At 61.3% G+C, this 111,441-nt stretch carries 112 protein-coding genes and 1 tRNA gene (1 of these 113 only partly in view); 70 read left to right on the top strand and 43 right to left on the bottom strand.

The window, feature by feature from the left end:
* Positions 1-306 carry the 5' portion of a flagellar basal body rod protein FlgC gene (flgC, locus tag BW975_RS16235; protein WP_076535405.1) on the bottom strand. The gene continues 84 nt to the left of window position 1, outside the view, so only the first 306 of its 390 coding nucleotides appear in the window; it begins with the start codon at positions 304-306; the stop codon falls past the left edge of the window.
* Positions 307-318: 12 nt separating this feature from the next.
* Positions 319-705, bottom strand: a complete 387-nt coding sequence (locus tag BW975_RS16230; RefSeq protein ID WP_076535404.1) for a FlgB family protein — start codon at positions 703-705, stop codon at positions 319-321.
* 86 nt (positions 706-791) lie between these two features.
* Between BW975_RS16230 and BW975_RS16225 the strand changes: the two genes are divergently transcribed.
* Positions 792-2,222 (top strand): FliI/YscN family ATPase, encoded by a 1,431-nt coding sequence (locus BW975_RS16225; RefSeq protein WP_083687162.1) that lies wholly within the window; start codon positions 792-794, stop codon positions 2,220-2,222.
* A gap of 72 nt (positions 2,223-2,294) precedes the next feature.
* Here BW975_RS16225 and BW975_RS16220 read toward each other — a convergent pair whose 3' ends face one another.
* The 6 genes from BW975_RS16220 to BW975_RS16195 form a co-directional block, all read right to left on the bottom strand.
* Positions 2,295-3,098 carry a DUF1217 domain-containing protein gene (locus tag BW975_RS16220; RefSeq protein WP_076535403.1) on the bottom strand — a complete coding sequence of 268 codons (804 nt, stop codon included), beginning with the start codon at positions 3,096-3,098 and terminating at the stop codon, positions 2,295-2,297.
* Positions 3,095-3,499, bottom strand: coding sequence for a flagellar biosynthesis repressor FlbT (flbT, locus tag BW975_RS16215; RefSeq protein WP_076535402.1), 405 nt, complete (start codon positions 3,497-3,499; stop codon positions 3,095-3,097). The genes BW975_RS16220 and flbT overlap by 4 nt, the downstream gene beginning before the upstream one ends.
* Positions 3,496-3,873 (bottom strand): flagellar biosynthesis regulator FlaF, encoded by a 378-nt coding sequence (gene flaF, locus BW975_RS16210; RefSeq protein WP_076535401.1) that lies wholly within the window; start codon positions 3,871-3,873, stop codon positions 3,496-3,498. Before flaF ends, flbT begins: the two co-directional genes overlap by 4 nt.
* A gap of 75 nt (positions 3,874-3,948) precedes the next feature.
* Positions 3,949-4,824: a flagellin N-terminal helical domain-containing protein gene (locus tag BW975_RS16205; protein ID WP_076535400.1), complete on the bottom strand. Its 876-nt coding sequence runs from the start codon at positions 4,822-4,824 to the stop codon at positions 3,949-3,951.
* Positions 4,825-5,032: 208 nt separating this feature from the next.
* Entirely contained in the window at positions 5,033-5,392 is a 360-nt protein-coding gene (locus BW975_RS16200; RefSeq protein WP_076535399.1) for a flagellar protein FlgN, read from the bottom strand.
* Complete coding sequence (locus BW975_RS16195) at positions 5,382-5,597, bottom strand: rod-binding protein (protein WP_092746269.1); 216 nt, start codon at positions 5,595-5,597, stop codon at positions 5,382-5,384. Before BW975_RS16195 ends, BW975_RS16200 begins: the two co-directional genes overlap by 11 nt.
* A 201-nt stretch (positions 5,598-5,798) precedes the next feature.
* On the opposite strand from BW975_RS16195, the gene fliK reads away from it, so the two are divergent.
* The 4 genes from fliK to BW975_RS16170 all read left to right on the top strand — a co-directional run bounded on the left by fliK (position 5,799) and on the right by BW975_RS16170 (position 9,045).
* Entirely contained in the window at positions 5,799-7,556 is a 1,758-nt protein-coding gene (fliK, locus tag BW975_RS17825; protein WP_083687161.1) for a flagellar hook-length control protein FliK, read from the top strand.
* 12 nt (positions 7,557-7,568) lie between these two features.
* Positions 7,569-8,249 (top strand): flagellar hook capping FlgD N-terminal domain-containing protein, encoded by a 681-nt coding sequence (locus BW975_RS16180; protein WP_076535395.1) that lies wholly within the window; start codon positions 7,569-7,571, stop codon positions 8,247-8,249.
* 263 nt (positions 8,250-8,512) lie between these two features.
* Complete coding sequence (locus tag BW975_RS16175; protein ID WP_076535394.1) at positions 8,513-8,710, top strand: hypothetical protein; 198 nt, start codon at positions 8,513-8,515, stop codon at positions 8,708-8,710.
* Positions 8,711-8,844: 134 nt separating this feature from the next.
* Complete coding sequence (locus BW975_RS16170; protein WP_076535393.1) at positions 8,845-9,045, top strand: hypothetical protein; 201 nt, start codon at positions 8,845-8,847, stop codon at positions 9,043-9,045.
* 104 nt (positions 9,046-9,149) lie between these two features.
* Here BW975_RS16170 and ubiB read toward each other — a convergent pair whose 3' ends face one another.
* On the bottom strand, positions 9,150-10,685 hold the full coding sequence (gene ubiB, locus BW975_RS16165) for a 2-polyprenylphenol 6-hydroxylase (RefSeq protein ID WP_076535392.1): 1,536 nt from the start codon (positions 10,683-10,685) through the stop codon (positions 9,150-9,152).
* A 3-nt stretch (positions 10,686-10,688) separates the two neighbouring features.
* Complete coding sequence (gene ubiE / locus BW975_RS16160; RefSeq protein WP_076535391.1) at positions 10,689-11,432, bottom strand: bifunctional demethylmenaquinone methyltransferase/2-methoxy-6-polyprenyl-1,4-benzoquinol methylase UbiE; 744 nt, start codon at positions 11,430-11,432, stop codon at positions 10,689-10,691.
* Between the two features lie 84 nt (positions 11,433-11,516).
* Between ubiE and mutM the strand changes: the two genes are divergently transcribed.
* The 7 genes from mutM (at position 11,517) to gyrB (ending at position 20,733) form a co-directional block, all read left to right on the top strand.
* Positions 11,517-12,368, top strand: coding sequence for a bifunctional DNA-formamidopyrimidine glycosylase/DNA-(apurinic or apyrimidinic site) lyase (gene mutM / locus BW975_RS16155; RefSeq protein ID WP_076535390.1), 852 nt, complete (start codon positions 11,517-11,519; stop codon positions 12,366-12,368).
* Between the two features lie 82 nt (positions 12,369-12,450).
* Entirely contained in the window at positions 12,451-13,227 is a 777-nt protein-coding gene (locus tag BW975_RS16150; protein WP_076535389.1) for an enoyl-CoA hydratase, read from the top strand.
* A gap of 486 nt (positions 13,228-13,713) precedes the next feature.
* Positions 13,714-13,977: a 30S ribosomal protein S20 gene (rpsT, locus tag BW975_RS16145; protein WP_076535388.1), complete on the top strand. Its 264-nt coding sequence runs from the start codon at positions 13,714-13,716 to the stop codon at positions 13,975-13,977.
* A 483-nt stretch (positions 13,978-14,460) separates the two neighbouring features.
* Complete coding sequence (gene dnaA, locus BW975_RS16140; protein WP_076535387.1) at positions 14,461-15,825, top strand: chromosomal replication initiator protein DnaA; 1,365 nt, start codon at positions 14,461-14,463, stop codon at positions 15,823-15,825.
* A 127-nt stretch (positions 15,826-15,952) separates the two neighbouring features.
* Entirely contained in the window at positions 15,953-17,071 is a 1,119-nt protein-coding gene (gene dnaN / locus BW975_RS16135; RefSeq protein ID WP_076535386.1) for a DNA polymerase III subunit beta, read from the top strand.
* 44 nt (positions 17,072-17,115) lie between these two features.
* A complete protein-coding gene (gene recF / locus BW975_RS16130; RefSeq protein WP_076535385.1) occupies positions 17,116-18,219 on the top strand; it encodes a DNA replication/repair protein RecF in 1,104 nt (367 codons plus the stop codon).
* Positions 18,220-18,315: 96 nt separating this feature from the next.
* Positions 18,316-20,733, top strand: coding sequence for a DNA topoisomerase (ATP-hydrolyzing) subunit B (gene gyrB, locus BW975_RS16125; protein ID WP_076535384.1), 2,418 nt, complete (start codon positions 18,316-18,318; stop codon positions 20,731-20,733).
* Between the two features lie 699 nt (positions 20,734-21,432).
* Here the strand turns inward: gyrB and BW975_RS16120 are convergent.
* The 3 genes from BW975_RS16120 to BW975_RS16110 form a co-directional block, all read right to left on the bottom strand.
* On the bottom strand, positions 21,433-21,624 hold the full coding sequence (locus BW975_RS16120) for a hypothetical protein (protein WP_076535383.1): 192 nt from the start codon (positions 21,622-21,624) through the stop codon (positions 21,433-21,435).
* 99 nt (positions 21,625-21,723) lie between these two features.
* On the bottom strand, positions 21,724-22,074 hold the full coding sequence (locus BW975_RS16115; RefSeq protein WP_076535382.1) for a hypothetical protein: 351 nt from the start codon (positions 22,072-22,074) through the stop codon (positions 21,724-21,726).
* Positions 22,075-22,330: 256 nt separating this feature from the next.
* On the bottom strand, positions 22,331-22,726 hold the full coding sequence (locus BW975_RS16110) for a hypothetical protein (RefSeq protein WP_076535381.1): 396 nt from the start codon (positions 22,724-22,726) through the stop codon (positions 22,331-22,333).
* 518 nt (positions 22,727-23,244) lie between these two features.
* Here BW975_RS16110 and BW975_RS16105 point away from each other — a divergent pair.
* From BW975_RS16105 to BW975_RS16080, 6 genes are all read left to right on the top strand, one after another.
* On the top strand, positions 23,245-27,297 hold the full coding sequence (locus BW975_RS16105) for a KAP family P-loop NTPase fold protein (RefSeq protein WP_083687159.1): 4,053 nt from the start codon (positions 23,245-23,247) through the stop codon (positions 27,295-27,297).
* 509 nt (positions 27,298-27,806) lie between these two features.
* On the top strand, positions 27,807-28,088 hold the full coding sequence (locus BW975_RS16100) for a HigA family addiction module antitoxin (RefSeq protein WP_076535379.1): 282 nt from the start codon (positions 27,807-27,809) through the stop codon (positions 28,086-28,088).
* On the top strand, positions 28,085-30,835 hold the full coding sequence (locus tag BW975_RS16095) for a class I SAM-dependent DNA methyltransferase (protein ID WP_076535378.1): 2,751 nt from the start codon (positions 28,085-28,087) through the stop codon (positions 30,833-30,835). Before BW975_RS16100 ends, BW975_RS16095 begins: the two co-directional genes overlap by 4 nt.
* The gene (locus BW975_RS17970) at positions 30,832-31,863 is read left to right on the top strand and encodes a hypothetical protein (RefSeq protein WP_139194257.1); all 1,032 of its coding nucleotides are present in this window, start codon (positions 30,832-30,834) and stop codon (positions 31,861-31,863) included. Before BW975_RS16095 ends, BW975_RS17970 begins: the two co-directional genes overlap by 4 nt.
* Positions 31,864-31,946: 83 nt before the next feature.
* The gene (locus tag BW975_RS16085; RefSeq protein WP_244512619.1) at positions 31,947-33,914 is read left to right on the top strand and encodes a DEAD/DEAH box helicase; all 1,968 of its coding nucleotides are present in this window, start codon (positions 31,947-31,949) and stop codon (positions 33,912-33,914) included.
* Positions 33,907-35,088, top strand: coding sequence for a GIY-YIG nuclease family protein (locus BW975_RS16080; RefSeq protein ID WP_076535375.1), 1,182 nt, complete (start codon positions 33,907-33,909; stop codon positions 35,086-35,088). The genes BW975_RS16085 and BW975_RS16080 overlap by 8 nt, the downstream gene beginning before the upstream one ends.
* Before the next feature lie 16 nt (positions 35,089-35,104).
* On the opposite strand, the gene BW975_RS18125 is transcribed toward BW975_RS16080, so the two are convergent.
* Complete coding sequence (locus BW975_RS18125; protein ID WP_170846615.1) at positions 35,105-35,281, bottom strand: hypothetical protein; 177 nt, start codon at positions 35,279-35,281, stop codon at positions 35,105-35,107.
* Between the two features lie 762 nt (positions 35,282-36,043).
* Between BW975_RS18125 and BW975_RS16075 the strand changes: the two genes are divergently transcribed.
* The 6 genes from BW975_RS16075 to BW975_RS16050 all read left to right on the top strand — a co-directional run bounded on the left by BW975_RS16075 (position 36,044) and on the right by BW975_RS16050 (position 42,279).
* A complete protein-coding gene (locus tag BW975_RS16075; protein ID WP_076535374.1) occupies positions 36,044-36,439 on the top strand; it encodes a hypothetical protein in 396 nt (131 codons plus the stop codon).
* 122 nt (positions 36,440-36,561) lie between these two features.
* On the top strand, positions 36,562-36,783 hold the full coding sequence (locus tag BW975_RS16070; protein ID WP_139194256.1) for a hypothetical protein: 222 nt from the start codon (positions 36,562-36,564) through the stop codon (positions 36,781-36,783).
* 80 nt (positions 36,784-36,863) lie between these two features.
* The gene (locus tag BW975_RS16065; RefSeq protein ID WP_076535372.1) at positions 36,864-37,577 is read left to right on the top strand and encodes a hypothetical protein; all 714 of its coding nucleotides are present in this window, start codon (positions 36,864-36,866) and stop codon (positions 37,575-37,577) included.
* On the top strand, positions 37,574-39,508 hold the full coding sequence (locus BW975_RS16060; protein WP_076535371.1) for an integrase catalytic domain-containing protein: 1,935 nt from the start codon (positions 37,574-37,576) through the stop codon (positions 39,506-39,508). The genes BW975_RS16065 and BW975_RS16060 overlap by 4 nt, the downstream gene beginning before the upstream one ends.
* A gap of 6 nt (positions 39,509-39,514) precedes the next feature.
* Entirely contained in the window at positions 39,515-40,501 is a 987-nt protein-coding gene (locus BW975_RS16055) for a TniB family NTP-binding protein (RefSeq protein ID WP_076535370.1), read from the top strand.
* Positions 40,498-42,279 (top strand): TniQ family protein, encoded by a 1,782-nt coding sequence (locus BW975_RS16050; RefSeq protein ID WP_076535369.1) that lies wholly within the window; start codon positions 40,498-40,500, stop codon positions 42,277-42,279. Before BW975_RS16055 ends, BW975_RS16050 begins: the two co-directional genes overlap by 4 nt.
* Before the next feature lie 302 nt (positions 42,280-42,581).
* Here the strand turns inward: BW975_RS16050 and BW975_RS16045 are convergent, their stop codons facing one another.
* Complete coding sequence (locus tag BW975_RS16045; protein ID WP_076535368.1) at positions 42,582-43,178, bottom strand: SDR family oxidoreductase; 597 nt, start codon at positions 43,176-43,178, stop codon at positions 42,582-42,584.
* Between the two features lie 276 nt (positions 43,179-43,454).
* Between BW975_RS16045 and BW975_RS16040 the strand changes: the two genes are divergently transcribed.
* The 4 genes from BW975_RS16040 (at position 43,455) to BW975_RS16025 (ending at position 49,601) form a co-directional block, all read left to right on the top strand.
* Positions 43,455-45,128, top strand: coding sequence for a Na/Pi cotransporter family protein (locus BW975_RS16040; protein WP_076535367.1), 1,674 nt, complete (start codon positions 43,455-43,457; stop codon positions 45,126-45,128).
* A gap of 212 nt (positions 45,129-45,340) precedes the next feature.
* Positions 45,341-46,360, top strand: coding sequence for a putative 2-aminoethylphosphonate ABC transporter substrate-binding protein (locus BW975_RS16035; protein ID WP_076535366.1), 1,020 nt, complete (start codon positions 45,341-45,343; stop codon positions 46,358-46,360).
* Between the two features lie 96 nt (positions 46,361-46,456).
* Positions 46,457-47,572 (top strand): putative 2-aminoethylphosphonate ABC transporter ATP-binding protein, encoded by a 1,116-nt coding sequence (locus BW975_RS16030; RefSeq protein WP_076535365.1) that lies wholly within the window; start codon positions 46,457-46,459, stop codon positions 47,570-47,572.
* A gap of 1 nt (position 47,573) precedes the next feature.
* Positions 47,574-49,601 (top strand): putative 2-aminoethylphosphonate ABC transporter permease subunit, encoded by a 2,028-nt coding sequence (locus BW975_RS16025; protein WP_076535364.1) that lies wholly within the window; start codon positions 47,574-47,576, stop codon positions 49,599-49,601.
* Here BW975_RS16025 and BW975_RS16020 read toward each other — a convergent pair.
* Positions 49,598-50,470 (bottom strand): LysR substrate-binding domain-containing protein, encoded by an 873-nt coding sequence (locus tag BW975_RS16020; protein ID WP_076535363.1) that lies wholly within the window; start codon positions 50,468-50,470, stop codon positions 49,598-49,600. The genes BW975_RS16025 and BW975_RS16020 overlap by 4 nt on opposite strands.
* Before the next feature lie 120 nt (positions 50,471-50,590).
* Here BW975_RS16020 and BW975_RS16015 point away from each other — a divergent pair, with 120 nt between their 5' ends.
* The 5 genes from BW975_RS16015 (at position 50,591) to BW975_RS15995 (ending at position 56,728) form a co-directional block, all read left to right on the top strand.
* Positions 50,591-51,769 (top strand): 2-aminoethylphosphonate--pyruvate transaminase, encoded by a 1,179-nt coding sequence (locus tag BW975_RS16015; protein WP_076535362.1) that lies wholly within the window; start codon positions 50,591-50,593, stop codon positions 51,767-51,769.
* Between the two features lie 15 nt (positions 51,770-51,784).
* Positions 51,785-53,029, top strand: a complete 1,245-nt coding sequence (gene phnA / locus BW975_RS16010; RefSeq protein WP_076535361.1) for a phosphonoacetate hydrolase — start codon at positions 51,785-51,787, stop codon at positions 53,027-53,029.
* The gene (phnY, locus tag BW975_RS16005) at positions 53,029-54,477 is read left to right on the top strand and encodes a phosphonoacetaldehyde dehydrogenase (RefSeq protein ID WP_076535360.1); all 1,449 of its coding nucleotides are present in this window, start codon (positions 53,029-53,031) and stop codon (positions 54,475-54,477) included. The genes phnA and phnY overlap by 1 nt, the downstream gene beginning before the upstream one ends.
* Positions 54,478-54,545: 68 nt before the next feature.
* Positions 54,546-55,892, top strand: coding sequence for a (R)-1-hydroxy-2-aminoethylphosphonate ammonia-lyase (gene pbfA / locus BW975_RS16000; protein WP_083687157.1), 1,347 nt, complete (start codon positions 54,546-54,548; stop codon positions 55,890-55,892).
* Between the two features lie 62 nt (positions 55,893-55,954).
* Positions 55,955-56,728 (top strand): DMT family transporter, encoded by a 774-nt coding sequence (locus BW975_RS15995; RefSeq protein ID WP_170846616.1) that lies wholly within the window; start codon positions 55,955-55,957, stop codon positions 56,726-56,728.
* Here BW975_RS15995 and BW975_RS15990 read toward each other — a convergent pair.
* Positions 56,719-57,726 (bottom strand): 2-hydroxyacid dehydrogenase, encoded by a 1,008-nt coding sequence (locus BW975_RS15990; protein WP_076535357.1) that lies wholly within the window; start codon positions 57,724-57,726, stop codon positions 56,719-56,721. The two genes, BW975_RS15995 and BW975_RS15990, sit on opposite strands and share 10 nt — an antisense overlap.
* A 12-nt stretch (positions 57,727-57,738) precedes the next feature.
* Entirely contained in the window at positions 57,739-58,956 is a 1,218-nt protein-coding gene (locus BW975_RS15985) for an NAD(P)/FAD-dependent oxidoreductase (RefSeq protein WP_076535356.1), read from the bottom strand.
* 271 nt (positions 58,957-59,227) lie between these two features.
* Here BW975_RS15985 and hemP point away from each other — a divergent pair, with 271 nt between their 5' ends.
* The 8 genes from hemP to BW975_RS15945 all read left to right on the top strand — a co-directional run bounded on the left by hemP (position 59,228) and on the right by BW975_RS15945 (position 66,485).
* Positions 59,228-59,395, top strand: coding sequence for a hemin uptake protein HemP (gene hemP / locus BW975_RS15980; protein WP_076535355.1), 168 nt, complete (start codon positions 59,228-59,230; stop codon positions 59,393-59,395).
* 47 nt (positions 59,396-59,442) lie between these two features.
* Positions 59,443-60,705 (top strand): imelysin family protein, encoded by a 1,263-nt coding sequence (locus tag BW975_RS15975; protein WP_076535354.1) that lies wholly within the window; start codon positions 59,443-59,445, stop codon positions 60,703-60,705.
* 105 nt (positions 60,706-60,810) lie between these two features.
* On the top strand, positions 60,811-61,830 hold the full coding sequence (locus BW975_RS15970) for a hypothetical protein (protein WP_076535353.1): 1,020 nt from the start codon (positions 60,811-60,813) through the stop codon (positions 61,828-61,830).
* A gap of 129 nt (positions 61,831-61,959) precedes the next feature.
* A complete protein-coding gene (locus BW975_RS15965; RefSeq protein WP_076535352.1) occupies positions 61,960-63,498 on the top strand; it encodes a di-heme oxidoreductase family protein in 1,539 nt (512 codons plus the stop codon).
* A complete protein-coding gene (locus BW975_RS15960; protein ID WP_076535351.1) occupies positions 63,498-64,532 on the top strand; it encodes an imelysin family protein in 1,035 nt (344 codons plus the stop codon). The genes BW975_RS15965 and BW975_RS15960 overlap by 1 nt, the downstream gene beginning before the upstream one ends.
* 4 nt (positions 64,533-64,536) lie before the next feature.
* Positions 64,537-65,604, top strand: coding sequence for a DUF1513 domain-containing protein (locus BW975_RS15955; protein WP_076535350.1), 1,068 nt, complete (start codon positions 64,537-64,539; stop codon positions 65,602-65,604).
* A 51-nt stretch (positions 65,605-65,655) separates the two neighbouring features.
* Positions 65,656-66,213: a cytochrome c oxidase subunit 3 gene (locus BW975_RS15950; protein ID WP_076535349.1), complete on the top strand. Its 558-nt coding sequence runs from the start codon at positions 65,656-65,658 to the stop codon at positions 66,211-66,213.
* Between the two features lie 2 nt (positions 66,214-66,215).
* A complete protein-coding gene (locus BW975_RS15945; protein ID WP_244512618.1) occupies positions 66,216-66,485 on the top strand; it encodes a cytochrome C oxidase subunit IV family protein in 270 nt (89 codons plus the stop codon).
* Here BW975_RS15945 and BW975_RS15940 read toward each other — a convergent pair.
* The 6 genes from BW975_RS15940 to BW975_RS15915 all read right to left on the bottom strand — a co-directional run bounded on the left by BW975_RS15940 (position 66,482) and on the right by BW975_RS15915 (position 70,538).
* Positions 66,482-66,958, bottom strand: a complete 477-nt coding sequence (locus tag BW975_RS15940; RefSeq protein ID WP_076535347.1) for a nucleoside deaminase — start codon at positions 66,956-66,958, stop codon at positions 66,482-66,484. The genes BW975_RS15945 and BW975_RS15940 overlap by 4 nt on opposite strands.
* Before the next feature lie 80 nt (positions 66,959-67,038).
* Positions 67,039-67,115: transfer RNA gene (locus BW975_RS15935), tRNA-Pro, on the bottom strand.
* An 87-nt stretch (positions 67,116-67,202) separates the two neighbouring features.
* Positions 67,203-68,309 carry a 3-isopropylmalate dehydrogenase gene (gene leuB / locus BW975_RS15930; protein ID WP_076535346.1) on the bottom strand — a complete coding sequence of 369 codons (1,107 nt, stop codon included), beginning with the start codon at positions 68,307-68,309 and terminating at the stop codon, positions 67,203-67,205.
* Positions 68,310-68,369: 60 nt separating this feature from the next.
* The gene (locus BW975_RS15925; protein WP_076535345.1) at positions 68,370-68,861 is read right to left on the bottom strand and encodes a GNAT family N-acetyltransferase; all 492 of its coding nucleotides are present in this window, start codon (positions 68,859-68,861) and stop codon (positions 68,370-68,372) included.
* 45 nt (positions 68,862-68,906) lie between these two features.
* The gene (locus tag BW975_RS15920) at positions 68,907-69,572 is read right to left on the bottom strand and encodes a YiaD family glycine zipper/OmpA-like lipoprotein (protein ID WP_076535344.1); all 666 of its coding nucleotides are present in this window, start codon (positions 69,570-69,572) and stop codon (positions 68,907-68,909) included.
* Positions 69,573-69,695: 123 nt separating this feature from the next.
* On the bottom strand, positions 69,696-70,538 hold the full coding sequence (locus tag BW975_RS15915) for a methylated-DNA--[protein]-cysteine S-methyltransferase (protein WP_076535343.1): 843 nt from the start codon (positions 70,536-70,538) through the stop codon (positions 69,696-69,698).
* A 99-nt stretch (positions 70,539-70,637) separates the two neighbouring features.
* On the opposite strand from BW975_RS15915, the gene nth reads away from it, so the two are divergent.
* Positions 70,638-71,282: an endonuclease III gene (gene nth, locus BW975_RS15910; protein WP_076535342.1), complete on the top strand. Its 645-nt coding sequence runs from the start codon at positions 70,638-70,640 to the stop codon at positions 71,280-71,282.
* Positions 71,279-72,265: an adenosine kinase gene (locus BW975_RS15905; protein WP_076535341.1), complete on the top strand. Its 987-nt coding sequence runs from the start codon at positions 71,279-71,281 to the stop codon at positions 72,263-72,265. The genes nth and BW975_RS15905 overlap by 4 nt, the downstream gene beginning before the upstream one ends.
* A gap of 256 nt (positions 72,266-72,521) precedes the next feature.
* Here BW975_RS15905 and BW975_RS15900 read toward each other — a convergent pair whose 3' ends face one another.
* Positions 72,522-73,340, bottom strand: coding sequence for a sulfotransferase family protein (locus BW975_RS15900; RefSeq protein ID WP_076535340.1), 819 nt, complete (start codon positions 73,338-73,340; stop codon positions 72,522-72,524).
* A 149-nt stretch (positions 73,341-73,489) separates the two neighbouring features.
* Between BW975_RS15900 and BW975_RS15895 the strand changes: the two genes are divergently transcribed.
* Genes BW975_RS15895 through BW975_RS15885 form a run of 3 tightly spaced genes read left to right on the top strand, consistent with a single transcriptional unit; the run spans position 73,490 to position 75,808 of the window.
* Positions 73,490-75,067 carry a DUF5928 domain-containing protein gene (locus BW975_RS15895; protein WP_076535339.1) on the top strand — a complete coding sequence of 526 codons (1,578 nt, stop codon included), beginning with the start codon at positions 73,490-73,492 and terminating at the stop codon, positions 75,065-75,067.
* Between the two features lie 10 nt (positions 75,068-75,077).
* Positions 75,078-75,458: an HIT domain-containing protein gene (locus BW975_RS15890; RefSeq protein ID WP_076535338.1), complete on the top strand. Its 381-nt coding sequence runs from the start codon at positions 75,078-75,080 to the stop codon at positions 75,456-75,458.
* A complete protein-coding gene (locus BW975_RS15885; RefSeq protein ID WP_076535337.1) occupies positions 75,455-75,808 on the top strand; it encodes an antibiotic biosynthesis monooxygenase family protein in 354 nt (117 codons plus the stop codon). The genes BW975_RS15890 and BW975_RS15885 overlap by 4 nt, the downstream gene beginning before the upstream one ends.
* Here BW975_RS15885 and BW975_RS15880 read toward each other — a convergent pair.
* Entirely contained in the window at positions 75,800-76,168 is a 369-nt protein-coding gene (locus BW975_RS15880) for a cupin domain-containing protein (RefSeq protein WP_076535336.1), read from the bottom strand. The genes BW975_RS15885 and BW975_RS15880 overlap by 9 nt on opposite strands.
* 45 nt (positions 76,169-76,213) lie before the next feature.
* Positions 76,214-77,143 carry an ABC transporter ATP-binding protein gene (locus tag BW975_RS15875; protein WP_076535335.1) on the bottom strand — a complete coding sequence of 310 codons (930 nt, stop codon included), beginning with the start codon at positions 77,141-77,143 and terminating at the stop codon, positions 76,214-76,216.
* A gap of 76 nt (positions 77,144-77,219) precedes the next feature.
* On the opposite strand from BW975_RS15875, the gene BW975_RS15870 reads away from it, so the two are divergent.
* The 3 genes from BW975_RS15870 (at position 77,220) to BW975_RS15860 (ending at position 81,016) form a co-directional block, all read left to right on the top strand.
* Entirely contained in the window at positions 77,220-77,399 is a 180-nt protein-coding gene (locus tag BW975_RS15870; protein ID WP_076535334.1) for a zinc-finger domain-containing protein, read from the top strand.
* 90 nt (positions 77,400-77,489) lie between these two features.
* Positions 77,490-80,285, top strand: a complete 2,796-nt coding sequence (gene polA / locus BW975_RS15865) for a DNA polymerase I (RefSeq protein WP_076535333.1) — start codon at positions 77,490-77,492, stop codon at positions 80,283-80,285.
* Positions 80,282-81,016, top strand: a complete 735-nt coding sequence (locus BW975_RS15860) for a glutamine amidotransferase (protein WP_076535332.1) — start codon at positions 80,282-80,284, stop codon at positions 81,014-81,016. The genes polA and BW975_RS15860 overlap by 4 nt, the downstream gene beginning before the upstream one ends.
* 51 nt (positions 81,017-81,067) lie before the next feature.
* Here BW975_RS15860 and ribA read toward each other — a convergent pair whose 3' ends face one another.
* Positions 81,068-82,171, bottom strand: coding sequence for a GTP cyclohydrolase II (gene ribA, locus BW975_RS15855; RefSeq protein ID WP_076535331.1), 1,104 nt, complete (start codon positions 82,169-82,171; stop codon positions 81,068-81,070).
* Positions 82,172-82,339: 168 nt separating this feature from the next.
* On the opposite strand from ribA, the gene BW975_RS15850 reads away from it, so the two are divergent.
* Positions 82,340-83,026 carry a response regulator transcription factor gene (locus tag BW975_RS15850; RefSeq protein WP_076535330.1) on the top strand — a complete coding sequence of 229 codons (687 nt, stop codon included), beginning with the start codon at positions 82,340-82,342 and terminating at the stop codon, positions 83,024-83,026.
* Between the two features lie 191 nt (positions 83,027-83,217).
* Here BW975_RS15850 and BW975_RS15845 read toward each other — a convergent pair whose 3' ends face one another.
* Positions 83,218-83,745: a hypothetical protein gene (locus BW975_RS15845; protein ID WP_076535329.1), complete on the bottom strand. Its 528-nt coding sequence runs from the start codon at positions 83,743-83,745 to the stop codon at positions 83,218-83,220.
* A gap of 145 nt (positions 83,746-83,890) precedes the next feature.
* Here BW975_RS15845 and BW975_RS15840 point away from each other — a divergent pair, with 145 nt between their 5' ends.
* From BW975_RS15840 to BW975_RS15825, 4 genes are all read left to right on the top strand, one after another.
* Complete coding sequence (locus BW975_RS15840; protein WP_076535328.1) at positions 83,891-84,679, top strand: exodeoxyribonuclease III; 789 nt, start codon at positions 83,891-83,893, stop codon at positions 84,677-84,679.
* A 157-nt stretch (positions 84,680-84,836) separates the two neighbouring features.
* Positions 84,837-85,757, top strand: coding sequence for a thioredoxin family protein (locus BW975_RS15835; RefSeq protein ID WP_076535327.1), 921 nt, complete (start codon positions 84,837-84,839; stop codon positions 85,755-85,757).
* 63 nt (positions 85,758-85,820) lie between these two features.
* Positions 85,821-86,465 (top strand): LON peptidase substrate-binding domain-containing protein, encoded by a 645-nt coding sequence (locus BW975_RS15830; protein WP_076535326.1) that lies wholly within the window; start codon positions 85,821-85,823, stop codon positions 86,463-86,465.
* Positions 86,466-86,500: 35 nt separating this feature from the next.
* The gene (locus tag BW975_RS15825) at positions 86,501-86,653 is read left to right on the top strand and encodes a Trm112 family protein (RefSeq protein ID WP_076535325.1); all 153 of its coding nucleotides are present in this window, start codon (positions 86,501-86,503) and stop codon (positions 86,651-86,653) included.
* Here the strand turns inward: BW975_RS15825 and BW975_RS15820 are convergent.
* Positions 86,650-87,591 carry an L-threonylcarbamoyladenylate synthase gene (locus tag BW975_RS15820; protein WP_076535324.1) on the bottom strand — a complete coding sequence of 314 codons (942 nt, stop codon included), beginning with the start codon at positions 87,589-87,591 and terminating at the stop codon, positions 86,650-86,652. The genes BW975_RS15825 and BW975_RS15820 overlap by 4 nt on opposite strands.
* Positions 87,592-87,674: 83 nt before the next feature.
* Between BW975_RS15820 and BW975_RS15815 the strand changes: the two genes are divergently transcribed.
* The 7 genes from BW975_RS15815 (at position 87,675) to BW975_RS15785 (ending at position 93,309) form a co-directional block, all read left to right on the top strand.
* Positions 87,675-88,736, top strand: a complete 1,062-nt coding sequence (locus BW975_RS15815; protein WP_076535323.1) for an MBL fold metallo-hydrolase — start codon at positions 87,675-87,677, stop codon at positions 88,734-88,736.
* Positions 88,733-89,188 (top strand): DUF6173 family protein, encoded by a 456-nt coding sequence (locus BW975_RS15810; protein ID WP_083687155.1) that lies wholly within the window; start codon positions 88,733-88,735, stop codon positions 89,186-89,188. Before BW975_RS15815 ends, BW975_RS15810 begins: the two co-directional genes overlap by 4 nt.
* A 92-nt stretch (positions 89,189-89,280) precedes the next feature.
* Entirely contained in the window at positions 89,281-89,418 is a 138-nt protein-coding gene (locus BW975_RS15805; protein WP_076535322.1) for an aa3-type cytochrome c oxidase subunit IV, read from the top strand.
* 28 nt (positions 89,419-89,446) lie between these two features.
* Complete coding sequence (locus BW975_RS15800; RefSeq protein ID WP_076535321.1) at positions 89,447-90,052, top strand: hypothetical protein; 606 nt, start codon at positions 89,447-89,449, stop codon at positions 90,050-90,052.
* 139 nt (positions 90,053-90,191) lie between these two features.
* Positions 90,192-91,118: an MBL fold metallo-hydrolase gene (locus BW975_RS15795; RefSeq protein ID WP_076535320.1), complete on the top strand. Its 927-nt coding sequence runs from the start codon at positions 90,192-90,194 to the stop codon at positions 91,116-91,118.
* Positions 91,118-92,074, top strand: a complete 957-nt coding sequence (locus BW975_RS15790; RefSeq protein WP_076535319.1) for an MBL fold metallo-hydrolase — start codon at positions 91,118-91,120, stop codon at positions 92,072-92,074. Before BW975_RS15795 ends, BW975_RS15790 begins: the two co-directional genes overlap by 1 nt.
* Before the next feature lie 191 nt (positions 92,075-92,265).
* Positions 92,266-93,309, top strand: coding sequence for a YeeE/YedE family protein (locus BW975_RS15785; RefSeq protein WP_076535318.1), 1,044 nt, complete (start codon positions 92,266-92,268; stop codon positions 93,307-93,309).
* Here BW975_RS15785 and BW975_RS15780 read toward each other — a convergent pair.
* From BW975_RS15780 to BW975_RS15720, 13 genes are all read right to left on the bottom strand, one after another.
* Entirely contained in the window at positions 93,290-94,366 is a 1,077-nt protein-coding gene (locus BW975_RS15780) for a YeeE/YedE family protein (RefSeq protein WP_076535317.1), read from the bottom strand. The genes BW975_RS15785 and BW975_RS15780 overlap by 20 nt on opposite strands.
* A gap of 129 nt (positions 94,367-94,495) precedes the next feature.
* Positions 94,496-94,927: a DUF302 domain-containing protein gene (locus BW975_RS15775; RefSeq protein WP_076535316.1), complete on the bottom strand. Its 432-nt coding sequence runs from the start codon at positions 94,925-94,927 to the stop codon at positions 94,496-94,498.
* 108 nt (positions 94,928-95,035) lie between these two features.
* Entirely contained in the window at positions 95,036-96,304 is a 1,269-nt protein-coding gene (locus BW975_RS15770; RefSeq protein ID WP_076535315.1) for an NAD(P)/FAD-dependent oxidoreductase, read from the bottom strand.
* Positions 96,305-96,334: 30 nt separating this feature from the next.
* The gene (locus tag BW975_RS15765; RefSeq protein WP_076535314.1) at positions 96,335-97,054 is read right to left on the bottom strand and encodes a c-type cytochrome; all 720 of its coding nucleotides are present in this window, start codon (positions 97,052-97,054) and stop codon (positions 96,335-96,337) included.
* Positions 97,051-98,112, bottom strand: coding sequence for a c-type cytochrome (locus BW975_RS15760; protein WP_076535313.1), 1,062 nt, complete (start codon positions 98,110-98,112; stop codon positions 97,051-97,053). Before BW975_RS15760 ends, BW975_RS15765 begins: the two co-directional genes overlap by 4 nt.
* Complete coding sequence (gene soxC / locus BW975_RS15755; RefSeq protein WP_076535312.1) at positions 98,096-99,364, bottom strand: sulfite dehydrogenase; 1,269 nt, start codon at positions 99,362-99,364, stop codon at positions 98,096-98,098. Before soxC ends, BW975_RS15760 begins: the two co-directional genes overlap by 17 nt.
* Positions 99,365-99,405: 41 nt before the next feature.
* Positions 99,406-101,103 (bottom strand): thiosulfohydrolase SoxB, encoded by a 1,698-nt coding sequence (gene soxB, locus BW975_RS15750; protein WP_076535311.1) that lies wholly within the window; start codon positions 101,101-101,103, stop codon positions 99,406-99,408.
* Positions 101,104-101,170: 67 nt separating this feature from the next.
* Positions 101,171-102,016: a sulfur oxidation c-type cytochrome SoxA gene (gene soxA / locus BW975_RS15745; protein ID WP_076535310.1), complete on the bottom strand. Its 846-nt coding sequence runs from the start codon at positions 102,014-102,016 to the stop codon at positions 101,171-101,173.
* Between the two features lie 25 nt (positions 102,017-102,041).
* Complete coding sequence (soxZ, locus tag BW975_RS15740) at positions 102,042-102,371, bottom strand: thiosulfate oxidation carrier complex protein SoxZ (RefSeq protein ID WP_076535309.1); 330 nt, start codon at positions 102,369-102,371, stop codon at positions 102,042-102,044.
* Between the two features lie 16 nt (positions 102,372-102,387).
* Complete coding sequence (gene soxY, locus BW975_RS15735) at positions 102,388-102,807, bottom strand: thiosulfate oxidation carrier protein SoxY (RefSeq protein WP_076535308.1); 420 nt, start codon at positions 102,805-102,807, stop codon at positions 102,388-102,390.
* 96 nt (positions 102,808-102,903) lie between these two features.
* On the bottom strand, positions 102,904-103,377 hold the full coding sequence (soxX, locus tag BW975_RS15730) for a sulfur oxidation c-type cytochrome SoxX (RefSeq protein WP_076535307.1): 474 nt from the start codon (positions 103,375-103,377) through the stop codon (positions 102,904-102,906).
* Between the two features lie 95 nt (positions 103,378-103,472).
* Positions 103,473-104,045, bottom strand: a complete 573-nt coding sequence (locus tag BW975_RS15725; RefSeq protein WP_076535306.1) for a thioredoxin family protein — start codon at positions 104,043-104,045, stop codon at positions 103,473-103,475.
* A gap of 12 nt (positions 104,046-104,057) precedes the next feature.
* Positions 104,058-104,795, bottom strand: coding sequence for a cytochrome c biogenesis CcdA family protein (locus BW975_RS15720; protein WP_076535305.1), 738 nt, complete (start codon positions 104,793-104,795; stop codon positions 104,058-104,060).
* Positions 104,796-104,910: 115 nt separating this feature from the next.
* On the opposite strand from BW975_RS15720, the gene BW975_RS15715 reads away from it, so the two are divergent.
* The 9 genes from BW975_RS15715 (at position 104,911) to BW975_RS15675 (ending at position 110,944) form a co-directional block, all read left to right on the top strand.
* Positions 104,911-105,234 (top strand): hypothetical protein, encoded by a 324-nt coding sequence (locus BW975_RS15715; RefSeq protein ID WP_335743506.1) that lies wholly within the window; start codon positions 104,911-104,913, stop codon positions 105,232-105,234.
* Positions 105,235-105,356: 122 nt separating this feature from the next.
* On the top strand, positions 105,357-105,692 hold the full coding sequence (locus tag BW975_RS15710; protein ID WP_076535304.1) for an ArsR/SmtB family transcription factor: 336 nt from the start codon (positions 105,357-105,359) through the stop codon (positions 105,690-105,692).
* Between the two features lie 27 nt (positions 105,693-105,719).
* Positions 105,720-106,778: a YeeE/YedE family protein gene (locus BW975_RS15705; RefSeq protein ID WP_076535303.1), complete on the top strand. Its 1,059-nt coding sequence runs from the start codon at positions 105,720-105,722 to the stop codon at positions 106,776-106,778.
* Between the two features lie 151 nt (positions 106,779-106,929).
* On the top strand, positions 106,930-107,493 hold the full coding sequence (locus BW975_RS15700) for a NifU family protein (protein ID WP_076535302.1): 564 nt from the start codon (positions 106,930-106,932) through the stop codon (positions 107,491-107,493).
* Positions 107,486-108,151, top strand: coding sequence for a tRNA (adenosine(37)-N6)-threonylcarbamoyltransferase complex dimerization subunit type 1 TsaB (gene tsaB / locus BW975_RS15695; protein WP_076535301.1), 666 nt, complete (start codon positions 107,486-107,488; stop codon positions 108,149-108,151). The genes BW975_RS15700 and tsaB overlap by 8 nt, the downstream gene beginning before the upstream one ends.
* Complete coding sequence (locus BW975_RS15690) at positions 108,148-108,570, top strand: GNAT family N-acetyltransferase (protein ID WP_076535300.1); 423 nt, start codon at positions 108,148-108,150, stop codon at positions 108,568-108,570. The genes tsaB and BW975_RS15690 overlap by 4 nt, the downstream gene beginning before the upstream one ends.
* Positions 108,567-109,199 (top strand): LysE family translocator, encoded by a 633-nt coding sequence (locus tag BW975_RS15685; protein WP_076535299.1) that lies wholly within the window; start codon positions 108,567-108,569, stop codon positions 109,197-109,199. Before BW975_RS15690 ends, BW975_RS15685 begins: the two co-directional genes overlap by 4 nt.
* A gap of 72 nt (positions 109,200-109,271) precedes the next feature.
* The gene (locus tag BW975_RS15680) at positions 109,272-110,189 is read left to right on the top strand and encodes a sulfite exporter TauE/SafE family protein (RefSeq protein WP_076535298.1); all 918 of its coding nucleotides are present in this window, start codon (positions 109,272-109,274) and stop codon (positions 110,187-110,189) included.
* Positions 110,186-110,944 (top strand): TIGR02186 family protein, encoded by a 759-nt coding sequence (locus BW975_RS15675; protein ID WP_076535297.1) that lies wholly within the window; start codon positions 110,186-110,188, stop codon positions 110,942-110,944. Before BW975_RS15680 ends, BW975_RS15675 begins: the two co-directional genes overlap by 4 nt.
* The last annotated feature ends 497 nt before the right edge of the window (positions 110,945-111,441 follow it).

Raw genomic sequence — 111,441 nt, 5'->3', positions numbered from 1 at the left:
CGCCTCGCGGGCGTCCGCAATCTCGATGACCAGCTCGACATTCGAGCCAGAATACATGCCGTTCTCATCCGCCATGGGGTGGGACGGGTCGTAGATTTCCTGCAGTTCCGCACGGTCAAGGCGCACGCGCCCCGTCTCTACGGCGCCGGGTGTATCGCCGTGCATCACCGTCTCGAATGGGACGGTCTTGCGCCGGTAGCCCGGCGTGTCGGTGTTGGCGATGTTCTCGGACAGGTGGCGCAGCCGTTGGGACTGCGCCCTCAGGCCAGATGAGGACAGCGACAGCGAATCGGAAAAATCGCTCATGACGTAACTCCTTTATCGGCGCCCGGTCGCGGCGCGCAGGACGGTGAGGGATGACTTGTAGATCGCCAGTGCGCGGTCGTGCTGCCTCTTGGCATCGACCGCCTTGAGCATCTCATGCTCAAGCGCGACGGAGTTTCCGTTTGGATCGGACATGGCCGCATCTCCAGCGCGGGCCTGAACTGCGTAACTACCAGCGGTATCGCCGAAATGTCCGGGCCGCGTGGCGCGCTGGGCAAAGGCCGCGTCGCTCTTGTAGCTTTCGGCAAAGGGCGCGATGTCGCGCGCCGTGTATCCCGGTGTATCGGCATTGGCGATGTTGCGTGCCAGCACGGCCTGACGCGCGCCGGCATGCTGCGCCATGGCATGTGCCATTTTGAATATCTGCAGTTTTTCGAACATCGGTTCGCCTCTTTCGTCTCGTCTTCAACCAAGGATTAACTCTGATTCCTTTAGAAATTGTTTTCAGAAGATTTTTGGAGAGTTCGATGCGCACAAAAGATCTGGATGGCCTTGGGGCCGAAATTGCCGGGCTGACCGCTGTGCACGCCGTCGGGCGGGTGTCTGCCGTCTCAGGCGCCACGATCGAGATTGCCGGCCTCTCTGCAGCAGCGAGACTTGGAGACCGGTTGCTGGTTGCGCGGCGCGATGGCGCGCCTTTATGGGGTGAAGTGCTTCGACTGGCCGAGGGCTGTGTTGTCATGCTCCCTGATGAAGCACCGATGGGCGTGTCTCTTGGAGACCGTGCAACCCTACATGGGGCGTCTGGCATCTCGCCATCCGCGGCCTGGATCGGGCGTATCGTCGATCCTTTTGGCCTGCCCATGGATGGACGTCCCTTGCGCCGCGGTTCGCGCGACTGCCCACTCCGGGCCGCGCCCCCGCCGCCTGCCCAGCGACGAGCGCTCGGCCCGCGGCTCGAAACTGGGATGAGTGTTTTCAACACCTTCTTGCCTATCGTGCGCGGCCAGCGGATTGGCCTTTTCGCCGGATCTGGCGTTGGCAAGTCCAGCCTTCTGGGCCATCTGGGGCGCCATATGGAGGCGGATATCGTCGTTTTTGCGTTGATCGGAGAGCGGGGGCGCGAGCTGCGTGAATTCGTCGAGACAGTTCTTGGCCCCGAAGGCATGGCGCGCTCCGTTGTCATCGCCGCGACGTCAGATCGTTCGGCGCTGGTGCGGCGCCGTTGTGCCTGGACGGCTATGGCAGTCGCTGAGTATTTTCGTGCGCAAGGCCTCGAGGTGTTGCTATTGGCCGATTCGATCACCCGTTTTGCCGAGGCGCATCGCGAGGTGGCCACAGCCGCAGGCGAGATGCCCAGCTTGCGGGGGTTTCCGGCCTCGACCTCGCACATGATCATGTCCCTTTGCGAGCGGGCAGGACCTGGTGTCGAGGGAGAAGGGAACATCACCGGCATCTTCAGCGTGCTTGTCGCAGGCTCGGACATGGACGAGCCGGTTGCAGATATATTGCGCGGTGTGCTGGACGGGCATGTGGTGATGGACCGCGCCATCGCCGAGCGAGGGCGCTATCCTGCCATCGACGTCTTGCGCTCCGTTTCGCGTAGCCTGCCGCGCGCGGCAACGGACGATGAGAACGCTCTTCTGATGCGGGTGCGGCGAATGATGGGCGCGTATGATCGGTCGGAAACCATGATCCGCGCGGGGTTATATGCGACGGGCAGCGATCCTGACCTGGATATCGCGATTCGGGCTTGGCCCGAGCTGGACAGTTATCTGGCGGAGCCCGAGCAGAATGGCACAAAATCCAGCTTTGATCGCCTCGCCCTGATATTGCGCCGCGCCGAAGCGGCGCCGGGTCCGCAGCGCAAGGCGCCGGCGCAGGTTATAAGGCAGCCCGCAAGACCTTCGGCGCCAACACAATCGGCTGGACATGCACACCCGCACCGACTGCAGTGAGGGGATGCGAAGGATGCGCAAAGCACACGGGCGCACGCGTCCAGCTGCGGCGCGACATCGCAAGTTCAAGGGTCAGTAAAGCCTTGGCATTGATTGGAGAAGCGTCAGTGCAATCGCGCCGGAAGATTGTTGGGAGAACGACGCAACTTGATCACGCAGCAAGAAACGCCGGATGACTGCATCTTGAACCTCGGGGTCCGATAGCTTGGACAGATCGTCGATTCCGAGCTGCCTTTGGGCGCGATCCGCAAATTCGGTCACCTGAATGTCCAAATCCGCCTGACCGAAAGCCGCGGGCAAGCCGAGCGCGGTCTCGAATACCTGCCGCAAAGGGGGGCTTGCCATGATCTTGAACCACTTGGTTTCATCGGTCCCGCTCAGAGCGCCGATTTCGGGCATTGTCCGCTGTGCATCCATCGCGAGGCGCATGCTTTCGTCCTGGTTGCCGACGGCTACCTCGAATTGTTGTCGTTGAAACTTCGACACGATGCTTTGCGCCCATGTTGGAGAGGCGGTGCGCGCGCCGCCCGGATTGCCAAAGCCAAACGCACGGGCGAATTCGGCATAGCGATCATCCGATAGACGGTTTGCGAGGGCGGTTGGTTCCTCGGTGCCGCCTTCCAGCACCTTTTGAATAAACGCCCGGCTGTCGATATCAGATTGCAGACCGAAGGCGCCCAAAGCGACCCGCATGAGCCGTCTGTCTGAAACGAGTCCCTCCGCGCTACGCACCGAGTTTATGTTTTGCGTGAAATACTCCGTGTCCCTTACTATTTCGGGATTCTTGGCGAAATTTCCGGTTTGCGTTTCAAGAGTGCGTGACAGATAGCCCCATCCGATCAGACCGCCTGTCGGAACGATCGGTTGATAACTCATCCCGAATTGCGCGCCAGAAGGCGCTCCTCTCGTGGCAGCAGATTGCGCAGCGCCTTGAGGCACTGATAGAATTGTCCGTCCAAAAGGGATTGCGTCGCCAAGGACAGATGCGCGCGGCTGTCGGGATCCCTCAAGATCTGGCTCAGTTCCTCGATGTGACGCAGCAGGGGCAACTTGGCCTCCTCCGGCGCCGCATCGCCGGAAAGGATGAGTTGCGTGGCATAACAGACCCGCCGAACTGGGGTTGTGGCCTCTTCGGGATGGATGGCGTCACGCAAGCGCAGGATGTTTGCCTGCGGCGTCACCACTGACAAGCGGGATCGCTTGTCGCCATTCTCGATGACGGCACCGTTGATCAGTACGCGCTCCTTGGGGGCGAGTTTCAGGACCAGACCGCTCATTTTGCAGGCCCCGCATCGCGTAGTCCGCGCATCACGGCAGTGTTTATCTCGATCAAGGCATCGACGCTCGCCTCGCGAGACAAGACCTTGCTGCTATGCGCATTGGTGAATTCGGCGAGATAGAAAATGCTTGCGCGAAGCTGTGCCGGCAGGGGATTGTCGGTATCCGCGACCTGAACCGCGAAGAGCGTCCACAGCTCGCGATTGTCGCTGACGGCGCGCGCGAGTTTGGCCATATCCAAGGGGTTCGTATCTGCGGCGGATTTTAAATTCTGGGTGGCACGGGCGACGGCCTCGTATTCGGTGTCGCGCGCTGTGCGAATTGATCTGTTGGACAGACCGTAGGCGTTTTGCGCCCTGAGAATGGCATTCACATCCTGATCCTTCTGGAGTTATCTTGGGATTGTTGAAGACCTCGGGGGGCACGAACGGCCCCCCGAGCGTTTTCATCAACGGAAGAGCGACAGGATCGCCTGTGGCGCCTGGTTCGCGATCGACAGCGACTGGGTTGCCAGCTGCTGCTGCACCTGAAGCGCCTGAAGTCGCGCCGAGGTTTCTTCCATGTCGGCATCGACCAGCGCGCCGATGCCGGATTTCAGCGCGTCCGTCACTTTGCCCACAAAGTCAGACTGATCGCTGATTCGCTTGGAAGACGCGCCCAAGTCCGCAGCCTTTTGCACGGCCGACTGAAGATGAACCTCAAGCGCGGCGATCGAGGTTTCCGCCGCCGCCGCATCCGACACGTTGATATCGCCGAGGATGTTAGCCGCCGCGATAGCCGTGTCCTGATCCCCCGTCGCTGTCGCGCCGCCGAGTAGTGCGGTTTCAAGATTAGCGCTGGTAACGGTGATGTTCGACGCATTGAGGGATGCGCCGTTCCGGTCGATGGAGGACAAGACGGTAAGATCCTGAGCGGACGCGTCCAAGAGGTTGGCGCCGTTGAATTGAGAGCCTCGGATGACCTGGCCGATCTGCTCCTTGAGCGCGTCAACGTCCGCTTCAAGTTTGCCATTGTCGACGTTCTCACCGGTCGCGGCAACGACCTTCTCCTTCATCTCATTGAGAAGGTTAACAATCTGCTCCGCGCCGGCCGATGCAACGGCCACGGTGGACTCGCCGAGCGACAGGGATTTCGACACGGCTTTGAAGCCGCTGACGTCGGATTCCATGACTTTGGAAATCGCCCAGATGGCCGAGTTGTCCTTGGCCTTACCGATCTCCTTGCCGGTCGAGATCATGTCCTGGGTTTTGGCCAGGTTGCTGTTGACCGATTTCAGGGTTTGCAATGCAACCATTGCGCTGTTGTTTGTCAGAATGCTGGACATAGCATGTTCCTTTGGCTTGCGGCGCTTTGCGCCAATATGATGTCCCACCCACGAAGCGGGCGGTTTTGGGCGTCATTCTGACAATTGCAGCGGGCCGTTGCCGGGGCTGCGCCATCCAGTCGGGATGCAAGGAGATCATGGTGCCAAAGGTGCTAAGGGAATGCTAATGCCATGAGGCTATGTCATTGGCATTTTAGACAAAACTGCGTCAGGCGCGGCGCTCGAGCTGATGGTCGATCACGTCCGAGATGGACGATTTGCGCCCGCTGCGATCATAGGTTTCAAGGCTGCGCCGAATGCGGCGCAGCGTGCTCAACCGCCCCGCGACCGTCCTGATGCCCTGAAGCGCACCGTCGAGCAGCGCCTGATTGCGCATGACTTTGCCGTGCAGGCTTTTAATGCCGTTGCCCGCCTCAGGGCCGATGGCGTTAAGCGCGTCGATCACCTCTTCTTTTTGGGTCATCAATGTGCCGATCATCTCCAGATCACCGGCGAGCAGTGCCGCGCGCTCCTGATCAAGCAATCGGTCCATGCGGTCCCGGATCTGCTCTGCTGTTTCATGTGTCATGTGTCGTCTCCATCATGGATCTGTAAAATGTTTCGACCAAGCCCAATCCACCCGCCTTTGCCACCTTGTCGGCCAGTGCCTGGACGTGAAGCGACGCGAATTGTTCCTCGCCGACGCCACCGGCGAAGCCGCCCTCCTTGCCGAAACCGGCGGATTTCAGCATTTCTGCCAGAAAAGTCGCCTCCAGCTTCTGTGCCGCTTCCATCGCGCGATCCGACCGTGTGGTTAATGCAGACTGGGATATCGTGCGCGGCGACCGAGGCGCGTGAATCGAGACCGCTGAAATGGCTGTCATGGGGATACCTTCAATTTATCGAACTCTCCTGCATTTGACCGCAAACCGGTAAAGAAGCGGTAACTAGATTTTGCGATTGTCTTCGGAACAGAAGAATTTCCGGAGGCGGATATGCTCGGCCCACTGACGACCAATTCAATGCCCGCTGCCATCAAGGGCGAGGATGCGCCACGCGTTGCACAAAAAGATCGCGGAGGCCCGCGACCGCAGAGCTTCTCCTCATTTTTTGCGGCGCAAATGCCTGAAAAGCCTTCGTTGAAGGACGGTCGGCAGAAGGTTGCAGTTGCCGAAGAGAGGGCTCCTGACGAAGTGACTGGCGCCTCGTCCGCTGACGAAGACGTGCTGAACGAAGAAGGCGCGACAACTGATACCATGCACCAAGCCATGGCTGGCGAACTGGATAGACACGATGCCGCAACTGACATTCAGAGTGCGGAGGATTGGAGCGATGACGAGGCGGAGGTTGCCGCTTTCATTGACGAAATAGCGGCCCAAGAGGGTGAAAACCCTAAGGCATTCCAGGCTTTTCTGCCGCTCGCATCACTCGTAAATGCAGATGACTGGACCGTGGCCGTCCCCGCCCTGGGCCGGAGAACTGGCACTTCGGTTGACGAAACAAGCATCCAAATGGAGGGCTCTGGAGCTGTTTCCATCAAAAGCTCATTGCGCAATCCGATGGCAGGGACATCACTTTTGACAGGCGATTCCGGCGCGGCACAGGTAAGCCACACTCCAAATGAGCAGCCAGCGGCGACGATCGGACCCCTAAGCGCTCAGATCGAAATGTCTGGGCAACGAAATGGTGGGTCTCCGCTTGGGACCTCAGAGCTGCTGCAACAAACGTCAGATGCGTCTCTAACCGTAAAAGATGCCACGCGAGCCGAAATTCATCCGGGCTCGCCGCAATCTATGTCGTATGAGAAACTTAATACGAGTGAGTCGGCGCACACTAGCGGTTCACCGGTTGGACCGGATGTTGGAGGACTCTCTATTTTCCCGGCCGACGGTGCGGATAGTGTGCCAGCCAAAGTCAACGCCGAACCCGAGAGTGGACAACGTCCGGTAGACTGGGAGGGCCGAGCGGCGCAGGAGGTCGCTCAACCGAAGGTCGGCCCTCAAGCCATTGTCGGGCAGAACATATTCCTCGGTGGTCAAGCTTTCAGCCTTGAGCGTGGGCGGCATGATTGGTCTGTTGAGCAGCCTGCGCCGCCGAGCGCGAGTGGCGCGGGTGCCGATACGCCTACATTAATAGAAGCGATCCCGAGGGGGGCTGCACCGCCAGCCTTAATTGCATCGGTGGAGCTTGGACGTGCGGCATCATGGGATTCGCTGGCTAGTGCGCGCGATGAGGCGAGCCTCGCCCTCGGCTCAGATGCGCCTTTGGATACAATCCTTGTAGCCGAGGCGCGGCTGGCGTCTTTGCCATCCGGTGAGCTTCGCGTGGTGCCATCGCTGCTCCAAGGGTCAGAGGGGGTGCGCAATATCGCGGCGCAGATGGCTGAAGCGATGGCAAAAGCCGGCGCTGACCGCGCCATCGACGTCATTCTTAACCCTGCAGAGCTTGGACGCGTGCGGATCACCCTGGCTCAGGGCGAGGCGGGAATGGTCGTCAACATTTCGGCCGATCGAGGCGAGACGTTGGATTTGATGCGCCGTCACAGCGATATGCTGGGCCGTGAGCTGCAGGATCTGGGATATGATGGCACCGAATTTTCCTTCTCGCGCGACGATCGCGGTCGAGCACCGCACGCTACACAGATCGATTTCGGCGCCGACGTGAAAGAGCCTGCCGGCCCGCTGACGCCAGCATCTGCTTCTGCCCGCGCGGCGGGCATAGTGATCGCCGACCGCCTCGATATTCGTTTGTAGAAAGGAAGCACCATGGAACCACTTGCGATCGCCAACGGCCTGACGGGTACTGCTGCGCTCGGATCGGGCGCCACGGCAGAAAAAGCCAAGACGACGCTCAACTCGGATTTTGAGACCTTTCTCAAGATGCTGACCGCGCAGATGAAGAATCAGGATCCTCTCAACCCCGTGGAATCAACAGAATTCGCGTCGCAGCTTGCCGCCTTCTCCACGGTCGAACAGCAGGTGTTGACCAATGATCTTTTGACGGGTCTTGGCACGCAAATGGGAGTGCTGGGCATGGGCCAGCTCCAAGGCTGGGTCGGAATGGAGGCGCGTGTGAAGATGCCGGTGGCCTATGACGGCGCGCCTGTCGCTCTGACATTGGAGACACGCCCCGGCGCGGATCTTGCGCGGCTCGTTGTTCGTGATGCAACTGGCGGCATTGTCCATGAAAGCTCTGTTCCAGCTACGGGTGGCGCGTATTCGTGGCACGGGCTGGGCGAGGATGGCATGCCGTTGGAGAGCGGGACCTACAGCATCAGCGTTGATTCGTTCCAAGGTGATGAATTGCTGGGATCAGATCCGGTCGCAAGTCAGGCACGGGTGGTGGAGGCACGGCTCTCCGACGGCCAGACGATGCTGGTAATGGAGGGCGGACAGATCGTGGGCGCCAGAGATGTTTTGGGGCTTCGCCAGCCGGATGCCGGCTGATCAGATATGCATAGGGTCTGGGTCCAGAGTTGGAACCACAGGACACCGGGATCAACGCGGTAATCCGTTGTGTTGGCGCAACAGTGCGATGTCATATTTTTGTATATAATTCAGTAGTATGGAGTAAATTCGGCGTGGCTTTTTAATTCTACGAAAAACTATTCATCGTTTGCCAAAATTTGTTTCGTATCGGAAATGACTGTGCGATACACGAGTGGGCACGCGTGCAACCGCATGCCGTGAGACATGAATTGGAGAATGATATGAAAAAGATTTCGACCTTCGCAGCAGCAGCTGCGCTCGCCGTTTCCTTCGCAGCGCCCGCCGTTGCTCAGGACGCAAATGCTGACCCGTTCGTTTCCACGCAGGGTGCGATGGCGGTGTCGCCCGCACTGGTCGCCGCAGGTCTCGCAGTTGGCATCATCGCGATTGCTGCGATCGACTCGAGCGACGATACTTGATCACTGCGCTCACGGCAGTTTTCGGCTAATCATTCACCATTTGCCGAAATTTGTTTCGTTTCGGAACTGGCTGTGCGATATGTGGTTGAGTACACGTGCAATCGCATGCCGTGAGACATGAATTGGAGAATGTTATGAAAAAGATTTCGACTTTCGCAGCAGCAGCTGCGCTGGCCGCTGCCTTCGCAGCGCCTGCCGTTGCTCAGGATGCAAATGCTGACCCGTTCGTTTCGTCGCAAGGCGCGATGGGCATGAGCACCGCAGCCCTGGTTGCAGCCGGTGTCACAGTCGGCATCATCGCGATTGCAGCGATCGATTCGAGCGACGACACCTGATAGCTGCTTCTTGTAGTTATTTGAAAGGCGGCCCTAGGGCCGCCTTTTTTCTTGTGAAATGGGGATTGATGAATTCGCGATGATCCACCGGTTTTTCAGGCGCACTACCCCAATTGAAAAATCAATGATGTCACTGTAGCGCCCGAGATCACGCCAAAGACGCCCCAGAGGACTAGATCGCGCCGACGGCGGCGAGGCGGGTTGGGTGGGGGCGGGCTTGCGCTGCGCATCAGCGCAGATTCGACCAGTTGTGGAAGACGTGGTCCGAACCTTGCGAGGACTGCGGCGGTGCGCCCGAGGCTTTGCGCAACGGCCCGGGGGCCCAAGCTTTTGCGGATGTAATCCTCGACCACGGGTTTTGCGACTTCCCAGATATTGATCTGGGGATTGAGTGAGCGGGCTACACCTTCGACAACGACCATCGTGCGCTGCAACAAGATCAGCTCGGTGCGCGTCTCCATGCCAAATCGCTCTGTCACCTCGAAGAGATAGCTGAGCAGGTTGCCCATGCTGATGCGCGTCGCGTCCATGCCGAAAATCGGCTCGCCCACAGCGCGCAGAGCGCGGGCGAACTCATCCACATCGCGGTCGGGTGGCACGTATCCGGCCTCGAAATGCACTTCGGCGACGCGGCGGTAGTCCCTCTTGATAAAGCCGTAGAGGATTTCGGCATAGACCCGGCGGGTATACTCATCGATATGGCCCATGATGCCGAAATCGTAGATGATGATGTTGCCGTTGGCCGCGACCTTCAGATTGCCTTGATGCATATCGGCGTGGAAATAGCCATCTCGCAAGGCGTGGCTGAGAAAGAGTTGCAGCACCCGGTCACCCAGCACACGGCGGTCGTGGCCGGCGGCGTCGATGGCGTCATTGTCGCCCAGAGGCACACCATCGGCCCAGCCCATCGTCATGACCCGGCGGCTTGACAGCTCCCACTTGATGGGGGGCAGTTCGAAACCCTTGTCGCCTTCGGTATTGGCGGCGAATTCTGACGCCGAAGATGCCTCGAGCCGCAGATCCAGCTCGCCCATGACCACGCCTTCGAAATGCGCGATGACATCTGTAGGCCGCAAGCGTCGCGACGAGGCCGAAAGCAGCTCGATCATCGAGGCGGCGAAATAGAAGGCGTCTATATCGACGCGGAACGCACGCTCGATGCCGGGGCGCAGTACCTTGATGGCCACAGCCTCGCCGGTGTCGCGCAGGCGCGCCTTGTGCACTTGTGCAATCGAAGCGGCCGCCACCGGAGGGCTGAAGTCGTCGAACAACTGTTCAACGGGTGCGCCCAGCTCGGACTCGATGGCCGCCATGGCGACATCCTCGGGAAACGGAGGCAGCTTGTCCTGAAGGACACGCATCTGTTGTGCCAACTCGCTTCCGACCAGATCGGGCCGCGTTGATAGGATTTGTCCGAATTTGATGTATGCCGGCCCCAAGGCGGTCAGCGCGCGCGGCGCGGGCGGCATTGCCGGATCACCCTTGGCGCCCAGCCACTTGAATGGCCAAGCCAAGAGGCGCAGCGCGGCGCGCACCTGCGGCGGCGCGTCCATCGCGTCCATCACGATGGGCATGGCGCCCGTGCGCTCCAGAGTGGCGCCGGTGCGGATCAGTCGAATAATATTGTGCGGTCCCCGCATCGCCTACAGTTTCCAGCCGGAATGCAGGCAGGCTATGCCCATGCTGAGATTGCGATACCTTGCGTTTCCGAAACCTGCCTTGCGCACCATCTGCAAAAACGTCTCTTGATCCGGAAACTTCCGAATGGACTCGACAAGATACTGATAGCTGTCTCGATCTCCGGCGATCGCCTGGCCCATACGGGGGATGATGTTGAAACTATAGAGATCATAGACCTTTTGCATCATGTCGTTCGGGATCTGGCTGAACTCCAGCACCATCAGGCGTCCGCCGGGGCGCAGCACGCGGTAGGCCTCGTCCAGCGCCTCTTGGGGGCGGGTGACGTTTCGGATGCCAAAGCTGATCGTGTAGACGTCGAAGGAATTGTCCTGGAAGGGCAGGGCCATGGCGTCACCGACAACCCAATCCAGATCGTCCGCCATCGCTTCGGCTTCGGCGCGCTTTCTGCCCTCAATCAGCATCGGTTCGGTCAGGTCCAGCACGGTGGCGTGACCGCTGCCCGCGCGCTTGAGAAAGCGAAAGGCGATGTCCCCCGTGCCGCCCGCCACGTCCAGCAGGCGCTGGCCGGGGCGCGGCGCCAGCCAGTCCATCATTGCGTCCTTCCAGACACGGTGGATGCCCATGCTCATTACGTCGTTCATCACGTCATACTTGCTGGCAACCGAGCCGAAGACGCCGCGCACGCGGCCCGCTTTCTCATCTTCGGGGATGTCCTGAAATCCAAAATGGGTGGTCTTGTCGCTCATCGCTCTTGCCTTGCGCCGTTATCGACCCTTGTTATAGGGCGCGAGGCCGCGGACACAATGCGGCGCGGTTGCAAGAGGCCAAACATGCCGGAATTACCCGAAGTCGAAACGGTGCGCCGTGGCCTTCTGCCTGTGATGGAAGGCGGCACCATCGCCCGTGCCGACGTAAACCGCCCCGATCTGCGCTGGCCCTTTCCCGAGCGTATGGCGGCGCGGCTGGAAGGCCAGCAGGTGATGGGTCTGCGGCGGCGTTCGAAATATATCCTGGCAGATCTTGCAGGGGGTGAAACGCTGCTTATCCACTTGGGAATGTCGGGGCGCATACTGATTTCCGGCGATCCGCTCGGACAATTCGTGCACGATCATCCGGCCGCTGAAAAACATGATCACGTCGTGTTTCACATGGCCAGCGGCGCGCGCGTCACGTTCAACGACCCGCGTCGGTTCGGAGCAATGGACATGTTCGCCACTGACGAGGCGGAGGCGCATCCTCTTCTGGCCAAATTGGGGCCCGAGCCGATGGGGAACAGCTTTAACGAGGATTACCTCGTGGCCGCGCTCAAGGGTAAGAATACCCCGATCAAGTCCGCGCTGCTGGATCAGCGCCTCATTGCGGGTCTCGGCAACATATACGTGTGTGAAGCACTTTATCGCGCCGGCATCTCGCCGCGTCGCCGCGCGGGCAACATCGGGGCGGCGCGTGCGGCATCGTTGGTGTCGATCATTCGCGATGTGCTGCGCGATGCAATTCAGGCAGGCGGATCGTCGTTACGGGATTTTCGTCGCGCGGATGGCGAACTGGGCTATTTCCAACACCGTTTCGATGTCTACGACCGCGAGGGCGAGCAGTGCCGCAGGGCGGAATGCGGCGGAACGATCGGCCGCGTCGTGCAATCGGGGCGCTCATCCTTTTATTGCCGCAAATGCCAGCGATGATGCGCCCTGCAAGATTAGGTTGATCCGGGGCGCCGTGGTGTTAAGACTGCCCGTCTGACAGAAACAAGCGAAAGCAGATTTCATGGCCTATGAGACGATCATCGTCGAAGTAGAAGACCACGTCGCCCAGATTACCCTGAACCGCCCCGATGCCCTGAATGCGCTGAACGATCAGCTGCTGCAGGAATTGGTCAGCGCGCTTCAGGAGGCACAAGCCAACGACAAGGTGCGCTGCATCATCCTCACCGGTTCGGACAAGGCCTTTGCTGCCGGGGCAGACGTCAAGATGATGTCCGACAAGAGCTTCGTCGAGATGTTTTCCGAGGATTTCTTTGGCGCGCAGCACGATGCGATCACCCGCATCCGCAAGCCGATCATCGCCGCGGTGTCGGGCTATGCGCTGGGTGGCGGGTGCGAATTGGCCATGATGTGCGATTTCATCATCGCGTCCGATACCGCCAAGTTCGGCCAGCCCGAGATCAACCTGGGGATCATGGCGGGCCTTGGCGGCTCGCAGCGTCTGACGCGCTTCATCGGCAAGTCGAAGGCGATGGACATGAATCTGACGGGTCGCTTCATGGATGCCGAGGAGGCAGAGCGCGCGGGCCTGGTCAGCCGCGTCGTTCCGGTCAAGAAGCTGAAGGAAGAGGCGCGCTCGGCCGCGGGCAAGATCGCCGAGAAGTCCATGATGTCCGTGATGGCCGTCAAGGAGGCCGTCAACCGCAGCTTTGAGACCACGCTGAGCGAAGGTCTGCTGTTCGAGCGGCGCGTGTTCCATTCGCTCTTCGCGACCGAGGATCAGGCCGAGGGCATGTCCGCCTTCAAGGAAAAGCGGCAAGCGCAGTTTCGCGACAAATAGCACGTGGGGGCCTTAGCAGCGCCGCACCCCGCCCGGTCATGAAGGCCCGGGCGGGCGGCTCAGTGTCTGCGAAGCGTTACTGCTACCAAAGCTGGTATCGCTATTTGCATCGAACACGTTCAGCGCGGCGGTGATGTTGGCACCAAGCGTGATGGTATGCCCCCAAGAAACGTGCCGTCGCGCTAGAAGTTTCCGAACAGCGGCTCGCCTCCGGACACGCTGATCCGGGAGGCGGCGAGGGCACAGACCGGCAGTTTGCATGCAAATCGTGCGACTACGGTCGGTGCGTGGCAGGTTTGGCGCTATGGTACGGCGGCTCTTCCACATGGGAGGTTGCATTTTACCGCAACCGAGGCTAAAGCCCTCCGTCATACATGCGCGCGATGCCCGCTCAGGCAAGAATCACCTTCGGTACGACCGAAGATCTGGGTTTGGCAGTGTCCGCAGTGAAATTCGATACCGAACCAGATCAAGGATGAGATTCTCATGGCTAATACGCCTCAGTCAAAAAAGCGCGCACGTCAGAACGAGGCACGCTTTGCGGTCAACAAGGCCCGTCGTTCGCGCATCCGCACCTACCTGCGCAAGGTAGAAGAGGCCATCGCCTCGGGTGACAAATCCGCTGCAGAAGCAGCTCTGCGCGAAGCCCAGCCCGAGCTTATGCGCGGTGTCACCAAAGGCGTGTTTCACAAGAACACCGCAGCGCGCAAGATGTCGCGCCTGTCGAGCCGCGTGAAAGCTATCGGCTGACCCAAGCCTTTGATTTTAAGGTTGAAAAAGGCGTCCCGCTTGGGGCGCCTTTTGCGTTTCTGTGACAGAAATATGCCGCTGAGATTCTTTTCACGCAAAATCAGAGTCAAGGCATAAGATAGGTTGCCGCAGCGCGCGACAGCTTGCTAACTTGCCCATGCGATTCACGCTTGGGGGGACAAGCTGATTCCGGTGGCGGGCCTTTGGGGGGCTTTGCCGAAAGGGGTCTTTGCGGGGCAACCCGGCATGTCCAAATAAAGCATACCGACGTCGATCGCGGCACGGAGGACTGAGGTCCGCTGTATCGCGTTTGTCATGTCGTTCCTTCACCTACCCGGTCCAAGGGGTGGTGCAGCTGCCGGACCCTGTCCGGCGGAGGGATGGTGCTTTGTGCCACGGCGTTTGGGTCGTATTCGGTTGCGCGAGGTCCGGGGTGGCTTGGCGTTGAGGTGGAAACGACAAGAGCCGCGGAAGCAGGAACGCATGACACAAGATCAATGGGGCCAACTCAAGCAGGACCTTCTCAAGACGATCGGCAAGAGCAATTATAAAAGCTGGATCGAACCCTTGGAGCTGTCGCATGTCGAGGAGGGTGTTGCCACCTTTGCCGTGCCGACGAGCTTTGTAGGCAATTATGTGTCCCAGAAATACGGCGATCAGATCCTGTATCATGCGCGCAGCATCTCGCCCGATATCCGCCGTGTCCATTTCCAGGTGCCAGCCAATAGTGCGGGACGTCCCACCGCGCGGGCGTCCAGTCCACGCCCGGCTGCCGATGCCAAGGCGCCCGCACAGCGCGACGCCAGCATGCCCGCCGCGCCGCTGGACAAGCGCTTCTCGTTCGACACATTCGTCGTGGGCAAACCCAACGAGCTGGCCCATGCCGCGGCCAAGCGCGTGGCATCCGGCGGCCCGGTCACATTCAACCCGCTGTTCCTCTATGGCGGTGTCGGCCTGGGCAAGACGCACCTGATGCACGCCATCGCGTGGGAGCTGTCGCAGCGCCAACCGGAGCTGAATGTGGTCTACCTTTCGGCGGAGCAGTTCATGTATCGCTTCGTGTCGGCCCTGCGCGAGCGCAAGATGATGGATTTCAAATCCATGTTCCGCTCGGTCGATGTGCTGATGGTTGACGACGTGCAGTTCATCGCCGGCAAGGACAGCACGCAGGAGGAATTCTTTCACACGTTCAACGCGCTGGTGGATGGCGGCAAGCAGATCATCATCTCGGCCGACCGCGCGCCGGGCGAGATCGAGAATCTCGAAGAGCGGATCAAATCGCGTCTGCAGTGCGGCCTCGTCGTCGATCTGCACCCCACCAATTACGAGCTGCGCCTCGGCATTTTGCAGTCAAAGGTCGAGTATTACCGCACGCAATATCCCGGCCTCGTTCTGGCCGATGGTGTGCTGGAATTTTTGGCCATGCGCATCACCAAGAACGTCCGCGTTCTGGAAGGCGCTTTGACGCGCCTTTTCGCCTTCGCTTCGCTGGTTGGGCACGAGATCACGATGGAGTTGACGCAGGATTGCCTGGCCGATGTGCTGCGCAGCAGCGAGCGGCAGGTGACCATCGAAGAGATCCAGCGCCAGGTGTCGGACCATTACAACATCCGCCTCAGCGATCTGATCGGGCCCAAGCGCGTGCGCATTTTTGCCCGTCCACGCCAGGTGGCGATGTATCTGGCCAAGCAAATGACTTCGCGCAGCCTGCCCGAAATCGGGCGCCGCTTTGGCGGGCGTGACCACACGACCGTCATGCACGGTGTGCGCCGTATCGACGAGCTGCGCGTGGCCGATGTGCAGATTGCCGAAGATATCGATCTGTTGCGCCGTACGCTCGAGGCGTGACCGGGGCGCGGGGCTTGACCCCCCGCGCAAACCTCACCACAAACCGTATAATTGACTTGCGCCGCAAGGTGGTTTCGATACCGTGCCAGTCCCGGCACGGCGTCGGCACGTTTAAGGGAGAATGGGCATGAAGCTCAGCATCGAACGCGGAACCTTGCTTAAGGCCGTTAGCCAGGCGCAATCGGTCGTCGAGCGTCGCAACACCATCCCAATCCTTGCCAACGTGCTGATCGAGGCCGAGGGCGACACCGTGAATTTCCGCGCGACCGATCTCGATATCGAGGTCAGCGACAAGGCACCCGCACAGGTCGAGCGGCCCGGCGCGACAACGGTGTCCGCCGTGACCCTGCACGAGATTGTCCGCAAGCTGCCCGATGGCGCGCTGGTCACTCTGGCCGATGATGGCACCTCCGGGCGTCTGACGGTCGAGGCGGGCCGGTCCAATTTCAACCTTGCGACCCTGCCCAAAGAAGATTTCCCGGTCATGGCGTCCTCGGAATATGCCAGCAACTTCTCGGCCAAGGCGCCGGTGCTGCGCCGCCTCTTCGACAAGTCGAAATTCGCAATCTCGACCGAGGAGACGCGCTATTACCTCAATGGCGTCTATATGCACGTCTCGACCGGCGAGGACGGACAGGTGCTGCGCTGCGTCGCAACCGATGGCCATCGCCTCGCGCGGATCGACGCGGACTTGCCCGCCGGCGCCGAGGAGATGCCCGGCGTGATCGTGCCCCGCAAGACCGTCGGCGAGCTGCGCAAGCTGCTGGACGATGACGACATGATGATTGCCGTGTCGGTGAGCGAGACAAAGATCCGCTTTGCCACGCCGAACATCACGCTGACCTCAAAGGTCATCGACGGCACATTCCCTGACTACACGCGCGTCATTCCGCAGGGCAACACCCGCAAGATGGAGGTGGACGCCGCCGAATTTGCCAAGGCCGTCGACCGTGTCGCAACCGTCAGCAGCGAGCGGAGCCGCGCCGTCAAACTATCCTTGGACGAGGATCGCCTGATCCTGAGCGTCAACGCGCCCGATAGCGGCGCCGCCGAAGAAGAGTTGGCTGTGGCTTACGGCGACGAACGCCTCGAGATCGGGTTTAACGCGAAATACCTGCTGGAGATCGCGAGCCAGGTCGATCGCGAGAACGCGGTGTTTCTCTTTAATTCCGCCGGCGACCCGACGCTGATGCGCGAGGGGAATGACCTGAGCGCAGTCTATGTCGTCATGCCGATGCGCGTGTGACGCGCTGGGTTTTTGAGTACTTTTGGAACAATGAAAGTTAGGGGATGACAGGTCTGTATCTGTCATCCCTTCGTCTATCTCACTTCCGCTCGCATAAATCGGCGGCGTTGACGCTGGATGCGCGGCCCGTGGCGATCCATGGACCCAATGGCGCGGGCAAGACCAACCTCATCGAGGCGGTATCGCTCTTTTCTCCGGGGCGCGGCATGCGGCGGGCGGCGGCGCAGGACATGGTCCGGCGGCCCGAGGCGCTGGGATGGAAGCTGTCGGGCGTACTGCATTCGCTGGACCGTCTGCACGAGGTAGAGATCTGGGCCGAGGATGGCGGTGCGCGGCAGCTGCGCATCGACGACAAGGCGGCGCCGCAATTGGCGCTGGGGCGGCTGGCGCGGGTGCTTTGGCTGGTGCCGTCGATGGATCGCCTCTGGATCGAGGGGGCCGAGGGGCGGCGGCGGTTTCTGGACCGTGTCACGATGAGCTTCTTGCCCAGCCATGCCGAGGCGGTTCTGGATTTCGACAAAGCCATGCGCGAGCGCAATCGCCTGCTGAAGGACCAGGTGCGCGATGCGCATTGGTATCTGGCTCTGGAGGCGCAGATGGCCACCCGCGGGGCCGAGATCGACGCAGGCCGTCGCGCGGCGCTGGAGGAATTGCACGCCGCGCAGGCCGAGGCCGAAACAGCGTTTCCAGTGGCCGAGCTGGAGCTGACGGCGACCGATGGCGAAATGCCCGGCAGCGCCGAGGATTACCGCGCCGCATTGGCCGAGAGCCGGTTTCGCGATCTGGTGGCGGGGCGCACGTTGGTGGGGCCACACCGCGCGGACCTTTACGGTGTGTATTCGGCCAAGGGCGTGCCCGCGAAGGATTGCAGCACGGGCGAGCAAAAGGCGCTTCTGGTGTCGCTGATCCTCGCGAATGCGCGGGCGCTGGCCAAATCCTTTGGCGCGCCGCCGATCCTGCTGCTCGATGAGGTGGCGGCGCATCTGGACGCGGGCCGCCGCGCCGCGCTTTATGACGAGATTTGCGGCCTTGGCGCGCAGGCCTGGATGACCGGTACCGGGCCGGAATTGTTTGCCGAACTTGGTCCGCGTGCGCAGCATATCGAGGTGACGGAAGAGGGTGGAACCTCGCAGGTCTCGCCCCTTTGATCGCACGGCTTTCGGGGCGCGGAAAACAGCGCATAGCTGCGTGACATCCCCTGCCGGAACCCTTATAAAATCAGGAAATAATCAGGGAAATTCAGCATGTCCGAGGCTGTGGCCGCGCCGGAAGAATATGGCGCCGATTCAATCAAGGTTCTCAAGGGTTTGGATGCCGTGCGCAAGCGTCCCGGAATGTATATCGGGGATACCGATGACGGGTCGGGCCTGCACCATATGGTTTACGAGGTCGTGGATAACGGCATCGACGAGGCGTTGGCCGGTCATGCGGACCGTGTGACCGTCACGATCCACGGCGACAGCTCGGTCTCGGTCAGCGATAATGGCCGCGGAATCCCGGTGGCGATCCACGAGGAAGAGGGAGTCTCGGCGGCCGAAGTCATCATGACCCAGCTGCATGCGGGCGGCAAATTCGACCAGAACTCCTACAAGGTGTCGGGCGGTCTGCACGGCGTTGGTGTGTCGGTGGTCAACGCGCTGAGCGACTGGCTGGAGCTGCGTGTGTGGCGCAACGACAAGGAGCATATCGCGCGGTTCGAGCGGGGCGACACCGTCAAGCATCTGGAGGTTGTCGGCCCGGCGAATGGCCGCAAGGGCACCGAAGTGCGCTTTCTCGCCTCGACAACGACGTTCTCGAACCTCGCCTACAGCTTCGAGATCCTGGAAAAGCGTCTGCGCGAGCTGGCATTTCTCAATTCCGGTGTGCGCATTCTTCTGCGTGACGAGCGCCCCGAGGAGCCGCGCGAGAGCGAGCTGTTCTACGAAGGCGGCGTGCGCGAGTTCGTCAAGTATCTGGACCGCAACAAGACCGCGATGCTGCCCGATCCGATCTTCATCACCGGTGAGCGGGACGATATCGGCATCGAGGTCGCGATGTGGTGGAACGACAGCTATCACGAGACGGTGCTGCCCTTCACCAACAATATCCCGCAGCGCGATGGGGGCACGCATATGGCGGGCTTTCGCGGCGCGCTGACGCGGACCATCAACAATTACGCGCAGTCCAGCGGCATCGCCAAGAAGGAGAAAGTCAACTTCACTGGCGACGACGCGCGCGAAGGGCTGACCTGCGTTTTGTCGGTCAAGGTGCCGGATCCGAAATTCTCGAGCCAGACCAAGGACAAGCTGGTCAGCTCGGAGGTTCGGCCCGCCGTCGAGAACCTCGTGTCGGAAAAGTTGGCCGAGTGGTTCGAGGAGAACCCGAACGAGGCCAAGATCATCACCTCGAAGATCGTCGAGGCCGCCCTGGCTCGCGAGGCGGCGCGCAAGGCGCGCGAGCTGACGCGCCGCAAATCGGCGATGGATGTGAATTTCCTGGCGGGCAAGCTCAAGGATTGCTCGGAGAAGGATCCGACCAAGACCGAGGTGTTCCTCGTCGAGGGCGACTCGGCCGGAGGCTCTGCTCAGACGGGCCGCGATCGGGGCACGCAGGCGATCCTGCCACTGAAGGGCAAGATCCTTAACGTGGAACGCGCGCGGTTCGACCGGATGCTGGGTAGCCAAGAGATCGGCAACCTGGTGATGGCGCTGGGCACCGGCATTGGGCGCGATGAATTCAACATCGACAAGCTACGCTACCACAAGATCGTCATCATGACAGACGCCGATGTGGACGGCGCACATATTCGCACATTGCTCTTGACGTTCTTCTATCGACAGATGCCGGAACTTATTGAAAACGGGCATCTCTTTATCGCTCAGCCGCCCCTCTACAAAGTGTCGCGCGGCAAGTCCGAGGTCTATCTCAAGGACGAGGCCGCGATGGAGAATTACCTGATCGACCAGGGTGTCGACGGGGTCACGCTGCGGCAGGGCAATGGCGAGGATATCGCGGGACAGGATCTGGCCCGTGTTGTCGATAATGCGCGGCAATTACGCCGGGTGCTGGACGCGTTTCCCACGCATTATCCGCGCCATATCCTCGAGCAGGCGGCCATCGCGGGCGCTTTCGCGCCAGGCGCGATCGAGGGCGATTTGCAAGGCGTCGCCGATAAAGTGGCCGAGCGTTTGAACTTGATCGCACTGGAATACGAGCGTGGCTGGCAGGGGCGGATCACGCAGGATCACGGCATTCGTCTGGCCCGCATCTTGCGCGGCGTCGAAGAGGTGCGCACGCTGGACGGCCCGGTGCTGCGGGGCGGCGAGGCCAAGCGCACCGGCACTTTCACCGAGCACTTGCAGGACGTCTATAACCTGCCCGCGACGCTGATGCGCAAGGACAAGACCGAGATGATCTACGGTCCGATGGACCTGCTGAACGCCATCCTGAAAGAGGGCGAAAAGGGCTTGTCGCTACAGCGTTACAAGGGCTTGGGCGAGATGAACCCCGATCAGCTGTGGGAGACGACGCTGGACCCCGAAGCGCGCACACTGTTGCGGGTGGAGGTGGATGACGTGGCCGAGGCCGACGATCTCTTTACTAAGTTGATGGGTGACGTGGTCGAGCCGCGGCGCGAATTCATTCAGCAAAATGCGCTGAATGTGGAAAATCTGGACTTCTGACGTAGTGTAGGATTGCGTGTAATCGTGCGCGATGCCCAAAGGTTTGCGCGATTTGCGCATAAGTTTGCGTCATCGCAAAGGTGGGAACTGAGCAAGATAAACAAACCAGCGGTGTAATCGAGGGATGAGCATTCAGCGGGTCAATTTTGGAACCCCTTGGCAAGGGTGCATAACTTGCCTCTATCGCTTGTTTTCAAAGTGGGTGTGCCGCAAGCTAATTTTGGTTGTTGTTCCAACCACCAATTAATGGCCACCGACCGGGCTGAAATGGCCATTTTGCAAGCGAAAAGGGTCAATCGGGGGGAAACGCCCGATTCCGCCGTTCTTTCGGCCCATTGAGTGTGAACGAAGGCTCGAAACTGTCCAGAGAGATATGGGGCGCTGATCGCAAAGACCAAAATTAGATCAGAAGTTTTTTTGCTTGGTGATCTGACAGAGCCGCAGCGGCGTGAAGCACCGACGATTCCGATGCGGTTCGGAATGAATGAGATGCATGCTGACAATGAAGAAATGAGTGCCAGGGGTCGGCCGACATGCATGTTTTCCTCGATGCGCATGCATGCAGCGGGCTACCTGTAACGACCGAAAAAAGTGTAGAAAAGAAAAAGGGCGGCTCGCGCCGCCCTCTATCGTTAAATTTATTGGTATTCTACACTGAATGTGACCTGCACAACGCTATTTTGATCCGCGCAAAGGTGTTCAGGGTGTCGTGTCGGAAATGATCACCCCCGCACCGGTGTTTTCGATATTGTAGCCCAGAGCGATGAATCCCTCCTGCGCTGCCGAAGTCGTGAGAGTGGATTGATTTCTCGGCCAAATGGCCGTGATCTCTCCGATCTTATGGTTGAGATCGGTAAAATGCCGTTCGATCCAGAGATTGACGAACTTCATCCGGAATGTTCGACACAGCCAGAGACAGGCGTCACAGATATCCTGATGCATGTGCATGAGGGCTGCCGCGCCCGATCGGGGCGCGGCCTGTTGAGGTGGTCACCTGGTATTGCGGAATCGCGCGAGAAGCTCGCTCACCCGCGCGCCATGCCAACGGGTCATATCGGAGGCCGACATGTTTCGCTCGCGGCTGATGCGATCGAGCGCTGACGGCGCCTGGCCCTCCAGAGCGCCGTGAATATCGCGCAGCGCGGCTTCCGCGGCATCGGCCTCCGGGAAGGCGGCTGACAGGGCCACATGCAGGCCGCAGAGCGCCTCGAACCCGCCCGGGTCGTCGAACGCGTCGAGCAGGTCACAGAGGCCCGCGCCGTGGCGGCGCAGATACGCCTCTGTCGAAGCAGTCGCGTTGTAGCGGGCCTGATCTGTGGCCAGGGTGGTGGTGTTGAGCATGATGGTCTCCCTTTTGCATGCATGAACGGTGCTGGTGGTGCCTGATTCATCGGCGTCATGGCTCGTGCATCGCGGGAGGAGAGATCTGGGTGTGGCTGGCTTCTTTTTCTGGTTTCACTGGCTGGTCGGGTGCTGGTAACGAGAATATTGGTCGTTCTTCCCTGACACGAAGAAGAAATCTGCGGTTTGACAAGATTTATTTCGGCGGCCGCTCTGCCCACACCGCCGCATAGCGCGCGGCGATGTGGGGAGTGCATCAGGCCGCGCAGTCACCTGAGGCGGGGGCCAGTCCGGCGCCGTGCAGTGCATCGTCGAGCCCATCGGCAAGCAGGCAGATTTCGGGCACGATCGGATCCCAAGGATCCAGCACCGCAAAGCATCCGGCATCATCCCAGTTCTCGTCATGGGCATGCTCGAGGAATAGAATGCCGCGCAGATCGAGAAGCAGGCGGCGCAGACGGCGTGTCAGTGGCCCCGGCTGGATGAGGCCGTCGCGGATCGAATTGATGAGCCGTGCGCCGCGCCGATCCGCGAGCAGAACGGCTGCATGGCCGAGCGCCTCGTGGTTGGTCGATAGAAACGCGCGAAGCGCGATCTCGCCGACATCGGTGGAGTGAATGCCTGCATTCGGGGTGATTTTTCTGTGAAACATGGTGCCTCCCTTTGGTGAAAGTGGTGCCGGGTTTCGTCCCGGCGGGTCATGAGCTTCGGAGGGTCATGTCATCGCCAACTGCCGATCTGCGCGCTGCACGATGAAGGCGCGCAGATCAGGAGGTGGCGGGGTCTGTCTTGGCTCCTTTCGTCAACTGTTCTTCTCGATGGTGTCGGCTTTCACGAATGACATTGGCCGAACGGCGAAATGACGAAGCATTTTCTGAAAATTTTTCTGCTCGAGCCTTCAGAAGCATGGGACCAGCGCATTCTGTCAGCGCTACTCGTCCAATCGACGTGAGTGGGTTTTGGTAGATCGGGCGGAGACCGGTCGTTCGCTGCTATTTGGTCGAAGGACCGGTCTGGGGCCACATCTTTACGGTCGGCTTTTGATCCGATAACAGTGGAAACTGGACGTCCCGAATAACTGCTCGCACAATCCTGTTGTTCAACTGTGGTATTGAAGCAATACTACTGCTTAATATTGCCCAGCTGGCGTCAGTAACGAGTAGCGCTACAATGAATAATTCCCCCAAGAAGATTTCCCCGCCAAGGGCAATGCCCAGCATCTTGGACAAGGAATTGGAGGATCGCAGTGCGGACGCGTTTGGGCACCAAGATTACGCGGAGGCGCTGAGGGATCTAATTGAGGCGCCCACAAATAAACCGCCCTTCAGCGTCGGGCTGCTTGGCCCGTGGGGGACGGGCAAGAGTTCGATCAAAGCCCTCTACAGACGCGATCTGGAAGATGACAAGACTGGGACAGTTGGCAACCGCCGGGCCGATCATATTCACGTCATTTCGTTCAATGCGTGGCGTTTTGGTGGTGAGCAGGACTTGAAGCGCGCATTGCTGCGGGAAGCGTTCAAACAGCTCGGTGGCGACGAGAACGCGCTGCGGCAGCATCTGTTTGAGCAGGTCAACAGAGTTACACATGAGCGCCGGTCATTCCGAGACTGGTTTGGTGAGTCGTTCGGCCAGATTGTTGGCAGTGCAGTCTTATTGTTGGTACTCTTTCTCGCCGCCGTGTTGATCACGGCAATCCTTGTATGGACGACGGGCCTTGAGGGTCAACAATCGGCAGCGTGGGTTGCCGTGGCAGCAATAGGCCTGACAGGTTGGTTCGCGAGAAGCATCGTTGACCTTCGTGTTCGCTCTCCCGCGCGTTTTATGCCGCAAACATCAGTATCGTTTCCTACGACATCGGCGGAAGAATACGAGAGGTTGCTGACGGAGCAGATCAATAAATTCAGGAAGGGCGATGGCCTTAAATGTGAACGGTTGGTTGTCTTTGTGGACGACCTGGATCGACTATCGGCTCCGGAAATGGTGGCCGGACTCGATGCCGTGCGCACGTTTCTTGAGTTGCCATTTAATACTTCGGCTAACGGATTTGGCGTAGTTTTTGTGATTTCATGCGACGAGGATAAAATTGCGGAAGCCATCAAGCGGCGCAGCGGACTCGGCAGTCCTAACCTGCCGGGCGCTGTGTTTTCGCGCGGCGATGCGCGCCGGTATCTTGATCGCCTTTTTCAGTTTCGTTTAGAGATTCCTCAATTCCCAAAGCTGGACATGCGAGATTTTGCTCTGAAAAAAATGCAGGGTATAGAAAGCGTGTCGGTTGACTTTAAGAAGCGAAACTTCTCTCTGGAGGACGTTACTGATCGATTGATCCATGTTGACGTGCAGAGTCCACGGAATGCAATTCAGCTTATGAATGCCTTCATACAGTCCTGGTGGCTCGGTAGTTTACGTGAACGAAATGGTATTGGCTCCGACGCACCAGGTGGTTTGCATAAAGGTGCTGTTTCTGACCACCCGCTGTCATTGGCAGCATTGTGCGTGCTTCGGGTCGACTTTCCCGACTTCTACGAAGCGGTGCAAAACCGCCCCGAGATCATACAGGAGTTCCGCAGTGTTGTATTTGGCGGCAAGTCGCCGTCAGAATTAGCGCCACAGGCACAAGAACTGCTTAAAGACTTCCTTGTTGCTGATAATGAAGGCAGTCTCACCGGCAACGTGCGGGCTGATCACCGAAAACTCAGACGTTATCTCTCCAGCCTGGCAGACCTGCGGTGGCCCAACGTGTTGCAGCCGCTGCTGCGGCTTGCCGAAGACCCAATAACACGGAAGTTCGGTGACAGAGCAGCGATTGTTTTTGATAATCTCGTGTCCGGCGACGTTAAGGGCGTGCTTGAAGCGTTTGGACGGCATTTGGACGACAAGCCCCTCGCGGTCGAAGATGTCGTGCTATTGGAGGATTTCGGCGAGGCACTGCCGCAGGAAAACGAGACTCGCCGCACCAACGCAGCGCGAGTTCTGGCCGCCTTGGTAGACCGGATACCCAAGGACCGAAGACGCAGAATTCTGTCTCCGCTCATAAGACAAATGGCGGCACTTAAAGCCGTTCGTATGAACATCCAACCAGGACGCGCCCGACAGATCATAGAAGGCGCAACTGCCGAGGATCGACGGGACGTTTCCGAAAGGTTCATCAACGATCTCTTGAATTCGAAGCCGTTGGATTGGCGTCTGGCAACAGGTGGCGAGCCCAACCTCGATGAAGTGACATGCGCTGTCAAGGATGCCGTCGATTTAGCCCTGGACGTAAGGGAGACCGACGGCCTATCTGCCGGCGCGGATACCCTGCTTCGGGATTGGCTGCTGAAACGCGAAATCCGTCTTGATACCGAGTCGCAGACATTGCCGTTCATAGAGCTTGAAGTGTGGGTAGACAGGTATGGTAATCCTCTTTTGAAGTATCTTGGGACTGACTACTCGGATCAAGCCATTGGCGAACTTGAAAGGCCGGAGGCTACTCCTGAATTTGTAGCTGCCGTCCTTCCGAAAATTTCTTCGATATTCGAAGACATCGCGAAGCTCGGTCAGCAAGAGCGTGATGTGCTATGGAGCCAACTCACGCGGTTGGTAGGCGTCCAGCCACAGTCGGCGGCAGCTGCCGCATGGGTTGATGCAGCATGCTACAGCAATCTGGCTGGCCCGGACGAAAGACGGGCGTTTCTTATCGCGTTTGCCGACCGTCTATACAAAGAAATGGAAGATGGGGAAAGTTGGCCGCTCGAAATCGGCGAGGGCGCGAACAAGTTTAATGATCTGATGGCGGAGTGGTGCGCGGATATCGATCCGACGACGGCAGCAGGGCTGGAGAAACTCGTTCTGCAATGGGCTGAGGATGGTTTACGGGAACAATTTGCTGTTCGCGCACTGGACTTGTTGAAGGGGCAGGCAAAAGATTCTTGGGACAGGGTTCTTTCCAAACTCAGTGAGCAGGAGCTCTCCACGCAGCCGAAAGGTATTTCTGGTTACTTGGGACGCAATTTCGAACTATCTGGCGAATCCGTAAGGAACCAGATCGTTGGCCGTATGGATTCAGTAATAAGCGCGGACGCACCAGTTGAAGAAACCGTAGAGGTCTATGATGCCCTCATGGAGAGCATGCCGGATAAAGCGTGGTCTGTAGAACCACTCAGTGGCCATCTTGTGCGGCTGTTGGATCGGATTGGCGCGATGCACAACACCCCTGCCTACCTGCATCAATTCCTGCCAATGTCTGCGACTTTGTTCAAATTTTCTCCTATTGGGAAGGTGGGCCAGATACTGACGCAGCTCCTTGCAAATGCGGCCGGCACACCCAAAGCATATGTCGTTGTCCATCGGTGCATGATCGGAGCATGGCCCAAGCCGGATGAACAGATTGGCGACTATCGACCAAAGGATATTGTGGCGAGGGCATGTCAGTTCATTCGCGAGCAGCCCGGCAACAAGGGGATCGGTGACGTATATGAATCAATATGCGACATGGTACAACGAGGTCTATCGGGTGCTGAAAGCAGTCAAGAAATAGCTGACGTTACCCCAATCGTATGGAGTGCAGTGCCGGGTCGTGTGTCCGCGTTGTCCAGTTTCGTGGCGTCGATCCTGACGCCTGCGGGCATAGCGAAAATCCTCACAGAGGCCCAAGAACCGGATTTGCAGCATAGTGATTTGTCCTCATTCCTGGAGGCAACATCGAAAGCTTTGGACGAGGACCGACGGTGCGATGCAGTCAGAGCTATCCTTGGCTCGTCACCAGTGCCATTATTTGAAAAGCCCGACGGAGCGCTTGAGTTCTGGATTTTGGCCGCTACTGATAGTGACTCACGGTTTGCGATCAACCTTCTTGCGGATGATAGCCTGAACGATGAGCAACGGAACCGGGTTCTTGTACACACGGGAGATCCGGCACTTGCAAGCTCTCCGGCTTCAGTTGAAGCCCTATTGAAGGACATGGAGCGTCCGAATGCGAGAAGTGCACTGGTCGAACGGTTGGTTCAAGTCGGGCAGGCGTGCGGTTCAATGAGCGCCAAGAGTAAGTTGGCGGAACACATGATTGTGTCTCTCCCCTCGCTATCCGGAGAAGAACTGCACTCTGTGGCCCGACAAGTGTACAACTTGGGTGGTGAAAGCGCGCTCGAACGGAATGACGAGGTCTTGAACATGCTTGATCAAGAACAGACTGACGTCCTTGCGAAGGTATTTCCATCGTCCCGCCGACTGCGTAGGGCACAATAAGGGCTCGTTAGATAGCGCACAGATTGTGCATTCCAGATATCAGTGTGCGCGTTGCCAAGAACCACGCCTCTATCGGATGATCGCTAACAAGGTCTGATTTCAGGAACCGAAGAAGTTGATCCTCGGGCCGACAGGCGGAGGGGAAGCAGACCTTGGCTTAGAAGGTGGCCAGGAGTCAGCTCCGGTGAAGGTTCTCTGTTTGCGGCATTGTCAAGCGGGCGAGCGGACTGTCCTTCCGGGGCATGGTTCTCTATTTACCTTGCGGCAAACTTTCCTTAACCCCTCCCGGAATTTTCGTCCCTTATACCCGCTGTCAGCGTAGAGTTTCAGCAATGAAGGATACGGGCTGTTGCAAGGGTGAGATGTCGGCAATGTGTTTTGCACCCGAATTAGTGAACAGATGCACTACGAATTGCCCAGTGCATCCACACCCCTTTTTGCACCCTTCGCGCTCCTCCTGTTGATAATCGCCGATTATCACCATACGGTCCCGGCAACGAGGAGCATTGATGGATCACCCTGGTATCACTGTGCGCGCAGAGTGCCTGGCGCCTCTTGGCCTGAGCGTCACGGCCGCCGCCGCGATCTTGGGCGTTGACCGACAGACATTGAGCAACCTGCTCAATGGTAGATCGGGAATATCGCCGGAGATGGCCTTGCGGTTGGAAAAGGCATTCGGCGGGTCTGCCAGAGCCTGGATGGAACGACAGATGGAATTTGAGTTGGCTGGCATCATGGCGCGCGCGAATGAGATTGATGTTCAGCGCTACGGGGAGGGCACCGGCAAATGAACCCGGTCGAGATTGAACAGGCAATTTCCGATCTGGCCGAGGCGCCGTTTGATGCTGCCGAATTTCCCTATGCCTTTCTGGAGGCCTTCGGTCGCAAGGCGACCGAGATCAAGAGGCTGCGCAAGGCGGATACCAACAAATCCGACGTCGGTGGCGTCCTGCAGCGGGGCAACATCCACATCGCTACCTGTGCGCCGGGTGAGGTCTCCGCGACCCTCGCTGCGCTCAAGGCCAGCCCCGCCACCATCAGGTTCAAGGCCAGGTTCATCCTCGCCACCGACGGGCAGGAGTTCGAGGCCGAAGACCTGATCGGCGGCGATACCGTGGCCTGCGCCTACACCGATTTTCCCGATCATTTCGGCACCTTCCTGCCCCTCGCCGGTATCTCCACCGTCAAGCAGATTCGCGAGAGCGCCTTTGATATCAAGGCCACGGGTCGCCTCAACCGCCTCTATGTCGAGCTGTTGAAGGACAACCCTGCCTGGGGCACTACTGAAAAACGCCATGACATGAACCACTTCATGGCGCGGCTGATTTTCTGCTTTTTCGCCGAAGACACCGATATTTTCGCCGACGAGGATCTGTTCACCAACACGATCGACCGCATGTCGAACCGTGACGGGTCGAACACGCATGAGATCATCGGCGAAATCTTCCGCGCGATGAATACCGCAAACAAGGACCGCGCCACGGCAGAACTGCCCCGCTGGGCCGATGTCTTTCCCTATGTGAACGGCGGGCTGTTTTCCGGCTCCACCGAGGTGCCGCGATTTTCCAAGATCGCGCAGCGCTATCTCAGCCATATCGGCGGGCTGGACTGGACCAGGATCAACCCCGACATCTTCGGCTCGATGATTCAGGCGGTGGCGGATGAGGATGAACGCTCGGTCCTTGGCATGCACTATACCTCGGTGCCGAATATCCTCAAGGTGCTGAACCCACTGTTTCTGGATGATCTGAACGCAGCATTGGAAGAGGCGGGGGACAATGGGCGCAAGCTGGCCAACCTGCGCGCCCGCATCGCCAAGATCCGAGTGTTCGATCCGGCATGCGGGTCGGGCAACTTCCTGGTTATCGCCTACAAGCAGATGCGCGCCATTGAGGCTGTGATCAACCAGAGGCGGGGCGAGGCGGATCGCAGGACAGACATCCCCCTGACCAACTTTCGCGGCATCGAGATCCGGGATTTCTCGGCCGAGATCGCGCGGCTGGCGCTGATCATCGCGGAATACCAATGCGACGTGACCTGGCGCGGCCAGAAAGAGGCGCTGGCCGAGTTCCTGCCGCTGGACGCGCAGAACTGGATCACCTGCGGCAACGCCTTGCGGATGGATTGGCTGTCGATCTGCCCGCCCACGGGGACGGGGGTGAAGTTTCAGTCCGAGGATCTGTTTCAAAGCCCGCTGGATCAGGCGCAGATTGATTTCGAGAATGAAGGGGGCGAGACGTATATTTGTGGAAACCCGCCCTATTTAGGGGCGAAGTGGCAGAGTGGCGAGCAGAAGAACGACCTGCGAAGAGTATTCGAAGGCCACACGAGTAGCTGGAAATCCCTCGATTATGTAGCCGGTTGGTTTATGAAGGCTGCTGAGTATGGAAATCATACGGCCTCTGACGCAGCGTTTGTTGCAACAAACTCAATTTGCCAAGGGCAACAAGTGCCTATCCTCTGGCCTTGCATCTTCGCTACTGGTCAGAAGATTTCTTTCGCTCATACCAGCTTCAAATGGTCCAACCTCGCCAGTCACAATGCGGGGGTTATTGTGGCAATAATTTCAATCTCGAACCGCTCCAAGTCGACAAAACGCATTTACTCCACAACTCGAGATGGCCACATTGAGGTTAGACAAACCGATGAGATCAATGCATACCTCACGGCTGCTCCGAATATCATCGTTGAACCACGCCGCTTTCCATCAGACGGCCTATCAAGAATGCTTTTTGGCAATATGCCAAGAGATGGTGGACACTTAGTTCTCTCCGGAGAACAGCGAGAGACGCTGATAAATTGGGATCCACGCACTGAACGATTCATCAGACCCTATATTGGCTCGGAGCAGATGATCCAGGGTAAGCCGCGCTGGTGCATCTGGGTGCATGATAGGGAGGAGGACGAAGCGAGAAGTATACCATGCTTGCAGGAAATTTTTGCACAAGTGGAGAAATTCCGCTCGGGTAGTGCCGCAGCGTCAACACGTGACTTCGCCGAAAGATCCCACAGATTTGTCCAAATAGCCGGTACGGCGAAGAAACACTCACTGGCTGTTGCGAAGGTCTCGTCGGAACGGCGAGAGTTCTTGCCTGTAGATCTGTTTGACCACAATACGATCGTTAGCGATCTGTTGTTTGCATTATATGATGCACCTTTGTGGAATATGTCCATCATTTCGTCTCGAATGCACATGGTTTGGATTTCTGCAGTTTGCGGAAAATTAAAAACAGATTTTCGCTACTCCAATACTCTCGGCTGGAATACGTTCCCAATGCCAAAATTAACTGATAAGAACAAATTAGATTTGTCTAAAACTGCGGAGGGAATTCTCCTTGCGCGAGCAAGGCATTATCCCGCCTCCATTTCAGATCTATACAACCCTGACAGCATGCCTTCTGACTTAGCTGAGGCTCACCGTGAAAATGATGAAGTAAGTGAAAGGATTTTTTCAGGCCGACTCATGAAAAACGACAGCGACCGGCTTGAAACGCTTTTCTTTCACTATGCCAAGAAATATCAAGGGAGCACAGCTTGAGCACGAACTTGTTCTTTCAAAACGTTCAGGATAATAGAACGACTCTTTCAGAGCTTGATAGGCTGTACCGAAGCATTACTGCAGACCAGCTATTTTGCCTATTTGCATATGCAACAATGTCTGGTCTGCACACGTTTGAACTAAATTTCGGACAGGATTTTTGGGAAAATGTTCCGACACGCTGGTTATTCGGTGTTGATTATGGTCGAACCCAGCCTGCTGCGTTGCGCGCCATCATGAACAAGCCCAACGCAGAAGTTCGTATTCACGACGGCGAGTGGATCTGTACACAGGAAGGCTATGTCCCCAGACAAGATTTTCACTTGAAAATATCATACATGATTTCGGATAATCCGTTAAGATATGGTGTTGTTGCCGGTTCAGGTAATTTTTCGGCAAATGGTCTGACCAGAAGTGTGGAGGCAGGAATCTCTTGCGAGGTGTCCGGTGACTGCGATGGCGTAACAACACTACAACAAGGTCTTGATGCTGCTAACTCTCTTTGGGAAGCTGCTACCCCGATCTTAGATATTATTGATCAATATGATCAGGGATGGCGCAATTCATTCGCACGTCGACCAGATGGCGGGCCCGATATCCAAATACCAGGCGAGCGAAACACATTTTGGATTGAGGCGGGGTATGTAACACGAAACCGCGGGCCGCTCAGACCAGGAAACCAAATTGACCTCCCGAGGGGGATGTCGCACTATTTTGGAATTTTTCCAGCAGCAGACACCCCTCTGAACTCAGTCCTCGGTGAAATTGTGTTTCAGACCCCGAATGGACAAGTGGTGGAGCGGAACCTAAGGCTGGGAAACAACAGCATGGAAAAAATAACCTTACCTATCCCGGAAACTCATGGATATCAGATTTACGACGGAAAGATTATTGTTTTCCAACGGAACGGGGGCGCCTTTCAATTGCGCGCTTTGGAGATTGCTGACTTTGAAGCAGCGTATGGAGATCGCTTGGGTCCAGTTATGGAAATGGGAAGCGGCCGCTTATATGGGCACATTGAAGAATGAACGCGAAGAAATCTCAGACCAGTCCCGCGATTAAAGTAAAGTATTCGCAAAGCGGTTCAGCCGTCAAATCAAACGAGCTGGGCATGCGCGCCATGCAGGAGCGCGCCTATGAGAAGCGGGGTGAGCAGTACCTGCTCATCAAGTCGCCGCCCGCGTCGGGGAAAAGTCGGGCATTGATGTTCATCGCGCTGGACAAGCTGCACAATCAGGGGCTGAGACAGGCGATCATCGTGGTGCCGGAGAAATCCATCGGGTCCAGCTTTGCCGATGAGCCCTTGTCGAAGTTCGGATTCTGGGCAGATTGGGTGGTGCGGCCGCAATGGAACCTGTGCAATGCGCCTGGCGGGGATGATGGCAAGGTGGGCGCGGTGGGGCGGTTTCTGGAATGTGACGACCGGATCCTTGTCTGCACCCATGCGACGTTCCGTTTTGCCGTCGATCGGTTCGGGATCGAGGTCTTCGATGATCGCCTGATCGCCGTGGATGAGTTTCATCATGTCTCGGCCAACCCCGACAACAAGCTGGGCGCGCATCTGGGTGAGCTCCTTGCTCGCGACAAAGTGCATGTGGTGGCGATGACCGGATCCTATTTCCGGGGCGACACCGAGGCCGTGCTGACGCCCGAGGACGAGGCGCGGTTTCAGACCGTCACCTATACCTATTACGAACAGCTCAGCGGCTATACCTATCTCAAGACGCTCGATATCGGCTATTTTTTCTACAGCGGGCCCTATGCGGATGAACTGCTGAAGGTTCTCGACCCGTCCGAGAAGACGATCCTGCATATCCCCAACGTCAACTCCCGCGAAAGCACCAAGGACAAGCATCGCGAGGTCGAACACATCATCGACGCCCTGGGCGACTGGCAGGGCACCGATCCGGCGACCGGGTTTCAGCTGGTAAAGCGCCCGGACGGTCAGATACTGCGCATTGCCGATCTGGTGGATGACGATCCGGTCAAGCGCGACAAGGTAACGGCGGCCTTGAGAGACCCGGCGCAGAAGAACAACCGCGATCATGTGGACATCATCATCGCGCTTGGCATGGCGAAGGAGGGGTTCGACTGGATCTGGTGCGAACATGCGCTGACGGTCGGCTATCGCTCCAGCCTTACTGAGATCGTGCAGATCATCGGCCGCGCCACCCGTGACGCCAAGGGCAAGACGCATGCGCGGTTCACCAACCTCATCGCCGAGCCGGACGCATCCGAAGAGGCGGTGCGCGAGGCAGTAAACGACACCCTGAAAGCCATCGCCGCCAGCCTGCTGATGGAGCAGGTTCTGACGCCGAAGTTCGAATTCAAGCCCAAGAACCCGACCAACACGGCTCAAGAAGGTTTTGACTATGGCGAGGGGGGCTATGATCCGGGCAAGTGCAACGTCGGTTTCAATGAAGAACAAGGTACATTCCAGATCGAAATCAACGGTCTGACGCCGCCCAAGAGCCCCGAGGCCAACCGGATCTGCCAAAACGACCTGACCGAGGTGATCACTGCCTTTGTGCAGGACAAGACATCGATCGAACGCGGACTTTTCGATGAGGAAATGGTGCCGGAAGAGTTGACGCAGGTCCGCCTGGGCAAGATCGTCCGGGACAGGTATCCTGAGTTGGATGACGCGGATCAGGAGGCCGTGCGCCAACACGCGATTGCTGCGATGAACTTCACCCAGCAGGCAAAAAAATCCCTCGTCGGCGATGGCAGCGAGGCAGTCGTGAACACGGCATTCGTCGATGGCGTCCGCCAATTTGCGCTGAGCGTCCGGGATCTGGACATCGATCTCATCGACCGGATCAATCCGTTCAGCGAAGCCTATGCGATCCTTGCCAAAACCATGAGCGAGCAAAGCCTGAGGGATGTGGCTGCGGTGATCGAGGCCAAAAAGATTCAGCTGTCACCCGAAGAGGCACGAGATCTCGCCCGGCGCGCCGTGAAGTTCAAGCAGGACCGCGGTCGGTTGCCGTCTTTGACTTCGGCCGATGCCTGGGAGAAGCGGATGGCCGAAGGCGTCGCCTTCCTGGCCCGAATGAAGCAGGAAGCAATGAATGGGTAAAGGTTTCACCGACGACGACGATGCCCTCCTTGCTGAGCTTGGCATTGCAGTGGAGCAGAAAAAGCAGGTCAAACGAACACCCCGCGAAGAGCGAATCATTGCGGGGTTTGAGGACATCCAGAAGTTCGTCACCGAACAGGGCCGACTGCCGCGCCACTCGGAAGACGGAGACATTTTCGAGCGCCTCTATGCGGTGCGCCTTGAGCGCATCAGGGAGCTTCCGGAAGCCTCAGACCTTCTGGCAGAGTTGGACCATGGCAACCTGCTGGCTGACGCTGAGCCTGCGGAAGGCACCGACGACCTCGACGACGATGCCCTTCTGGCAGCTCTGGGTGTCGAGGTCGAGGCCAGCCCGATTACCGAGCTGAAGCATGTCCGCTCTGCCTCTGAGAGGAAGGCATCTGACGATGTCGCAAACCGCCAGCGATGCGAAGACTTCGACCAATTCAAGCCGCTGTTTGAAAAGGTTCAACGCGAGTTGGACTCCGGCGCGCGGGAAACCCGACCATTCGAGCTTAAAGCCGAAATTCGACAGGGGCGGTTTTTCATCGTCGAAGGCCAAAAAGCCTACGTAGCAGAGATGGGCGAGACGACGCTCACCGATCAGGGCCGCACCGATGCGCGATTGCGGGTGATTTTCGACAATGGCACGGAAAGCAATATGTTGATGCGCTCACTGCAGCGGGCGCTCAACAAGGATGACGCTGGGCGCCGAATTACGGAAGCTGGCGCCGGGCCGCTGTTTTCGGACGCTCCCGAAGAGGGCGATAGCACAACAGGCACGATCTATGTGTTGCGCAGCAAGTCCGATCATCCGCTTGTGGCCGCCAATCGCGATCTGATCCACAAGATCGGCGTAACGACCATGCCCGTGGAAAAGCGGATCGCAGGTGCGCAGCTGCAGCCGACATTCCTGATGGCGCAGGTGGAGGTCGTTGCGACCTATGAACTGTACAACATCAATCAGACCAGGCTGGAAAACCTGATCCATCGCATCTTTGGCAAGGCACAGCTCGACATCCAGATTGCCGATCGCTTTGGTCGTCCGACCTCCCCGCGCGAGTGGTTTCTGGTGCCGCTATTTGTCATTGATGATGCTGTAGAGAAGATCAGGGAGGGCACGATCACCGGCTATGAATACGATCCCGAAAGGGCGGAGTTGGTCGAGCGCTGACGCCTCCGGGCGTTACTCATCGACCAGCTTCCAGAACCAAAATATCGTCGCCATCCGCCCGGTTGCGGCTGAAGTTCAACTCCTCGCGGCTGAAGATGTTGATGAGTGGGGTCAGCGTGGTGACCATCTTGGCGCCGCGCCTGAACTTCTCGGTATCGTTGTAGTAAGCACGATCGATGACCTTCTTGAGCATTTCGCAAGCCGCCCGCGATGTAAAATTCGCGGCTCGCCTCCCGGATTCGTGCCCCGCATCCCTCAACTCCGCACCCCGGGGCCGCGTCTGATTCGCCCAATGGCGATTCCCGGGCGCGGAATGGTGAGGGATTCAAACTATCGTCCTGCAAGCGTCCCGTAGCACGCATCCATGAGTTGCGTGGCAAAAATGTCGCGCCAGCGGTCTGGAAATCGCGCCGAATCCGGGCTTTCTGCGATTCTGCGGAAAAGAGTCTGCTCGCCCGCTTTTTCAGGGTCACGCGGAGAATGGTGTTTTTATCCATATAATCAAATACTTAGCTTTTGGCGTGATTTGTGTGGGATCATTTTTCTCTCGACGGAAATGAACTCGACAAAGAAATTTTGGCCAAAATCAGCTGTTGCCGGGTGGTCCGAAATGGGTAGTTTCTCGGCCCCAAGCGAAGGCCGAACCGCAAATCACATGGATCGAGGCGCAGTTTTTTCTTCGTGAAACCGGCAATCAGCCAACCTCACAATCGACTACGCCGCAGCCCGGCGACCGACTTCGAGGAAAAGGTCAAGAGGAGAGCAACCATGATGGTCAACGGCACAGGATAGACCACCAGAATTCGCAAGCCCGCTCAATGTGAGGCCTGCATCCAGAGCCACCTGAAGACACCAGGGGCTCTCAACACGAAACCAGAAATCGGTATCGCCGCCTGCGGGCAGCGTCGGAGGGCATTCCGGCGAGCGGTACCAGCATGCCAAAAGGAGAAAGAGCATGAACTGCTTGTCAGATGGCGGGTTGATAATGCCCGAGCAGGTCTTGACGGGCCGCAAGATCGCCAAGGACCGGCGAAATCATTTCACCGGCCAGTTCACCTCTGGACCCGACGAAGGCGAGACCAGCGGCATCGAGAGCCACACAGAACTGTGCGGCGCGCATGTGATCATCGCGCGACCCGGTGTTGTGGGTCTCGAGAACCAGGTGCCGTGCGAGTGGCAGCAGTCGAATGGCAGGAAGGGTACCCACTACTTTGATTTCCGGGTTCTGATGGCCGACGGCTGCCGCCGCGGGGCGGCACGGGAAACCGGTGATCGGGGCGGTTCGATGGTTTTCTCAACATGCTTTTCCGCGCTTCCGGCAGAATCTTCTCAATTCCAAACAGAGGCTTAGAAGATTTCTGCCGGATTCGATTAGGGCCCAACGGCAAAACATCAATCTTCTCACAAGGATGGGGGAAATCTTGCGGTTGGTGAGAGCCAGCCGACAGCGAGCTTCAAATGGGAATGTACGAAATGCATACGACACATGAAGGCAATATCCGCCTGCCGCTCCCGCCCAACGGGGCGCGGGGCTTCAAGATGGGAGTGAAGCAACACTTCACCGACAGCCTCGTTGCGGGCGATGACGAGGGGCGACAGATGGACGTGGAGAGCCACACCGAGATGCTCACAGCGCTTGTGATGCTGGCGCGTCGAGACGTGGTCAACCTCGAGAACCAGGTCCAGTTCGACTGAGCCGACGAAGGCGGCAAGGCAACGATCCATAACCTGCCGGAAGAACCAGCCGGAACATCCCATTAGCGGAGGTCCAAACGATGCTATTCGAACACCACATTATCGACGGCGAGCCCGCGCGAACGATTTACAAGCGTGGTTTGCAGAAGAAGGTGAACCGCCAAGCCTGCCGAAAGGCCATTGGTATCGTCGACACCGAAAGCCTTGGTGAGTCGATCATTCTGGTTGCCGGTGAGGTCGACCCCAGAGTGCGGCGCATCGTTGCTCAGCCCGCCTCGTTTGATCTCAACACTGGTCAAGCCTATGCGAGCAAGGCTGCGCTCGTGGAAGCGTGTCGCGGCACACGCTACCGACCGTGGATCTACACCCCAGATTTTCTATTTGAGCTGACCAGCGGCAAGAACGTCTTCGTGGAAGGCAAGCACAGCCGATGGCTGCACGACAATCCTGAGTTCGAAGCTGTCAAGCGGGCCATGTCCGAGCTTGGAAACCGGCTCTCTGTCGTGACGGAGATGATGTTCCCTCCTGCTCTTCACCGGAATCTTCGAGTTCTCCGGACACTGCCGAACCGGCAGCTCGATCCGTCCGTGCGGAAATTGATTGAGACTCAGCTTCCCGACAATTTGACGTTCGGCACTGCACAGCGATCTTTTGGCCTGACAAGACAGAATGTATATGCGGCCCTCTTCCAAGGCCTTCTCGCGACAGACCTCGCGATCGCTCCATTCGCTGACCGGACCAATCTCTTCCGCACGGATGGCGACGTGACGCACCTTCAGGTTCTGCCGCTATGAACAAGATCCAGTCATATGATGGTCGCCACCTTCGCGATGGCGAAACCCTTTACCGCGTGATCGGCCGCGTTCATGGAAAGCCCTCGGTGATCCTCGATTTGAACGGGGCGCAGACAGAAATCACTCTCGAGGAGTATCATCGCCAGATCGGGCTGGGTAATGTCTCCGAGGGGCAGGAGCCAATTTTTTGCGATCGAGTATTCAATGACCAGGAAGCATTCGAAGCGGCTTTCCGTAAGCGCATCCTTGAATTGGTCGACCGCTATCAGGAATTGGGCCTCACTTGGGCTGAGATAAAAAATGAGATGGGGATCGAGCTTCAGAAAGACCCACGATTCGCTTCGCGATCTTCGAAGCTCCCTGCCGTTCGCACGATTCAGAAGTATCGCTCTGATTTCTGTGCGAAAGGCAATCTCGCCTTAGTAGATAAACGGTCTCAATCCGGAAATTACACTATCCGCTACGACGATATTTTGCGTGATGTCGTCCTCGATCTTCTCGAGGAATCCTATCTCGCATCCGACCGTATGACGATGACTGACCTGGCTTCGCAATCTCGGATCAATTATTTGAAGCGTTTTTCGGAAGAGCGGCCGAAAGAAGAGCCTGGAAATCATGGTCGAAAGGCCGTGGAGTCGATACTTGATGACTTCATTCCCCATTCTGACGTCTTGAAAAAACGGCTGGGAAAGAAGGTTGCGCGAAAGGCCCTACTCCAAGCTGGCAGTTTTCAAAAAATCGAACATGCCTATGACAGGCTTGAGGTCGACTCCACGCAGGCCGATATTTTCGTGATCTACGATGGTAAACTGATCAGGCCATGGCTCACGCTGGTTGTGGATGCAGCAACGGGCTTCATTGTCGGACTCGTGGTTTCTCTTGAGAATCCGACGGGTTTGACAACCGCGACCGCGCTCTTCGAGGCCATGACAGGGAATGATGAAGAGTTCTTCAATCGGTTCGGTATCAAGAATCGTGTGCACGTTGCCGGCTACCCCCTGACTGTCGTAGCAGACCAAGGCTCCGAGAACTCGGGCGAAATCATCGACCGCCTACTATCGACGACTGCCATCGAGCTGCAAAAGAACATCCCTGGACATCCGGAAAAAAAGCCATTTGTTGAGCGCGCCATGTCGACTCTCAAGACCTTCGTGACAAAGCTTGAGGGTGCGACTCAAACTCGGGAGCTCTCTTTCAAGGATCGTTACGATCGGGCCATCTCGGAGGCATGCTGGACTTTTGACGAGTTCATCCAGAAGGTTCAGGTCTGGCGCTACGATGTCTATGGCGCCCTTCCTCGCCGACGGGTGCAGTCGCCTCTGAAGCGCAAAGAGAGCCCGATCGAGAGCTGGCGTCGTCTTTCTACTGAAGCCTACGTCCCAGAACCGCCGAACAAACAGACGCTCGCCCAGATGTTTTACTGCCAGGCTGCAAAGAGGACTGTTCACAACTACGGTATCGAAGTGGGATATGTTCAGTATTCGTCGCCTCAGCTCCGCATGCTCAAGCAAAATGCAAAGGGCAAACTGGAGGTCGATATTCGGATCAATCCGGCCGATATCCGGGAAATTATCATGTCGCATCCGAAATCCGGAGAGACATTTTATGTTCCCTGCAAGGACCCCGAAATGCCTGCCATTTCCGTGGCGGAGCGGGACCGCATTATTGCTATGAATAGACGTGATCCCGATGACTACCTGTCTGCGCAAGAGGTTCTGGCTGCCTTGGTGGCGGGCAAGCACCACAAGCCTTCCAAGGCTACCTCCAAGGGGGGCAAGGCGCGACATGCCGCTCAGCGCAAGCGGCGCGACGATGAGATCACTCAGCGGAGCAACCGGTCGAGAAACCCAGCAGCTCCAGACATCGCCTCCCGCGCCACAATGCCGGTATTCGCCCCTAAGCGGCGCAACCGTATTTTACAACGAGGATAATCGACTGTGAACAATATCTCCCTGAAGGATCTGCGGATCTCACACGCGCGCTACGATAGGGCACTGAACCAGATGCTCGAGGCAATCGAGCTGGCAGGTTCGGACGGCACCTGCATTCCGTTTCTTGGGCCCACCCGCGTCGGTAAGTCCGACCTCATTTCAGCCGTAAAAAGCCAAGTGTCGAAAGACAGATACGGACCAGGGTACATTCTCCCTACACCAGATTTCCTCTACGGCGAGATATCACCCAAACCGAACGACTCAGAGCTCTATGCGTCCGTCATTCGCACTATGGGGCGTGTCGGGGCGAATTCAAAGCTCCCACTATTGCAGGACAGGATGTATGATCTGCTCGAACAGCGCGACGTTCGGATCGTGGCTCTCGATGAGTGCAGCCATTGCGCCGAGCCGGGTGCGAACCTCACCCGGCGCGCCGCGGCGGATCATTTCAAGACCATCATCGATCGGTCAGGTGTGATCCTCATCCTGATGGGCCTGCCAAAGGCCCAGCGCCTCATCGACGAGAACGAGCAATTTGCAGCGCGGTCCATGGCAACGATCGAGCTCAACCCTTATCGCTGGACGAACCCTGATGACCGCAACGAATTCACCACGGTAATCTACAGTATATTCGACTACCTCGAGGAGCGCGGCATCTCGCTCGAATTCGACTGGATCGACATGTCCCGGCGCCTCTTCGCGGCTTCCGGAGGTCGTGTCGGCATGGTAATCGAACTGCTTCAGGTCGCCGTTCGATCCACTGCGCGAGACGGTGTCTTGGCTATGTCGGGCATGGGGAAGGCAGCCGACATACGGCTTCAGGGCCTCTCTCGCCTTGCGCCGATCTTCAACCCCGATCCCCCGCAAGATGACGTTCTTCTTCGATCTTATGCGAAGGTCATGCGGGACGCGGGATTGCAGCTACCCGATCCGAATTCATCACTCGAAATTGATGCCTTCCGGGCTGCGCAAGAAGAAGCGCTTGCAGCATGACACCTGAGACACACGAAAGCCTTCTCGGCTACATCAAGCGACGGTCGGACGCGGAAGGCTTCCCTGAAGCAGGCGGTTTCCTAACGATGCTCGGGCAGTCCTACGGGCGCGCTATGGTCGAGGAGGCTGAGCGACTGGCCGAGGATCTCGATATTGACTTGGCGACGCTGGAGCCGATCCTGCCGTCCGCCCAGTCAAAAGACCCTGCGCTCGACTGGTCGTTCCATCGAATGCATCGCGACCCGGTTTGCCCATCATGTATCGCCGCCTGTCAACCTCGCCGGAAAGAGTGGCGACACGCTATGGTTTCGGCATGTGCCGAGCACGGCTGTCAGCTGATCGATGAATGCCCCGGCTGTGGGGGGCCTCTGACCCTGCTTGGTGACGGGTATGCGGGCTGCCTATGCGGCGCTCACTACGGCGATGCGAATGCTGTGCCAGCCAGCTCTCTCGAGACCGAATTCTCAAGGATGATAGCGGGGCGATCAGCCAAACTTGCGGGTGTTGAGCTTTGTGCAGACGACGGTTTGCACAATGCCCGCACGGTGTGGTTTTTGAGCGCAAACATGGCCAAGGCGCGGACCGGGAAAGAAGGCAAGTCGATCTATCCCAAGACCGTCACAGAAGCGCGCGCCTGGCTGAAACCGGTTGAAGCTCTCCTGCTCGATTGGCCAACGGCATTCGACGATCACGTCGTGCAAAGATGGAACGCTCCGGGTGCAGAGGGTATGACGGCCGCCATGCGGTTGGGCGCCTGGTATCGCGGTCTTCTTAGGCAGAAAGGTGCGTTGGCTAAAGCACTTCTGTCCCGGTGCCTCATCGTTGTCAGCACAGTGTGTGGTGACGCATACAAGACCAATCGTCATAAAGATGGCTCTACTTGGGTGAGCGCGGCTCAGGCTGGAGATATTCTGGGCATTCGGAGCGAGAGGGTTGTCGAGGCAGTTCGAGACGGAACGATGATTGGGTCGCAGGGAAGGTCAGGCACCGGTCACCTCCATACGATTGTCAGAATGCAAGATGTTGAAGAGGTTCACGAGCTACGAGCACGATCCGGGACCAAGGAAAAGGTCCGCAGCATCCTCGGTGTTTCGCGAAAACAATTCCAACTCATGGATGAGGCGAAGTTTTTTGGTGATGAATGCAGGATGCCACCGCATCCCTGTGTCGATGGTGTTTTCGACCTCGAAAATATCCGCAATATATTGGATAGAATCCGGCAGGGCCCCCGAGACGACAACGCAGATCCCGCTGGGCTCGTCTCCTTTCGGAAGATCAACCTGCGCAGGACGACCGATCGGACCGCGGTCCTGAAGATCTATCGCCTGATAGCCAACCGTGAACTTCGGGCGCTGAAATTCGCTCAAGATGATAGCCTCGGTGATGCCCTGTTCAGCGAAGCGGAGATCTCCCGTCTTTTGCAAGAGCAGGGCGGCGCGCGTGCATGGACTGCCGGAGAGATTGCGGGATTTTCCGGGTGGAAGCCCGAATGCGTTACCGGGTGGTGCGAGCAGGGTTTGCTTCAAGCGACCAGAGGAAAGCGAGGCTCTTTCAACGTCTGGCAGATTTCTGAGGAAGCGCTCTCCCGGTTCCGCCAGGAATTCCAGGTGGTCTCGGACCTTGCGAAGGAAGGCAAGACTACCTCGCGAAAGCTGCTCGCATCCCTCGCAGATCGCGGGATCTCCTCGGTCGGGTCGCAGCCGGTAGGGACATCATCCCGTGGGCATCTGATCCGAACCGGTGACATTGCCCGGATGATTGCGTTTCCGCCAACCTGATCGATCCAGTCGCGCACTATCTGAAAGCCGCCAGGGGATGCCTTGGCGGCTTTCGGCATTTCTGAGCGCTGGACTGCTGTCCAGATTCGGTATATCAAAATACAGGGCGATCGCCGACACGAAGTGGCACGCAGGACGCGCAATATTATAGGCAAATCGCGCAAGTCTTTGGGCAAACAGTGCGCAAACTATTGGGCCTGAACTGGCGATTTTCTCCAACGATCAAATGCAGAGCGCGCACGGCTACGCGGCATACTACACGTAGTGCCGAGGGCCGCAAAAACGGCCCTCGGCATATCGCGTCATACGGATTGCATCAGCAGGTTTTTCCCCTGCCAATCGGCATTCTCGACCGCATCGGCCAGCACATGGGCGACGTCGCCGCGGGCGGCCTTCGCCTCGACATCCACATCGTCGCCAAAGCGCATTTCTCGCGTCCCATCCTCGTCGGTCAAGGCGACGGGGCGCAGGATTGCGTAAGGTAGGCCAGACGCTTCGAGGTGATCATCAGCCGCGCGTTTGGCCTCGAGATAGTGCTGCATCTCGCCGCCTTTTTCGGGCTGCTCCGTGCCGACCGAGCTGAGCATGACAAAGCGCGATACGCCCGCCTTTTCAGCGATATCGACAAGGCGCTGCGCGCCGTCGCGGTCAACCTTGCGGGTCAGCTCCTCGCCGGTGTCTCCGCCTGATCCTGCGGCAAAGATCACGGCATCGCACCCATCGCAGACATCGCCCGACAAGTCCGTCAGATCCGCAACGCGGGTCTGCGCGCCCTCGGGCAGCACGCTGGTGTCCGAGCTTTCTCGGACCATGGCGATGGGCGTGTGCCCCATCTTCTGCAATTCGCCGACAACGCGGCGGCCCGTCTTGCCCGTGGCTCCTGCTACGAGAACTTTCATGGCAATCTCCTTTGTGTCTGATTTCAAACCGGTCACTGCCGGGCCAACATATGGGGCGCGTTTGCGTTCCGTCCGGCGTGATGGCGCAGGCCCAATCGGCGGCGCCATCGCGGCCCGGACTGGTCCAATGAGCTCAAGAATTATCTGGGATATCCGCCCGCTCTGTGCTTTGTAGCGTTTTTGTAACACCTAACAGCGCCTCCCGGCGGCCCATCCGGGAGGCTGGCGCCGCCCGGAGTTGGGGCAGCCCAGCCGCGCACGAGTCGGACCGAAATCATGGCGATTCTCACCTTTTTGCTGAACCTTGCGGGCGCCACGATGCTGCTGCTTTTTGCCGTGCGCATGGTGCGCACCGGGATCGAGCGCAGCTTCGGCGCGCAGTTCCAGCGGTGGCTGACCCAACGGGAAAGTCTGGCCGGATCGGGCGCGACGGGTGTCGTGATGGCCCTCATCCTGCAAAGTTCGGCGGCGGTGGCGCTTTTGGCCTCAGGCTTTGCCGCGGCGGGATACCTTTCGTTTCCTGCCGGGCTCGCCGTGGTGTTGGGCGGCGATCTGGGCTCGGCTCTGATCATTCAGGTGCTGTCCTTCCGTCTTGACTGGTTGATCCCGCTTTTGCTGACGGTCGGCGGTTGGCTGTTCATCAAGACGGAAGGGCGCAAATGGCGGCAGGCGGGGCGGATCCTGATGGGCATCGCCTTCATCCTGATTTCGCTGCAACTGCTGCGCGCCACGATGGAGCCGATCAAGGATAGCGCGTTCCTGCCCGCGATTGCCGAGTATCTGGCGCGTGATTTCATCACCGCTTTCATCGTGGGGGCGGCGCTGGCCTTTGTCATGCATTCCAGCGTCGCGGCAATCCTGATGTGCGTTACCCTCGTGCATATTGGCGCGATCCCCTTCGCCGCTGGACTGTCTCTGGTGCTGGGCGCCAATCTGGGCAGCGCCGGTATTCCGGTCTATCTGACGCGCGGCATGAACCCCGAGGGGCGGCGCATTCCCCTGGCCAATCTGGCGCTGCGCGGCACCTGGTCGCTGGCGGCGCTTTTGGGAATTAACCTTGGATCCGATCCGGCCCTCTTGATCATCGCGGCGCCGGGTCAGTCCCTGATTTACGCGCATGTCGCATTCAATCTGTCACTGCTGCTTGTGGGTCTGACGCTCTGCCGCCCGCTTGCGCGGCCCTTTGCGGCGATGCTGCCGTCCAACGCGCAGGCCGCGCCCGAACAGCATGAGGAGGTGAGCGTGCTGGATCACGATGCGGTGCACACGCCTCAACTGGCCATTGCCAGCCTCAAGCGCGAGATCTTGCGGATGATGGGCCTGGTCGAGCGGATGTATGGCCCAATCCAATCCCTTTACCAGGAAGGCGACCGGGCCCGCATGCGCGCGATCAAGTTGCAGGACAGCGCAGTCAACGCCGCGCTACTGTCAATTCGTCGCTATGTCGCGGATATCCCCATGGACAAATATACCAAGGAAGAGGCCAAGATCGTGCGCAGTCTGATGGAATACGCCATCCGGCTTGAGGCGGCGGGTGATCTGGTTTCGGGACAGTTTCTGCGCACCGCGCAGGAAAAGGAAGAGGGCGGCGTGCAGCTGTCCGACGATGGCTGGTCCGAACTGCGCCATATGTTCGAGGCGGTCCGCGCCAATTTCAAGCTGGCCAGCAATGTCCTGATTTCTGACGACCTGGAGAGCGCACGCCTGCTGGTCATGGAAAAGACCGAGATCAAGCAAGAAGAGCGTCGCAGTCGCAAGCGCCACCTTCAGCGCCTGTCCGAGGGCCGCGCCGACAGCTTTGAGTCCAGCGATATCCACCTCGAGACCTTGCGCGCGCTGCGCGACATGAACGGCCATATCTCGGCGGTGGCTTATCCCATCCTCTACCGCAACGGCCAGTTGCTGGAGACCCGCTTGATCCAGACAATGGAAGACGATCCGGATCAATAGCATGTGAAGCCACCTGCGCCGCAACCTATGCGGGCGCAACCTGCGCCAATGCCGCGCGAACAACCCGGTCCATAAGCTAAACTAATGGGTTGATAGGTTAATTCGGCTATGCATGTGGGTCATTCTGTCACAGTCTCGTTTCACAGCGGTCCTAAGAAGGCCGCAGAAGCAATCAGGCTGGCGTCTTGCCGGCTACAACAGTGGAGACTATCATGACCCTCAAACTGACTTCCGGTTTTGCGGCCCTGACGGCAGCCCTTTTGGCCACCGCGGCGTCCGCCGAGACCGAGCTGACCGTCTATACCGCCGTCGAGGCCGAGGATCTGACCCGGTACGCGGCCAAGTTCAATGAGGTCCATCCCGACATCACGATCAATTGGGTGCGCGATTCAACCGGCGTCATCACGGCCAAACTTCTGGCCGAGCGTGACAATCCGCAAGCCGATGTCGTATGGGGTCTGGCCGCCACGTCGCTATTGCTGCTGAAATCCGAAGGCATGCTAGAGCCCTATGCGCCCGAGGGCGTGGACAAGCTAAGCCCGAATTTCGTCGACAAGGACAATCCTCCCGCGTGGGTCGGCATGGATGCCTGGGTCGCTGCGGTCTGCTTTAATACGATCGAAGGCGACAAGTTGGGCCTGACCGCACCGACGTCGTGGAAGGATCTGACCGATCCGCAATACGAGAATCACATCATCATGCCGAACCCGAATTCTTCGGGCACCGGCTTCCTCGACGTCTCCAGCTGGCTGCAGATGTTCGGCGAGGAGGAAGGTTGGGCCTATATGGATGCGCTGCACAACAATATCGCGCGCTATACCCATTCCGGCTCGGCGCCTTGCAAACTGGCCGCATCGGGTGAAATTCCGATTGGTATCTCGTTCGCTTTCCGCGGCGCCAAATCCAAGGCGGACGGCGCGCCCATCGACATCATCGTACCCAGCGAAGGCGTCGGCTGGGACATGGAAGCGACGGCCATCGTCGCCGGCACCGATAGCCTTGAGGCCGCGCAGAAGCTGGTCGATTTCACCGTCACCGAGGATGCGATGCGGATGTACAATGTCGGTTATGCCGTCGTTGCCATTCCCGGCATCGCGCAGCCGGTCGAGCATTTCCCCGAAGGTCTGACGGATGCGATGATCGACAATGATTTTGAGTTTGCGGCGAATAACCGGGCCCGCATCCTCGAGGAATGGCAGTCGCGTTACGACGGCAAGTCGGATCCCCAGTGATCCGGGCCTGATCCAGATACCGAGGGGCGGCGCCCGCGCTGCCCCTCATCCGCGACCCTCAAACCAGATTTGAAATATCCCGAAAGGACGCGTCCCGTGACCGAGGCGACCGCAGCCCCCGCTTATCTGAAAATCGAGAACCTGTGGAAAGCCTTTGGCGACTTCTTGGCCCTCAGCGACGTATCGCTGGCGATCAAGGAAGGCGAATTCGTTTGCTTCCTGGGCCCCTCGGGCTGCGGCAAAACCACTCTTTTGCGGGCCATAGCGGGGCTGGACCTGCAGACGCGCGGCAAGATCGAGCAGGGCGGCAAGGACGTATCGAACCTGCCCCCGTCCGAGCGTGACTTCGGCATCGTCTTTCAATCCTACGCGCTGTTCCCGAACCTGACGATCGAGCGCAACATCGCGTTCGGGCTAGAGAATACCGGGCGGAAAAAGCCCGAAATCGACGCGCGCGTCACCGAGCTTCTCGGCCTTGTCGGCCTTGAGGAGCAGCGCAAGAAATATCCTGCGCAACTCTCGGGCGGGCAGCAGCAGCGCATCGCGCTCGCCCGCGCCATCGCCACCAACCCGGGCCTATTGCTTCTGGACGAGCCGCTCTCGGCGCTCGACGCCAAGGTGCGCATCTATCTGCGCCACGAGATCAAGGAGCTCCAACGCAAGCTGGGCGTGACGACCGTGATGGTCACGCATGACCAGGAAGAGGCGCTGTCGATGGCCGACCGGATCGTGGTCATCAACCACGGCCGGGTCGAGCAGGTCGGCACCCCGACCGAGGTCTACCGCCATCCCAGTACGCTGTTCGTCGCCGGATTTATTGGCGACATGAATCATTTCGATGCCGCCTCGGCCGGGCCCGGCCGCGTGCATGTCGGCGACAAGGTGATCGAGACCGAGCCGCATAGTTTCTCGGATGGCGACGCCGTGATCGTCGCGATTCGCCCCGAGGATGTGATCCCGCACGGCGCCGAGGCCGGCGCTTCGGGTGAGGTCGAAACCGAAGGAAACACCCTCGACGTCGAAGTGACCGAGATGGAGTTTCTGGGCTCTTACTGGCGCTGCCGTCTAGCGTCACCGACCTTCGGCAAAGGCGAGCTTTATGCGAACTTTTCGATGAACGCGGTGCGCCGGCTGGAACTGAGCGAGGGACGCCGCATGATGATCGAGCTGCCAAAGAGCCGCGTCATGGTCTTTGCGGCGGACGAGGGCTGAGATGCAGAGCGAACCGCTTACCAACGCATCCGCGACAATGCCGGACGGGCCCGCCATCCGTGGCAAGCTGAGCCGCGATGACCTGCTCATGCGTGGCGGGATGATCGTGATCGCAGCCTATTTGCTGATCACGTTGGTCATGCCGCTCTTCGTCATGTTTTCCAAATCTCTCTCGACCTACCGGTTCGATTTGGCCGCGTTCGAATTTCAGGTCAGCGACGAGGCCGGGCAATTCGACGGCCCTGTCCTGACCGGCGCCGAGCTGAACGCGCAGACGGGGGCCTATAGCCCGGATGATCTGAACACGAACTCCGATGGCCGCCTAAGCGTCACCGCCTTTTTCCCTGATTTCAGCTTTCGCAGCCCGGTGGAATACCGCATCCGCAGCATTGGCGAGAGCGGTCGCTATCTTGTCGGCTCGACGCTTTATACCGGCAGTGAGTGGCAACAGCTGGACAGCAACACGTTCCGGCGCGTGTCCTTGCGGCCCGTGCAGTCGCGCGGGATCAGCAATTTCGTCGAGTACTTTTCGACCCCGGCGCTGTCTAACTCGATCAAGAATTCCTTCTGGATCGCGACGATCAGCACCCTCATCACCGTCGGCCTCGCCTTCTGGTTCGCCTACGCGCTCAACCGATCCTGCATGCGGTTCAAGGGTGTCTTTCGCCTGATCGCGATGATGCCCATCCTCGTGCCGTCCCTCTTGCCGGGGATCGCGCTGGTCTATCTTTTCGGCAATCAAGGCATGCTCAAGGAGCTGTTGTTCGGCGCGACCATCTATGGCCCGATCGGGATCATCATCGGATCGGTCTTTTTCACATTTCCGCACGCGTTCATCATCATTTCCACGGCCCTCGCCATCTCGGATGCGCGCCTTTACGAGGCGGCGACGTCGCTCAGGGCGTCGCCCTGGCGCACCTTCTGGACCGTCACGATTCCCGGCGCGCGCTATGGCCTGATCTCGGCGGCCTTCGTGGTCTTCAATCTGGTCATCACCGATTTCGGCCTGCCAAAGGTGATCGGCGGGCAATTCAACGTACTGGCCGTCGATATCTACAAACAGGTCATCGGGCAGCAGAATTTCGAGATGGGGGCCGTCGTGTCGGTCGTCCTTGTGATCCCCGCAATCCTCGCCTTCGCCGTGGACCGCATGGTGCAGGCGCGGCAAGTCTCATCCCTCTCGGCGCGGTCGGTGCCGTTTCAGCCCAAGCTGGATGCGAAAATGGACCGCCTGTTTTTCATCTACTGCTGCCTTGTCGGCATTTTCATTATTGGCATCCTGGCGGTCTGCCAATTCGCGGCGCTGGTCAAATTCTGGCCCTACGATCTCAGCCTCAGCTTGCGCAATTACCAGTTCGACCGCATGGATGGCGGCGGCTGGGAGGCATATTACAACTCGATCAAGCTGGGCCTGTTGACGGCGGTGATCGGCACGGCGGTCATCTTTTTCGGCGCCTATCTGGTCGAAAAGTCCAAGGGCTTCCGCACCGGGCGCGCGATCTTTCAGGGCTTTGCGATGCTGCCCATGGCGATCCCCGGCATGGTTCTGGGCCTTGCCTATATCTTTTTCTTCAACAATCCCGAGAACCCGCTGAACGTGATCTACGGCACGATGATCATCCTGGTCGTGTCGACCGTCACGCATTTCTACACTGTCTCGCATTTGACTGCCGTGACAGCCCTCAAACAGATGGACGGAGAATTCGAGGCCGTGTCGGCCTCTCTGAAACAGCCCACCATGAAGCTGTTTGCGCGCGTCACGGTCCCCGTCTGCCTACCCGCGATCCTCGACATTTCGATCTACCTGTTCGTGAACGCGATGACGACGGTCTCGGCCGTGGTGTTTCTCTATTCGACCGATACCGCGCTGGCCTCGATCGCGGTGTTGAACATGGACGACGCGGGCGATATCGCCCCGGCGGCGGCGATGGGGATGATGATCTTCTACACCAACGCCTTCGCGCGGATCGTGCACCTCATTGCGTCACGCGGCATACTGGGCCGCACGCAAGCTTGGCGGACGCGCTAGGCGGCGCCACCACTTGGCCGTGCGAACTCCATGAAGGTGCGGATGACCCGCACGTCGCGGCGCTGTCCCAGATGCACGATGGTCTCGCGCATGCGGATATCGACGCCGTTCAGCGGAATCTGCACCAGCCGCGTATCATGCCCGAACTCGGCCAGCGAAACAAAGCCGATGCCTGCCCCCGAGGCGACGATCTCGCGCACCGCCTCGCGTCCCTCGGCGACGATGCCGGGCGCCATGGTCAGCTTTTGGCGCGCGACTTCCTCCTCGATGCTGGCGCGCGTTTTGGATCCATGCTCGCGCAGGACCAGGGGATATGTCAGCGCCTCGGTCAGAGTCAGTCCGGCCTCGGGCGCCTGCAGCAGGCCACGTGCGGCAAAGGCGATAATGGGCGTTTGCCCGAGGTCCAGCAGCTCCAGATCGGGGCCGGTTGGCGCATCGCCGATGACGCCGATATCGGCATTGTAGCCGCGCAGTTCGGCCAGGATCTCTTCGGTATTGCCGCTGCGCAGCGATACAGTGACGCCGGGATATCGTTGACGAAACTGGCTGAGCAGGTCGATCACGTGATGGGCACTGTCGGCGACGATGCGCAATTCGCCCTCAATGGCGGCGCGCGTCTCGCTCATATAATCCGCGATGCGCTGTTCCACCTCAAAAAGCTGGCGCGTCAGCAGGAACAGATGCTCGCCCGTCTCAGTGAGGCGCACACGCTTTCGCTCGCGATGAAAGAGCAGGACGTCATGCTCCTGTTCCAGTTTTCGCACCTGCTCGGAAACGGCGGGCTGGGTCAGGAACAGCGCCTCGGCCGCGCGCGAAAAGCCGCCATGCGCGGCGACGTAGTGGAAAGCGCGCAACTGGCTGTGGCGCATTTGGGCAACCTTTCAAACGGCATAAGTCAAGCCTATGCATTAATTGATTATTGCAATTTTACATATGGAGACCCATCCGGCAATCGTGATGATACAATCGCAAAATCGGAGCGTTTTGACATGACCGCGCCACTTGATCCGCCAAAACTGGGCGAGCCCTATCTGCTGACACCTGGCCCCCTCACCACCTCGTATGCGGTCAAGGAGGCGATGCTGCGCGACTGGGGAAGCTGGGATGACGACTTCCGCGCCATGACGCGCGAGTTGCGCACGCGCCTTCTGGCGATGCTGGGCGAGGGTGCCGGTGATTTCGACTGCGTGCCCATGCAAGGCAGTGGCACTTTCGCGGTCGAGGCGATGCTTGCGTCGTTCATCCCCCGCGATGGCAAGGCGCTGGTGCTGGCCAATGGCGCCTATGGCAAGCGTTCGGCGCAGACGATGGAGTATCTGGGCCGCGACTTCGTGCTGGTGGACAAGGGTGATTACCTGCCCCCGCGCGGTGACGAGGTGGCGAAGATCCTGGCGGAAGATCCGGCCATTACCCATGTCGTCGCCATCCATTGCGAGACGTCGAGCGGTATCCTGAACCCGATCGAGGAAATTTCGCAGGCGACCTACGCGGCGGGCCGCAAACTGCTGATCGACAGCATGTCTGCCTTCGGCGCGATCGAGTTGAAGCCGTCCGAGATCCGCTATGAGGCGTTGGTCTCTTCGGCCAATAAATGCATCGAGGGCGTGCCCGGCTTCGGCTTTGTCATCGCCCGCAAGGCCGAGCTTGAAGCGGCCAAGGGCCGCTCGCACTCGCTCAGCCTCGATGTGCATGCGCAATGGGCGAACATGGCAAAGACCGGCCAGTGGCGGTTTACCCCGCCGACCCATGTGGTTGCCGCCTTCCTAGTTGCGCTCAAGGCGCATGAGGCCGAGGGCGGCGTCGCGGCGCGGGGCGCGCGCTATGCCCGCAACCGCGACGTGATGGTGGCCGGAATGCGAGAGCTGGGGTTCGAGACCCTGCTCAACGACCGCTGGCTGTCGCCGATCATTGTCACCTTCTTTTGCCCCGCGCATGAAAGCTTTGTATTCGACCGCTTCTATGCGCTGATGAAGGACAAGGGTTTTATCACCTACCCCGGCAAGCTGACGGTCGTGGACAGTTTCCGCGTCGGCTGTATCGGGCAAATGGACGAACACGTGATGCGCAAGGTCGTCGAGGCCGCCGCCGCATCGCTGAAAGAAATGGGCGTCGACGATGCCCGACCGCCGGCCATCGCGCTGGAAGAGCGCGCCAAGCTAGCCGCCTGAAGTCAAGGAAGACACATGCCCATTACGAAATCCGTCACTGCAAATGACCGCACCTATCCCGCGCCCAAGGTCTGCGCCATCGCCATCTGTCTGGACGGGTGCGAGCCGGAGTACCTGGAAAAGGCCATCGCCGATGGCCTGATGCCGAACCTCAAAAAGATGAAGGAAACCGGCACCGACCGGCTGGCCCATTCGGTGATCCCGTCCTTCACCAACCCCAACAACCTCAGCATCGCGACGGGCCGTCCGCCTTCGGTGCATGGGATCTGCGGCAACTTCCTATACGAGCCCGAGACGGGCGAGGAAGTGATGATGAACGATGTGCGCTTCTTGCGCGCGCCCACGGTGTTTTCCAAGTTCTTCGATGCCGGCGCCCGCGTCGCCATCGTGACCGCCAAGGACAAGCTGCGCGCGCTCTTGGGCGCGGGCCTCAAGTTCGACGAGGACCGCGCGCTGTGTTTCTCGGCCGAGAAATCCGACACCTCCACCAAGGCCGAGCATGGACAGGACAACGCCGCCGCGTGGCTGGGCATGAAGCGCCCCGAGGTCTATTCCGCCGAGCTGTCGGAATTCGTCTTTGCCGCTGGGGTCAAGCTGCTGCGCGAGTGGAAGCCGGACGTGATGTATTTGACCACCACCGACTGGGTGCAGCATAAGTATTCACCGGATCAGGCCGAAGCCAAGGCCTTCTACGAGATGTTCGACGGCTATCTGGGCCAGCTGGACGAGATGGGCGCCGCCATCGTCGTTACCGCCGACCACGGGATGAAGCCCAAGCATGATGCGAATGGCGATCCGCAGGTGATTTATGTGCAGGATCTCTTGGACGAATGGCTGGGCGAGGCAGAGGCCCGCGTGATCCTGCCCATCACCGACCCTTACGTTGTTCATCACGGCGCGCTGGGCGGTTTCGCCACCGCCTATCTGCCCGAGGGTGCGAACCGCGCCGATATCATCGCGCGCCTGCAAAAGCATGACGAACTGCTGGAGGTGATCAGCCGCGAGGATGCCGTCGCGCGCTATGATCTGCCCGCCGACCGCATCGGCGATATCGTCATGATCTCGACCGAGAACATGACCATCGGCACGTCCGAGCATCGCCACGATCTGGCCGCCCTGAACGAGCCGCTGCGCAGCCATGGCGGCCTGACCGAGCAGGAGGTGCCGTTCATCGTCAATCGCCAGGTCGATCTGAGCAATGCGCCCGAACTGCGCAATTTCGACGCGTTCTTCGTGGCCACCACGGCAGCGGCACAGTGATGGACAAGGCCGAACAGCGCCACGAAGGGATGCGCATCGGCGGTGACGTCGTCTTTGCGGATGATGTCATCGAGGTGCGTTATCCCTACACGGACGAGGTCGTGGGCAGCGTGCCCGCCGGCACGGACGAACACGCGCGCCGCGCCTTTCAGATCGCGGCGGATTATAAGCCGACCCTGACCCGCTACGAGCGCAGCGAGATCCTGAAACGCGCGGGCGAATTGATCGGCGAGCGGCGCGAGTACCTGGCGAAATGGCTGGTGCTGGAACTGGGCATCTGCCACCAGCACGCGATCTACGAGACGAAGCGCGCGCAGGATGTCTATCAATTCGCCGCTGCGCAGGCGCTGATGGACGATGGCGAGGTGTTCTCCTGCGATCTCACGCATAACGGCAAGGCGCGCAAGATCTACACGATGCGCGAGCCGGTGCGCTGCATCAGTGCAATCACGCCCTTCAACCATCCGCTGAACATGGTCAGCCACAAGATCGCGCCGTCGATTGCCACCAATAACTGCATGGTGTGCAAGCCGACCGAGCTGACCCCGCTCACCGCAATCGCGCTCGCTGATATCCTCTACGAGGCGGGCCTGCCGCCCGAGATGTTTCAGATCGTCACCGGCCTTCCGGACGCCATCGGCGACGAGATGATCACGAACGAGCATATCGACATCATAACCTTCACCGGCGGCGTGCCGGTGGGCAAGATGATCGCGTCCAAGGCAGGCTACAAACGGCAGGCGCTGGAGCTGGGCGGGAACGATCCGCTGATCGTGCTGAATGATCTGTCTGATGCGGATCTGGAGAAAGCGGCGACCATCGCCGTCGCCGGCGCGACCGGCAATTCGGGGCAACGCTGCACCGCGATCAAGCGCATTCTGGTGCAGGATAGCATTGCCGACCGTTTCGTGCCTCTGGTTCTGGAAAAGGCCAAGAAGATCAAGTTCGGCGACCCGATGGACCCCGAAACCGAGCTGGGTTGCGTGATCCACGCCAGGGCCGCCGAGATATTCGAAAACCGCGTGATGGCAGCGGGCGAGGCGGGGGCCACGATCCTCTACCACCCCGAGCGGCGCGGCGCGCTTCTGCCGCCCATCGTGGTCGATCATGTGCCGCATGACAGCGAGCTGGTGATGGACGAAACCTTCGGGCCGGTCATTCCCATCGTGCGCGTGCCGGATGATGATGGCGAGGTGATGAAGATCTCGAATGGCACGCCCTTCGGCCTCAGCTCGGGTGTTTGCACGAACGATCTAAACCGCGCGATTGCCTATATCAACGGGCTGAACGTGGGCACCTGCAACATCTGGGAGCAGCCGGGCTATCGCATCGAGATGTCGCCCTTTGGCGGGATCAAGGATAGTGGCAATGGCGTGAAGGAAGGTGTCATCGAGGCGATGAAATTCTTTACCAACGTGAAGACCTATTCGCTGCCTTGGCCGGGGTGACGGATTTTTGAAGAAAAAAAATCCGCGCCTCCGGCGGGAGTAATTCGGGAACAATGAAAGGCGCGGGGATGTATCACACTGAGGGCGAGTCCAATACGTCGGATGCGCGGCAGGCGTGGCTCAAGAAGTCGATCGGACCGCGCTCGGCGCCGCTTCTGCGGCGGGATTCCGATGCATTTCTGCATCAGAGCCTCAGCAGCCCCTGCGTCAGCACCATTGCCAAGGCCGAGGGCATCTGGATCGAGGATCTGGATGGGCGCCGGTTCATGGATTTCCACGGCAATTCGCTGCATCACATCGGCTATGGCCATCCGCGCCTTAAGGCGGCGATTGCAAATCAGATGGACGATCTGCCCTTCGCGCCGCGCCGTTTTACCAATGACCCTGCCGTGCGGCTGGCCGAGAAGCTGGCCGAGATCGCGCCGGGGGATCTGGGCAAGACGCTCTTTACCACGGGCGGGTCAGACGCCAACGAGGTGGCGCTCAAGATCGCCCGCGCCGCGACGGGGCGGTTCAAGACGGTCAGCTTTTGGGACGCGTTTCATGGCGCCGGAATGGGCTCGGCCAGCGTGGGCGGGGAGGCGACCTTTCGCAGCCATATCGCCGGGCCGCTCGTGCCGGGGGCCGAGCATGTCGCGCCCTTTGCCTGCTATCGCTGTCCCTATAATCACGCGGGTCCGGATGTGTGCGGGCTGGCCTGCGCCAAGATGGTCGAATACGTGTTGGAGCGCGAGGGCGATGTGGCTGCCGTCATCGCCGAGCCGATGCGCGCGGTGCCCTACGTACCGCCGCCCGGTTTCTGGAAGTCGGTGCGCGAGGCCTGCAACAAGCATGGCGCGCTTCTGATCCTCGACGAGATCCCCACGGGCCTCGGCAAGACGGGGCGCATGTTCGCCTTCGAGCATGATGACGTGATCCCGGATATCGTGACGCTGGGCAAGGCGCTGGGCGGGGGCATCCTGCCGATTGCGGCTTGCGTTGCGCGGCGCGATCTGGATGTCTGCGGCGATTTTGCCATCGGGCATTACACGCACGAGAAGAACCCGGTGACCGCCCGCGCCGCGCTGACCACGCTCGAGATCATCGAGGACGAAAACTTGGTCGAGCGCGCGGCCGAGCTAGGCGATTACGCGATGGCCTATCTGCGTGAGCGGCTGGACGGCTGCGCCATCGTGGGCGACATTCGCGGGCGCGGCCTGATGTTCGGCGTCGAGATCGTGCGGGACCGCCAGACCCGAGAGATGGGTCACGCGTTGGCTGAGGGGATCTATTACGCCTGTCTGGAAGGTGGGCTGAGCTTCAAGATCAGCCAGGGCTGCGTGCTGACGCTGTCGCCGCCCCTGACGATCCCGAAAGAGGATCTGACCCGCGCGCTCGATATCGTCGTGGCCGCTGTGCTGGAGGCCGCGCGCTGACGCTCGCCGTCTCGCTGATGGTGCTTTGCGCGGCGCTGATGCATGCCACGTGGAACGCGTTGATGAAGGGCGCGCCGGACCGCGCGGTGATGTCGGGTCTGCTGTGCATCGGGAACGCGGTCTTTGGCGCAGGGCTACTAATACTGGCGCCGGTCATGGCGCCCGAAGCGGTGCCTTGGGCGATTGCCTCCATCATCATTCACTGGGGCTATTTCTACATGCTCAACGTCGCTTATCGGCTGGGCGATCTGAGCCTGATCTACCCGATTTCGCGGGGCCTCGCGCCCCTTCTGGTCGCGCTCGGGGCGCAGGTCTGGATCGGCGAGACGTTGCCGCTATACGGCTGGCTGGGCGTCGGTGCGATCAGCGTCGGTATCTCTGTTCTGGCGGCGCCCGCGCTGCGCGGTGCGCTGCCTGTCGCGGGCGTCATGGCGGCCGTCTGCGTGGGCGTGATCGTGGCCAGCTATTCGCTGGTCGACGGGCTGGGCGTGCGTGCCTCCGGGGCGCCGCTGGCCTATATCGGATGGGTGTTCGTCGGAAATGTGACGGTTGCGCTCTATGTCCTGCCATCGCGGTGGGGCCGGCTGCGCGCGCTGCCCGCCCGCGCGATATGGATCGGCCTTCTGGGCGGGATCATTTCGGGCGCGGCCTACGGGCTGGTGCTTTATGCCAAGACGCTGGCGCCTTTGGGCCTCGTCTCGGCGTTGCGCGAAACCTCGGTGATCTTCGCAGCGATGATCGGTGTTCTGTGGTTCGGCGAGAGGCCGCGCGCACGGCGCGTGATCGCGGCGGTTATCGTGGCGCTGGGCATTGTCCTGATCGCCGGTCAGGGATAGCGTGCGCCGGGTTGGTCCTGCAGGCGCGGGTCGGTGGATTTGATCAGCACCGGGCGCCCCTCGATCAACTCGGCGCAGCGCTCCAGCGTCTCGCGCTCCAGCCGCTCCATCGCCTCCGCAGTGTAGAAGGTCAGATGCGGGGACAGGATGACGTTCTCCATCTCGTAAAGCGGGCTGATCATGTGGTCCTCGCGGCGGAGCGGCTCGTCGCTGAAGACATCGAGGCCGGCGCCCGCGATCCAGCTGTCTTGCAGCGCCCGCACCAGCGCCGCTTCATCCACGATGGCCCCGCGCGACACGTTGATGAGGTGCGCGTGCGGCTGCATCGCGCGCAGTTCGGCCTCGCCGATGAGGTGATGCGTGCTGTCATTCAGAACGCAGTGGATCGAGACAACGTCGCTCTGGTCCAGCAGTTCGTGAAGCGTCTTGGCGTGGCGCACGCCGAGCGCGGCCATGTCGCTGGCGGGTGTGTGGGGGCTGTAGGCGACGACATCCGCGCGAAAACCCTGCGCGCACATCCGCGCCATGCTGCGGCCGATCTTGCCAAACCCGATAAGGCCGATCGTCTTACCCGCGATATCGTTGCCCATCCAGCGCGGCTCGGGCCAGGCCCAGCCATGCGCGCGCATCTGGCGATCCAGCGGGATCAGCCGCTTGGCCAGCGCGATCATCAGCGTGAACGCGCCCTCGGCCACCGTTTCCTCGGCATATTCGGGGATGTTGACCACCGTGATGCCGCGCGCCTTGGCGGCGGGGATGTCGATGGCGTCGATGCCGACCCCGTATTTGACGATGCCGCGCAGCTTGGGCGCCGCCGAGATGACGCGCGCGGTGACGGGTGTGTAGCACATCAGCAAAAGATCCGCGTCCGCAAGCGCCGCGATCAGGCTGTCCTCATCTATCCCGTCCGGCAGCGTCACCAGATCATGCCCGGCGCCGCGCAGCGCGGCGTCGGTGATGGGGGTCTGCAGCTCGGCATCGGTGCGCACGATCTTCATGGGCGTGATCCCCTAAATAATGGCGGATTCGACATAGGGCTTGCCCGCCGCGATCCGCTCGAAATGAAACGGGCTGAGGTCGAGCGTGCGGTAGCGGCCATGCACCAACCATTCGGCGATGCCGCGCCCCATGGCGGGGGCCTGTTGCAGGCCATGGCCGGAAAAGCCATTCATGAAGAGGAAATTGGTCAGCTCCGGGTGGGGGCCGCAGATGGCATTATGGTCGAACGTGTTCATCGCATAATGCCCGGCCCATTCGCGCAGCACCTTGATCGCCTCGAACTGGGGGATGCGCGTGGCGATGGCGGGCCAGACATGATCCATCCAGATGCCATGATCCATGTCGAAATCATCAGGATCGACCGCCGGGTCGATATGGCTGTGCGCGCCGGCCATGTAGGTGTCCGCGCCGTCCTGCCGGATATGCACGCCCGAAGGATCGACGGTCAGCGGCAATTCGCGGCTCAGCGGCTGCGCCGCCGAGAAGGTCCAAGTGTACCGTTTGCGCGGCTCCACGGGGATGTCGATCCCGGCCATTGCGGCGGTGCGCGCGGCGCGCGGGCCGCTGGCGTTGATCAGCTGGCCGCAGGCGATGCGCTGCCCCGAGGCAAGGGCAACGCCGGTGACGCGCGCGCCGTCCCGCGTGATCCCGGTGACCTCATCTGCCAGAAATTCGACACCCTTTTCGCGGGCCTGGCGGCGCCACCAGTCGAAGACGGCCATGTAGTCCCAATAGCCCTCGTCCTTGGTGTTGATGCTGCCCAGCACCAGATCGTCCGTTGCGTAGAAGGGATATTCCGCCGCCAGCTCGTCCGGAGTCATCAGGCGCGTCCCGGCCCCCTCGGCGCGCTGGACGGCATGGGCGGCGCGCAGGGCGTCGGCGCCAGCGTCGGTATCGGCCAGATACATGTAGCCGTAATTCTGGATCTTCAGCTGTGGCACGCGTGGGTCGTTGCCCATATGCCGCGGCAGGTTCTGGATGAAGTCCGCGCCGAATTGCGAGATGCGCACGTTCAGCGCGCTGCTGAACTGCTGCCGAATGCAACTGTTGGTATGCCCCGTCGAGCATTTCTCGTAGCTGGGATCGCGGTCGATCACCAGAATGCGGCCATCGAAATCCGGATCCTGCGCGGTAAACCATGCAGCCGCCGACCCCATCATGGCGCCCCCGATGATGACGACATCGTAGCTGTCATGAGAGGGGGTCGAGATGTAGCTGTTGGGCGGCATCGGCGTGGTCCTTGGCATGTCGGCAGGCATTGCCCCGACTTTCATCACGCGGCAGTCAAAAGGCAAGCTCTGTGCGAATTAGGCTATGCCACCGGCCTCAAAAACCCGCATTGACTTTTCCGAGTGATTCACTCAAGTATGCCGTCGAGCCAGCCACCCCACGCGATTTGGCAGATGGGGAAGCCGACACCGACATTTGAACGAGGACGCACGCGATGGCGCAATTCATGCCTGGGCGTGACCATGCGCGCGCTCTGCGAAAGGCCCGTGCATGACCCACATCCCTTCGAACATCCAATCTGATCCTGGGGCGGAAACGCTTCCAACCTATGACGCGCGCCAGCTGGTTTCGGGCGGCGACGTCGCGCGCATCGCGCTCGAGGACAAGCTCTACACGCTGAGGATCACGCGGGCGGGCAAGCTGATCCTGACCAAGTGATCGGGCGTCCGCGCCGAATAGAAGTACTGACCAAAGGATATCTTTATATGAGCCGTCTATTTATGGGCACGACAGCCCTTGGCGTGGCGCTGAGCCTGCCGGCGCTGGCCGCCACCCAATCCGAAGTTCTAAGCACCTACGCCGATATCGCCGCTGCAGGATACGAGGACAGCGCCATCGCTGCGCGAGGCTTGCATGAGGCCATCGAGGCGCTGATCGAGACGCCGTCGCCCCAGGCTTTGACGGCTGCGCGCGCGGCTTGGCTGGCGGCGCGGGTGCCCTACCAGCAGACCGAAGTCTTTCGCTTTGGCAACGCCATCGTCGATGACTGGGAGGGGCAGGTGAATGCCTGGCCGCTGGATGAGGGGCTGATCGATTATGTCGACGCGGCCTATGGTGGCGCGTCGGACGAGAACGGTCTGAAGGCGCTGAACGTCGTTGCGAATACATCGTTTGACCTGTCCGGCCAAACGATCGATGCGGGCGCGATCACGCCTGATCTGCTGTCTGGCACACTGCATGAGGCAGGCGGAAACGAGGCGAATGTTGCCACCGGGTACCACGCGATCGAGTTTCTTCTGTGGGGCCAGGACCTGAATGGCACGGATCATGGCGCGGGCGATCGTCCCTGGACGGATTACGCCGCCGGAGATGCGTGCACCAATGGCAATTGCGACCGCCGCGCCGAGTATCTGGAGGCAGCGTCGGAATTGCTGGTGTCGGACCTTGATTGGATGGCCGCGCAATGGGCGCCGGGCGGCGCGGCGCGCGAGGCTGTCACCGAGGATGAGGCGGCGGGAATTTCGGCGATCCTGACCGGCATGGGCAGCCTCAGCTACGGTGAGCAGGCGGGCGAGCGGATGCGCCTTGGCCTCATGCTGAACGATCCCGAGGAAGAGCATGACTGCTTTTCCGACAACACGCACAACAGTCACTACTACGACGGTCTGGGCGTGCAGAATGTCTATCACGGCCAGTATGTGCGCATTGACGGCAGCATGGTCGAGGGCCCGTCGCTGGCCGATCTGACCGCTCAGGCGGACCCCGCGCTGGACACCGAGATGCAGGCCAAGCTGGCGACGACGATGCGCGCACTGGGCCGGATCAAGCTGGCCGCCGAGGCTGGCACCTCCTACGATCAGATGCTGGCGCGCGGCAACGAGGCGGGCGAGGCATTGATCATGGGCGGCGTTGACGGCTTGATCGCCCAGACCCGTACGATCGAGCGGATCACCGCAGCGCTGGACCTAGGCGATGTGTCCATCGAGGGCTCGGACAGCCTGGATCAGCCCAGCGCCGTTTTCGAGTAATACCATCCCGCGCGCCGCCCGGCATCGTCCGGACGGCGGGCCCCCTATGTCAGCACGCATTCCGCCAGCCAGACCTCATAATCATTCCGGAAAGACATAACTCCCATGAAGATCCTGGCCCCACTGACAGGCGCTCTGGCGCTGTTCTCGACATCTCCGACGCTTGCGCTGGAATACGGCCCGCTGACCGCGGAATTCACCGTGGAAATCGAAAATGGCTCGCTCTTCGAGTCCACCGATCCGGCGAACGAGATCAGCGATACCTACACCACCATTGAATCGGCGATTACGCTGGCCATCGGCGCCTCGTCGTCGCTGAACGCGTCTTTGGTGTTGGAGCCGATCACAGACGCCACGCGCGACCGCGCGTTCGAGGATCACGGGCTTTATGCGGAAGAGCTTTATTTCAGCCATGATTTCGGTGGCGCCGCTCTTCAGCTGGGCAAGTTCAACCCCGCCTTCGGCGTTGCATGGGATGAGGCGCCGGGCATCTTCGGTGCCGACTTTGCCGAAGATTACGAGCTGACCGAGCAACTGGGGGGCGCCGTTCTGGTACCTTTTGATTTGGGCGCTTCGGTCAATGTCCTGTCGGTGGCTGTGTTCCATGCGGACCGCACCATCCTGTCCGACTCGCTGGGCCGCGTGCGCGGTCAGAACAACATCAGCGCCGGCGGTGTCGCGAATACCGACGGCCCTGAGAGTATCGCCGCCGCGATTAACGGCGCGATTGGTGAGACCACCTACAATGTTGGCATCCAGCGCCTCGCGCGCGGCGCGGGCGACACGCATGACCAGACCGGGGCCGTTCTGGGGCTGACGCATACCTATGATCTGGGCCGGCCCGTCGCCCTCCTGAGTGAGATTGCATATTTCACCGATTTCGGCGGCACCAGCGCATCGGCGCGATATGGCACCGTCAGTGTTGCGGCGCCCTTCGGGCCGGTGACTGTATCGGGGACCTATTCCAATCGCGACGTCAGCGGCGCTCGCACGGATCATCTGGCCAGCATCTCGGGCGAGATGGAGCTGGCGCCGGGGCTGTTCGGATCCTTGGGATATCGGTGGGCGCGCGAGGGTACCGACAAGAACCAGACCATCGGCACGCTCATCACGTATGAGTTCTGAAGGGCGACGTCGGAATTGGGGTGGGTATCGGACGGTATCTGCACGCAAAAGTTGAATGCCGGCGCGCGGCGTTCTATCGAAATGTGATAGGCAGGGTGTCATCCGCTGCGGAAGGAAAGGGATAGGGTCATGGCCGGTGCAAGACGATATGCCCGGATAAGCTGTGCGCTGCGCGCTCTGGCCGCGTGCCTGACCGTCACGGGCGCGCATGCTGACGCGCTGAGCGAGCCGCATCTGACCATCATACCCCGGACCGAGGCGGAGGCGGCGCGCATCGCGGATATCTTGCGCGATCCGCAAGACTTCACCATGCCCGAGCGGTTCGAAGACTTGCCCGCCGGCGCGGCCACCGTCCGCGTGCGCGAGACCGCGGATGCGTTTTCGGACCCGTCCAACAATATCGGCTTCGATGGCGAGTTGCGGTTCAAGGTCGGCAATGGCCTTTTTCGCAAACTCTGGGTGTCCTCACCGTCGTCCACGCTGGCCTCCGATGGGTTGGGGCCACTTTACAATGCGCGCTCTTGCCAGAGCTGCCATATCAAAGATGGGCGCGGCCACCCACCCGAGCTGGGCGAGCAGAGCGCCGTGTCGATGTTCCTGCGCATCTCGATCCCCGATGATGCTGCAAGGATGACCGAGATCGAGGAGTATCTGGGCACCGCGCCGGACCCGACCTACGGCACCCAGCTGCAGGATTTCGCGCTACCCGGCATCCCCGCCGAATACCGACTGGCGATCCGGTATACCGAGATACCCGTGGCTCTTTCGGGCGGCGAGACGGCCAGCCTGCGCGCGCCTACCTATACCGCCGCCGATCTGGGATATGGCCCGCTGCACCCGCAAGCGATGCTGAGCCCGCGCGTCGCGCCGCAGATGATCGGGCTGGGTCTGCTCGAGGCAATTCCGGCGGTGGATATCCTGGCGCTGGCCGACCCTGACGATGCGGATGGCGATGGCATATCGGGGCGCGCGAACATCGTCTGGTCCGCCGAATACGACATGCCGATGCTGGGCCGGTTCGGCCTCAAGGCCGGATCGCCAACTGTGCGCGAGCAAAGCGCCGGGGCCTTTGCCGGGGATATCGGCATATCGAATCCTCTCTTTGCCGATCCCTTCGGCGAATGCACAACCATTCAGGATGCCTGCCAGAACGCGCCGCATGGCGACGGGGATGCGCGTGACTTCGAAGTTGATGCCGAAGGGTTGGATCTGGTCACCTTTTACAGCCAGAATCTCGGGGTGCCCGCGCGGCGGGATGTGGACGACCCCGAGGTTTTGCGCGGCAAAGAGGTGTTTCACAGCACCGGCTGCGCCGCCTGCCACACGCCCAAATTCGTGACCCACCGGCTTGACGATCAGCCCGCCCAGAGCTTTCAGCTGATCTGGCCGCATACGGACATGCTGCTGCATGACATGGGCGAGGGGCTGGCCGATAACCGCCCCGAGGCCCGCGCCACGGGGCGCGAGTGGCGCACGCCGCCGCTTTGGGGTATCGGCCTGACCGAGCGTGTCAGCGGGCATACCTATTTTCTGCATGACGGGCGCGCGCGCTCTTTGCTGGAGGCGGTCCTGTGGCATGGCGGCGAGGCTGAGGCGGCACGCGATACCGTCGCCCAAATGCCGCCCGAGGACCGCGCCGCACTGATCCGATATCTGGAGAGCCTTTGATGTTCAGCCTTTCGTCCGCCGCGCGCCACATCGCCTTGGCGCTTGCCCTCTGTGCTCCAGCTGCCGCATCCGCTCAGGCGCGCAGTATTGCCGAGGAGGTCGTGGATGCGCATATTCTGCCTCGGTTCGCGGCATTGGCGGAGACGAGCGCAGAGTTGCGCGCCGCCGCGTCCAAGACCTGTGACCGCGAGGATGCGGCCCTGCGCGCCGCCTACGCGGCCGCCTTCGATGCCTGGGTTGCGGCCAGCCATCTGCGCTTTGGCCCGACTGAGATGGAGGACCGCGCCTTCGCGCTGGCCTTTTGGCCCGATACGCGCGGGATCACGCCGCGCACCCTGCGCGGGCTGATCGCGGATGCAGATCCCGTTGTTGAGGCGGCAGAAGGATATGCGGAAGTGTCGATTGCGGCACGCGGTTTCTATGCGCTGGAAATGATGCTGTTCGATCCCGAGATCGCCGCGCTGGGAGATGCGCAGTATCGCTGCGCACTGATGCAGGTCATCGCGGCCGATACCGCGAAACTTGCCGCCGACATTCTGGCCGATTGGCAAGGTGGGTATGCGGACGCGCTGCGCAATTCCGGCGCCGAAGGCAGCCCCTACCGCAGCGATGCCGAGGCGCTGCAGGAGCTTTTCAAGGCGCTGACCTACGGGCTGGAATTCACCTCGGACACGCGGCTGGGCCGGCCTCTTGGCACGTTCGATGCGCCGCATCCCAAGCGGGCCGAGGCATGGCGCGCGGGACGCTCCTTGCGCCATGTGCGCCTTTCGCTTGCATCGCTCGAGGATCTTGCGCGGCGCTTGGCGGGGGATGATGAGGATCTTCAGGCGCGGCTCACCTCCGGCTTCGAGGCTGCGCGGGAGGATGCCGGGGCGCTGCAGGATCCGGTGTTCGCGGGCGTGTCCGAGCCTGCGGCCCGCCTGCGCGTCGAGGTATTGCGGCAAAAGATCGACCGGGTACGCGAAACGGTACAGAGCGAACTGGGGCCTGAATTGGGTGTGGCGGCGGGTTTCAACGCATTGGATGGAGACTGACGCGATGACCAGCCGCCGCGGATTTCTGGCCGGGCTTGTTGGCACTGGATTGGTGCCGCGCGCCACATGGGCGGATGCGGGCGCGCCGCGCTGGCTGTCCGCGGCGGGCATGCCGGATGGTGGTTTCGTCCTTTGCGGCATCGGGGATGATCTGGAACTGAGGTTCCGTCTGCCGCTGCCGGGGCGCGGTCATGCTGCTGCCGCCCATCCCGCGCGCCCCGAAGCGGTGGCCTTCGCGCGTCGCCCCGGTACATTCGCCGTTGTGATCGACTGCGCCGCCGGGCGGCAGACGGCTGAGCTCTCGGCGCCGGAGGGACGGCATTTCTACGGGCACGGCGCCTTCTCGCTGGATGGCCGCTGGCTTTACACCACCGAGAATGACTATGCCTCCGCGCGGGGTGTGATCGGTGTCTGGGACGCGGAGCGCGGCTACGCTCGCGCCGGTGAATTCGATAGCGGCGGCACCGGCCCGCATGAGGTGCGGCGGATGCCGGGGCGCGATACTCTGGTCGTGGCAAATGGCGGGATCGAGACCCATCCCGATACGGGCCGGACCGAGCTGAACATCCCGTGGATGCAGCCCAACCTCAGCTATATCGACGAGGGCCGCGTGACCGACAGTGCCGCCCTGCCGCCCGAGATGCATAAGGGTTCGATACGGCATCTTGCCGTGTCGCATGACGGCACGGTTGCCTTCGGCCTGCAATGGCAAGGTGACGAGGACGGGCCAGCGCTGGTTGGATTGCATCGGCGCGGGGATGTCATGCGGCTGTGTGATACGCCCGAGGACGCATTGCTGGCCATGCGCGGATATGTCGGCAGTGTCGCCTTTGGCGCCGGTCAGCGCGACGTGGCAATCACATCGCCCAGAGGTAGGCTGGTACAGGTCTATTCTGTGGAAACCGCACGACTGCAGCAGAGTGAGCAGGTGCAAGACGCCTGCGGCGTGGCGCCTTGCACCGGTGGGCTTTTGATTGCGTCAGGCACGGGGGCATTGCGCCGCATGGGCCGCCATGCGGGGGCGCGGAATCATTCGGGGTTGATGTGGGACAACCATCTTGTCGCGCTATGAGCTAGACTCTGGCCGAACTATGCATGATCCGAAAATCGAGAAAGTGTCACCATGAGCGAACAAGCTGAACCCAGCATCCTGGAAGAGCTGCCGGGTGACTTTCTGATGTGGGTGCTGATCATCAGCGAACTGTTGGTGTTTGGTGCGGGCCTTGGCGCGTTTCTATCGGTGCGCCTGACAGATCCGGCGGGTTTTGCCGAGGCGCAGCAGCATCTTGACCGTACCGGCGCCGGTCTGAACACGGTGGTCTTGATCACCAGCGGCTATCTGGCGGCGCGCGCCCTGCAATTCAGGCAGGCCGCGCGGCGGGGCGCTGCGCGTCTTGCGCTGGCGGCGGCGGCGGCGCTGGGCGTGGTCTTCCTTGTGATCAAGGGCGCTGAATACGCTGACAAGGCCGCCAAGGGCATCAATTACGACACGCACCCATTTTTCATGTTCTACTACTTGCTAACCGGCTTTCACGCCGCGCATGTCGTGGCGGGGGTGATCCTCTTGTTGCTGGTGGCATGGCGCGACGCGCCCGACAATATCGAGATGGGCGCCGCGTTTTGGCACATGGTCGACCTCGTGTGGGTCCTGCTCTTTCCGATCGTCTATCTTCTGGCATGAGCATGACGCGCCCCGATATCCTCACCCGCGCATGGCTGACGCTCATCGTCTTGAGCGGAGTCAGCACGCTGGCTGCCGCCGCAATCACCGCGGGCTATGACGCGCGCATCGCTGGCGCCATCGTCCTGTTTCTTGCGCTGATGAAGGCGCGGCTGATCCTGTCTCGCTATCTCGGGCTTGCGGATGCGCCGTCTTGGCGGCGCGGGTTCAACCTGTCGCTAACGCTTTTCATGCTAGGGGCGCTTGGCCTCTACCTGATTCCGTCGTTTTAGGGCGTAACGCCTTGGGCGCGGGCGTGAAGCGCGCGCATCTTGGCAGCCAGTTCCGGGATCGGCCCTTCCGTCTCAATTCCCGGTACGATCTTGTCGATGCCCAGCTGCGTGACGGGGCCTTTTTCGGCGCCGAATTCGGCCATCCACTCGGTCAGCTGGCCGGTCGAATGGATAAACACGATGCGCCCCAGCCCGGCCCAGCCATGCGCGGCAGAGCACATCGGGCAATGCTCGCCAGACGTATAGACAGTGGCGGCGCGGCGGGCCTCGGGCGCCATGTTCTGCGCGGCCCAGCGGGCCAGCTCGATCTCGGGGTGGTCCGTGGCATCATGGGTGTTCACGCGATTGCGGGCCTCGCGCAAGACCTTGCCATCCGCATCCACCAAGACCGACCCGAATGGCGCGTCACCGGCGTTCAGCGCCTCTTCGGCCAGTTCGATACAGCGGTTCAGGTGGTCGGTGCGGCTGGCCATTAGATCTCTCCTCGCAGCGGTAAACGTGCCTGCCAACCAATATATGGCGCAAGAGGTTCCGATGCAGAATTTGGAGAAATTGGTCGGGCTGAGAGGATTCGAACCTCCGACCCCCTGCTCCCGAAGCAGGTGCGCTACCAGGCTGCGCTACAGCCCGACCGTGGCGCGAGCGATAGACGAGGGGCGCGCGCTTTGCAATCCCTCAAATGACCGGCGCCGGAGACGATCCGGCGCCGCCAAGCGCTTAGAGGCTGGCGTTCAGCGCCTCGATGATCGCATCGCCCATCTGCGCCGTGGTCAGCGGCGTGCCGCCCTCGGGGCCCATCAGATCGGGCGTGCGCGCGCCATCGGCCAGCACCTTTTCCACCGCGCGCTCCAGCCGGTCGGCCTCGGCGCCCTGATCAAAGGAGTAGCGCAGCGCCATGGCGAAACTGAGGATGCAGGCGATGGGGTTGGCCTTGCCTTGGCCCGCAATATCCGGCGCCGAGCCATGGACCGGCTCGTAGAGCGCCTTGGGGCGGCCATTGGCCATCGGCGCGCCGAGGCTGGCCGAAGGCAGCATGCCAAGCGAGCCGGTCAGCATCGCGGCGGCATCCGACAGAAGATCGCCAAAGAGGTTATCGGTCACGATGACGTCGAACTGCTTGGGATTGCGGCACAGCTGCATCGCGCCCGCATCGGCATACATATGCGACAGCTGCACGTCGGGATAGCTCTCGGCATGCACCTTGGTCACGACCTCGCGCCAGAGGATGCCGCTCTCCATCACATTGGCCTTCTCCATCGAGCAGACCTTGTTGCCACGGCGGCGGGCCAGCTCGAAGGCGGCGCGCGCGACGCGGTCGATCTCGGACTCGGTATAGCGCTGGGTGTTGATGCCGACGCGCTCGTTGCCCTCGGTGAAGATCCCGCGCGGCTCGCCGAAATAGATGCCGGAGGTCAGCTCGCGCACGATCATGATGTCGAGGCCCGCGACAATATCGCGCTTCAGCGACGAGAAATCCGCCAGCGCATCAAAGCATTGCGCCGGGCGCAGGTTGGCGAAAAGGTCCATCTCCTTGCGCAGGCGCAGCAGGCCGCGCTCGGGCTTCACCGAGAAATCCAGATCGTCGTATTTCGGTCCGCCCACGGCACCCAGCAGAACCGCGTCCACCTCCTGCGCCTTGGCCATCGTGTCATCATGCAGGGGTGTGCCGTGCTTGTCATAGGCGCATCCGCCCACCAGATCCTCTGAAATATCGAAGGGCATGTCCCGCTTGTCGCCATACCAGCCGATGATCTTGGTCACTTCGGCCATGACTTCGGGGCCGATGCCGTCACCGGCGAGGATGAGAAGGGAAGGGGTGCTCATGTGGGGGCGTCCTTTGCATGATCGGGTCGGCCAATCGGGTATATCGAAGGCGTCCTAGCGTCAAGAAAGCGTGGCTTCGGCGTCGAGGTCCAGAATGCGCGACATTGCATAGTTGTGCAGCTGCGTTCCGTTGCGCAGGACCGCGCGGCTGCCATGGCACTCGAAACCCTCCCGCAGGAAAAACGCACGCGCGCCCTCGCTGGCATCGACGGTGAGGCGACCGAGGCCGCGCCCGCGTGCTTCGGCCTCGAGGGCGGCATAGAGCGCGCCGCCGATACCTCTTCCACGGGGGTGGCAATAAAAAAGGTCTATATGACCGCGCGGCGTCAACTCGATGAAGCCGCAGGCGCGCGCATCGGCGTCGAAGGCCACCCAGACGGCGCGGCCATCCGCCAGCCGCATCAGGAAGGCTCCGGGATCCATCGGCTCGGGCGACCACGCGGTAAGCTGCTCGGGCGTGTAATCCGGGCTGGCCCCGTCATGCACCGCGCGGTGCATGAGCCGCGCGAGGCTGGCGGCATCATTGGGGCGCATGCGCAGAATGGTGATCATGGGGCAAAAACCGCGAGGCAGGACAGACCCGCCTCGCGCGATGTCTTACTGCGTCGGCAGGATGACAATCTCGACCCGGCGGTTCTGGGCCTTGCCTTGGGGCGTCAGGTTGGACGCGATGGGCTGGTCCTCGCCCCGGCCGAAGGTGTTGATGCGTGCGCCGCCGACGCCGCCTTCGCGCAGTACGGATGCGACCGCGTTGGCGCGGCGCTCGGACAGCTCCTGGTTATAGGCGGCGGAGCCGGAATTGTCGGTATGGCCGATGACCTGAACATTGCTGCCGGGGTAATTGCGCAGGCTCTCGGCGACCGTAAAGAGATCGCCGCGCAGAGCACCATTCACCTGCGCGCTGTCAACGGCGAAGGTGATGTCCTCGGGCAGGGTCACGATCAGGCGGTCGCCGGTGTTGTTGATGCGAACGCGGTCATTCTCCAGATCGCGGCGCAATTCGGCCTCTTGTTTGTCCAGCGCGTTGCCGATGGCTGCGCCGCCCAGTGCGCCGATGGCTCCGCCGATCAGCGCGCCTTTGCCTTTCTTGTCGCTGGCAACGGCGCCAGTCACGGCGCCCGCGAGGCCACCGATCAGCGCGCCCTGCTGCGTGCGGTTGGGCGCAGCGCCCGTGCCTTGCAGGTTGCCAGGACCTTCGCAGGCCGCAGTCAGCATCAGGGCCGCGCCTGCGACGCAAAGGAGGGGTTTGTTTGCTCGGATCATGAAGTATCGCCTCTTGGTTGATGCCCGATGAAACGGGACTTGGGCGCGACTATAGGCAGGCGCGCCGCGATGCCCAATACAGTTTTCCGTGAGAATCGGCAGTAATCCGCGCAAAACGCCGCATCACGCCTCGGCGCGCGCCGCCTCCCAGGCGAGGATGCCGCGCTTGACCGGCAGGCCCCAGTGATAGCCGCCAAGGCCCCCCGATTTGCGCAGGGCGCGGTGGCACGGAATCAGCAGGCTGATCGGGTTGCGCCCCACGGCGGTGCCGACGGCGCGCACGGCGCGTGGATGGCCGATGGCCTCGGCAATGTCGGAATAGGTGGTGACATGCCCCGAGGGGATGGCGAGCAACGCTTCCCAGACCTTGATCTGAAAGGGCGCCCCTATGAGGTAGAGTGGCGCAGCCTCGTTCCGCTCGGCGCCGAAAGCCGCGAGCGCCCAAGGCCGCAGCCGCACCTGATCCTCGACAAAGGTGGCGCCGGGCCAGCGTCCGGTCAGATCCTCCATCGTGGCCTCGGTCCCCGCCTCGGCGGCAAAGCCGATGCCGCAGATGCCCTTATCGGTGCCCATGACCAGCGCAGGGCCGAAGGGACTGTCGAACCAGCCCCAATGGATGGTGAGGCCTTCGCCCTTGCGCGCGAAATCGCCGGGGCTCATCGCCTCCCACCGGACGAAGAGGTCATGCAGCCGCCCGGTGCCCGACAGGCCCGCCTCATCCGCCGCCGCGAGCGTGGTGTGCCGCGCGGCCAGAAGCGCCTTGGCATGGTTCAGCGTGAGATACTGCTGATAGCGCTTGGGCGACACGCCCGCCCAGGCCGAAAAAAGGCGCTGGAAATGCGCGGCGCTCATGCCCATTTCGGCCGCCAGCACATCCAGCGTCATGCCCGGCCCGCCCGCGTCGATCACCTCGATCGCGCGGCGCATGACGTTGAAATGATAGCTCTGTTCGGTATGCATGTTCATCGCGGCCATCCTTTCGTTGCAGATGATCCTATGCTCCGCGCTGCGCCCCCGCGACCCGAATGTTGCGCAAAGCCCGAAATCCCGCCATACCCTGCCGCGATGAGCAAGCAACTTGACTACCACACGATCCGCGAGATCTTCGAGCGGTTCCAGGAGGCCCAGCCCGAGCCCGAGGGCGAGCTGGAGCATGTGAACGCCTATACGCTGGTCGTGGCCGTCGCGCTGAGCGCACAGGCGACCGACGCGGGCGTCAACCGCGCGACGCGCGGTCTGTTTGCCGTGGCCGATACGCCGCAGAAGATGCTGGATCTGGGCCTCGAAGGCGTGACCGAGCATATCAAGACCATCGGCCTCTACCGCCAGAAGGCCAAGAATGTGATGAAGCTGAGCCAGATACTGGTCGATGAATACGGCGGCGAGGTGCCCAATAGCCGCGCCGCGCTTCAATCATTGCCGGGGGTGGGGCGCAAGACGGCGAATGTCGTGCTGAACATGTGGTGGGGCATGCCCGCGCAGGCGGTCGACACGCATATCTTTCGCGTCGGCAACCGTACCGGCATCTGCCCCGGCAAGGACGTGGTCGCGGTCGAGCGCGCGCTCGAGGATCATGTGCCCGCCGATTTCCAGAACCACGCGCATCACTGGCTGATCCTGCACGGGCGCTACCATTGCAAGGCGCGCAAGCCCATGTGCCCGACCTGCCTGATCCGCGATCTCTGCCCCTACGAGGACAAGACCCAATGACCAAGTACCAAGCCGTCGGTATCGGAAACGCCGTTGTCGACGTGATTTGCCGCAGCGACGATGCCTTTTTGGACCGCATGGACATAGAGAAAGGCGTCATGCAGTTGATCGACGCCGCCCGCGCCGAAGAGCTGCTGACCGCAATGGCGAACCGTGCGCAAAGCGCGGGCGGCTCGGTGGCCAATACCATAGCGGGCCTTGCCGCGCTGGGCCTTGAGACCGGTTTTGTCGGGCGCGTCCGAGACGACGAGCTGGGGCGCAGCTACGCACATGACCTAACGCGGCTCGGTGCCGAATTCGTAAATCCGCCGGCACCGAATGGCGCCTTACCCACCTCGCGCTGCATGATTTTCGTGTCGCCCGATGGCGAGCGCTCGATGAACACGTATCTGGGCATCTCAACCGAGCTTGGCCCCGATGACGTGCCGGCGGGCGTGGCCGAAGCGGCGGGTCTCTTGCTGCTTGAAGGCTACCTCTTTGACAAGCCCGACGCAAAGACAGCCCTTGCGGACGCCGCCGCCGCCTGTCGCAAGGCGGGGGGCAAGGCAGGCATTTCGCTCAGCGACCCGTTCTGTGTCGACCGGCACCGTGCGGATTTCCGTGCGCTGATCGGCGGTCTCGATTACGTGATCGGCAACGAACACGAATGGGCTTCGCTCTACGAGGAGCGCCAGCTTGAGGATGCGCTGGCCCGGGCCTGCGAGGATTGCGATCTCGTCATTTGCACCCGCTCGGGTGCCGGGGTCATCATCATCGAGAAGGGCAAGCGCATAGATGTCGATGTGACGCGCGCCGATCCCGTCGATACGACCGGCGCCGGGGATCAATTCGCCGCCGGCTTTCTCTACGGCCTTGCGACGGGCGCGCCGCTGGATGTGGCAGGGCGCATGGGCTGCATCGCGGCAGGCGAGGTGATCGGCCATTACGGCGCCCGGCCCGAAACCGATGTGAAGGCGCTCTTTGCTGCCGAGGGGCTGGTATGATCCGGCGCGCCTCTGGCTGCGCCGGAATTTGAGTATTTTTGCCAAGATGAAGTTGGAAGTGCGCGACCCGATCTGGCGTCGGCCCGACTGTCGCGGGTGCAAACCAAAGCGGGGCGCGGCTTTTCCTTGGGCGGTCATCGGCTCCCCAGCCTGTACCGCATCTGTCAATCTCGCAAAGGATGGTTAAGAAACGCTTAGCGGCTTTTCTTGGTGAAAATACCCAATACGTCCTTTGCCCAAAGCGGGCCGGTTCGCGCTACTCGCCCAGCTTGGCGTGGACCTCTTCCAGATCGATCTCGCCGGTCGGCATCTTGCTCGCTGGATTGGCGAAATCGTATTTGAACAGCTCGAAATCCTGTTTGTAGATCTCAAAGACCAGATGCATCGACAGATCGTCGAAATAGTCCTCGACCGGGTGGGCGCGTTTGGGGCCATGGCCCTCGCTCTCGTTGAAGCGGGGGATGGCCTTCAGATCGACTTCGTGCGGTGTCTCGATCGCGCTGAGTACATCCTGCATGCCGTCGTTGAACTTCTCGGTCCAGAAGATGCGATCGTAAGTGCCGCCGTTTACGATGAAGGTGCTGACATGGCCCGACATGGCGGACCAGTGGATGTCAGGCTCCATCGGGCGGCGCCAGCGGATGGTGTCGCGCGCGAAAAGGAGGAAGCGCCGGAAGCTGGCGATCTGATCGAACTCCTGTTTGCCGTCGTCCCCGCCCACTTCGATTCCGTATTTCTGCACCAAGAGCGGGACCAGCTTGCCGCGATACCGCTTGCCGTTGCGCTGAATGCCGCAGATCTTGTCGAAGAAGCTGGAGAGGATCCGGGTGTATGGGTTGCGCACGCAGGTAAAGGCATAGGACTGGTGCGATTTCACGTTGGCCGCGATGCGCGCCTGGCTTTCGTCGAGCGCCCATTTGTGCATGCCGCCCTTGGCATCATGGATATCGCCGTCGAAGAATTCGCCATGATCGGAGTAATACATGATCTGGCCGATGGTCGAACAGGCGCATTTGGGAACCACGCGATAGACCACGCTTTCGCTGGTCGTCATCCATGTGCCGGGAAACCCCATGATCGCCGCCCTTTGCCAAACCTCTGGTGTCCCGTTCAGGACTTATTGTTCTTTCGGGTGATAAAACAGAATTATTGCTGTTTCATCAACGCGCGATCAAGATTATCACTGTAAACAATCGGCGGAACAAGGGGTAGTCTGTTTCCCAAATGGCGAAAATTGCCTACATACTTTTGTGCCACAAGGATCCGGCGGCCGTTATCGCGCAGGCCGAGATGCTGACGGCGGCGGGTGATTGCATTTCGATCCATTTCGACGGGCGCGCCAATCCGGCGCATTTTCGCCAGATCAAAGAGGCCCTGCGCGCCAATCCCAACGTCTGCTTTGCAAAGAAGCGCATCAAATGCGGGTGGGGCGAGTGGAGCCTTGTCGAGGCGACGCTGCTTGCGGTCGAGGCAGCGGTGCGCGCCTTTCCGCGGGCCACGCATTTCTACATGCTGTCGGGTGATTGCGCCGCGATCAAATCGGCGCGTTACGCGCATGAGTTTCTTGATGCCGAGGACGTAGATTACATCGAGAGCTTCGATTATTTCGAGAGCGACTGGATCAAGACCGGCATGAAGGAAGAGCGGCTGATCTATCGCCACTTCTTTAACGAGCGCAAACACAAGTGGCTGTTCGAGACGTCCTTTCACCTACAGCGGCGGCTTGGCCTGAAACGGCAGATTCCACGCGATATTCAGATTCAGATCGGTAGCCAATGGTGGTGCCTGAGGCGGCGCACGATCGAGTGGATCCTCGACTTTACCCGCCAGCGGCGCGATGTCATGCGGTTTTTTAGGACCACATGGATCCCGGATGAGACGTTTTTTCAGACGCTGGTGCGCCATATCGTGCCCGCCTCCGAGATCCGCGCCCGCACGCTGACCTTTCTGATGTTCACCGATTACGGGATGCCTCAGACGTTCTATAACGATCATTACGATCTGCTTTTGGGGCAGGATTTTCTTTTCGCGCGCAAGATCAGCCCCGAGGCGACCGAGCTGAAGGCGCGCCTCGCCGCGCTTTATGCGGATGATAGCGCCGAATTCAAGATCTCGAACGAGGGGCGCAGCCTCTTCAAGTTCCTCACCGGCCGCGGCCGGATCGGGCGGCGTTTCGCCAGCCGGTTCTGGGAGGCAGAGAGCACGCTGGGCCGGCATCGCGAATTGATGATCGTGGTCTGCAAGAAGTGGCATGTCGCCAAACGCCTGCTGCAGCGCGTTCGTCAAGTTACCAACGTGCCGGCGACCGAGTATCTTTTCAACGAGGAAGGTACGGATCTGCCTGATCTGGGCGGCATTCAGGCGACTTTGGGCAAGCGGACGCGCCACCGCCGGGCATTGATGCGCATGCTGTTCGACTACCACGATACCGACCGGATGATCGTCTGCATGGACCCTGGCAATCTGGACCTGCTCGAGGATTTCTGCGGCGATCGCTCGACCACGCGACTTCTGGAAATCCAGTGCGTTTTCACCGACGAATATCTCATCGGCCACGCAATGCGCGTCGGGCTGGCGGGCGAGCAGACATCGAACGAGACGCTCGAGCGGCTCTTGCCCACGATCCGGGGGGAGACGACCTTCGAGAGCGACAAGATCCGCGATGCCGAGTTTGAACACCACTATATCATGCGCGAGACCGACAGCGACGAAGAGAACGCCGTGCCGATCTCGAAATTCCTGAGCATCGGGCATGAGCAGGCGCTGAGCATCGCGCGCACCGACCATCTTTTCGCTGACTGAGGACATCCCTATGGCCTACGCCTATGACGACCAGAACATTTTTGCCAAGATCCTGCGGGGCGAGATCCCCAATGACACGGTCTACGAGAGCGCGCATTGCCTTGCGTTCAAGGACATCTCGCCGCAGGCGCCGGTGCATGTGCTGGTGATCCCCAAGGGCGCTTACGTCAGCTATGACCATTTCGCCGCCGAGGCGAGCGATGCCGAGATCGCGGATTTCAGCCGCGCCATCGGTGAGGTGTGCCGCATCTGCGGGCTGAACGGTGCGGGCGGCGAGGGCGGCTTTCGCGTCATCTCGAATGCCGGGCCGCATGGCGCGCAGGAGGTGCCGCATCTGCATATGCATGTTCTGGGCGGCCGTCCGCTGGGCGGGCTTTTGGCCAAGGGATGAGCGGCGCGGGCGGCTTTGCCCGCACCCCGAAGCCACCCTATTACGCGGTGATCTTTACCAGCCATCTGAGCGAAGCCGACGCCGGATACGCCGCGATGGGCGAGACGATGTTCGCACTGGCACTGGCGCAGCCCTGCTGCCTTGGCGCCGAAACCGCGCGGGGCGATGACCGGCTGGGCATCACCGTATCTTATTGGGCAGACGAGGCGAGCATCCTGGCCTGGAAGGCCGAGGCGCAGCATGTGGCGGCGCAAAAGCACGGGATCGCCCGGTGGTATGACCATTACGAGCTGCGCGTTGCCCGTGTCGAGCGGGCCTATTCCGGCCCCGAGGGGCGCGATTTAGGCTAGCTCCGGATCGTCCAGATCCGTCTGGATCCATCGCTCGCTAAGATGAATGTCGGTGGTCTCAAGCGGGCCGGGGCCAAGGTTCTCATACTTGTGCGGCACCTTGGCGGGGCCCATCAGGATATCGCCCGCCTCGGCGTCGATTTTTTCGTCTCCGATGGTAAAGCGGGCGCGGCCCTTTCGCACGATGAAGACCTCGTCATAGGGATGGACGTGCCACGATGGGCCGGCGCCGACATCCTCGGTCGAGAAGAAGAGGACCGTCACCCCGGTATTCAGATCGCGGCCCTCGAAGCGGCCCTTCCAGAGATGCGAGGCGTCTCCCCACTCGGCGGCGGTCATTTTCTGCGCGGATCTGGGCATGGCGGCGGTCCTCCTGGCGGGCGATGGGATACTGCCGCCAGAACCCTAACGACTGCGTGTCAGTTCCAGGAAAACGTCCTGAAGGTCGGCCTGCTCAGTGCGCACGTCGCGGATGCGGATGCCCGCATCCCGCACGGCGGCCAGAACCGCCTCGGCGCTGACCTGCCCGGCGCTGTAGCTGAACGAGAGCGCCCCGCCATCACGGCGCGTGACCTCGATTCCGGGCGTCTCGGGGAGGGTTCTGACCTCGCCGTCGGGGATGATGACCATGCTGCGCGTGTCGAGCTGCGCCAGAAGGTTCGATGTGGTGTCGCGCGCCACCAGATCGCCGTGGTTGATGATGGCGATCTCGTCGCACATCTCCTCGGCTTCCTCGAGATAGTGCGTCGTGAGAATGATGGTCATTCCCTCGTCATTCAGCTTGCGCACGTTTTCCCACAGCATCTGGCGCAGCTCGATATCGACGCCTGCCGTCGGCTCGTCCAGCACGAGGATACGGGGGTTATGGACCAGTGCCTTGGCCAAGAGGAGCCGGCGGCGCATCCCGCCCGAGAGCGTTCGCGCATACGCATGCGCCTTGTCCTCGAGGCCGACCAGTTCCAGGATTTCGTCGCTGCGGCGCTGGGATTTGGGCACGCCATAGAGCCCGGCCTGTACCTCAAGCGCCGCGCGCGGCGTGAAGAACGGATCGAGGTTCAGCTCCTGCGGCATGACGCCGATGGCCGCGCGGCTCTGGCGCGGGTTCACGTCCTGATCGAAGCCCCAGATCTTGGCGGTGCCCGCCGTTTTGATCACGAGGCCAGCCAGGATGTTGATCAGCGTCGATTTGCCTGCCCCGTTGGGGCCCAGCAGGCCAAAGACGGAGCCGGCCGGAATATCGAGATCGATGCCCTTCAGCGCCTCCTTCTCGTGAGCGCCTTTTGCGCCGCCATAAGTCTTGCGGAGGTTCCGGATTTCGATCGCATTCGCTGCCATGGTGCCCTTGCCCCTGCCGTGCCGTTCCATCATATAGAGGGGCGTAGTGGAAGTGCCGGCAAAAGGAAACGCCCAGATGGTGACCAAACCGCCAGAGACGCGCATCGTGGATGAATATCGCATCGCCTGTGACGGCAGCGGGCCGGGCCTTGGTCATCCGCGCGTCTGGTTGCAGATCCCGCAGGATCGTGGCTGGGTCGAATGCCCCTATTGCGACGCCCGGATGATCCACCGCGATTTTGAGGGCAAGGTCTGATCCTTTGCCCGCCCGCTGGTTGAGAGACCAGGAATTGGGTATTTAGACCAAGAAAAAACACTGATAGCGCGTAACGCAGGAGGCATCGCCATGTCATTCGGAAAAGGGTGCCATCTGCATCTGATCGACGGCTCGGCCTTCATCTTTCGCGCCTATCACGCGCTGCCGCCACTGACGCGGAAATCCGACGGCCTTCCTATTGGGGCGGTGTCGGGCTTTTGCAACATGCTGCAGCGTTATGTCGAGGGAAACAACGGATCGGATGCGCCGACGCATGTCGCCGTGATCTTCGACAAGGGTAGCCATACGTTCCGCAACGATCTGTATCCCGAGTACAAGGCCAACCGCGAAGCGATGCCCGAGGATTTGCGCCCGCAGATCCCGTTGACGCGGCGCGCAACCGAGGCATTCAACATCGCCTGCAAGGAGGTCGAGGGGTACGAGGCCGACGATATCATCGGCACGCTGTCGGTGCAGGCCCGTAAGGCGGGCGGGCGCGTGACAATCATTTCCTCCGACAAGGATTTGATGCAGCTGGTCGGCGGCGGGGTCGAGATGCTGGACGCGATGAAGAACCGGCTGATCGACGTCGAGGGCGTCGAGGAGAAGTTCGGCGTCGGGCCTGACCGCGTTGTCGACGTGCAGGCTCTGGCCGGGGATTCGGTGGACAATGTGCCGGGCGCGCCGGGGATCGGGATCAAGACGGCGGCGCTCTTGATCAACGAATACGGAGATCTTGATACGCTTCTGGCCCGCGCCGAGGAGATCAAGCAGCCCAAGCGCCGCCAGACCTTGATCGACCATGCCGACCAGATCCGCCTCTCGCGCCAGCTCGTGCAGCTTGATTGCGACACGCCGCTCGATTTCGGCCTCGACGATCTGGAGGTGCGCGATCCGGACCCCGATGTGTTGCTGGGCTTTCTGGCCGAAATGGAATTCCGCACCCTGACCAAACGCATTGCCGAAGCGATGGATGCCGAGCCACCCGAGATCGACGACACGCCACAGGACGCCCCCGAGGCGGACGCGCCTGAAATGCCCGAGATCGACGCGTCGACATACGAGCATGTGCAGGACATGGATGCGCTGGAGATCTGGCTGAAGCGCATTCGCGCACAGGGCTATGTCGCCGTCGATACCGAGACGACATCGCTGAATGAAATGCAGGCCGAGCTGGTAGGCGTGTCTCTGGCCACGCAGCCGGGGCAGGCCTGCTACATTCCGCTCGGTCACAAGGGCGAGGGGGAAGGCGATCTCTTCGGCAGTGCCGCGCTGGCCGAGGGGCAGATGCCGCTGGAGGATGCGCTGGCCGCGCTCAAGCCGGTGCTGGAGGACGCGAGCATTCTCAAGATCGGCCAGAACATGAAATACGACGCCAAGGTCCTTGCGCGCTACGGGATCGAGGTGTCGCCTTTCGACGACACGATGCTGATTTCCTATGCGCTCCATGCGGGCCTGCACGGACACGGCATGGATGCGCTCAGCGAGCGGTATCTAAATCATACGCCGATCCCGATCAAATCCCTCTTGGGCACTGGCAAGTCCGCCGTCACCTTTGACCGCGTGCCAGTGGCCGATGCCGTGAAATACGCCGCCGAAGATGCGGACATCACTTTGCGCCTCTGGACCGTGCTGAAGCCGCAGTTGCATCGCGCGCAGGTGACACGCGTCTATGAAACGTTGGAGCGGCCGTTGGTGCCCGTGCTTGCGCATATGGAGCGGAACGGGATCAAGGTCGATCGCGATGTGCTCAGCCGCATGTCGGGCGCCTTCGCGCAGAAGATGGCGCAGCTGGAGGAGGAGATCCACGAGCTCGCAGGCCGCAAGTTCAATGTCGGCTCGCCCAAGCAGCTGGGTGAGATCCTCTTTGATGAGATGAGCCTCGAAGGCGGCAAGCGTGGCAAGACGGGCGCCTATGCCACCGGCGCCGACGTGCTCGAGGATCTGGCGACCGAGTATGAGCTGCCGGCCCGCGTGCTGGACTGGCGCCAAATCTCGAAACTGAAATCGACCTATACCGATGCGCTGCAGGACCATATCGATCCGGATACGGGCCGCGTCCACACATCCTACCAGCAGGCGGGCGCCAATACCGGACGGCTCGCCTCGTCCGATCCGAACCTGCAAAACATTCCCGTGCGCAGCGAGGAAGGCCGCCGCATCCGCGAGGCTTTTGTCGCGCCCGAGGGCCGCGTTCTGGTCAGCCTTGACTACAGCCAGATCGAGTTGCGCATCCTTGCGCATGTGGCGGGTATCAACGCGCTGAAACAGGCCTTCAAAGACGGCCAGGACATCCACGCCATGACCGCAAGCGAGATGTTCAACGTCCCGATCGACGAGATGACCCCCGAGATCCGCCGCCAGGCCAAGGCGATCAATTTCGGCGTGATCTACGGGATTTCTGGCTTTGGTCTGGCCCGCAATCTGCGTATCCCGCGCGGCGAGGCGCAAGGCTTCATCGACCGATATTTTGAGAGGTTTCCCGGCATCCGCACCTATATGGATGACACGGTGGCCTTCGGGAAAAAGCATGGCTTCGTCGAGACGCTCTTTGGCCGCAAGATCCACACGCCCGAGATTGGCGCCAGCGGCCCGCGCGCCGGATTTGCCAAGCGTGCGGCGATCAACGCGCCCATTCAGGGCACCGCCGCCGATGTCATCCGCCGCGCGATGATCCGGATGCCGGACGCGATCGCGGGTTTGCCATGCAAGATGCTGTTGCAGGTGCATGACGAGCTTCTCTTCGAGGTCGATGAGGGCGCCGTGGATGACGTGATCAAGGCGGCCCGCGACGCGATGGAGAGCGCCGCGGAACCGGTGGTCAAGCTCAGCGTGCCGCTGACTGTGGATGCGGGGCAGGGCGCCAACTGGGCCAAGGCGCATTGAAGCGGTTCCTGATCCTGCAACTGCGCCCCGAGCGTGACGCGTCTGACGCTGAATACGCGTCCTTTCTGCAGGCGGGCGGTTTGGAGGCTGATCGCACCCACCGCATCCGCCTGGATGCCGAGCCTTTGCCGGAGGCGCTCGATCCGGCGGAATATGCGGGTGTTATCGTCGGCGGCGGTCCGGGGTGTGTCAGCGACGCGCCCGGTGAAAAGTCATCCGATCATGCAAGGATCGAGGCGGCGGTCCTGTCGCTCATACCGCGTGTGGATGCGGGCGATGTTCCCTTTCTCGGCTGCTGCTACGGCATCGGCATCTTGGGCGCCCACCTCGGCGCGCCCGTGGGTAAAGGGCGCTATGGTGAGGCCGTGGGCACTGCCGATTGCACCTTGACCGAGGCAGGCCGCGCCGATCCGCTGTTGGATGGCATGCCGGACCGCTTCGACGCTTTCGTTGGCCACAAGGAGGCGCTCGAGGCGCTTCCCAAGGGGTCCGCACATCTCGTCTCGGGCCCGAATTGCCCCTATCAGATGGTCCGCTACCGGCAGAATATCTACGCGACGCAATTCCACCCCGAGGCGGACGCGTCCGCCTTCGAGCAGCGCATCGGCATTTACCGCCATCACGGCTATTTCCCGCCCGATCAAGCGGATGCGCTGATCGCCATGTGCCGCGCATCGAACGTCACGGCCCCGCGCCGGATCATTGCGAATTTCGTGCGCCGTTATGGTTAACGCGCCCCTCGTTCATCTTGGCAAAAATACTCAGTGGCGGGCCGCCTCCCACTAAAGCATATGGCCCGATTTGCGCGCTTTGGTGGCCAAATAGGCCCTGTTCTGCGCAGTCTCACCGACCATCAAGGGAACGCGCTCGGTCACTTCCACGCCGCAACGACGCATCATCTCGATCTTGGCGGGATTGTTGGTCATCAGGCGCACCGCGCCGAACCCCATTTTGCGCAGGATGCCGGCGCCGATGCGAAAGTCGCGCTCGTCATCCTCAAAGCCCAGCCGGTGATTGGCCTCGACAGTGTCAAAGCCCTGATCCTGAAGGCTATAGGCCCGCATCTTGTTGGCAAGGCCGATGCCGCGCCCCTCCTGGTTGAGGTATAAAAGCACGGCCGCACCCGCGGCGCCCATCTGCATCAGCGCGGCATTCAGCTGCGGGCCGCAATCGCATTTCAGGCTGCCCAGAACATCGCCGGTAAAACAGGCCGAATGCAGCCGTGCGAGAACAGGTTTATCGCGTGGCGGCGCGCCTATCTCTATGGCGTAATGCTCTTCGCTGCCGTCTTCGGGGCGAAAGACATGCACGCGCCCGGCTTGACTGGCCACAATTGGCACACGCGCGCTGACGACGCCGTGGGGCGGGCTGGCAAGGCGCATTGCGGCCTCGGCGGCTTCTGCGGGCAGGATTGTCAGACCCGCCTCGCGCGCTGCGGCAGGGGCGCCCGGCCAGTCCAGAACCAGCATCGCGGGCAAAAGGCGCGCGGCCTTGACCAGGGACAGCGCCAGGCGGTGCAGACGCACATCGCCGCCGCGCAGGCTGCGGAATGGGCCTTTCATCGGCTGAACCAGATCATCCTCGGGGCTGGCGGTGGCGCGTATCCATTTCAGGTCCGCATCCTTCGGCAGGACGAGGCGTGCAAGATCGTTGTCATAGGCCCGCGCCTTCAGCGTCTCCGCCCGCCGCGCGGTGACGGCGAGCGACAAGGCGCCCCCGGTCTCATTCGCCAGCGCGCGCAGGCTTGCTAGGCGCGGCGCCTCGATGGTTTCCGCCGCCGCGACAAGGGCTGCACCCTCAGCGCCGGACAGCGCAACGGGCAGGCCCATGGCAAGGTCCGCGCGTGCGCGTGCCAGCAGGTGGATGATGTCAGGCTTCAGGCTCATATCGGTGGGAAAAGTCTTTTAGGAACGGATCCCGCGCAGTGTCGTTCACAGAGAAATGAAACAAAAGCCCTTTATGCTACACTAGGGCGTGATCGGCCTGTCGCATTCCTTGCCGTTACGGCGCCCGGCCCGCATCTAGAGATCAAGCAAACGTGAGGAGACCGCGAAATGGCACAACTCAAGAAGATTCTGCTGGTCGACGATGACGAGGACCTGCGCGAGGCGCTGGGCGAGCAACTGGTCATGACCGAGGATTTCGACGTCTTCGAGGCGGGCACCGGCGCCGAGGCGATGACACATGCGCGGGACGCAAATTACGATCTGATCATCCTCGATGTCGGCCTGCCCGACACCGACGGGCGCGAGCTGTGCCGCCTGATGCGCAAACAAGGTGTCAAAAGCCCGATCCTCATGCTGACCGGGCATGACGGCGATGCCGACACGATCTTGGGCCTCGATGCGGGCGCAAATGATTACGTAACCAAGCCGTTCAAGTTTCCCGTCCTTCTGGCCCGGATCCGCGCACAGCTGCGACAGCATGAGCAGTCTGAGGATGCGGTGTTCCAGTTGGGGCCGTACAGCTTCCGGCCAGCGCTGAAGGTTTTGATCGACGAGGGCGGCCGCAAGGTGCGCCTGACCGAGAAAGAGACCAATATACTGAAATTCCTCTATCGCTCGACCGATGGTGTGGTGGCGCGTGATGTGCTGCTCCATGAGGTCTGGGGATATAACGCCGGCGTGACCACTCACACGCTCGAGACGCATATCTATCGCTTGCGCCAGAAGATCGAGCCGGATCCGTCCAATGCGCGGCTTCTGGTCACGGAAAGCGGTGGATATCGGCTGATGCCATGAGGGTGCATTTTTATGCGGAACCTTTTTGCGCCGGGTGGGTTTCGGCAGGACCAGCCTCCCCTAGGCTGCGTCGCTTCCGTCCGCATATACGGTGATTGAAATATGCATTCCCTGTTGGACTGACCCCGGCTATGTGCCGGGGTCTTTTTTTGTGCGGCGCAGCATCAATGGGGCGGCTGGCCATAAATATGTCAGGAGGCGTCGCCGTTCCGTCGCTGAATGGTCGCCTGAAAGTTTCCGTCCATTGTGACCGCGCCGTCGGCATCCGCAGGCACCAATTCGGTCTCGTTGCCGTCTGTCAAAACGGCGACGAAGCTGCCGGTCACCACCATGTCGGTGCCTTCGACGCTCAGCGCGGTCAGGGTGATATCGGTATTGGCAGGCGCGGCTGTCAGCGGGGCTGGCGCACCCTGCTCTTTCAGGGTCACGCTCAGATCCTGCGCCGCAGGCGCGGTGCCCGAGGCGTCGGCATCGAATTCCAGTATCAGGGTCTGCGAGGCGCTGGCGGTGGAGCCCGCGCTTGGTGTGGCGGAGATCGTGACGCTCAACGTATCGCCTGCCTCGCTCCAACTGCTCGGCTGCGCCGCATCCGCGCCCGATACGCTCCAGCTGCGCTCCGCCAAGTCGAGCGTTCCGGTAATGGTGCCGCTGGCCTCTTGTGCCAGCGCAGGCGCACTGGTGAGGGCGAGGGCGGCGAAGGGAAGGACTGATGGTTTCATCGTTTCGTCTCCGAAGATTGGGAATGTGAGTGGCAAACGGGCGCTCCGTCCGGGCAGTTCCTGAAAATCGGGCCGGGGCGGCGTCTGGACGCGGCGGGGCGCGGCGCATAGGGTCCGCGCAACTTAATGAGCGGAGCGGACGCAGATGACCTTCACCCTTGCCACCTGGAACATCAATTCGGTGCGCTTGCGTGCGCCGCTGGTCTGCAAGCTTTTGTCCGAGGAAGGCCCGGACGTTCTGTGCCTGCAAGAGTGCAAGAGCCCGGTCGATAAAATTCCGACCGAAGAGTTTGCCGCGCTGGGCTATACCCACATGATCGCCCGTGGACAAAAGGGCTATAACGGTGTCGCGATCCTGTCGAAACTGCCCATTGAAGATATCGGCGCGCATGATTTCGCGGGTCTGGGCCACGCCCGCCATATCGCCGGGCGGCTGGAGAATGGCGTGACGATCCACAATTTCTACGTGCCCGCCGGGGGTGATGTCGCCGATCGCGCGGTGAACGACAAATTCGGCCAGAAGCTGGACTACCTGACGGATATGCGCGACTGGGCGAAGGATGGCGGCCTGTCCAAATCGATCCTGGTGGGCGATCTGAACATCGCCCCGCGCGAGGATGATGTCTGGAGCCACAAGCAGCTGTTGAAGGTGGTAAGCCACACGCCCATCGAGGTGGCGCATCTGTCGGATGCGATGGAGGCCGGCGATTGGCACGACGTGACCCGCGCCGATATTCCCGAGGGACAGCTTTATAGCTGGTGGTCCTACCGCGCCAAGGATTGGGACGCCGCCGACAAGGGCCGGCGGCTCGATCATGTCTGGGCGACGGGTGATATAGCCGCCTCGGCGCATTCCAGCCGGGTACTGCGCGCCGCGCGGGGGTGGCAGCAACCCAGCGATCATGCGCCGGTCTTCGCAACCTTCGATCTTTAGGCGCTTTGGCGGGCCGCCGGGGGCGCCGCCCCCGGCGGCCTGGAGTATTTTCAGAACAATGAAAGCGGGGCGCGGGCTTGGTGCCTGCCCTTGCAACATCGGTGATGCCGGGCCATTTATGGCGCAACGCGCAATTCAGCGAGCGAGGCATGACGAGATGATAGAACTTGGTGGCCAGTCCCCCGCAACAGATCTGATCAAGGACGTATCCGAGGCAGATTTCATGACCGAGGTGGTCGAGATGTCGCGCACCGTGCCGGTGATCGTTGATTTCTGGGCGCCGTGGTGCGGCCCGTGCAAGACGCTTGGACCGGCACTGGAGACGGCAGTGAACAAGGCCAAGGGCGCTGTGCGCATGGCCAAGGTCAATGTCGACGAGAATCAGGCCATCGCGGGCCAGTTGCAGATCCAGTCTCTGCCGACGGTCTATGCCTTTTGGCAGGGGCAGCCGATCGATGGATTTCAGGGCAATGTGCCGGCATCCGAGCTTGATGCCTTCATAGGCCGCGTGGTCGAGGCTTCGGGTGGCGCGGCCGGTGGCGCGGAAGCTGACGGCCTTGCTGAGGCGATTACTGCTGCGGATGAAATGCTGGAGGCGGGCGACGCTGCGGGTGCGCTTCAGGTCTTTGCCGCCATCGCCGCCGAGGACCCGGCCAATGCCGCCGCGTTCGGCGGCATGGCGCGCGCGCACATCGCTTCGGGTGATCTGGAACAGGCGGAGGCTGTGCTCAACGGTGCGCCCGCGGATCTGCATGACAAGCCCGAAATCGAGGCCGCGCATGCCCAGCTGGCCCTCGCCCGGCAGGCGGCGGATGCCGGCCCGGTGGCCGATCTGGAAGCAGCGGTCGAGGCTGACCCGGGCAATCATCAGGCGCGCTACGATCTGGCGTTGGCGCTGGCCGCTGCGGGACGGAGCGAAGAGGCCGTCGATCATCTGCTGGAACTTTTCCGCCGTGATGCGGATTGGAACGATGGTGCGGCAAAAACGCAGCTCTTCACGGTGTTCGATGCGCTCAAGCCGAATGATCCGGTTGTTTTGAACGGGCGCCGCAAACTGAGCTCGCTGATTTTTGCGTAAGGCGCCCTGTGCAGCGCCCCGGCGACGCTTGCCGGGCCTTGGGCGCGGGCTAAGTGCAGTCTCATGACACGCAAGATCGATCTTCCGGACATCGTTCCGATATTTCCGCTGCCGGGGGCGCTGTTGCTTCCTCGCGCGCGGCTGCCGCTGCATCTGTTCGAGCCGCGGTACCTGGCCATGCTGGAGGACGCGCTGAAAACGCCCGAGCGTCTGATCGGGATGATCCAGCCCAACAAGGTGCCGGGCCGGGCCGGGCATGGCCTGCAGACCATCGGTTGCGCCGGACGTGTCACTCAGTTCTCCGAAACCGAGGATGGTCGCTACATGATCACCTTGGCGGGGGTTTCGCGCTTTCGTCTGCTTGAAGAAGTCGAGGGCTTTGCGCCCTATCGGCGCGCGCGCGTCTCATGGACCGGGTTCGAGCGGGATCAGGGAGATGAGGAGAGTGACAGCGCGTTCAATCGCGAGGCTTTCCTTGCAACGCTGGCACAGTATTTTGACGCCCAAGACCTGCAAACCGACTGGGATAGTCTCAAAGAAGCGGACGACGAATTGCTGATCAATTCGCTATCGATGCTTTTGGGATTTGAGCCGGAGGACAAGCAGGCGCTGTTGGAAGCGCCATCGCTGAGCACTCGGCGTGAGACGTTGATGACGCTGATCGAGTTTGCCATGCGCGGGGGCGACGACGAAGGGGTAATGCAGTGAGCGACGATGCCGCAACTCCGGCCCATGATCGGCGTATGTTGGAGGCGTTGATCTGCCCGCACACACACCAGCGGCTGGAATACGACGCGGAAGCGGGCGAGCTGATCAGCCGCAGCGCCAACCTCGCCTTTCCGATCCGCGCGGGCATTCCCATCTTGCTGATCAGTGAGGCGCGCAGCCTCGATTAGCGCGGTGCGGCGGCGCGGCGCAGACGGTCATTGATGGCGCGCCCCAAGCCCGTGTCGGGCACCGGGGCAACGGCGATGGCCTTGGCGCCGCGCGCGTCGAGCGCATGCAGGTGCGCAAAAAGGTTTGCCGCTGCTTCGACCAGATCCCCTGAGGCCGACAGATCCAGCGCGGCACCCGGTGTGCCGGCGAACCCGAGCAGCAGTTCGCCTTCCTCTATGGTTTCAGCCTCCAACCTTACCGGAACTGCGGGCGCATAATGCGATGACAATTGGCCCGGTGCCGTGATCGCACCGCCCGGCTCGGGGATCGCAAGCGAGCCGCCAAGCGCGGCCTCGATGATTTCGGCCGGCAGGCCGCCGGGGCGCAACAGCGTCGGTGCGCCCGTGAGACCTATGATAGTTGATTCGACACCCACCCCGCAGGACCCGCCGTCGAGAATGGCCGCGATGCGCCCGTCCAGGCCCAAGCGGACATGATCGGCATGTGTCGGACTGATGCGCCCTGACGGATTGGCGGAGGGCGCAGCAAGGGGCGCGCCGCTGGCGCGCAGCAGGGCTTGGGCGGCCGCATGCGCTGGCACGCGCAGCGCGACACTGTCCTGACCGGCCGTGACAAGGGGCGAGAGGCCACACTCCTCTTTCAGGGGCAGGACCAGCGTCAGCGGTCCGGGCCAAAAAGCGGCGGCGAGGCGGTCGGCCGCATCGCTCCAGACAGCGTAGCGCCGCGCGACATCGGTATCCGGCACATGGACGATCAATGGATTGAAGCTGGGCCGGCCCTTGGCCTCGAAAATGCGCGCGACCGCAATACCGCTGCGGGCATCGCCGGCAAGGCCGTAGACCGTTTCGGTGGGCAGGGCGACCAGCTGTTCGTCTGTGATAAGGGCGGCGGCGGCCTCGATGCCTGCACGGTCTGTCATGAGGTTACGTGTTTGCATGCGGCTGGGATCCTTGGCGCGAAAGGGCTAGGTAGAGCGTGCAATTGACTAGCCTGCGCCCACCCGATTGCCAAGGAGCCCTGATGACACGACCCGATATCGAGCGCGACGGCATCCGCTATCCCTGGCCCGAGCCGCCCGTCGAAGGTGACGCGACCGAGGTGGCGCCGGGCGTTCTGTGGATGCGCCTGCCGCTGCCCATGGCGCTGGACCACGTCAATATATATGCGCTGGACGATGGCGATGGCTGGACCCTAGTTGATACCGGGATCAAGTCGGGCCGCAGCATTCGCATATGGGAGCGGTTGCTGGCTGGGCCGCTGGCGGGCAGGCCCGTTCGGCGCATCATCGTGACGCATCACCACCCCGATCATGTCGGCATGGCGGGCTGGCTGATGGAGCGTTGCGAGGCCGAGCTGATCATGACGCGCACCGCTTGGCTGATGGCCCGAATGCTGATCCTAGATGTCGAGGATCGCCCGACGCCACAGGCGCTGGACTTCTGGCGTAGCGCCGGAATGGCGCCCGAGATCTATGCCGAGCGGGCGTCGGCGCGCCCCTTCAATTTCGCCGATAGCTGCGCATCTCTGCCGGTGGGCTACACCCGGCTGCAAGCGGGGGACACGCTACACGCGGGCAGCCGCGTCTGGGACGTGCGCATCGGGCATGGCCATGCGCCCGAACATCTGACGCTGTGGAGCCGCGACTGCAATCTGGTCATCGCCGGGGATCAAATCCTGCCATCGATCAGCCCAAATCTGGGCGTCTATCCCACCGAACCCGAGGCCGACCCGGTGGCCGAGTGGCTGGAGGCGTGCGGGCGGCTGGCCGATCATGCGCGGGCGGATCATCTGGTGCTGGGCGGTCACAAGCTGCCCTTCACGGGGCTGCCCCTACGGATGCGCCAGCTGATCGAGAATCACCACGGCGCGCTTAGGCGTCTTGAGCAGCATCTGAGCGTGCCGCGCAGCGCGGTCGAGTGTTTCGCCCCGCTCTTCAAGCGCCGGATCAACGCCGGAACCTATGGCTTGGCGCTGGTCGAGGCGGTTGCACATCTCAACCACTTGCATAAGCTGAGCCGGGTGACGCGGACCCGGCGAGAGGATGGCGCCTGGCTGTGGCAGCGACAGGGAGAGACGACGTGACAGACGAGATCATGACCACCGCCGAGCTTGCGGAGGCCGATGCCCTGCCGCGGTGCCGCGAGGTTCACACGCGCGAGGGTCATACCAGCCCCGCCGCCAGTGCCCCGGCCAGCATCACGTCGAAGCCGGTCGAGCAAAAGAGCGCGGCGGAATGGGCGTATGAGCGGATCATCCTCTACATCAAGAATTTCGAGAAGACGCTGGATAACGAGCATGAGGTTGCCATGGGATTTGTCGGCAGCGACGCGGGTGTGCTCAAAATCGAAGGAATGGGCTATTTCGATCCGGACATGATCACCTTTTACGGCAGCGACGCCGCGGGCAGCAAGACGCAGCTGGTGCAGCATGTCAGCCAGCTAAGCGTCATCTTGCGTGCCCTGCCCAAACCCCGCGCACAGGCCGAGCCCGAGCGCATCGGCTTTCGCCTGGCGGCGGATCTGGAAAAGAACTGAAGGCGCGCGCGCGCCGCCGCTTTGAGGGTGACAGGGCCCGATAAATCCAGTAACCAGCGACAAATTTCGGCATGAACAGGACGGACATTGGGATGGCTGACAACCACGAGCACGGCAAGATGGATACCAAAGAGCACGAAAAGACGTTCGACGCTTTCGTGACGTGGTCAACGCGCGTGGCGATCGTTGCCGTTTGCATTCTTCTCTTCATGGCTTTGGTCAACAGCTGATCCCGGACCGGCCGGAAGGAATTTTGCGATGCGCGCGATCATCATGGCCTTTTGCGCTGTTCTTGCTTTGGCCGGATGCGCAGCGCCGCCGGGCGTTTGGGCCACTGATGAAGCTGTGGCGCGTGCCGCTTATCGTCATGACGGCCCCCCGCGCCTGACACTCTTCACCATGCTGAACAACTCGACCGGTTCGGGCGCGCATACGTCGCTGATGATCAACGGGTCGCAGCGCGTGATCTGGGACCCCGCAGGGTCGTTCAAGCATGAAACCATCCCCGAGCGGAACGATGTGGTCTTTGGCGTCACACCCATGGTCGAAGACGTCTACACCCGTTTCCACGCGCGCAAGACATTTCATGTGCGCATTCAGCGCCTCGACGTGACCGCAGAGCAGGCCGAGCGCGCGATGCAACTGGCCCGCGCGTATGGCCCCGTGCCACAAGCGCAATGCGCGCGCAGCACCTCCAGCATCCTCGCGCAGATCTTTCCGAGCCAGATTGGACAGACATGGTTTCCCCGTGCGCTGGCCGATGAGTTCGCAACGATACCGGGCGTCACCGAAGAGACGCTTTATGAGTATGATAGTGACGACAACTCCAAGGTGCTGGCCGCCTGGGATCCGTCCAAGGTCTGATTGCGCGTTGTCCCCGCAACTTCGTTGATCCAGAAATTTGCCGTCAGCGCCCGCATCGCGGGTGTTGCCTTATGTCGCGGCGTGATGCGATATTCATCTTATGGAATTTGTTTTCGCAATTCCGATGGGAGGATTAAGCATGATGATCGACAGACGACAGGTCCTTGCGGGGCTGGGAGGCATCGGTGGCTTGGCGCTGTGCGGCGCGCCTCGACCGGCGCTGGCGCGCACGGCCGTGCAGATGGGGAGCGGCGAGGTCGTGGCGCTGAGCGATGGCAACCTCGTGCTGCCGTTCGATTTTGCGTTTGGCGATTTGCCCGAGGATGAGCTGGACCTTATCCTGGCCAGGTACGGCGTTTCGGGCGACCAGCTCGAGCCACCTTGCAACCTCACTTTGCTGCGCCAAGAGGATCGTATCGTTCTCTTTGATGCGGGCTCTGGCCCCGCCTTCATGCCCAGCGCAGGCAAGCTGATGAGCAGTCTCGAGGCCGAGGGCCTGACGCCCGATGACATCACGCATGTCGTGTTCACGCACGCGCATCCGGATCATCTGTGGGGAATCCTCGATGATTTCGACGAACCGATCTTTGCCAACGCCGAAATGATGATCGGGCAGGATGAGTGGGATTACTGGACCGACCCCGCGACCGTCGACACGATCGGCGAGGCGCGCGCCTCTTTTGCCGTCGGTGCCGCACGGCGGCTGGCCGCGATCGAGGGTCGCGTCGGGTTTTTCAAAGGTGGGGATGAAATCCTGCCGGGAATCATGGCGCACGCGACGCCCGGCCATACGCCGGGCCATATGTCCTTTGAGATCCGCAATGGGGGCGATGCCGTCATGGTCGGAGGCGACGCCATCAGCAACGGCCATGTCGCGCTGGCCCGCCCCGATTGGCCCAGCGGGGCCGATCAGGATCCCGATCTGGGTGCCGAGACGCGGATGCGTCTTCTGGATCAGCTGGTCGCGGATGACATCGCGCTTTTGGGCTTTCACTTGCCGGATGGCGGTCTGGGCCGTGTCGAGCGGGCCGGCGATTACTACCAATTCACTGCGGAGGGTATGTGATGCGTAGCCTGATTTCGATCGCATGTATTGCGCTGGTCGCCGCGCCCGTACTCGCCAGCGAAGATATCGCGGACAAATATCCCGCTTCGCTGCTTTATGACAAACCGTGGGAGGTGATCCCCGGCGTCTTTTCCGCCATCGGCGCGACCGCCCCGCCGACCTACGAGAATGCCGGTCACAACAACAATCTCAGCTTCATCGTCACCGGGGACGGCGTCGTCGTGATGAATGGCGGCGCGTCCTACGGCCTTGCCAAGGCGCTCCACGCCGAGATCGAGGCGGTGACGGACCAGCCGGTCAAGCTGGTCTTCAACGAGAACGGGCAGGGCCATGCCGTCCTTGGTAATAATTACTGGGCAGAGCAGGGCGTGCCCATCGTCGCGCATGTCGATGCCGCCGCCGAGGTCGAGGCGCATGGGCCCGCGATCCTGAAGGCGATGCAGGGCTACAACAAGGACCGCGCCGAGGGTACCGAAGTGCAGGTGCCAACCGAAACCTTCGAGGAGGAATACGTCGTCGAGATGGGCGATTTCCGCATCGAGGCGCGCTATCTGGGCCCGGCCCATTCGCCCGGCGACATCGTGCTGTGGCTGCCGAAGCAGAGCCTCGTCATCTCGGGCGACATGGCGTTTCACGAGCGCATGCTGCCGATATTCGCCGACACGATGACCGCCGACTGGCTCGAGACATGGGACACTGCCTTCGAGCCGCTGGAGGCCACATACGTCATCCCGGGCCACGGCCATCCGACGAATATGGATCAGGTTCGGCGCTATACGAAGGATTATCTTGAATACCTGCGCGATCAGGTTGGCGCGGTGATGGATGAGGGCGGCGGTCTGGCCGAGGCCTATTACGTGGACCAATCGCCCTATACGCATCTAGATACGTTCGAGGAACTGGCGACCAAGAATGCGGGCCGCGTGTTCGAGCAGCTGGAATTCGAGCGGTTCTGAAATCAGGGTCGATTTTCGGCCAGGCGGAACGGGGTCGCGCGGATGGTTCGCGCGGCCCTTTTGGTTTGGAACATCGTTCCTGGGCGCCCCGCCTCTCTGGAACGTCGTCTCATGCCCCGCACCTTGACCTTGGGGCACAAAGACCGAGATAAGGCGGGTTCTTTGCCACGATTCCCAAAAGGGGCCGTTTGATGCTGTTCGAACTTTATGACCTGCCGGTAGATGCGCAAGGCGCGCGCTTGATCCTCGGACTCGTGCTGGGTCTCGCTTTCGGGATTGCCGCACAAATCAGCCGTTTCTGCCTGCGCCGTGGCCTCGTCGCCGGGCCGGACCGCGCGCCCGCCCTTGGAACATGGGCCGCCGCGCTGGCCACAGCCATCGCCGCGACCAGCGCCGCCATCTGGATCGGCTGGGTCGACCTGTCGGATCATCGGCTCATGGTCAGCGATCTGCCCATCTTGGCGATCATTATCGGAGGTCTGGCCTTCGGTATCGGCATGGTCGCGACGCGCGGCTGCGTCAGCCGCCTGACCGTGCTGGGCGGGACAGGCAATCTGCGCGCGCTGACGGTGCTGCTGGTCTTTGCTCTCGTGGCGCATGCGACGCTCAAGGGCGTTTTTGCGCCGGTGCGCGTCGCGCTCGGCTCGGTCACGACCGATATCGGTATTGCCTCGCTGGCTGAATTGCCGGGCGGCATGCTGACTTGGGCTGCGCTGCTGGTTGCTGGCCTCATCGCCGCCATTGCGGCGCTGCGGCCGCGCCCCCTGCACGTGGCGCTTGCCTCGGTCATTGGTCTGACGGTCGTCGGCGGTTGGATCGCAACGGGCTGGCTCTTGATGGATGAATTCGATCCCATCGCGGCGGAGTCCATGGCCTTTACCTCCACCTGGGCCGATGCACTCTTTTGGACGGTCGCGTCCAGCTCGATCCCCGCTGGCTTCGGCGTGGGCCTCGTGGGCGGGGTCTTTGCTGGCGCGTTCCTCTCGGCGCTTGTCCGGGGCGAGCTTGCCTTCGCCAGCTTCACGGATGCGCACGAGACGCTGCGCTATGTGGCAGGCGGGGCGCTGATGGGCTTTGGCGGCGTTCTGGCCGGTGGGTGCACGGTGGGCGCGGGCCTATCTGGTGTGTCGATGCTGAGCGTCGCGGCGCTGATCGCGCTGGCCTCGATCGTGGCGGGCGCACTGGTTGCGGATCGCGCGCTGTCGCGCGCGCCGCTTATCCAGCCGGCGGAGTGATCGGCGCGGCGCGGCGCGCACTGGCCAAGAGCCGGTGCGTCGCCATCGCGCCGACCCACATGCAGGTAATCGCGACCCAGGCCGTCAGCGCAAAGACTGACCCGCCCGACATGCCCGCACCTACGGCACAGCCCCCGGCAAGCATGCTGCCGAAACCCATCAGCACTGCACCGAGCAGGTACTGCTCCATGGGGGTGGCAGGGCCAAAACGCTCGATCCTGGCCTCGCGCGCCACGAGGGCCATGAGGCCCGATCCCGCAAAGACGCCTGGAACAAGGCCGATGCCGAAGCTCCATGGCAATCGGGTATTGTCCACGAGGCCCATGAGCGTATCGGTGGACGGGCCCGTGAAGGTGACGGAGGAAATCGGGATGACCTCGAAGGACACTTGGGAAATCCAGTAGGTCAGCGCCCAGCCAAGCGCGATGGCAAGGCCGACCGCTGCCGCTGCCAAGGCGCGGCTGATGGGGATCATAGTGCGCCGCGCGAGGTAGAGCGAGAGCGCAAGCGCCATCGCGGCCAATGTCGCCGCAAGCCCCGCGTCGATCCCCAGCCGCGCAAGCAGATCGCGGGAGGCGCCCCCCTCGATCAGCCAAAGGCTCGCAAGTGCCTCGCGCGCCGGCGCCAGAAATCCGCTCAGCGCGGCCTGCGCGACCAGCGTCAGGACCAAACCCGTCAGGAGGGCGCGCAGATTTCCCGTAGCCGAAAGCACCAGAAGGCGGCTGGCGCAGCCGCGCGCGAGGATCATCCCGGCCCCGAACATCAGACCTCCGATCACGGCGCCCGAAACACTGCCCACAGCTGCCAATTGCCGGGATGCGCCGACGTCCACCCAGCCCGCCGCGATAAGCCCCTGAACCGAGGCGACAGCGGCAGTGAAGGCGATCAACCAGATATATAGCCGGGGACCAAACTGCCCCTCCGCCACCTCGACCGAAGCGGCGCGCAGGCAAAACCGTGAATGTTGCGCCGCGATCCCAAAGACGAAGCCCACCAGCGCCCCGGCCATTGCCAGCACGGCACCGTCACCGAAGCGATCCAGCAATGCGCCTATCATCGGGTGGCCCCCTTTCGGTACTTAGCGCTGTACGCGGGCACAATCCGCCCGCAGCGCCAAGCATCGCATCTGGCGGGGGACAGTTTATTGTTCTGGCGCAAAGACGCGCGCTTTTGCGTCGCCCTGCGGCTACTTCATCGCGTCCTTGACGATCTCGTCCAACATGGCCTGCACTTCCTGCATTGGCCCGTCGGGATAGGTGCGGTAGCCGATCATCACCTCGCCGCCCTGGTCGGCCACGAAGATGCCATAGGGACAGTGGGCGATGTTCATGAGATCCGCTTCCATCACCTTGCGCGACAGCTGCGCCGAGCAGAAGAGAAAGATATCGGCCTCGGTAAAGAGTTCGGTGTCGCTGCCGACATCTTCGGCGGTGCGGGCCAGCATCTCGCCCGTGTGGCTGACGTAGTCGATGACAAGGCCGCGTCCGATGATCGCGTTCTCGACCGCGAAGGCGGCATCGTCGAAACTGCCATTGAACGGATATGTGACGGCCTCATCCGCCGCGCTTGCGGGAATGGCAGTTAGGGCGAGCAGACCCGCTGTTAAAATGTGTCGCATGTGAACTCCTTTGGTTGTCGGGAGGCATCACAGCACGAGCGGCGACGCCTCGCCTTGATCTGTGTCATTTGGGGAACGGCGCGTACTCAGCGCCGTCCTGCGCCTGTTTCAGGTGAACATGTCGGCGATGATGCCGGCATACCAGCCCTCTGATTCCTCGTAGGTGGCCTTGCGCAGGTCCGCAGGTTCGCCCGGCTGCGAGATAAAGCCATCAACCTTGGCGATCTTCTCGTCGGTTGCCTCGTAGGTGGCGCCCACCTTGACCCCGTCATTGGTCTCGATCAGCGACCAGCAGGTGTTCGAGAACTTGGCCGGAAAGACGCGGCTGCCGGTCAGTGCGCCGCGGACCGCATTGGCACAGACCTTGGCCTGGCTGTTGGCGGCAAAGCCAGACTTCGGCATATCGCCCTGATCGGCAGCGTCGCCCAGAACATGTATGTCCGCGTCGGCCTTGCTGCTGAGATCGGCGGCGTTGACGGGCACCCAATCGCCATCCGTCACACCCGCCAGTTCGGCGATATGGCCGGCCTTTTGCGCGGGAATGACATTGCATGCATCCACCTGCACCACCTCGCTGTCGATGGTGACGGTCATGGCATCGGGGTCGACCGACACGTTGCCACCGCCGAAATCGGCGCCGATCCAGTCGATCATGCCGGGGTAATGCTTGAGCCAACCCTCCTGAAAGAGCGCCATCTTGGAGAATTGCGCCTTGGGATCCGCGACGATGATCTTGGCCGACGGATTGGCTTCCTTCAGCAGGTGGGCAACCATCGAGATCCGCTCGTAAGGGCCGGGCGGGCAGCGGTAGGGATTGGGCGGCGCGACCATCGCGAAGGTGCCCCCCTGTGGCATGGCCTGAACCTGCGCTTTGAGCAATGCGGTCTGCGTGCCGCCCTTGTAGGCGTGGGGCATGGCGTTTTGTGCGGCCAGCGACCAACCCTCGACAGCGCCGTCGACAAAGTCGATGCCGGGGCTGAGGATCAGCTTGTCGTAGGGTAGGGACGCGCCGCTGGCGAGGGCGACGGTCTTGGCGTCGCGGTCCACACCCACGGCCCAGTCATGGACGACGTTGATGCCATGCGCGGCTGCGAGCGTGCCGTAGGTATGGCCCAGATCGTCCATCTCCTTGAAGCCGCCGAGATAGAGGTTCGAGAAAAAGCAGGTGTAGTAGCTGCGCGACGGCTCGACGAGGGTGACGTCGATCGCCCCGTCCGAATCCTTGGCGATATAGCGCGCCGCGGTGGCCCCACCGGCGCCGCCACCGATGACAAGAACGCGGGGTTTGCCGCTGCCTTGGGCCAGAACGGCGGGCGCGGTGAGGGATGCGGCAGCGGCGGCGCCGGTGCCCAAAAAGAGGCGTCTGTTCAGTGTCATCGGTCTTTTCCTCCCAGAGTGCGGAGCGCGTTAATCGAGCTCCTTGAAATAGGCGGCGAGCGCGGCGATCTCTTCGTCGCTGAGACGCCCGGCCATCATCTGCATCACAGGATGCGGGCGCAGCCTGGACTTGTAGGCGTGCATGGCGACGACGAAATCCTCGGTCGGCCAGCCGGTGATGCCCGGAATGCCCTGGGCGCTGCCGTCGGCCTGATGGCAGGTCAGACACTCGCTAGAGAGATATTCGCCGTATTCCGCGTCGCCGACAAGCGCCAGAATGGCGGGGTCCAGATCGTGATCAGTGCCGCGCGCAGTCGGCGCGGCCTCGGGGAGGTCCGAGGGATTGTCCGAGAAGATACGCAGATAAGCCAGAAGGTTGGCCCGGTCTTCGGGGTCTTTGAGGCCGCGAAAACTCATCCGTGTCTTCGAGACCAACGCGCGAGGATTCTCGATATAGGCGTCCAGCGTCTTGGCGGTCCAGATCAGGCCATCGGCCCCGGCACGCGCCATCGAGTCGGAATAGCGGTAGCCGTCATGCGACGCGGCTTGCCGTCCGAAGATGCGATTGAGGTGTGGGCCGACGCGATCCGTAGCGCCCGGTCCGACCTGGTGGCACGCCTTGCATTGGTCGAACACGGCCTCGCCTGCATTGGCATCGCCGAGAGGGGCGGCGCCGGTATCGGCGCGCGCGGATGCGCTGGCCAGCGCCGCGACTAGTGCCGCGGCAAGGGCCAGCGCGCGCCGGGTCATCCCGGAAAGCTTGCCAGATAAGCAGTGATGGCCTTGAGCTCGTCCTCTTTGCGCAGGCCTGCAAAACTCATCTTGGTGCCCTTCATGAAACCGCGCGGATCGGCGAGGAACGCCGCAAGGCTGGCCTCATCCCAGACCAGACCGTCATCGGCCATTGCCTGCAGCGCCTTGGAGTAGCGAAAGCCATCGACAGCGCCTGCTGGCTGTCCGACGATGCCGGTCAGGATCGGGCCGACGCGGTTTTTCGCACCATCGCCGATCTGGTGGCAGGCTTTGCACTGGCGAAACACCTTTTCACCGGCGGCGACAAGCTCGGGGTCGGGCGCGGCGGCACTTTGCTCGGCCTCTGCCACGTCTTCTGTCGCTGGCTCGGCCTCAGCCATGTCCGTGCCTTCGGCCTCGACCGCATCGGCGCTTGCTTCTTCGTCACTGCCGGTATCCGGGGTCACGTCCAGAATCGTGGCCCGCATGGTGATCTCGACGTTTTCCTTGCAATTCTCCATGCATGGCTCGCCCGACGACCACTGGGCGTACTCCGTCTCGGGTCGGTCATCTACGAAAAACCCGTCCGCGTTCGGCATTTCGAAATCAGCGAAGGTCTCATCCGACAAAACAAAGTCATCTTCGACCAAATAGTTGGAATATAGAATATAGGCGACGATGGCATAGACCTCGTCCGGGGTCAGCGACTGCGCGTTGCCATAGGGCATTGAACGGTTCACATAGTCCCAGGTGGTCGAGAGGTAGGGCCAATAGCTGCCCACTGTCTTGACCGGATCTTCGTGATCGAGCGTACCTTCGCCGCCCGCCAGCTTGGGCCAATTGCCGAGACCTTCGGCAAAGTCACCGTGGCAGGCCGCGCATTTCTCCACGAAAACCTCTTCGCCGGTCCACACATCGCCCGAGCCTTCGGGCAGGCCGATGCCGCCGGGGCGGATGTCCAGATTCCACGCCGCGATCTCTTCGGGCAGGGCTTCGCGGCCGAGGCCGAAGCCTTCGGCATGGGCCGCGCCGGTCATGAGGGTCAGAGCGACCCCGAGTTTAAGAAACTTCGACATTTTCTGCCTCCCCGCTTGCGCGGACCAGCCAGGTCTGGATCGCGTTATTGTGGTAGATGGAGTTCAGCCCGCGCACTTCGCGCAGCTGGGTCTTGGTTGGCTGAATGTAGCCCGTGTCGTCCATGGCGCGGCTTTGCAGCAGCATCTCCTCGCCATCCCAGTCCGTATCCAGGTAAAAGCGAGTGAGGGCCATCTTCTCGCCAGGCTTGGCAAGGCGCGCGGTCTCCCATGTCTTGCCGCCGTCCTTCGACACATCGACGCGGGCGATCGCGCCGTTGCCGGACCAGGCAAGGCCGCTGATGACCAGCGGGCCCTTGCCATGGGGGATCGGCGATTGCGGGCTGGGCGACGTGATGACGGATTTCGCGTCCATCGCCCAGGTCCATTTGCGCGACGTGCCGTCGGCCATCGTGTCGGTATATTTCGAGGTTTCCTCGCGGCTTTCCACGGGGCCATCCATGACCTCGATCCGGCGGATCCACTTGACCCACATATTGCCTTCCCAGCCCGGAACGACGAGGCGCACGGGATAGCCATGCTCCTTGCGCAGAGCCTCGCCATTGGCCTTGAAGGCGACGAGAACGTCGTCCAGCGCCTTATCCATCGGGATCGAGCGGCCGTTCGACGACGCATCGGCCCCCTCGACGAACACCCACTTGTCCTTGGGATCGCCAGCAGCATCCAAGCCCGCTTCCTCAAGGATCGTGCGCAGGGGCACGCCGGTATATTCCATGTTGTGGATCATGCCGTGGGTGAATTGCGCGCCGTTCAGCTGAGCACCGGCCCATTCCATGCCGCTATTCGCGGCGCATTCGCAGAAATAGACGTGGTTCTCGCGCGGGAAGCGCTCCAGATCCTCGTAGGTGAAGACCAGCGGACGATCGACGAGGCCGTTGATCATCAGACGATAGTCGGATTTCGCCAGCTCGATCGCACCCGAATGGTGCCGCTCGAACGCGCAGCCCTGCGGCGTGATCGTGCCGTCGAGTGCGTGGATCGGCGTGAAGTTGATCGAGCTGATCGTGTCGGCGGTCAGCCATTCGACATTGCGGCGAATGACGTCATCCTCAAAGCGGATCGGCAGGCCGTAGGGGTGGGCATCGACCGGATCACCAAAGCCGCTGGCCCAGGGCTGAACCTCGGTGATGAGAGGATCGGGGGTGTTTGCGGCCCGCGCCGCGCCCCCGGCGATCAGCGCCGTTCCGGCGGCGGCGCCGCGCAGAAAATTGCGGCGCGAAGGTCCTTTTGACATGGTGTCCTCCGTTTTTGGTGTCTTGTCTGTCACATGCTCGGTCACAGGCCCACGACCTCGACGCTGTCATGTCCGGGCGCGCTGACTGTGCCCTTGTCGCGAATATGCGCCTCGACCACGTCCCAGATCTGCGGGCCTTCCGTGCCTTCGTTGACCGAGGCCCAGCCGGCGACGCTATAGCTGCGCGCGGGGTCGATGGCCTCGCCGCTGGGCAGAAGCGTCAGGTTGCTGATGCGCTCACCCTGTGGCTTGGTGATGTCGATGCGGTAGCCAAGGCCACCGGTGCGCACCATGTCGCCACCCTGCTGGTAGTAGGGGTCGGGGTTGAAGAGGTTGTCGGCCACATCCTCGAGCACGACCTTGAGGTATTCGCCCGTCATTTCGGTGCGGTAGGCCTCGCCATAGGACATCGAGGTAACGCCCCACAGATCGTCGCGGGTGATGTCCTGACCGGGCAGAAGCGACGGCCCCCAGCGCACACCGGGGCTGAGCGCGATTTCCGCGTCCCGCTGTGACAGGAGCGCGTCGCAGATCACGTCATCCCAGGTGCCGTTGAAATTGCCGCGACGGTAAAGAAGGCTGTCGGTCTTGCCGATCACCTCGGCCAGCGCGTCCGCGTAAGGTGCGCGGACCTCGTCGATGACGGCGGCAACCTCCTTGTCCGGTTCGATCACGTCCGACAGGATCGGGATCAGCTTGTGGCGAAAGCCCATCATGCGGCCATCGCGCACGTCCAGATCGACGCGGCTGACGAATTTCCCATTCGACCCGGAGGCGACGATGATTGTCTCGCCGACCAGCACAGGCTCGGGGAGGGCGTCATGGGTGTGGCCCGACAGGATCACGTCGATGCCTGTGACGATGCTGGCCATCTTCTTGTCCACGTCAAAGCCGTTATGGCTGAGGCAGACGACCAGCTCGGCGCCCTGGCTGCGCACCTCGTCGACCATCTGCTGCATATGCTCGTCCCGGATGCCGAAGGAGTATTCGGGGAACATCCAGCCCGGATTGGCGATGGGCATGTAGGGAAACGCCTGGCCGATCACGGCGATCTTGACGCCGCCACGCTCAAAAAATTGGTAGGGCGGGAACAGCTCGGCAGGCTCATCCCATTCGGCGTCGAAAATGTTCTGCCCCAGCGCGGCGAAGGGCAGGCCTTCGACGATTTCGCGTACGCGATCGGACCCCAATGTGAATTCCCAATGGAAGGTCATCGCGTCCGGCTTCAGCGCGTTCATCACGGTGACCATGTCCTGGCCTTGGGTCTGGTGGCAGGTATAGCTGCCATGCCATGTATCGCCGCCATCCAGCAGCAGGGCGTCGGGGCGGTCGGCGCGGATCTGATTGATGACCGTCGCCACCCGGTCGAGGCCGCCAACGCGGCCGTATTCGCGTGCCAGCGCGGTGAAATCACCCGATGACAGCGCGTAATGCGCGTAGGAGCCATCGTCGATGCCGTACATCCGGCGGAAATCGGCGCCAGTGATATGCGGCACCTCGCCCTTGTTGGGGCCGACGCCCAGATTGACCGAAGGCTCGCGGAAATAGATCGGTTTCAGCTGCGCATGGATATCCGTGACGTGGATCAGTGAGACGTTTCCGAACGTGTCGAACTGGGTCAGCTGGTCCTGAGTCAGCGCCTGCTGCGCGGCGAGGCGGCCCCATTTGCCAAAGCCCGACGCGCCGAGAAGGGCACTGGCCGCCATGCTGGTCTGGAGAAAGTCGCGACGGGATATCATATGCGTGTTCCTGAATGTATTGGCTCGAAAAAACCCCGCACGGGATGCCGTGCGGGGCATTTCGGAGTTAGTTGCGGACGGACGGACCCTCGACCGAGAGGCCATTGCCGCGCGAGGCGACATAAAGCTCAAGCGCCACGAATTCGGGGCTGCCCGGTGCAAATGTCTCGGCGCGGGTGTCGCGGACACAGCCCTTGAAGCGCGAATGCACCGCGTTCAGCTTGGTGTTTTTCAGGCGATAGACCGGAAAGCCGTTGATCTGGCCCTGGCTGAGGTGATCAGCGCGGATCATCATGCCGTTGTTGTCCTCATGGCAGTTCGAGCAAGCCAGCTCGAGCTGGCCGAAGCGCGTGTAATACAGCTCCTTGCCCTGCTCCCACGTGGACTGCACGGGGCCATCGGTGGCCACGTTCACCGGCATGCCGCGCGATACGGATGCGATGAGCGCGGTCATGTTGACCATCTCGTTTCCGGTGTATTTCCACGGCTCCGCGCCCATCTGGTTCTCGCGGCAGTCGTTGATCTGCATCTCCAGGGTGCGGACCTCGCCAGCCTCTTCATTCCACTTGGGATAGACCGGACGCACGCCTGCCATCTCCTCGGAGGCGCCATGGCAATCGGCGCAGGACTTGCCTGCTGATCCTTCGGCCATATTCCAGGTATCCTCGGCCTGCTCGACGAAGATCATGCCGGGATTGTCGAAATCATCGGCCTGCATCACGCGCGTTTCATCACCGCGGTAGTGCCAACCCGAGATCACCTCGTCCAGCGCGCCTTCCACGGCGGCGGGCGCGGCGGTGCGCGTGACCATCTCGGTCTCACCGTTCAGGACAAGCGTGTCATCCACCGGTTCTGCCGTGGCCATGGTGCCGGCCATGAGGCCGGCAGTGATGGTGGCTGTCAGTCGTTTCATCCTTGTCCCTCCCAAGACGCGTGGATCACCCGACGGTGATCTCTTTGCTTTCCGTGTAGACCGAGCCGTCATCATCGTACCAGGTGAAGGTAAATTCACCGGACTCGGGCACGATCGCTTCGAATTCCATGTAGGGATTCGTGGAAATCGCGGGCTCCATCTTAACGTCGATGACGTTCTCGCCGTTGAAATCGCAGGTGAAGCGGTTGATGATCGAGCGCGGAATGACGTTGCCGTCACCATCCTTGCGCTGACCGGACTCCATCTTGTGGCTGATGAGTGTCTTGATGACGATCTCTTCGCCGGCCGAAGCTTTGCTCGGCACTTTGACGCGGGGTTTTACACCTTCTGCCATGTCATGATCTCCTGATTTAGCCGCCGCAGCCGCCGATTGTTACCTTGACCGTCGAAGACGCCTTGACGAACGAGCCGTCCTGCAGCTTCGCGATGGCGACCACATCCTGCGTGCCTGCAAGGCGAATGCGCGTCGATGCGGCGCGCGAGGCGGCCAGCGGTCCGAATTTGAATGTCGCCACTGCGGGCGTCGGGTTGCCAAGCGCCAGCACCATGATTTCCGAGGCGCTTTCCGAAGACACTTCGATCGGGACGGTGTTGCCGTTCTCAGCGATTTCGGGGGCGGTCAGCGTGATGTCGCCCTCGCCCACTTCGGCGCCGCCGGTGAAGGCGGCGATTGCCTCGTCCCCGGTGGCCGCCGAAGCGCGCAGGGGCAGACCGGCCACCAGCATCGCGCCGGCCCCGATCACAATTGCATCGCGTCGTGTCAGTTGCATGTCATAACCTCCGTTTGGCCCATATCTGGGGCCGTCAAGCCTGCCCTTGCGGGCGGAGTGCCCCCTGCGACGTTGCGGGAGGCGTCTCGATCCAGTTTAGTATTCAGTGAGCGTGGTCAGATAGGCGACCACGTCTTCGATCTGTTGTGCGGCCAGCAGGGGGGGCAGATCTTCGCCCGCCGCCTTGCCCGTATAAGCGTCACCGGGCCGAATGTAGCCGGTCGTCTTGTAGAAGGACGGCATCATGCTCTCGGGGAACATGATCTTGGCGTTGGCGACGATGCCGCGCAGCTCTGCCTCGCTCCAGCGTGCGCCGGTGCCGTCCAGCGCCGGGCCGATTTCGCCCTGGAAGGGCACGTCCGACAGATCGCTGATCTGATGGCAGGCCACACAGTTGCCAAGGCTTTTGTTGCCGACGATCTGGCGGCCATTCTCGGCATTGCCGGGCGTGCCGGTCAGTGACGTTTCGATGCTGCCGTCGACGTAGGACACGTCGGACGGAGCGATCTCAGCGGCAGCGGCACCTGTCGATGCGGCGAATGCCAATAGTATGAGGAATTTGCGTTCCATGCGTCCTCCCAAACACATTCAATCTTTGGCATACTCTAGAGCACCGCGACACGATGTAGCAAGTGTAAGTTGCGCTTGACAGGAATGGAAATAGCTCAATCTGTCGATCCATTGGCGCGTTCTTGGATGCGGCGGGCGTGATAGCGTTGGAAATCCTCACCGGAATCAAGCTCGTAGCGCTTTTCGTTGACCCAGGTGAACATATCCAGCGTCGTTCCGGCCCCGAAGGCGCCGGGCATCAACGCGACCGCAGCCGATTGGGCGGTTTCGTCGCTCTCAACGTCTTCGGGGAGGAAGAGAATCGATGGTGTGAAAAGCAGGCCCCATTTGCGCGCGGCATCCTTTTCGCTGAGCACCTCGCCATCGAAATCCGTGATCTCGGTGTCGCCATGCAGATTGATTTGCACCACGAAGAAGTTGTCGCGGATATAGCTGGAGACATCCTCGCGCGAGAAGACCTCCTTGTGCATCTTGTCGCAATAGATGCAGCCGCGCTGCTCGACCATGACCACGAGGCGCTTGCCTTCGGCATTCGCCTCGGCCAGATCCTCGGAAAGATCCTTGAAAGTGTCGCGCATCCAGTCCTGCTTGTGCAGGCCGTCGTCCCCCAGGGTGGCTGAAAACGCAGGGAAGGCAACGAGAAGCAGTAGGGCAATGAGGCGTTTCATGGGGTGATCTCCCTATATGTTCTGAAAGACGGGGAACGTTTGCAGCATCCACTGCGCAATGTAATTGACGCTGTCGGTGGCGATGAGACCTGCAAAGAGCAGAAGCAGAAGACCCATCGCCTTTTCGACCTTGGGCAGGTGGCGGCGGAATTTCGAGGCGAATTTCAGGAACGGCCCGATAAAGAGCGACGCAACCACGAAGGGTGCCGTCATCGCCACACCGAAGACCAGCAGCAGAACAAGGCCGCGCGCCGCCGTCGCCTCGGTGCTGGCGGTAAAGACGACAGCGGTCAGAACGCCGCCGACGCAGGGCGTCCACCCGGCGGCAAAGGCAAAGCCGACCACATAGGCGCCCAGCACCGACATGTTCTGCGTATCGCCCGCATCCATCTGAAACGCGCGGTTGAGAAAGCCGATGCGAAAGACACCAAGGAAATGCAGGGCCATGACCAGCACGACGAGCGCGGCGAAGAGACGGAACTCCGTCTGCATGCTGCGGAATGTCTGGCTGAGGCCGTAGGCCGCCGCGCCCAGCAGAACAAAGACGGTGATGATCCCGAGCGAGAACATGATGGATGCAAAGAATGCACGTTGCCGCACGCCGGGCGCAAGGCGGCCCTCTGCGCTGATCTCGGACATGGATGCGCCGGCCATGTAGCTGAGATAGAAGGGCACGATGGGCAGGATGCAGGGCGAAAAGAAAACGATCAGCCCGCCAACGAAGGCGCCCAAAAACGATACATCGAACATGGGGCGCCTCCCTGCCACTTGTGCCGATTACATATTCAAACTATTTTATATTTGGATGATCAGTCAATCGGGAAGCCTGATGCGGCGCGCGGCCCTTACTCTTGGAGCGATATGGATGGCGCTGCCCGGGGCAGCGGCGGATCTGGTCATGGTCGAACAGGCCGGATGCCATTGGTGCGCCCAATGGAACGCGGAGATCGGCCCGATCTACCCCAAGACAGAAGAGGCCGCGCGCGCGCCCCTGCGCCGCGTCGATCTGCGTGATCTGCCGGATGACATCGCCTTCACCTCGCCCCCGGTCTTTACGCCGACTTTTGTGCTGGTCGAGGACGGACAGGAGCTGGGCCGGATCGAGGGCTATGCGGGGGACGAATTCTTCTGGTTCGTTCTGGGAAATCTTCTGGACACGCACGATGTAACCGCGCCGGGCGCCGAATGAGCAGGGGTGGCGCCGTAACGCGGTCTTTTAGCGACACGCCTTTCGGTGGCATTGCGCAGTTGCAATTTGCCAGAACGCGCTCCAGCGGTTATTCCAAGCTGCGAACTGGGATACATTAGCTTATGTCTTTGCCCGTCATCACCAAGGATATGTCCGAAGCCGATTTGGATCGGATGATGCAAAACGCGCAGAATGCGGCGCAGTTTCTCAAGGCGATCTGTCACGAAGGGCGGCTGATGATCCTGTGTCATCTGGCCAATGGCGAGAAATCCGTGACCGAGTTGGAACAGCTACTGTCGTCGCGGCAGGCAGCGGTGTCGCAACAGCTGTCGCGGCTGAGAGCCGAAGGGCTGGTATCGCCGCGCCGCGAGGGCAAGGCCATCTATTACAGCCTGACTGACCCGCGCGCGATTCAGATCCTGGACCTCGTCTATGATCTTTTCTGCAAGAACAATTAGCGCCATACGCGCGGCAAGGGGCGGACCATGATATCCGCGCTCTCCGAGACTGTGCTGCTGGCCCTGATCGGGTTTGGTGGTGGCGTGATCCTGGGCCTTGCTGCGCGGTTGGGACGGTTCTGCACTTTGGGCGGGATCGAGGATTTTCTCTATTCGGGCAATAGTGTGCGGCTTCGCATGTGGGGCCTCGCCATCGGTGTGGCGGGGCTGGGTGCGTTCGCGCTTATCGGTCTTGGCGCGCTCGATCCGGCGCAGACGATCTACCATATCGCGCCGTGGTCGCCGCTGTACGGCGTGATGGGCGGGCTGCTGTTCGGTTACGGGATGGCGCTGGCCGGAAATTGCGGCTTTGGCGCGCTGGCCCGGTTCGGGGGCGGCGACCTGCGATCCTTCGTGATTGTTCTGGTCATGGGGATTGCGACATATGTCGCCCTGTCCGGGCCGCTTGCGCAGCTGCGTCTTATCGGCCTCGGCCTTTCGTCGGTTGAGACGGGCGCGCGCAGTTATCCCGACGCGCTGAGCGCGGTCTTCGGTATGCCGTCGGTGGTTTGGGGGCTGGCGATCAGCGCCGCGATCACGGGCTGGATGCTGTGGTCGCACCCCTTCCGGCAGGCGCGTGGTGCGGTGATCTGGGGTACGCTTGCGGGGCTGGCCATCGTCAGCGGCTGGGCGGGCACGCAATGGGTCGCGCGCACCGGCTTTGCCGCCGCGCCGGTGAACAGTCACACATTCACCTCGCCGCTGGGCGAAACGTTGCTCTTTCTCATGACGTCAAGCGGCGGCGGCCTCACCTTTGGCGTCGGTTCGGTCGCCGGGGTTCTGGCCGGCGCCTTCGCCGGGAGCTTGATCAAGGGCCATTTCCGTTGGGAGGCCTGCGAAGATCCGCGTGAGCTGCGCCGCCAGGTGTTGGGCGCTGTCCTAATGGGATTCGGGGCGGCGCTGGCCATGGGATGCACCATCGGTCAGGGCATTTCAGCCTTTTCGTTGCTGACGTTCAACGCGCCCATCGTATTCGCGGGTATCTTCGCAGGCGCCGCGCTGGGCCTGCGCCAATTGATTGAAGGGTTTACAGCGCCGGAGCATTGAGCGGGCGCCCGGCATTCGCGCGGGTTGCAGCCTCCGGCAGGAGTATTTTCCGAACAATGAAAGTGTGGCGAGCAGTTTAGAATCGTTCCAAACCTTGACTCGGGCCGCGCGGGGGCGCATATGCAAAGTCAGACAATTCAGGGGGCTTCCCATGTTCATCCAGACCGAATCCACACCCAATCCGGCGACGCTGAAATTTCTGCCGGGGCAGACCGTCCTGCCCGCGGGCACGGCGGACTTTCCGTCGGCCGAGAATGCGGATGCATCCCCGCTCGCTGGGCGCATCTTTGCTGTGGATGGCGTGACGGCAGTCTTCTTTGGCAATGATTTCATCACGGTGACCAAGACAGATATGACCGAGTGGGATCACATCAAGCCCGGTATTCTGGGCGCGATCATGGAGCATTTCCAGTCAGGTCTGCCTGTCATGAAAGATGGCGGCACCGCCGCCTCGGGCCACTCCGAGCATACGGGCGAGGATGGCGAAATCGTCGGCCAGATCAAGGAATTGCTGGATACGCGGGTACGTCCTGCCGTGGCGCAGGATGGCGGCGATATCACGTTTCACGGATTTGATCGCGGTGTCGTCTACCTGCACATGCAAGGCGCCTGCGCCGGCTGCCCGTCCTCGACCATCACGCTCAAGATGGGCATCGAGAATCTGCTGAGGCACTACATTCCCGAAGTGACCGAGGTGCGCCCTGTCGGTGTCTGAACCTTTGATCCTTGGCGTAGATACGTCGGGTTCCTATTGCAGCGCCGTCCTCTTGCAGGGCGGCGATGTGCTTTGTGACCTGTACCAAGATATGACGAAGGGTCAGGTCGAGACGCTGTTCCCGCTGCTTGAAGATCTGATGGCGCGAGGCGGGGCCGATTGGAGTGATCTTTCGGCCATTGGTGTTGGTACGGGGCCGGGTAATTTTACGGGTATCCGCATTTCCGTTTCTGCGATGCGGGGTCTGGCATTGTCTCTGGGCATCCGGGCCGTCGGGGTAACGCTGCTCGATGGCTTGGCGCATGACGCGGCGGGGCCGGTGATTGCGGCGATCGCGGCGCCGCGCGGGCAGGCGTATGTGGCCGGTTACGGTATGGCGCGCGCGCTGCCGCCGCAGTTGATCTCGATTGACGCGCTGCCGTTGACGCTGGTCGAACCTGGGCTGATTTCGGTCGGAACGGCGGGCGCCGAGATAGCGGCGCATCTGGGCGTGCCGCATATTCCGGCGGCTCATGCGCCCGGCGCCGCAATCGCGCGGATCGCCACCACGCGGTGGCAATTAGGCGACGCACCCGCTGCGCCGTTTTACCTCAAGCAGGCGGACGCGGCGCCGGCGCGCGACGTGCCGCCGGTGATGCTGCCGGAGGCGCCCTTGTGAGTGTCGCCGAGGCGCTGGCGCGTCTGCATGCCCGCGCGTTCGCGCCGACTGGGCGGGGCTGGAGCATCGCTGAGTTTTCCTACCTGATCGACGCGCCGCATTGCCATCTCGCCCATGAGACGCATGGCTTTGCCTTGGCGCGCGTGATTGCGGGCGAGGCCGAGCTCTTGACGCTGGCAACTGACCCCGAGCATCGCCGGGAGGGAATTGCCACGCGCCTTTTGACCCAAGTCGAGCGCCGTGTCGCGGAGGCTGGCGCCAATCGGCAATTCCTGGAGGTGGCCCAGGATAACCCGGCGGCGCGCGCGCTTTATGCGCGGGCAGGCTACGCCGAGACCGGACGACGGGCGGGCTATTACGCGCGGCCGGGTGGCACACCCGTTGACGCGCTGGTGCTGGCGAAAGATTTGATCGCGTGAGCGAGTATGTTGCTTATCTGCCCGGCTTCATCGCCGCTTATTCCATACTTGCGGTCGCCGCGGCGTCGCCCGGGCCTGCGGTCGCGATGCTACTGGGCGTTGCGCAAACCGAAGGCCGCCGCGATGCGTTGGTTGCGGCACTTGGCATCGCGGCGGGCAGCGCGACGATCAATGTGGCGACGTTGCTGGGCGTCGGCCTTATCCTCAGTCAGGCGGCCTGGGCGATGGGCGCGTTGCGATTGATCGGGGCGGGTTACCTTTTGTGGCTGGCCTTTGGTGCTTTTCGCAAGGCAGTGCATCCGCCAAGGGTGAACGCGCGCGAGGTACGCAGGCGCAGCCTGCCGCGCCGTTTCCTGTCTGGATACCTGTTGCAGGTAACCAATCCCAAGGCCGTGATCTTCTGGCTGGCCATCGCGTCCGTGGGTGCGGCGCAGGGGGGCGGTTTGGCTGTTGCGTCTGCCTTCGTCATCGGTGTCTTCGTGATTTCGCTGCTGGCGCATGTTGCCTGGGCGTTGCTGCTATCCTCGGCGCCAATTCGCCGCGGATACGCCGCCGGGCGCCGCTGGATCGAGGCGGGGTTGGGCGCGTTTTTCGTGATAGCGGCCTGGAAGCTGGCAAGCGCGCGATAGAGACGCATGAAAAGAGGCGGCCGCGGGGCCCGGACGCTTGCCAAATGGCGGTGCCGGGCGCTACCAGAGGTCATGCAGATCTACCTCCCCATCGCCGAGGTGTCGGTTAACATCTTTCTCCTGCTGGGCCTTGGGGGCCTTGTCGGGGTTTTGTCCGGGATGTTTGGTGTGGGCGGCGGATTTCTGATGACGCCGCTGCTCTTCTTTATCGGCATCCCGCCCGCCGTCGCCGTTGCGACCGGCGCGAACCAGATCGTCGCCTCTTCCTTCTCCGCTGTGCTCGCGCATTTCAGGCGCAAGGCGGTGGATCTGCGCATGGGCACGGTCCTGCTGATCGGCGGGCTTGTGGGCGCCGGCTTTGGCGTGATGCTGTTCAACTATCTCAAGGCGATGGGGCAGGTCGATCTGCTGGTTACGCTGTTTTACGTCGTTTTCCTGGGGATCATTGGCGGGCTCATGTTTTTTGAGAGTCTGCGCGCCATCCGCCGCACGCGCAAAGGCGGCCCCATGGCCCCGCGCAAGAAGCATACCTGGATCCAGAAGCTGCCGCTCAAGATGCGGTTTCGCACTTCGGGCCTCTATATCAGTGTCATTCCCCCGGTCATCGTCGGGATGTCGGTGGGCGTGCTGGCAGCCATCATGGGTGTCGGCGGAGGCTTCATCATGGTGCCCGCAATGATCTATCTGCTGGGCATGCCGACCAAGGTCGTCGTGGGCACGTCGCTCTTCCAGATCATCTTCGTTGCGGCCTTCACCACGATGCTGCATGCCACGACAAGCCATATCGTCGATGTGGTGCTGGCGCTTTTCCTGCTGGTCGGCGGCGTGGTGGGTGCACAATTCGGCACGCAAATCGGCGCGCGCATGAAGGCCGAGCAATTGCGCATCCTTCTGGCAGTGCTGGTGTTGGCCGTCTGTCTCAAGCTGGGGCTGGATCTTCTGCTTCCGCCGACGGACATCTTCTCGATCAGTGAGATCGCGCCGTCATGAAGACCGTGCTGCTGGCCCTCGCTCTATTCTTGCCGGTCTCGGCGGCAGCCGAGGAAGTCGTGCTGGGTCTCAGCCGCAACAGCATTTCGATCGATACCACCTTCGACGGCTCGCAGATCCTGCTGTTCGGCGCAATCAAGCGCGAAGAGGCGATCCCGGTAAGTGATCTGGGCGTCGTGGTGGCGATTGCCGGGCCGAGCCAGCCTTTGGATGTGCGCCGCAAGGAGCGGCGATTTGGAATCTGGGTGAATGTTGACGCGGTCGAGGTGGACGCCGCCCCAAGTTTCTACGCCGTCGCCACGTCCGGGCCATGGTCAGAAACGCTGAGCCAGGTCGAGGATCTGCGCCACAAGATCTCCATCCCGCGCGCGATCCGCTCGGTCGGGGCTCCGGGTGGCGTGGTGGACAGCCAAAGCTTCAGCGATGCGGTCATCCGCATCCGAGAGCGCAGCGGCGCCTACCAGATTCTCGAGGGCGCCGTAGAGGTAAGCGAGCAAACGTTGTTCCAGACCTCCATCGATCTGCCCGCCAACCTGACCGAGGGAGACTACGTCACCCGCATCTTCCTGACGCGGGACGGTGCGGTGGTGTCGCGCTATGAAACCATCATCGACGTGCGCAAGGTGGGTCTGGAGCGATGGCTCTTTGAGCTCTCGCGCGAGAACGCTTTTCTTTATGGTATAATGTCATTGGTCATCGCGATCGCCGCCGGGTGGGGAGCCTCGGCCGCGTTCAGACTGCTGCGGCGTGTCTGAGGAGGGGGCGCGTCGGAGCCTCTGGCGGCCCGATCGCGCGACTCTGCTGGCGGTTTTGGGACGGAATCGGGTGCAGAGACTGAAATTGCACCGATTTGGGCACTGCGATTCTCTCACTCTTGCCAAAGCTTGATCGTTAGAGAACGAAAAACTCAGATCTAAGTAGTTGTTTTCAAACGACGTAAAAGAATATCTAGGGAAAATCCGGGAACCGTGCGAAAAAGGGGTTGCGGCCCGGCGCGTCTCACCTTAAATCCCCCTTCACCGGCGGCGCTGATGCGGTGCTGGGGTACGGGACGGGGAGTTGGAGCGGTGCTCTGGCGGTCTTGCCCGGGAAGAATTCGGGATTGATGACGCGGGCTGCGCCGTTTGTATAGGGCGCTGTTTGTCGATTTTGTTCTTGGGCTTTTGGGTCCGACGTTTTTTGACATTGATGATATCTGAAGAGATATGTGGGCGGTTTGGTTCATTCGATGAACGATGACTGCACATATATC

This window comes from Roseovarius nanhaiticus, from assembly GCF_900156535.1.
Classification (GTDB): domain Bacteria; phylum Pseudomonadota; class Alphaproteobacteria; order Rhodobacterales; family Rhodobacteraceae; genus Roseovarius; species Roseovarius nanhaiticus.
This window is presented reverse-complemented; position numbering and strand designations above follow the sequence as displayed.

What these genes read in the sequence shown, in the direction of transcription:
- BW975_RS16230 (WP_076535404.1), bottom strand. Translation starts at nt 705, where the DNA reads ATGTTCGAAAAACTGCAGATATTCAAAATGGCACATGCCATGGCGCAG.
- BW975_RS16225 (WP_083687162.1), top strand. Translation starts at nt 792, where the DNA reads ATGCGCACAAAAGATCTGGATGGCCTTGGGGCCGAAATTGCCGGGCTG.
- BW975_RS16220 (WP_076535403.1), bottom strand. Translation starts at nt 3,098, where the DNA reads ATGAGTTATCAACCGATCGTTCCGACAGGCGGTCTGATCGGATGGGGC.
- flbT (WP_076535402.1), bottom strand. Translation starts at nt 3,499, where the DNA reads ATGAGCGGTCTGGTCCTGAAACTCGCCCCCAAGGAGCGCGTACTGATC.
- BW975_RS16205 (WP_076535400.1), bottom strand. Translation starts at nt 4,824, where the DNA reads ATGTCCAGCATTCTGACAAACAACAGCGCAATGGTTGCATTGCAAACC.
- BW975_RS16200 (WP_076535399.1), bottom strand. Translation starts at nt 5,392, where the DNA reads ATGACACATGAAACAGCAGAGCAGATCCGGGACCGCATGGACCGATTG.
- BW975_RS16195 (WP_092746269.1), bottom strand. Translation starts at nt 5,597, where the DNA reads ATGGAAGCGGCACAGAAGCTGGAGGCGACTTTTCTGGCAGAAATGCTG.
- fliK (WP_083687161.1), top strand. Translation starts at nt 5,799, where the DNA reads ATGCTCGGCCCACTGACGACCAATTCAATGCCCGCTGCCATCAAGGGC.
- BW975_RS16180 (WP_076535395.1), top strand. Translation starts at nt 7,569, where the DNA reads ATGGAACCACTTGCGATCGCCAACGGCCTGACGGGTACTGCTGCGCTC.
- BW975_RS16175 (WP_076535394.1), top strand. Translation starts at nt 8,513, where the DNA reads ATGAAAAAGATTTCGACCTTCGCAGCAGCAGCTGCGCTCGCCGTTTCC.
- BW975_RS16170 (WP_076535393.1), top strand. Translation starts at nt 8,845, where the DNA reads ATGAAAAAGATTTCGACTTTCGCAGCAGCAGCTGCGCTGGCCGCTGCC.
- ubiB (WP_076535392.1), bottom strand. Translation starts at nt 10,685, where the DNA reads ATGCGGGGACCGCACAATATTATTCGACTGATCCGCACCGGCGCCACT.
- ubiE (WP_076535391.1), bottom strand. Translation starts at nt 11,432, where the DNA reads ATGAGCGACAAGACCACCCATTTTGGATTTCAGGACATCCCCGAAGAT.
- mutM (WP_076535390.1), top strand. Translation starts at nt 11,517, where the DNA reads ATGCCGGAATTACCCGAAGTCGAAACGGTGCGCCGTGGCCTTCTGCCT.
- BW975_RS16150 (WP_076535389.1), top strand. Translation starts at nt 12,451, where the DNA reads ATGGCCTATGAGACGATCATCGTCGAAGTAGAAGACCACGTCGCCCAG.
- rpsT (WP_076535388.1), top strand. Translation starts at nt 13,714, where the DNA reads ATGGCTAATACGCCTCAGTCAAAAAAGCGCGCACGTCAGAACGAGGCA.
- dnaA (WP_076535387.1), top strand. Translation starts at nt 14,461, where the DNA reads ATGACACAAGATCAATGGGGCCAACTCAAGCAGGACCTTCTCAAGACG.
- dnaN (WP_076535386.1), top strand. Translation starts at nt 15,953, where the DNA reads ATGAAGCTCAGCATCGAACGCGGAACCTTGCTTAAGGCCGTTAGCCAG.
- recF (WP_076535385.1), top strand. Translation starts at nt 17,116, where the DNA reads ATGACAGGTCTGTATCTGTCATCCCTTCGTCTATCTCACTTCCGCTCG.
- gyrB (WP_076535384.1), top strand. Translation starts at nt 18,316, where the DNA reads ATGTCCGAGGCTGTGGCCGCGCCGGAAGAATATGGCGCCGATTCAATC.
- BW975_RS16120 (WP_076535383.1), bottom strand. Translation starts at nt 21,624, where the DNA reads ATGAAGTTCGTCAATCTCTGGATCGAACGGCATTTTACCGATCTCAAC.
- BW975_RS16115 (WP_076535382.1), bottom strand. Translation starts at nt 22,074, where the DNA reads ATGCTCAACACCACCACCCTGGCCACAGATCAGGCCCGCTACAACGCG.
- BW975_RS16110 (WP_076535381.1), bottom strand. Translation starts at nt 22,726, where the DNA reads ATGTTTCACAGAAAAATCACCCCGAATGCAGGCATTCACTCCACCGAT.
- BW975_RS16105 (WP_083687159.1), top strand. Translation starts at nt 23,245, where the DNA reads ATGAATAATTCCCCCAAGAAGATTTCCCCGCCAAGGGCAATGCCCAGC.
- BW975_RS16100 (WP_076535379.1), top strand. Translation starts at nt 27,807, where the DNA reads ATGGATCACCCTGGTATCACTGTGCGCGCAGAGTGCCTGGCGCCTCTT.
- BW975_RS16095 (WP_076535378.1), top strand. Translation starts at nt 28,085, where the DNA reads ATGAACCCGGTCGAGATTGAACAGGCAATTTCCGATCTGGCCGAGGCG.
- BW975_RS16085 (WP_244512619.1), top strand. Translation starts at nt 31,947, where the DNA reads ATGCGCGCCATGCAGGAGCGCGCCTATGAGAAGCGGGGTGAGCAGTAC.
- BW975_RS16080 (WP_076535375.1), top strand. Translation starts at nt 33,907, where the DNA reads ATGGGTAAAGGTTTCACCGACGACGACGATGCCCTCCTTGCTGAGCTT.
- BW975_RS18125 (WP_170846615.1), bottom strand. Translation starts at nt 35,281, where the DNA reads ATGCTCAAGAAGGTCATCGATCGTGCTTACTACAACGATACCGAGAAG.
- BW975_RS16075 (WP_076535374.1), top strand. Translation starts at nt 36,044, where the DNA reads ATGAACTGCTTGTCAGATGGCGGGTTGATAATGCCCGAGCAGGTCTTG.
- BW975_RS16070 (WP_139194256.1), top strand. Translation starts at nt 36,562, where the DNA reads ATGCATACGACACATGAAGGCAATATCCGCCTGCCGCTCCCGCCCAAC.
- BW975_RS16065 (WP_076535372.1), top strand. Translation starts at nt 36,864, where the DNA reads ATGCTATTCGAACACCACATTATCGACGGCGAGCCCGCGCGAACGATT.
- BW975_RS16060 (WP_076535371.1), top strand. Translation starts at nt 37,574, where the DNA reads ATGAACAAGATCCAGTCATATGATGGTCGCCACCTTCGCGATGGCGAA.
- BW975_RS16050 (WP_076535369.1), top strand. Translation starts at nt 40,498, where the DNA reads ATGACACCTGAGACACACGAAAGCCTTCTCGGCTACATCAAGCGACGG.
- BW975_RS16045 (WP_076535368.1), bottom strand. Translation starts at nt 43,178, where the DNA reads ATGAAAGTTCTCGTAGCAGGAGCCACGGGCAAGACGGGCCGCCGCGTT.
- BW975_RS16040 (WP_076535367.1), top strand. Translation starts at nt 43,455, where the DNA reads ATGGCGATTCTCACCTTTTTGCTGAACCTTGCGGGCGCCACGATGCTG.
- BW975_RS16035 (WP_076535366.1), top strand. Translation starts at nt 45,341, where the DNA reads ATGACCCTCAAACTGACTTCCGGTTTTGCGGCCCTGACGGCAGCCCTT.
- BW975_RS16025 (WP_076535364.1), top strand. Translation starts at nt 47,574, where the DNA reads ATGCAGAGCGAACCGCTTACCAACGCATCCGCGACAATGCCGGACGGG.
- BW975_RS16020 (WP_076535363.1), bottom strand. Translation starts at nt 50,470, where the DNA reads ATGCGCCACAGCCAGTTGCGCGCTTTCCACTACGTCGCCGCGCATGGC.
- BW975_RS16015 (WP_076535362.1), top strand. Translation starts at nt 50,591, where the DNA reads ATGACCGCGCCACTTGATCCGCCAAAACTGGGCGAGCCCTATCTGCTG.
- phnA (WP_076535361.1), top strand. Translation starts at nt 51,785, where the DNA reads ATGCCCATTACGAAATCCGTCACTGCAAATGACCGCACCTATCCCGCG.
- phnY (WP_076535360.1), top strand. Translation starts at nt 53,029, where the DNA reads ATGGACAAGGCCGAACAGCGCCACGAAGGGATGCGCATCGGCGGTGAC.
- pbfA (WP_083687157.1), top strand. Translation starts at nt 54,546, where the DNA reads ATGTATCACACTGAGGGCGAGTCCAATACGTCGGATGCGCGGCAGGCG.
- BW975_RS15995 (WP_170846616.1), top strand. Translation starts at nt 55,955, where the DNA reads ATGAAGGGCGCGCCGGACCGCGCGGTGATGTCGGGTCTGCTGTGCATC.
- BW975_RS15990 (WP_076535357.1), bottom strand. Translation starts at nt 57,726, where the DNA reads ATGAAGATCGTGCGCACCGATGCCGAGCTGCAGACCCCCATCACCGAC.
- BW975_RS15985 (WP_076535356.1), bottom strand. Translation starts at nt 58,956, where the DNA reads ATGCCGCCCAACAGCTACATCTCGACCCCCTCTCATGACAGCTACGAT.
- hemP (WP_076535355.1), top strand. Translation starts at nt 59,228, where the DNA reads ATGACCCACATCCCTTCGAACATCCAATCTGATCCTGGGGCGGAAACG.
- BW975_RS15975 (WP_076535354.1), top strand. Translation starts at nt 59,443, where the DNA reads ATGAGCCGTCTATTTATGGGCACGACAGCCCTTGGCGTGGCGCTGAGC.
- BW975_RS15970 (WP_076535353.1), top strand. Translation starts at nt 60,811, where the DNA reads ATGAAGATCCTGGCCCCACTGACAGGCGCTCTGGCGCTGTTCTCGACA.
- BW975_RS15965 (WP_076535352.1), top strand. Translation starts at nt 61,960, where the DNA reads ATGGCCGGTGCAAGACGATATGCCCGGATAAGCTGTGCGCTGCGCGCT.
- BW975_RS15960 (WP_076535351.1), top strand. Translation starts at nt 63,498, where the DNA reads ATGTTCAGCCTTTCGTCCGCCGCGCGCCACATCGCCTTGGCGCTTGCC.
- BW975_RS15955 (WP_076535350.1), top strand. Translation starts at nt 64,537, where the DNA reads ATGACCAGCCGCCGCGGATTTCTGGCCGGGCTTGTTGGCACTGGATTG.
- BW975_RS15950 (WP_076535349.1), top strand. Translation starts at nt 65,656, where the DNA reads ATGAGCGAACAAGCTGAACCCAGCATCCTGGAAGAGCTGCCGGGTGAC.
- BW975_RS15945 (WP_244512618.1), top strand. Translation starts at nt 66,216, where the DNA reads ATGACGCGCCCCGATATCCTCACCCGCGCATGGCTGACGCTCATCGTC.
- BW975_RS15940 (WP_076535347.1), bottom strand. Translation starts at nt 66,958, where the DNA reads ATGGCCAGCCGCACCGACCACCTGAACCGCTGTATCGAACTGGCCGAA.
- leuB (WP_076535346.1), bottom strand. Translation starts at nt 68,309, where the DNA reads ATGAGCACCCCTTCCCTTCTCATCCTCGCCGGTGACGGCATCGGCCCC.
- BW975_RS15925 (WP_076535345.1), bottom strand. Translation starts at nt 68,861, where the DNA reads ATGATCACCATTCTGCGCATGCGCCCCAATGATGCCGCCAGCCTCGCG.
- BW975_RS15920 (WP_076535344.1), bottom strand. Translation starts at nt 69,572, where the DNA reads ATGATCCGAGCAAACAAACCCCTCCTTTGCGTCGCAGGCGCGGCCCTG.
- BW975_RS15915 (WP_076535343.1), bottom strand. Translation starts at nt 70,538, where the DNA reads ATGAACATGCATACCGAACAGAGCTATCATTTCAACGTCATGCGCCGC.
- nth (WP_076535342.1), top strand. Translation starts at nt 70,638, where the DNA reads ATGAGCAAGCAACTTGACTACCACACGATCCGCGAGATCTTCGAGCGG.
- BW975_RS15905 (WP_076535341.1), top strand. Translation starts at nt 71,279, where the DNA reads ATGACCAAGTACCAAGCCGTCGGTATCGGAAACGCCGTTGTCGACGTG.
- BW975_RS15900 (WP_076535340.1), bottom strand. Translation starts at nt 73,340, where the DNA reads ATGGGGTTTCCCGGCACATGGATGACGACCAGCGAAAGCGTGGTCTAT.
- BW975_RS15895 (WP_076535339.1), top strand. Translation starts at nt 73,490, where the DNA reads ATGGCGAAAATTGCCTACATACTTTTGTGCCACAAGGATCCGGCGGCC.
- BW975_RS15890 (WP_076535338.1), top strand. Translation starts at nt 75,078, where the DNA reads ATGGCCTACGCCTATGACGACCAGAACATTTTTGCCAAGATCCTGCGG.
- BW975_RS15885 (WP_076535337.1), top strand. Translation starts at nt 75,455, where the DNA reads ATGAGCGGCGCGGGCGGCTTTGCCCGCACCCCGAAGCCACCCTATTAC.
- BW975_RS15880 (WP_076535336.1), bottom strand. Translation starts at nt 76,168, where the DNA reads ATGCCCAGATCCGCGCAGAAAATGACCGCCGCCGAGTGGGGAGACGCC.
- BW975_RS15875 (WP_076535335.1), bottom strand. Translation starts at nt 77,143, where the DNA reads ATGGCAGCGAATGCGATCGAAATCCGGAACCTCCGCAAGACTTATGGC.
- BW975_RS15870 (WP_076535334.1), top strand. Translation starts at nt 77,220, where the DNA reads ATGGTGACCAAACCGCCAGAGACGCGCATCGTGGATGAATATCGCATC.
- polA (WP_076535333.1), top strand. Translation starts at nt 77,490, where the DNA reads ATGTCATTCGGAAAAGGGTGCCATCTGCATCTGATCGACGGCTCGGCC.
- ribA (WP_076535331.1), bottom strand. Translation starts at nt 82,171, where the DNA reads ATGAGCCTGAAGCCTGACATCATCCACCTGCTGGCACGCGCACGCGCG.
- BW975_RS15850 (WP_076535330.1), top strand. Translation starts at nt 82,340, where the DNA reads ATGGCACAACTCAAGAAGATTCTGCTGGTCGACGATGACGAGGACCTG.
- BW975_RS15845 (WP_076535329.1), bottom strand. Translation starts at nt 83,745, where the DNA reads ATGAAACCATCAGTCCTTCCCTTCGCCGCCCTCGCCCTCACCAGTGCG.
- BW975_RS15840 (WP_076535328.1), top strand. Translation starts at nt 83,891, where the DNA reads ATGACCTTCACCCTTGCCACCTGGAACATCAATTCGGTGCGCTTGCGT.
- BW975_RS15835 (WP_076535327.1), top strand. Translation starts at nt 84,837, where the DNA reads ATGATAGAACTTGGTGGCCAGTCCCCCGCAACAGATCTGATCAAGGAC.
- BW975_RS15830 (WP_076535326.1), top strand. Translation starts at nt 85,821, where the DNA reads ATGACACGCAAGATCGATCTTCCGGACATCGTTCCGATATTTCCGCTG.
- BW975_RS15825 (WP_076535325.1), top strand. Translation starts at nt 86,501, where the DNA reads ATGTTGGAGGCGTTGATCTGCCCGCACACACACCAGCGGCTGGAATAC.
- BW975_RS15820 (WP_076535324.1), bottom strand. Translation starts at nt 87,591, where the DNA reads ATGCAAACACGTAACCTCATGACAGACCGTGCAGGCATCGAGGCCGCC.
- BW975_RS15815 (WP_076535323.1), top strand. Translation starts at nt 87,675, where the DNA reads ATGACACGACCCGATATCGAGCGCGACGGCATCCGCTATCCCTGGCCC.
- BW975_RS15805 (WP_076535322.1), top strand. Translation starts at nt 89,281, where the DNA reads ATGGCTGACAACCACGAGCACGGCAAGATGGATACCAAAGAGCACGAA.
- BW975_RS15800 (WP_076535321.1), top strand. Translation starts at nt 89,447, where the DNA reads ATGCGCGCGATCATCATGGCCTTTTGCGCTGTTCTTGCTTTGGCCGGA.
- BW975_RS15795 (WP_076535320.1), top strand. Translation starts at nt 90,192, where the DNA reads ATGATGATCGACAGACGACAGGTCCTTGCGGGGCTGGGAGGCATCGGT.
- BW975_RS15790 (WP_076535319.1), top strand. Translation starts at nt 91,118, where the DNA reads ATGCGTAGCCTGATTTCGATCGCATGTATTGCGCTGGTCGCCGCGCCC.
- BW975_RS15785 (WP_076535318.1), top strand. Translation starts at nt 92,266, where the DNA reads ATGCTGTTCGAACTTTATGACCTGCCGGTAGATGCGCAAGGCGCGCGC.
- BW975_RS15780 (WP_076535317.1), bottom strand. Translation starts at nt 94,366, where the DNA reads ATGATAGGCGCATTGCTGGATCGCTTCGGTGACGGTGCCGTGCTGGCA.
- BW975_RS15775 (WP_076535316.1), bottom strand. Translation starts at nt 94,927, where the DNA reads ATGCGACACATTTTAACAGCGGGTCTGCTCGCCCTAACTGCCATTCCC.
- BW975_RS15770 (WP_076535315.1), bottom strand. Translation starts at nt 96,304, where the DNA reads ATGACACTGAACAGACGCCTCTTTTTGGGCACCGGCGCCGCCGCTGCC.
- BW975_RS15765 (WP_076535314.1), bottom strand. Translation starts at nt 97,054, where the DNA reads ATGACCCGGCGCGCGCTGGCCCTTGCCGCGGCACTAGTCGCGGCGCTG.
- BW975_RS15760 (WP_076535313.1), bottom strand. Translation starts at nt 98,112, where the DNA reads ATGTCGAAGTTTCTTAAACTCGGGGTCGCTCTGACCCTCATGACCGGC.
- soxC (WP_076535312.1), bottom strand. Translation starts at nt 99,364, where the DNA reads ATGTCAAAAGGACCTTCGCGCCGCAATTTTCTGCGCGGCGCCGCCGCC.
- soxB (WP_076535311.1), bottom strand. Translation starts at nt 101,103, where the DNA reads ATGATATCCCGTCGCGACTTTCTCCAGACCAGCATGGCGGCCAGTGCC.
- soxA (WP_076535310.1), bottom strand. Translation starts at nt 102,016, where the DNA reads ATGAAACGACTGACAGCCACCATCACTGCCGGCCTCATGGCCGGCACC.
- soxZ (WP_076535309.1), bottom strand. Translation starts at nt 102,371, where the DNA reads ATGGCAGAAGGTGTAAAACCCCGCGTCAAAGTGCCGAGCAAAGCTTCG.
- soxY (WP_076535308.1), bottom strand. Translation starts at nt 102,807, where the DNA reads ATGCAACTGACACGACGCGATGCAATTGTGATCGGGGCCGGCGCGATG.
- soxX (WP_076535307.1), bottom strand. Translation starts at nt 103,377, where the DNA reads ATGGAACGCAAATTCCTCATACTATTGGCATTCGCCGCATCGACAGGT.
- BW975_RS15725 (WP_076535306.1), bottom strand. Translation starts at nt 104,045, where the DNA reads ATGAAACGCCTCATTGCCCTACTGCTTCTCGTTGCCTTCCCTGCGTTT.
- BW975_RS15720 (WP_076535305.1), bottom strand. Translation starts at nt 104,795, where the DNA reads ATGTTCGATGTATCGTTTTTGGGCGCCTTCGTTGGCGGGCTGATCGTT.
- BW975_RS15715 (WP_335743506.1), top strand. Translation starts at nt 104,911, where the DNA reads ATGGCGCTGCCCGGGGCAGCGGCGGATCTGGTCATGGTCGAACAGGCC.
- BW975_RS15710 (WP_076535304.1), top strand. Translation starts at nt 105,357, where the DNA reads ATGTCTTTGCCCGTCATCACCAAGGATATGTCCGAAGCCGATTTGGAT.
- BW975_RS15705 (WP_076535303.1), top strand. Translation starts at nt 105,720, where the DNA reads ATGATATCCGCGCTCTCCGAGACTGTGCTGCTGGCCCTGATCGGGTTT.
- BW975_RS15700 (WP_076535302.1), top strand. Translation starts at nt 106,930, where the DNA reads ATGTTCATCCAGACCGAATCCACACCCAATCCGGCGACGCTGAAATTT.
- BW975_RS15680 (WP_076535298.1), top strand. Translation starts at nt 109,272, where the DNA reads ATGCAGATCTACCTCCCCATCGCCGAGGTGTCGGTTAACATCTTTCTC.
- BW975_RS15675 (WP_076535297.1), top strand. Translation starts at nt 110,186, where the DNA reads ATGAAGACCGTGCTGCTGGCCCTCGCTCTATTCTTGCCGGTCTCGGCG.